We start from the raw sequence: 115,343 nt of genomic DNA on the forward strand, positions 1-115,343 counted from the left end.
TTTTAAAAGTATAAATAGTCCAATTGACAGAAATATATTTGAAGAACGTATTAATCAATTAAAATCAAATCCGTTGATAAAACACAATTAATATTGTAACATTTTCATAATAAAACAGTTAGTAAAAACTGAGTATACCGTTCGTCTAATATATTAAGTTTTATTAAAAAATATAAAAAATTATTTATAGTTTAGCTACAATGTATGTCCCCAAAACTACATGTAAAAATTTTATAAACAACTTATTAATAGCATAATAAGACCCTAAAACCTACTTAAATGGATATATCACAGTATATAGACTATTCCCTATTAAAACCAACTGCAACTGAACGAGAAATTATTAACTTATGCAATGAAGCTAGTAAAAACAATTTTTATTCAGTTTGTATAAACAGTTCCTATGTTTCACTCGCAAATGAACTTTTAGAAAAAACAGATGTAAAAATATGTACTATTGTAGGCTTTCCACTTGGAGCAATGTCTACAACATCAAAAGTTTTTGAAGCAAAAAAAGCTATTGAGAATGGCGCCGATGAAATTGAAGTGGTAATAAATTTAGGACTTCTTAAAAGCAGAAATTATGTCTCTGTATTGAAAGACATTAGCGATGTAAAATTAGCAATAGGAAACACGCCTTTAAAAGTGATTATCGAAATTTCAGAATTAAATAAAAATGAAATTATAAAAGCTTGTGAAATTTCCTTAGACGCAAAAGTAGACTTCATAAAAACATCTACTGGATTTTCTAAAGGAGGTGCTACTTTAACAGCCGTTAAGATTATTAAGAAAACCATAAAAGACAATGCTAAAATAAAAGCTTATGGTGGTATTGATGATTTAGAAACAGCTTTAAAATTTATTGAAGCTGGTGCCGATAGAGTTGGTACTTCTACACCTATTAAAGACTTAACCAAACATAAAATAAACAAAAGCACCCAACTATACAAACAGTATTTGGCAGCACAAAAAATTAATGAAATCAATATGGAAATAAATTGAGTAACTAAAAAAAGTTACATCATTTAATTTAATCAAAAACAAAAGGGTAGAGAAAATCGATTGATTTTCTCTACCCTTTTATTTTGAAAGCCGTGAAAAATGTATAAAACCTAACAAAAGTCATAATTCAAACACAAAATAACCTTAACTTTATACATAATTTGCTGTCAAAATGAAACTTATTAATAAATACATAGATCATACTCTATTAAAGGCAACTGCTACAAAAAATGACATCATACAACTTTGTAACGAAGCAATTGAATATCAGTTTTATTCCGTCTGTGTTAATAGCTGTTATGTCACTTTAGCAAAACAAGTATTGCAAGACACTTCTATCAAAATTTGTAGTGTTATCGGGTTTCCTTTAGGAGCTATGAGCACAACGGCAAAAGTAGCAGAAACCAAACAAGCTATATTAGATGGTGCCGATGAAATTGATATGGTACTAAACATTGGCTTACTTAAAAGTAAAGATTTTGATGCTGTTTGGAAAGAGATTGAAACTATTAAAAATATTATACCACATCATACACTAAAAGTTATTTTAGAAACTTGCTACCTTGAAGATCTTGAGATTATAAAAGCTAGTGAATTGGCTTTACAAAGCGGTGCCGATTTTATTAAAACCTCTACTGGTTTTGGTACTGGAGGTGCATCAATTCATGATGTAAAACTTATGAAACACATTGCTAAAGACGAGGCAAAAATTAAAGCGTCAGGTGGTATAAAAAGTTTAAAAACAGCACTAGAATATATTAATTTAGGTGTTGACCGTATTGGCACGTCTTCTGGAATTGCTATTGTATCAGGAAACACATCCCTAGAAAAAGAATATTAATTATGAGTGTACACATAGAGGCAAAAAAAGGAGATATTGCAGAAACCATTTTATTACCTGGAGATCCATTAAGAGCGAAATGGATTGCTGAAACTTTTTTTGAAAATCCTGTTTGTTTTAATAAAATAAGAGGTATGTATGGTTATACTGGAACATATAAAAATAAACCTATTTCTGTAATGGGTACAGGTATGGGCGTACCTAGTATTTCTATTTATGCCCATGAACTTATAAACGAATACGGCGTAAAAAACTTAATTAGAGTTGGTAGTGCTGGCTCTTACCAAAAGCACGTTAAAATTAGAGATATTGTTTTGGCAATGGCTGCTTCTTCAAATTCTGGTGTCAATGAACTTCGCTTTGGTGGTGCCGATTATGCTCCTACTGCTAATTTTGAACTGTTTCAAAAGGCTGTTGATGCTGCAAAAACTAAAAACATCCCTATAAAAGCTGGTAATATTTTTACATCAGATGAGTTTTACGCAGACGATTTTGAATCCTACAAAAAATGGTCGAAATTCGGTGTTCTTTGTGTTGAAATGGAAACAGCTGGTTTATATACCGTTGCTGCAAAACATCATGTTAATGCTTTAAGTATTTTAACCATTTCTGATTCACTAGTAACAGGTGAAAGAACAACGAGTAAAGAAAGAGAAACCACTTTTAAAGACATGATTGAAATTGCTTTAGAATTGGCTTAGTATTTCAAGGTTTTGAGTCAATTTTGACACAAGGAGAAATCACATAAAATAATGAAAGGGTTTGGAAAACGTTATGAGATATCTCAATCGCACCTCATTTTGACATGACAAACTGGTTATTTTTAGTATTCCTGAGTCATTTCGAACGCATGTGAGAAATCACATAAAGTAACTCTAAATCAAACCAACTTAAACAAAATAGATTGTCCAGTAAACTTTTGAGACAACACATTAATTGCTGATTCTTTTAGTTGAAGTACTCTAGGGTAACCACCTGTGGTTTGGCAATCTCGCATCAATACAATTAATTTTCCCGAAGGTGTTAATTGCACGCTACCAGGAAGTACAGATGAAGTAATAATAGGTTTTAAATTGTTTTTTAAAGTCGCTTCTAATTGATATGCCATTCTATTGTTATCTTTTGAAATAGTATACGCATTTGCAAACAATTCTTTTTGTTGATCTTTTGAAAGCAAATCAAATTCTGGTCCTTTAAAAACATTTATAACTTCAGAATCATAATGAGATGCATTTACTTTTATTGATGCATGCGCACTAGCAACTCCAGTTAATACGTCTTCATGATCTAATTCGTCATCCTTATATAGCATAAACTGCGCTGTAATGCCTTTATACATACTTCGGCTTCGCATTACTTTTTCGGTCTTAAACCCACCTAAAACAGCCAAATAACACCTAAATCCTTTACTCAATTTACCAAATGATAATACATCTCCTGATTTAACTTGTATGGCTTTATTAAGCTTTATAGACCGTTTATTTAATTGTGGAGATATATCTGCACCCGAAATACAAATAGTTATAGCTTTAAAAAATTGAAGCGTTGGTCCCGTCATAGTAATTTCTATAACTGCTGCGTTAACATCATTACCTAACAAACTATTTGCCATAGATGCCGAAAGCACATCCATAACACCAGAATACGGCACACCATATTCTTGATAACCAAAACGTCCCATATCTTGAATGCTAGAATAAAACCCTGCTTTTAAAACCTTAATCATTTACAAGTTCATTTTCTAATTGATAAACACCCGCATCAACTAACATTTTAATCTTATTATGTTCTTTTAATGATACCGGTTTAAAAACAATCTTATCTCCTGCTTTTGCAAAACAAGGCAGTTCTAATTTCGGATTAAAAAATGCTACAGGCGTATTTCCTATAATATTCCAACCTCCTGGACTTACATTTGGATAGACACCAGTTTGCTGTCCGCCAATAGCAACAGCACCTTTTTCAATTTGCAATCGTGGAGTCGATTTTCTAGGTATATGTAGTGATTTATCTAAGCCTCCTAAATATAAAAACCCTGGTAAAAAACCAATAAAATATACGGTATAAACGGCTTCAGAATGATGCTTAATAATGGCTTCTTTTGACAGTTTTTTTTCTATAGAAATAGCGTCTAAATCAATTCCAAAAACAGGATCATAACACACAGGAATCGTCCACAACTTTGACACTATGTCATGTTCTAAATCACTAGATTTATATATCTTTTTTAAAAGATTTACTTCATTTTCGAAATTCCTACAAACCAAATCATAATTAATTAATAACGAGTTATATGTGTTTTTTACCTCAACAATAGATTTAACATTAAAATCATGAATAGCATCTTTAAACCGAATAATATCTTGCAAAACAGTTTCATCAATAACCGCTGGCCATTCTATTAAAATAGAACGCTCTCCAAACGGTTTATATGTAAGATTGAAAGTCACCTTTTTATCTAATTTTAACACCTTCTTTTTCTAAATTTATTCGCAACTTTTTAAGTAATGATACAGCATTAAAATTATCGCCATGCATACAAAATGTTTCGGCTTTTATAGGGACACTTTCTCCAGTTACGGCAATTACTTTTTGATTTAAAATCATACCATAAACATGTTTAAACATCACATCTGTATCGTGTATTAAAGCTTCTTTTTTTGTTCGTGAAACTAAGGATAAATCGGCATTATAATTTCTATCGGCAAAGGCTTCGTAAACAATAGGAATATTATTTTCAAGAGCTAAACTGGCAATAACCGATTGGAAAGGCACGTATAATTTTATAGGATCTACAAAACTTTTCATAACCTCTATAATAACCAAAGCTGCTTTTTTATCGACAGCTACCAAATTATAAAGTGCACCATGAGGTTTTACATGATGCAAGGTTATATGCTCTTCTCTAAGAATACTTAGCAAATCTTCTATTTGATGCTTTAACGTAGCAAATAAAGCTGTGCAAGACATATCCATCTTTACTCTACCAAAATTTTCTTTATCAGGAAACGAAGGATGCGCACCTATTTTAACTCGATGCTGTTTTGCTAATTTAACAACAGACCGCATTGTTACATTATCTCCAGCATGACCGCCACAGGCAATATTACAAGATGATACCAAAGGCATTAACTGAGACTCGTTACCAACGCCCTCGCCTACATCAACATTTATATCTATTGAAAAGTTATTCACTATTACAAATTTAAACTAAACACATTTTTTAATGTTATTACAGCAAGTAATATACTAATTCCTAGAATTAAAACGCTTAAAATGTTTTGTTTGGTTTATTAGCTATAAATTATATATGATTAAAACCTTAAATGAGTAGTTCCTGCTATTCTCTAATTTTTATTAATTAAATATGTATATTAACATAACTTTAAATCAGCAAACCATGAAAGCCTTATTATCAATTCTAGTCGTTTTTATGTTGTTTAACTGTACAAACGATCAAATTTTAGAAAAGGCTAAAGAACTCACCAGAGATAAAAACTATAAAGTAGGTTTAACTACTCTATGTGAGAGTAACATTGACATTAAATGGGTTTGTGTTTCAAAAACTGAATTTGAAAGACTTCATGCGTTACCCGTATCCTGTAATACTGTTTTAATAACTTCTTTAGAAGGCAATAAATATTCAGGGATAATAAATGACTTAAATTCTGATGAAAGTACTTGTTTAAGATAAGTATTCAAAATGTTTTCAATGTAAACATTTAATTGAAAATTGCTTGATTATTTCACTAATCTAGCTTTACCTCAAATTAAAATATACGGCTAAACCTTATATTATTTTACTCTTACCGCAACTAGTTACAAACTATCGGTAGCGGTGTTGTTATTTAATTAATAACGTTTTTTTTAACTAAGTGACCATTAACATCTCTTTTTGGTTTCATACCTAAACAACACCGACAAAAACCATATTTATCATTACATCTGTGTGTAGCAATGTGACAATGCTCTGTAAAATCATCAAATTTAAATTTAATATCACTAATACTATCATAATAATCACAACACCCTTTTTTCATTATAACAATCCCTTCTGATTCAAAACGACTACCATTTGAACTAATTTTAAATTCTTGAATTTGAGATTCAAATGCTAAACGCAATAATTGATTAATAGATTCTGTATCACCACCCTCTTCTCTTTTAAAGTGAGCCATTGAATAATATAATAAATAATTGTTTCTATAAAACAATTCTTCATTTTCATCGTGACCAAAATTATCACCATTCTTTATTAAAGCATTATTGAACAACAACCATAAATAATCGTGAAATAAAACACCGTTATTTATTCTCCATTTTTTATAATAATCTGTTAATTCATCATTAGAAAAAAAGGCTGTTAAAATTGGATTTTTATCAATAAAACTTTCAATATTTTCTAGTGTATATTTTATCATAAACAATATTCTTTTAATTCAGCTCACATTGTATTACATATATGATGTACAAATAAAAAATCACATTCAGTTAATTTGTCTTTTAGTGATTGGGTTATATAAAAAGTTTGCTATTATTTGATATAAACCTCTCTCAGCTACAACTAGTTTGCAACTAGCGGTAATTCTATAGATACTAAGAGATTCCTGCCTTCGCAGGAATTTGTTAACCCAACCACCCTTCACGATCCAAACTTCGATACTGAATAGCCTCACTAATATGCGAACCATTAATGGCTTCTATACCTTCTAAATCGGCAATCGTTCTAGAAACTTTAAGTATTCTATCGTAAGCACGCGCCGATAAATTTAAACGTTCCATAGCGGTTTTTAAAAGTTGTTTTGAATTTTCATCTAAAACACAATGTTTACGTATTTGCTTGGTATTCATTTGTGCATTATAATGTACAGTATCAGACGCTTTAAAGCGATCTGTTTGAATTTCTCTAGCTTTAGTAACACGCTTTCTAATCTCTACTGAAGTTTCACTTTTTCGTTCTTCTGATAGTTTTTCAAAAGGCACAGGTGTGACTTCAATATGAATATCTATGCGGTCTAATAACGGTCCCGAAATTTTACTTAAATACCGTTGCATTTCAGCAGGACTTGAGGTTACGGGTGCATTCGGGTCATTAAAATAACCACCAGGACTCGGGTTCATACTCGCTACCAACATAAACGACGATGGATACGTAACCGTAAACTTCGCTCTTGAAATCGTAACCTCTCTATCTTCTAAGGGTTGGCGCATCACTTCTAAAACCTCTCGCTTAAATTCAGGGAGTTCATCTAAAAACAATACCCCATTATGTGATAAGGATATTTCACCTGGTTGCGGATAACTACCACCTCCGACTAAAGCGACATTCGAAATTGTATGATGTGGGCTTCTAAACGGACGCTGTGCCATTAATCCAGTATCTTTTACACGACCTACTACAGAATGTATTTTTGTGGTTTCTAAAGCTTCGTGTAAAGTCATAGGCGGCAAAATACTCGGCAAACGTTTTGCTAACATGGTTTTTCCTGCTCCTGGAGGTCCTATTAAAATAATGTTATGTCCGCCAGAAGCTGCAATTTCCATACAGCGTTTTATACCTTCTTGTCCTTTCACATCGGAAAAATCGAATTCTGGGAAGTCTAGATTTTTTTCAAACTCTTCTCGTGTATTTATTATAGTTTGCTCTAAGGGTTCTCCTTTATCAAAAAAATTGATGACTTGTTCTATATTTTCTACACCATAAACTTCAAGATTATCAACTATGGCTGCTTCCTTAGCATTTTGAGCTGGTAGAATAAAACCTTTAAAACCTTCTTCTCTAGCTTTAACTGCAATGGGTAAAGCGCCTTTTATGGGCTGCAAACCGCCATCTAATGAGAGTTCTCCCATTATTAAATACTTATCTAATTCTTCTGCTTTAATTTGATTAGTCGAAGCTAGAATTCCGACAGCCAGTGTTAAATCGTATGCAGAGCCTTCTTTACGCAAATCTGCAGGCGACATATTAATTATAATCTTTTTTCCTGGGATTCTATAGCCATTATTTTGAAGCGCAGCAGCAATTCTAAAATTACTCTCTTTAATAGCATTATCAGGCAAACCAACCAAGTGATAGCCTACGCCTTTATCCACATTAACTTCAACTACAACGGTTGAAGCCTCTACACCGAATACGGCGCTAGCAAAAACTTTTTTAAGCATATTCTTTCTTTATTGCCTTAAATGTAAGAAATGTATTTTAAATATTACTAGCTCATATTGAACAAACCTCTAAATTGAATAATGATTTTAGCAATGCACAAAAAATATTGTTTTATAATTAAGTCCTTAATTACTACATTGCGTTAACAATGAAAAAAAAAGATTACCATAAAAGACGTAGCAAATAAGCTAAATGTTACAACTTCTACAGTTTCCAGAGCACTTAATGACCATCATAGTATAAGTGATAAAACAAAAATACTGGTTAGAAAAACTGCCGAGGAATTAAACTATTCGCCTAATAAAGTAGCAGCTAGCTTAAGAAGTGGAAAAGGAAACTCTATTGGTGTTATTGTTCCTAAAATTGACAGTAACTTTATGTCAAGCTGTATTTCGGGTATTGAAAGTGTTGCTTACCCTGCAGGCTACAATCTTATAATTTGCCAGTCTAATGAAACATATAAAAGAGAAATTCATAACATTCAAACATTAATTGATAGCCAAGTATCTGGTATTCTCATGTCTCTATCAAATGAAACAAAAGACTCCAATCATTTACAAAAAATTATAGATAAAAACACCCCTTTAGTTATGTTTGATAGGATAGCTGATGACCTAGATGTAGATTTTGTAGTAAATGACGATTATACCGCAACAAAAAAAACGATTAAACATCTAGTAAATCAAGGCTACAAAAAAATTGCATATATAGGTGCTGCTAGCCATATTTATGTATATAAAAATAGGCTAAATGGATACCTTGACAGTTTAAAAGAGTTTAACTTAGAAAGCAACGACGCATGGATTGTTACAAATATTAACTCTCAAGAAGAAGCGTTTGAAGTAACTAAAAAAATGTTTAAATCTAAATACAAGAATAATTGTCCTGATGCCTTTTTCTGTACAAGTGATATTAATGCACTAGGAACCATGCTTGCACTAGAAGAAATGGGGCTAAAAATACCTGAAGATGTTGGCGTTATTGGATATGCAAACGATCAGTTTTCTCGTATAATTAAACCATCCTTATCGTCTATTGAACAACATCCTAAAGACTTAGGAGAAAACTCAGCCAAAATTCTGCTTGATTTACTTAAACAGAAAAACCCTTTTACAAAAGTTCATAAAAGGGTCATAATAACACCAGATTTAATTATAAGACAATCTTCTAACAGAAAACTTTAATGGCTTTTATTTTCTAATAAATACTTCATACCAAGTTCTAAGCCTGATAGTTCTGCCAATCCTTTTACACGTCCGATTAATGGGTATCCCGGATTTGACTCTCTTTCAAAATCATTTAAAATTTTATGTCCGTGATCTGGACGCATTGGTATATTAAAGTCTAACCTGCCATTTTGTTTTCTATTAATTTGCTCTTCAACAATAGCCTTCATAAGACTTGTTATAGAACCTTCTAAATGATTCGTTTCATAAAAATCACCATTACTTAATAGTTTGGTACTTCTTAAATGAAGAAAATGTACGCGACTTGCGTGTTTTTTAAAAATTGAAGACAAATTATTATCTGTTCTAGCTCCAAGTGATCCTGAGCAAAATGTAATCCCATTATTTAATGATGGACACGCTTTTGCTAACCATTCAAAATCCTCATCACAACTAACAATTCTTGGTAAACCTAACAATGGAAACGGAGGATCGTCTGGGTGAACCGCTAAACAAACACCAGATTCTTCGGCAACCTCGATAACTTCATTTAAAAAATAAGAAAAATTTTCTCTTAATTTATTTTTATCAATGCCATTATATGCTGCCAATAATTCATTAAAAATATTAAGATAGTTTTTCTCGCCTTCTTTTACAGCTCCATCAATAAAAGACTGGGTTTTAACAATAATATTATAACCTAATTTATCTTTTTCTTCTTCTGAAATGCTATCAAAAATAATTTTAGCCTCCTTTATTTCCTGCTCGGTATAATCTTTTTCTGCATTAGGGCGTTTTAATAAAAACAAATCGAATGCTGAAAATAAATTTTTATCAAAATACATGGCTTCAGCACCATTTTCTAAAACATATTGAATATTTGTTCTAGCCCAATCTAAAACGGGCATAAAATTGTAGCATATAATTTTAACACCACAAACACCTAAATTTTTAATGCTTTGTTTATAATTAGCAATGAGTTTTTCTCTATTAGGGCTACCCTTCTTTATATCTTCATGAACAGGTAAACTTTCTACAACATCCCAAGTTAGTCCATGAGATTCAATGTTATTTTTAGTTTTTAAAATTTCGTCTACACTCCAAACTTCACCATTAGGGATATGATGCAATGCCGTAACTATCCCTGTGGCTCCAGTTTGAGCTATTTCTTTTAATGATATTGGATCTTTTTCCCCAAACCATCTTAGTGTTTTAGTTAATTCCATTTATATTCTAAAATTTTAAACACCACTAAAAGAACTAAAACCACCATCTACAGGAATTACCGTTCCTGTAATAAAACTTGCTGCATCAGAACATAAAAACTGAACGATTCCATTCAATTCATTGATGTCTCCAAAACGTTTCATAGGAGTTCTGGCTAACACCTTTTTACTTCTTTCTGTATAAGAACCATCGTCATTTATTAAGACTTTTCTATTTTGGTCTCCAATAAAAAAACCAGGTGCGATGGCATTTACTCTAACTTTTTCTCCAAATTTAGTACCCATCTCCATGGCCATCCATTTAGTAAATATATCGATACCACTTTTTGCTACAGAATAACCAGGAACCCTAGTAATTGCTGAAAGTGTAGCCATAGATGATACGTTTATAATGCTTCCTGCTCCTTGATTTGCCATAGCCTCACCAAATACTAAACAAGGATACACCGTACCATTTAAATTAAGATTAGTTACTTTTTCAAAATCGGAAATTTTCATATCAAAAACAGTTTGCTCTTCAGTTAAAGTCGCTCCAGGTAAATTTCCTCCAGCAGCATTAACTAATATATCTATACGACCCCATGCTTTTAGAATTTTTTCACGAGTAAGTTTCATTTCTTCAACATCTAAAACATTAGAAACAAAACCAATAGACTCACCACCCATTGCTTTTAACTCTTCAACTTTATTATTTACATTGTCTTCTCGAATGTCTAAAACAACAACTTTTGCTCCGCTTGAAATTAAACTCTTAGAGATACTACCCCCAAGAACACCTCCGCCACCAGTTACTATGGCTACTTTTCCTTCTACACTAAATGAATCTGTCATATATAATTTGTCTTTAAAATAATTATCCAAAAGTATTATTCCTTTTAAAACCAAAAGAACAATCGTTTGTTCTGTCAAAAATAGTATATTTAAAATAAAAAATATAACTCCGTATTGAAATTTTAATACTATTGGATTAAAATACAGTAGATTCCGTTTTTATTATCAATAATTAAAAATAGCGATATATTATAAAAAAGAATCCCGCTTTCGCGGGATTCTCAATATTAAAAAAACATAACTTACACATCTATAACCGATATGTACTCTTTATTATTTTAAAAACTTAGGTTTAATTACTAGCATAGCCCAAGCCCAATTTTGACCTCCTGCTGCAGCATCTTCTGTAATACCTTTAAGTTCATACATACCATCTGATGCAAACATTTGAGAATATCCTAAGACTAAAGCATAACCTTTAAATTGTTTTTTATAAACTAAATCTATTTCAGTCCCCAACGATTTTTCTCCACTAGCTAATTCTTGCTCTCCGCTAAAGTTTAATGCTTTTATTAAAAGACTAGATGTATCGTTTAATTTAAAATTAGCACTAACATGTACATCAAACAAACCTACTGAATTCGCATGATTACCTACATAGAAATAATCCATAAACCCATTGAACTTATGGTTTGTTCCGTATAATGGAAAGAAGGCTCCTGTTTCTCCAGCATCACCATCATTACCACTAATAATTTCTAAACCTGCACCTAAACCTACTTTAGCAGAAGCTTTATATGTTAAATCTAAACCTACCAAATAAGCTCCTTTTACATCAACTTCGCCTTGTCTCTCTCCTGTTTGTAAAAAAGCATTCGCTGCTACTCCAAAGCTTCCTTTTTTATAATCTAAATGAGTACCTAAAGTTTGTAAATTACTTACAGCATCTGCTTCTTGAAATCCGTTGTTTAATACCAATAAGCTACCAGAAAAGTTTTCCCAAGCTTGTTTTAAATATAAATATTGCATGCTTTTATAAGAAAAGAATCCTGTAGTTCCGTAAGATGTGCCAACCGATTGAAATCCTGTAGGATTTGAATAATCTTGATTGAATGCCAAACCTAAATCAAACATAAACTTTCCTTTCTTGTATTTTAATAAAGCAGCATCATGATTACGCCCTTGTTGCGCCCAATCTAAACCTCCAAATATTCTTTGGTCATCATAAGAAATAATTTGACGTCCTAATTTTGTAGAGAACCCTTCCCCTAAATTAAGTTCTGCCCAAGCTTGAAAAACCGCAAAAGAGTTATTCATATCATAAGGTAAAATTTGTCTGTTTTCTCCCCAAACCATAATGTCTTGAAAACTAACATAGAATTTATATGCCTCAGTAGCATATCCAGCATTTAATCGGACTCTAGTTGATATTCCGAAACCTGCATCGGCATCATCTGCAATTAAACTACCAAAACCATTTCGGTATTCTGTACGTGGTCTAAACTCTCCATCTAAAGTAAATTGTGCACTTGCTAATTGTACCATAACCGCAAGTAATCCTAGTAATACGTATTGTTTTTTCATTTTTTTCTTTTTTTTAAGTTGATTGGATTTAAATTTATTTTTATTAGTAATTGTATGGTTTTTTATGCTGCTAATATAAAGTTGGTTTTAAACTTCAATTATGACGTTTCTCATAAAACCTTCTATTAATATTGTTATACTTATTTTTTAGTGTTCTAAAAAATCTATAAGATGTTTTCTATATTCATAGTAGTCATCATGTTCTAAAACCGATTTTCGTGTTCTAGGTCTTTCAAAATCTACATTTAAAATATCTCCTATTTTCGCTTTGGGTCCGCTTGTCATCATTACAACACGATCTGCTAAAAAGATAGCTTCATCAACATCATGTGTAATCATAACTGCAGTAATTTTTTCTTTATTCCAGATTTCAATAAGAATATCTTGAAGTTCTCCTCTGGTAAGAGAATCTAGCATCCCAAAAGGCTCATCTAACAGCAATACTTTAGGCTTAATTGCAAATGCTCTTGCTATACCAACACGTTGCTGCATACCTTGTGAAAGGTCTGATGCTTTTTTATTAAAAGCGTCTTCTAATCCAACTTTTTGCAAATAATATTTAGCAATATCATTACGCTGCGCTTTAGTTGCATGAGGAAATACTTGATTCACTCCTAATAATACATTTTGAAGTGAAGTCATCCAAGGCATTAAACTTGGCGACTGAAAAATAACACCTCTATCGGGCCCTGGTCCTTTTATGTGATTACCTAAAACCGAAATATTACCCCCTGAAATTTCATTTAAACCGGCTATCATAGACAGCATGGTTGTTTTACCACAACCAGAGTGCCCAATGATGGTAACGAATTCCTCCTTCATAATCTGAAGATTTAAATCTTCTAACACCACATAATCACCTTTGGGCGTTGGGTATACTTTCTTAAGGTTTTTTAAATCCAACATAACTCTGGATGGAGTAAAAAGTCCATTTTCATGTATCACTTTATTACTTTTATTTTCTATAGCATTTGTAGTCATGTGTCTATTTATTTAAAGCGTCCAACAAAATTTTTTGGTTCTAAATCTGGCAATTCAATTAAAGCTTGTGCTTCTAATTTTCGCTCATTACCTATATCCATTAAATATTCAATAATGGCATTTCTTGTCTTTTTGAAATTAGGATTATCGTTTAGTTCTGTTTTATCTCTTGGGCGATCTATATCTATTTTAAACTCTGGTCCCAAGGTTGCATTAGGTCCTGGACGTAACGGTATAATTCTGTCTGCCATATAAATACCTTCATCAACATCATTCGTAATTAATAATGCTGTGCGCTTATCTTTTCCCCAGATATTCAAAATTTCATCTTGCAAATTTCCACGTGTTAAAGCATCTAAAGCTCCTAATGGCTCATCCATGATTATCATTTCTGGTTTCATTGCTAATGCTCTGGCAACAGCAACACGTTGGCGCATACCACCCGATAATTCTTTCGGACGTTTATTTATCGCAGGTGTTAAGCTTACCATTTCTACATAATCCTTAACAATTTCGTGTAATTCGGTTTTGCTTTTCTTAGGAAAGGCTTCCTTAACTGCCATATAAATATTTTGCCCTACAGTTAACCAAGGAAGCAAAGAATAATTCTGAAAAATAACTCCGCGTTCATGGCTTGTATCAACAACAGGCTCTCCTTTAAACAACACCTCACCGCTAGTCGGTTTTAAAAGTCCATTTATAAGGTTTACTAAAGTTGTTTTTCCACTACCTGTAAATCCAACTATGGCAACAAATTCACCTTCTTCGATAGACAAATTAATATTAGAAAGTACTTCGGTAGCATCATCGGCTTGTCCGTAAGTTTTGTATATATTATTTAATTCTAAGTATGCCATTTTTTTTATCGTTTATGTGTTGATTCGTTTATTTGTTAATACTGGATTCATTTTTCTAAACGAATCAAAAAACTAAACAAATCCAAAATATTTTATATTCCATCGTTCTTATTAAAAGACACCATGTTTTGAATAGTTAGCATGATTCTATCTAAAAGAAAACCTATGATTCCAATAACAAACATGGCAACAATAATTTTAGAATTAGAATCGTTAGCACCGTTTTGAAATTCTTCCCAAACAAACGACCCTAAACCAGGGCTTTGAGCTAAAAGTTCGATAGCAATTAAAACCATCCACGCCACTGATAATGTAATTTTTAAACCTGTAAAGATTAATGGTAACGATGATGGCAACACCACTTTAAATATTTTCTGAATAGGTCCAAGTTTCAAGACTTTTGCTACATTGATATAATCTTTATCTACAGATGACACGCCCATGGCCGTATTAACCAAGGTTGCCCACATAGAACAAAGTCCGACACTAATAAAAGAAATAATGAACGAGCTATCTTCACTTGAATCGATCAAGATTGTTTTAATAATCATAAATACCAACAAGTACCAAACCACTGGAGACACGGGTTTAAATATTTGAATAAACCAGTTGAAAGCACTTTTTAAAGTTGGACTTAAGCCTATTAAAACCCCAATAGGAACTGCAATTATTAAAGCTAACAGAAACCCAGCAAATACCGTTTTTATACTCATAATAATCTGGTCTACAAATGATGGTCGTCCTGTATAAGTAATGGCCGCTTTTCCTTCAGCTAAACGTTCTGCGTTTAAGGTTGCTGTTTTTTCTATAAATTCAGCTTTATCTGCACTAATAATATTATGATCTTTAAGAAGCGCTTTATACGAATCCCAAACTTGAGCAGGAGATGGTAAGGTGTTTGGTTGGCAACTAATATCACCAGATGCAATACATGCTCTCAAAGCATCGGCTGCCTCCTGCCCTTGTTCGGTTAACGCCTTTTCTATTTTAAAATCGGCTTCTTTATTGTATAAAGATTTGGCACCCATATGCCACAATCCTATAAATAAAAGTATTGAAGCAAGTGGCACGACCACTTTTCTTAAGAAGTTTCTAAAATCTTCTTTTTCCAGTTTCCCTGTGAACAAATCTTTTAAGGTACTTAAAAAACCTAAGCCCATAAATTCTGTTACTTTTCCTAATGTTATGCTTTGCTTCATGATTACTAAATATTTATATAAATCTTTTTACTTGTCTTTATTTCCTATTGAAAAACTGTTGATGTAACCTATTGGATCTTTAGCATCGTACTTTGTTCCATCAATAAAATCGGTTGTAGCTGGTTTATAACCATCTGTAGTTGGGATATCGTTTGCTGGAATATGTCCCTCTTCTACTAATAAATCTGCTGCTTTTTTCCAGATATCTGGACGGTATATCTCTTTAATAGTTTCTTCATACCATGCTGCCGATTTAGCTTCAGGAATCTGTCCCCAACGACGCATTTGAGTTAAAAACCAAATACCATCTGAGTAAAACGGATAGGTTGCATTGTACTTATAGAATACATTAAAATCTGGCATATCTCGTTTATCACCTTTTTCAAATTCAAACGTTCCTGTCATAGAGTTAGCTAATACGGCTTCATCTGCACCAACATACTGAGACATTGATAATATTTTTACAGCCTCTGCTCTATTACCTGGTTCATCTAACCATTTTCCTGCTCTAATTAATGCTTTAGTTACAGCAATTGCAGTGTTTGGATTTTCATCAACAAACTTTTTAGTCATTACAAACACCTTCTCTGGATTATTTTTCCAGATATCATAATTAGTTACAACAGGCACACCAATACCTTTAAATACCGCTTGTTGATTCCATGGTTCACCTACACAATATCCAAAAATAGTTCCAGCTTCAAGTGTAGCAGGCATTTGTGGCGGAGGTGTTACAGATAATAAAACTTCTGCATCAATTTGACCTTGTACATTTTCTGCTGTATACATACCAGGGTGAATACCTGCAGCTGCTAACCAATATCTAATTTCGTAGTTATGAGTAGATACAGGAAATACCATACCCATTTTAAAAGCTTTACCGCTATTTTTATATTCAGTAATTACAGGTTTTAAAGCATCTGCTTTTATGGGGTGTACAGGTTTACCATCGGCACCTTTAGGTACATTTGGTTTCATTTTAGACCAAACATCATTTGATACTGTAATACCATTTCCATTTAAATCCATTGAAAAGGCAGTTACTAAATCTGCTTGTCTACCAAAACCAGCTCCTGCCGCAATAGGTTGACCTGCTAGCATATGAGAACCATCTAATTGACCATCAATAACACGATCTAAAATATTTTTCCAATTTGATTGCGCTTCAACAGAAACAAACAATCCTTCATCTTCAAAAAAACCTTTTTCTTTTGCTATGGCTAAAGGTGCCATATCTGTTAACTTTATAAAACCAAATGTTAATTGTGGTTTTTCAATATCTAAAGTTTTTGTTTTTGAAGTTTCTGTAACTACTTCTTCGGTTACAGTCTTCTTTTTTTCTTTTCCTCCACAAGAAAGTAACAGTAAAGAAACTGATAAGATCCATGTTGATTTTGTTAATAATGATTTCATATTGAATAATTTTAAATTTATTAAGTAGTAATACTTATTTTTTACAAATATATACGTAGTCTTAATTATAATTAATGTCATTACACATGTAAGCACCACTTTTTACAACATAACAAAACCTGCTAAAAACCATAAAAACAAACTAACAAGATGCAAATCAGTATATTAAAAACTACGTATATATAAACACACATCTAAGTAGCTACTAAGTTTTATAAGTAAAAAAGAAAACTAAGAGGTGTTTTACAGGAAATTCAACTATAAATGAGGAATAAAATGAAGTTGAATTTATAAAAAAGAAAAGCGGCTTATTTATTTTTAGTTTTTTTCAACCAATCCAGTTCTGATAAACCTTTATATTTTTTATCATTCCCGAAAGGATCTTCACCTCCATCAAAATATTTTTGCAAAGTATGCATAGGTAATGTATCCTTTAAAGATGTAGGTACTTCATATTTATGATTTCCATGAAAATCATGACATTGTATACAAGTAGTCCATTGTTTATTGGCTATTAACTTTTGATGACTTACATCTAAAGGATCATTTTCTACTACCAATTCTTGATGGCAGTTCATACAATAATCTATTGAAGCCACAGAAACACGTTCTCCATGATGTTCAGAATGACAAGTAATACATGTCGTAGCATCAATAACTTTAATAGCTTCTTTAAATCTTGGCTCAGAAAATCGGTGATTTGGATGCCTATCATTAGGTCTATCATGGCACTCTAAACAATTATTAACCGTTACATCTTTAGTACCAAAATCCACTCCATGCGCTCTAGCTCCTACTGCATGAGATATATTGGACTGTATTTGTTGTATTAAATTACCCTTTGCATCGGCATGACAAGCAACACAAGACATATCGTTATGTCCAGCATTCATAGGACCAATGGATACATATTTTTCAGAAACATCTAAAGTTAAAATAAAGCAAATTAGACCACCAAGTATTATACCTACAATACCTCCAATAAACTGTCTTTTTCTTAAGGGACTAACTTTAAACATAATTAATTATTTATTATAATTCAATAACAACCGATTCACTTTCTGGATAACTAACACAGGTTAGTATTTTTCCATTACTCACTTCTTTTTCGTCAAGAAAATGACCTTCAATCATTTTAATATCTCCAGATATACAGGTAGCTTTACAGGTTGAACACATACCTGATCGACACGAATACGGTAATGGGATATTATCAGACATGGCTTGCTGAAGAATAGATTTATCTCCTCTTACTTTTATATCGTGTACTTTACCATTGGTTTTGATGGTAACATTACTTATTAAATCTTTTCCCGATAATTTAATGATTGGTGCTTTAAAAACTTCAATCTTAATTTTTTCTCTCGATATACCGTTAAGTTTTAAAAGCTCTTTAGCTTTTTCCATGTAACCAAACGGACCGCAAATCATATAAGTATGATCTTCAAATTTTAGATTGTGCTTAGTAAAAATTTTAGTTAATAAATCTTCTGATAGCAACCCTGAATGGTAATTATCATTTTCTTCATTTAAAGCAGATAAAATATGTTCTACAGAAAACTGATTTGGATATTGTTCTAAAAGGATACTAATGTCTTTATGAAAAATTATAGAATCTATATTCTGATTGGCATATATAAGTATAATTTTAGAATGCGTTTCGGTAGCTAAAACGGACTTTATTATAGAAAAAATTGGAGTTACACCACTACCTCCAGCAAATAAAACGTAGGTTTTAACATTATCTTTTTTAGGCTCAATAAAAAAAGACCCCATAGGTTTATCTACTTCTAACTTATCTCCAGCTTTTAAATAATCATGCACATAATTAGACACCAAACCCTTATCTACACGTTTAATTGTGATTTTTAAATCCTTGTCTGTTTTTGGACAACTACTAAAAGAATATGCTCGTTTATGAATTTCGCCATTTATAGGCACATGTATCGTAAGAAACTGTCCTGGTTTATATGAAACTTTATTAAAAAAACCGCCATTTTTAAAACATACACTTAATGCATCATGGGTTTCTCTTATAATATCTTTTACTAATAATTTCATCTAATTTATACTTGTTATTTTTAATAGGATATAATACAGACCTTTTACTGTAGTACATTAATAAGGTCTTCTGTTTATTTATAATAAAACACTACTCCAATATGAAAAAACATCAAAACTGTTATTATTATAGAAAATGACACATGAATAATCATCCATCCCTTAAACAACAAATCGCTGTTATTCTTTATGACATCTAAATTTAGATATCCAATTAGTGCATTTGCAAAAAACAAATAAGTAAGCAACGCTAAATAACCATAGCCTAAACCGATGCTATGAACATAAAAAAACAAAGGACTTAAAGCCCCTAACCATTTATGTATAGCAGTCATTTTAATTGAATATTTTCTAAGTTTTTTAGAGACTCTAGTTATGGATAAAACCCATTGAAATGTAATGAGCAATGCTAACCCAAGACCAGACCAACGTTTATACATTTCTTCTTGTTGCAACTCGTACAACCATACCCATTCTAGTTTTAAAAAAAACTGAACAAAAAACAGAAACAGTAATACTAAACCTAAAATGGTAGATTTGCTTTTCATGTGTTTATATTTAAAATATTTTGATCATAATTTGCTCACAGCTAATAGTTACAATTAGCTGTAAAAACAAATTACTTTCCTTTTTCAACACTTATATTTTAATTAGATGCCACAAGCTTTTTCATAGTTTCGTATGATGTTAATTTTCTAACACTGTCAAGAAAAACTTCTACAGTTGGCAAATACTTCCCTTCTGCTGGCCATTTTTTTCCAACTACTGGTTTTTCGCTTTCTTTAAAGTTTTCAATTTCATCTAAATATTCTAAATAAATATCTACAGTCCCTTTAGCATAAGAATTTAGCACTGCTACTGTTTCCTTATAAGTCAATGAATCTTTAGGATATTGCCATGTTGTTGCCCCCATAACATCTCCTAACTTCCAATCTGTTTTTGGAGATTGCGCATGCCCATTATGACAAGACACACATGCACCAGCACCAGCTACATCTGCAAACATAGCTGTATGCAATTTTTGATCTTCATCATAAAAAAATTGTGGTTTTTGGTCTGCCTTAATTTTATCAAAAAGATCTGCTTGTTTACCAACAAACTTATTTGCTGCATTTACAGGAAAATCAGATCCTAAATATAATCCAAGTGGTACAGGACTTTTTGTTATACTTGTAGCTACACCTCTTAAAAACAATGCTGGCAACGGACCTGCTTCTACATCATCTTTTCTCCAGTCTTCGTCAAATTTCATACCCTGTGCTTTTCCTTTCCCAACAATGGCTTTCGTATATAATGTTCTTGTAACATCATTTTCTTTAGCAACCATTTCTAAAACTTCAGACACAGAAAACACATTCTCTTCTGCACTTCCTTTTGAAGTTTCTTCAGCCACGCCTCCACATGAAAACAAACTAATAGAAGCCAAACAAATCATTGAAATTTTCAAACCTTTAAATACTATATTCTTTCTCATAACTATTAAAATTTTTAATTGGTTAATTATTAATAAGATGCCTCAATCATTACCGTAGACATTGTTGTATACACTGAAGTCCAAGCCTCTTCAACTTCTGGGGTAAAATCGTCACCCAAACCAACAGACAATGTTCCTAATAATGCTGCACCAACAGTATTATAGTGTGATGGCACGACTTTATATTCCACATGCTTTTTTCCTAAATTTTGCAATACAGGAACTAAAGCTTCTAAATTGCTTAGTCCAGCAACTGCAGCCCCTAGCATAGTCATTAACTTATTTCCTTGAGTTTTCATTGCTTCTTCACCCCTAGGAAACAATGGTTTCAAAGCTGGATCTAATTCAAACAATTTTGAATAAAATATTTCGGCAGCTGTTCCAGCTATAGGCTTTACTTTTTCAAAAGATTCTTGAACTAGGGTGATTGTTTTTTGTTCCATAATTTAAGTTTGTTTATTATTACTAATTAATCAACACTTATACAAATAAGTATTAATACTTATAATCAAAGCAAAAATAAATGGACTTTTTGAAATTAAGCATGGTTATAATCAGGCTTAAACATATTTTTAGAACATAATAAAACATGCGAAAAAGCAGATTTATAAACTGCTTTTTCGCTTTTAAAAACAAAAAAATTAAATAAGTAAGGTATATTATTAATTAGTTAACTATCCAGATAGAAGTTATGTTCACTAATCTCATTTTTAAGAAGTTGAATATCGTTGATTCCTATTTTTTTTCCTTTAGCAGCAATAAGATTTTCTTTTTTCAAAACAGAAAATACTCGTATTACTTGTTCCTCTGTAGTACCTGCATAGTCTGCATATTCTCGTCTACTTAGAAAGATATCTAAAAAGCCTTTATTATCACCAAATTTTCTATGTATATATAATAAAGAATCGATAACGCGTTCGCGAACCGTCATTTGAGAAATGGACTTAACTTTCGATTCACTTCTATTTAATTCATTGGCATAAAAAAGCATGAAATCGTATGCAAACTTTGGATGGTTTAATAAGGCTTCTTGTAAATTGTTTTTTGAAAAATAACATAGTGTTGTATCTTCTAAAGCAATAGCACCAATAGAATAGTATTCTTCGGTTCCAAACCCTCGATGCCCAATAATTTCACCTGTTTTAGCGAAACGAACAATCTGTTCTCTACCGTTAATTCCTGTTCTAAAAACCTTTACTTTTCCTTTTAAAACAAAAAACAATCCATTTACTGGAGCACCTTCAATGATAAACTGCTGTCCTTTTTTACATTTTAAATTATTCTTTTCATTAACAAGCGAATAATTATCTAAAACCGCCAAATTTCTTTTAATTAAACAGGAATAATTTTCGCAAGAATTACACGAAACATCAAATGATGTTCGTTTTCTAGTCGAAGAAGAAATAGTCCGTTTAATAATAGTTTCCAATGTTTTCTTAATAATTTCAAACAAATATAAGTATTAATACTTATATTTAAGTCTGATTTACTTATTTTTAAGAGCATCACAAAAAACTATAATTAAATTTATATGATTGTTATTTTTCTTTTTAATAAATATGAAAAGCGCAAAAAAGTGAATCATTTTTTGAATCGAAGTATACCTAACTCAATTCCTATAGCTGTTTTAGCAAGAATAGTAAACACAAACGCCCCTAATGCCCATATACCAAGTGTAACTCCAATCTCTATACCCGTTGGCATATATTCTACAATTTTCCCATAAGGACCTGGAATAAACCCAGGCACAATAAGTCCAAATCCTTTTTCAATCCAAATTGCTACAAATAAGATAAAACAAGAAAAAAACAATACTTTAAAATTATTTCGAAGTTTATGAAACGTTAATAATATAGTTGCTAAGACATTCAATGGAATTGCTGTCCAAATCCAAGGTAATAAAGCATTTTTTCCATGTAATCCGAAAAACAAATAATAAGCACTTTCACTATGGTGAGTTGGTGCGTAAAATTCCTTAAACAATTCCGAAATTAGCATAATCAGATTTATTTGAGCAGCAACGGTAACAACCATAGCTATTTTTTTAATAGTTTTATCTTCAATCTTGAAAGCTGTAAAACTTCTTATTATTGCCAACACCAAAATAATTAAGGCGGGTCCTGCAGCAAATGCCGAGGCTAAAAACCGAGGCCCTAAAAGTGCATTATTCCAAAACGGGCGCGCTTGTAAACCTTGGTATAAAAAAGCTGTCACCAAGTGTATTCCTACCGCCCAAAAAACAGATAACAAAGCTCCTGGAACATACACTCTAGACTTTGCTTCTTTACCCTGATAATGTCTAAAAAGAATATAAAACGGGATTGTAATATTTAAAAATAAATACCCATTAAGCACTAAAACATCCCATGTTAACATAGAATTTGGAAAATTAAATACTCCTATTCCTGGTATCATATGCCATAAAACTGAGGGTCCTCCCATATCGGCTACCACAAATGCCAAACACATTATTAATGCCGAAACGGCTAATCCTTCACCAATTAAAACGGCCTGTTTAAAATCAATATCTTTTAAAACATAAGTGGGCATAACTAACATAACGGCTGCTGCTGCAACACCAACCAAAAAAGTAAAGTTAGAAATGTATAAACCCCAGCTTACACGATCTGTCATTCCTGTTACACTCAATCCTTGATCCAACTGAATGGAATAACAATACATGCCAACTAGCATTATGAAAGTTAATACCGCCATCCATATATGGTATTTTATTGAGCCATGTGTAATAGTGTCTAAACTATCTTTAACTAAACTTTTAAAAACTTTTAATCGTCTCATTTAACTAACCGTTATTAATCCATAAAATACCAAAACTTAGGTTCGGTACCTAAATCTTCTTTTAATCTGAATACTTTTTTATTTTCTAAAACCCATCTAATGGTACTATTTGGATCTAATAAATTTCCAAAAATTCTTGCTCCAGTGGGGCAAGCCTCAACACACGCTGGATTTTTACCTGCTCTGGATCGTTGCACACAAAAAGTACATTTTTCCATCACACCTTTCTTACGCATACGATTACCTAAATAGTGCTGGTTTTTATTAATTTCTTCCTCAGGAACTTCTGGTTTACTCCAATTAAAACGTCTTCCATCATATGGGCAAGCTGCCATACAATATCTACAGCCCACACACCAATCATAATCAATTACTACTAACCCATCATCTTCACGCCATGTTGCTTGTACAGGACAAACCTCAACACAAGGCGGGTTATCACAATGAAAACATTGGGTACCCATATAGAAATGCCCCTCTGCAGGAACCTCATGATAATAATTATCATCTGCTTCATTAAAATTAAAACCTTTTCCGTCTTTCATTTCATGAATTCTTATGTACTGCATTTGCGAATTCCTGTCTTGGTTATTCTCTTCAACACAAGCATTAACACAATCCATATACCCCTGACATTTGGAAATATTAAATGCATATCCAAATAACACATCGCCTTCTGCATTTTTTGAAGACATAGAAATATTTTTTCCTGTTCTTAATTGATAGGAACGAACCAATCTATCTACTGTAGCGCCTTTTTCATCTTCGGTCATCAATTTATAGTTTCCTTTAAATTGCTCCTCCCAATCTATTTGTGCTTTTTCTTTGCTCTCTTCTCCAGATATCACACTACACGACGTACTGACAGCACCAGCACCTATTAACAAACTAGCTGTTAATTTTTTAAATGCAGAACGTCTATCCATTTTAACATCAAAAACCTGATCGAATCCATCTTTAATTCGCTCCTCTCCTATAGATGCCTTTATTGCTGCCTCAGCAAAGGCTTCATCAGTCATTTCATTAGCATTTGATGAATGCGAACCACAACCTCCAGAATTTTTTCCGCAGCCACAAGACCCCGATGATTCTTTATCCTTACTGCCAAGGTTTAAAGAAAACCATTTTTTGTTATTACTACTCATACCTTAAATATTGTAAAACCTTTATACTGTTTTATTACTCTCTTTCTTTTACTGTTTGGGTGTTAAAACGTGCTGGCCACCTCGACTCAAAATGTGGTTTGTGTGGATTATGACAATTAACACAAGTTAAAGATGCTCTAGGTGGTGCCCAACCTCCAATACGTTTTCCATGTGCGCCACCTTTCCAATCTTCAAATTGTTTAGTATGACATTGATTACAGAGATTATAGCTATTATTAAAATCGATATTATTACCCGTTAAACTTTTCAAATTATCCATGTTTTCTGGATTATGACAAGTAATACAATTCATGGTATTTTGATTTGCATGTACTAACTTAATGTCCCAATGGGCCTTTTTTACATCTTCACTTTGCATTTGTGTCAATGGTTTTGAATGGCACTCTATACAGGCATAAGATTTAATCTGACTTTTTCGTTCTGGAATTAAAAAAGTATGGTCACCCTCAGTAATCTCAATGGTTTTAATACCATCTAAATATTGTTCTGATGAAATAGAAGTACCATGATAATTTTTACTTTCTACCTCAATTTTATCAATTACACCATGATATTCACCTTCTCCATGTTTACATGAAAATAAAGCGATTAAAAAAATAAAGCTATAAACTATCTTAGTTATAATATATTTATTTCGCGTCATTACTAGCTCTTTTAAAAATTCCTAAATCTGCCGTCTCTTTATTATTTGATACATGGCACTGTCTGCAATTAACTCTTTCTGGATGCGATACCCTTATTTCTTTAGCAGCACTTTGTCCTGCATGGCACGACAAGCAGTTTTCATGCATTTGAATTTGGTGTGGAATTACAGGTGGACTTCCTTGTAGCGCATTGTTAATACCCACTTTTGGTGCATCAGCCTTATAAAAATTTGTACCTTTAAACAACTGATTTGTATGTTGCGGTACATGACATTGTCTACAATTCACCATTTCAGGGTGTGGAGTTACTGGTGCATAAGCATTAAACTTATTTACAAATCCTCCATTTTGATGACATTTCAAACATACGTTTTCTCCCATGCTACGCTCATTAGTTACAGGGTGTGGAATACTTGGAGGCGCACCATGAAAAGCACGGTTCTTATAATAATCTTTTAAACTTCTTTGATGATTTTCATCTATTGGCATATTAGCATAATCCAAGGCATATGCTGAACGCTGAAAAACACCCGTTTCTGAAGGAATTAAACTAATTGGATTATTATTTTCAATAGGAATATAAGCTTCTTCTTTCCCTGTTTGGTAACTAAAATTCCAAACCCAGATAAAAGCTATAAACAAAATTACAAATAATGATATGATACCTAATCGTTTCATAAACTATACTTTTTCTACTTTAACCGCACATTTTTTATAATCTGGCTGTTTTGAAATGGGACAAAACGCATCTAAAGTAATATCGTTTATCAACATGTCTTCATCAAAGAAAGGTACAAACACCTGATTATTTTCAGGCACCCCTCTTTCATTAACTGATGCTGGCAAAATAATTTCTCCTCGTCTTGTTGTTAGCTTCACTTTATCTCCAGTACGTATTTGCATAGATTTAGCTTGTGCTGGATTTAGTTCTACATAGGCATGAGGCATGGCTTTATGCAGAACAGGAATTCTTCGAGTCATCGAACCTGAATGCCAATGCTCAATCACACGTCCAGTACACAACCAAAATGGATATTCATTATCTGGTTCTTCTGGAGCTGGTTCATAAGGGCGTTGCCATATTACAGCTCTTCCATCTGGCTTACCATAAAAATGAAATTTCTCACCATTAGTACATGCTGGATCATATTCTGAATTAAAACGCCATTTAGTAGATTTTCCATCAACATAAGGCCATTGCGCTCCAGGTTGCGATTTTAAAACCTCTAAAGGAGCCATCGCATGTTTTTTACCTTCGTGATGCCTTCTATATTCGTTATATATTTCTTCTATATGAGTTTCTTTTTTATAATAAAATTGCTTTTCGTAACCTAACCGCTTTGCTACTTCAACTATTTGCCAGGTATCACTCATCGCTTCTCCTACAGGCTCAATCATTTGCTCAAAATACTGTGTTCTTCGCTCTGAATTCCCATACATGCCTTCACGTTCAATCCACATTGCAGATGGTAAAATTACGTCTGCAATATCTGTTGTTGGTGTTGGGTAAATATCGGAAACCACTATAAAACGTCCTTCTTTTTTACAAGCATCTCGATAACGTTTCAGTTTTGGCATTGTTACCATTGGATTAGTAACCTGAATCCACATAAACTTGATATCACCCCTGTCTAAAGCCCTAAACATTTCAACAGTATGATACGTAGGTTTAGGATCAATATTCTCTACAGGCACATCCCAAATCTCAGCAGCGTGTTTACGATGTTCTTCATTCATAACAACACCATGAGGTAATTTATGTGTTAAAGTCCCTACTTCTCTCACCGTTCCACATGCACTTGGTTGACCTGTTAAAGAAAATGGACTATTACCTGGTTCAGAAATTTTCCCTGTTAATAAGTGAATATTATATACTAAATTGTTTATCCAAGTTCCGCGAGTATGCTGATTCATTCCCATACACCATAAAGACATCACTTTTTTGTTTGGATCGCCATAATAAGCGGCCATGTACTTTATATCTTTTGCAGAAACACCAGATAATTTTTCAACTTTTTCAGGTGAATAATCTTCTAAAAATTCTTTATAAGATTCAAAATCAATTTTTTCAGGCTTGTCTTTAAATTTATATTTATCTTCAAGTCCGTATCCCATATCGGTAAGCCCTTTATTAAAACTACAATGTTTTTCTACAAAGGATTTATTTACCCAACCATTTTTAATTATTTCATAGCAAATAGCATTAGCAACCGCTAAATCTGTTTGAGGTTGAAATATAATAGACTTATCTGCTGCCATACTTGTACGTGTGGTTCTGGTAGCAAAATCAATAATCTTCACGCCTCTTTTTAAGCGTTGATCTAATAATCTTGAGAATAAAACTGGGTGCATTTCTGCCATGTTATTACCCCAAAGCATAAACACATCTGCATGATCTATATCTTCATAACAGCCCATAGGCTCATCAAGTCCAAATGATGTTAAAAATCCTGTTACTGCACTTGCCATACATAATCTGGCATTGGCTTCAACATTATTTGTACCAATACATCCTTTAAACAATTTAGATGCTACATAACCATCTGGTATCGTCCATTGTCCTGAACCGTATATAGAAACCGAATCTTTACCATGATCTTTTATCGTAGTTTTCATTTTAGAAGCAATTAAATCTAAAGCTTCCTTCATTGATGTTTCAACGTATTTACCATTCTTTTTCACTAATGGTTTTGTTAGTCTATCTTTTCCATATATAGACATTACAGAATGATAACCTTTTACACAGCAAAGACCTTTATTTACAGATGATTTTGGATCTCCTTTAACAGCTACCGCTTTTCCTTTATCAATTCCTACCAGAACACCACAGCCCACACCACAAAATCTACAAGGTGCTTTTTTCCAATCTAAACCTCCACCTTTTGGCAGGTTTCTTTCTTGTTCATCAGCAAATAAAATGCCTGGAAACATAGTGGCAGCGGCTGTCATTGCAGACATTATTGCCATTTTCTTTATAAAACTACGTCTGTTTGTTAACGAGGTATACATATTAATTATCTTTAGGTGTATCAAATCCTGAAACCATAGCTAGCAATTTTAAACTATCAATAGCTTCTATTTGTTCTTTTAAATTTTCGTCTTCTAATTTATCATTGGTATCTGTTACCACAATAAGTAAGTCTTTATTTTCTGCGGGAATGACTTCACAATTACTTAAGCTAGATAATGCCTCTATAAGTTCTGTTTTTTTACCGTCATGGGGATGTGCTAAGTAGCTTTTTATTGACATAAATGGGCTTTATAGTTAGTTTGATTTAAAGACAAAAATATCTTTTATAGAATAAAAAAAACTGACAAATGTCATAAAAAACAAAAAAACAAAAATTACTAAATTCTCATATGCAGAACAATTTAGTAATTTTAATTAACATTTCTTTTTTATTATAAAACAAAATAGCCTCTTTAAAAGAGGCTATTTTGTTTTATAAAATTTTTATTCTATACTACTTACCAAAGGTATAATTAATACCTACCATAAACATGGAAGTTGTCATATCATAAGCAATTTCGCTATTTGGAACGGCTCCATATGGCGGGTTGCTTTGAATTAGCATCGGATTAAGTATTGATCCAGAAGTTTTCCCATCACTAGCTCCATAATGATAAACGGCATCGAACCCCCAAGCATCATATATTTCATAACTAAATCCGAATTGATACGCATTCTGTATAATAGCTGTTGCTGGAATATTAAAAAAGGCAACTTCACCATCTATAGGGTTAGAACTATAAGTATAACCTATACGTAATGGTAATTTATTGATTCCTTTATATTGAAGTCCAGCAGATATAATAGACATATTTTTCCATCCAAAACCACTTACAGAAGCCGTTTGTGTCCACCCTGTTGTAGAGAAGCCATCAGTATTTTCATAATCTACTCTTCTAAAATCAAGAGCAAAATCAATAGCCTCTAATGAATATCCTAAACCTATTGAGAAAATAGCTGGATAATCCATTTGGAATTTATTTTTACTTGTTGAATTATCTAAATACGTATTATCAAATTCAAATTCGCTAAACTTCTGAGCTGTTTTATAGGATGCTCCTAACTTTAAACCAAAACCAGAATCATAAAACACTCCTATTTGGGCACCAAATCCTATTGCAGATGCCTTATCTGTTGAAGGATATCCTGCAGCAGATGGGTTTGCTGTAGGATTAGGCGCTAACTCTAAAGCTGCATAATTAAATGTAGGTTCAACTCCAATTGAGATTTTATCAGTCAATTCATAGGCCCAAGTAAGTCCTACTTGCATCAATAAATAATCGGATTCTATATGTCCAAAACCACCCATACTTTGAGGCATATTAATAGGATTGGTTGTGCTTTCTGGAAAAGTAACACCAAAGCCACTTATCCCAAAAGCGGAAACTCCAAAGGTATGTTTGCTATCTGCTTTACCCCAAACCATAGCTAGTGCAGGCATTGGAGAAACCCCTCTATCATCTTTTGTATTGCCACTAAAAGGTCCGCCTTGCGTTGGTACCGTGGAATATAACTCTGGTGAAGAATAAAAAAGTCCAATATCAAACTTTAATATTTTATCATCAAAAGTAGCTATAGAAGCTGGATTCCATTGCAATGCACCAGAAATATCTAATGGTTGTGCGGTTGATGCACCTCCCATAGACATATTAACTGCTCCAACGCCTTGCATAATGTGACCAACTTGAGAAGTCGCACTAATAGAAAAAAGCAAAAACAGAATTTTCAAAATATTAGTTCTCATAATTATTTTATGTTTAGTTAGTATAAATATTTTTTAAAATTACTTACTCTGATAAAAGATAACTATGACTTTTATCATGATAGCCATATGCTTTTATCCAAAATTCTATCTTCAGAAAAATCAAGTTCTTTGTTATAAAACCTTAAAGTTAATTATTCGGTAACACACAAGATGCACTTATTTTTTTCAACATAGCGTGTATACCAAACTCTAAAGTTTGCCTCATAACTTTAGAATTATCTTTATGACATTGCAAACAAGCCCCTACAAGAAGAATATTTTTTTGTTCTTCTACAGTAAATGGTCTAAAATCTGTTCTTGTTGAATTTACTGTTTTTTTATCAATAATTTTCAAAAAAGGAATCCATGCATCTTCAGGTAAATTATCATGACTATTTAATGCATATTCGGGAGTAAATATCCATTCGCCACTATTATTCTTTATGTTATAAATCAACGAACCTTTTCCATAACCCAAGGCAGCAGAATTAGAATGACAAGACACACAATCACGCACCTCTTTTGTTGTTGTGTGTGGCGAATTTGGAGCATATAACCTATGAAATAAAAGCGTTTCTCCTGTTGCATTTTTTGTGTAACTCTTTAAATCTATAGTCATAATCATTCCAGGGATTGCAGGTTCAATAGTACGACCTTCATTATTCTCCCGAACACCCATTGCAGGAAGTGATGATGAAAATTCTGCAACATATTCTTTCCATTGCCCTTTCACATACTTTTTATCTAACAAATCGAAAGCTTGTGGTTCCTCTTCATCAAATTTATTATGACAACCTATACAACGAGGAGTCCATGAAGAATGACAAGAAGCACAACTTACATTTTTATGAGCATTATCTCTAGAACAAACGTCTCCTTGAGGCTTTAATTCGTGTAGCTTGCCATCTTTTTTACCAATTAAAAAAGCATCACCTAGCGTATCGACATAGGTATTAACTAGTGGATGGTTATCTTTTTTTGCTACTATAATTTTTTTATCACTGTGCTTATAATTTCTATGAGAAAAAACAAGTAAACTTTCTGTATCTAAAGAATCATATGGAATAGTATGCGGCTTATCTTTAAAATGACAATCTATACATTGAATTTTTACAGCTTGTTCGGCATGTGTATAAGTGTTACCATCACCCATAACTTCATGCGAAGAATGACAATCTATACATAATAGCCCTTTTGTATGATGCACATCTTCTTCAAGGTATTTATAAACCCGTTTATCTTCTAAAACTTGATATCCTGTTTTATCATTGACTTCATTTTCATCTAATAATGTTTCTTGAAGTCCTATATAATTCGTCGAGATCCTACTGGAACGACTATGACAACCAAAACAATGCGTATCAGTAGTAAAAACAGTTGTAGAAGGATGAAATTTTGGCAATTCGGTTTTATTTGAAGCCAAATAATTATCAAAATCTTGTATGGCTTCATTTGAATAGTTTAAATGGCAGGCATTACAACCTCCACCTCTACTCAATTGGTTTATGGGACCATAATTTGTTTTTTCTGCTCCTAAATGACAATTCGCACATAAATCTCTTAAATGCTTATCTGCAGCTGAATTTTTTATATCCTTTATATGGTAATGATAATCTAAACTATCAGCCTCACCAAAAACAAATTTATCTACCGCTACAATCCCACTATTGGTTGTCATTAAGGAGTTTTCAATTTTATGCAACTCACTAGAATGACATGTACCACAGGTATTTTTAGCATCTGATAAATTACCCGGAATTAAAATCATGCCATTATGCGCTTCTTTTTTATTGTTAGAAATAGTATTTCCTAAATGACAACTGGCACAGCCTATGAATTCTGGATTATGATATTTAGAATACCCTTTTGTATTTTGATGACATTGAATACAGGATTCTGAACTTGAAATTTCAGTATTTACATACTTATTTTTATAAATACCTTCCGATTCAAAAAAAATCTTATTTCTAACACAAAATAGTAGTATTAACAGCAAAAAAGCTATTGTAAAAAGTACTATTGAATATCTTTTGGTCTTCATTAATTAATTAGTTATTCAAATTTACAATAATTTAAAATGTTCCGCATTTAAAACAACAAATAGAACTTTAAAATTAATTTTTATGTAACATTTGTTACACATAAAATACTGATTACATGACATTTATCATGATTTCAATTATTATTTGTCTATATTTTTACTCCTGTATAAACAGTAATATTTATGACTACTTCGAGAAGAAAATTCATTAAAATTTCTGCATTAGGATTAGGAGGTGTTGTTGCTTCAGCATCAGCATTAAATGTTTTTGGTAAAAATTCATATTTAAATGAAATAGTAGCCCAAAATATTGTAAAAAACCTTAAAAAAACGGCTACCTATTGTGAGGTATGTTTTTGGAAATGTGCAGCTTGGGCCTTTACCAATGAAAACAATGAGATTAAAAAAATTATTGGTAATGATGATGACCCACATTGCAATGGTCGCTTATGTCCAAGAGGAACTGGAGGTGTAGGCATGTATCATGATGAAGACCGACTTAAAACACCTTTAATACGAACTACTATAAATGGTGAAGAAACATATAGAGAGGCTAGTTGGGAAGAAGCGCTAGATTTGATTGCTTCAAAATTTAAAAACATAAAAGAAAAATACGGTGCCGAATCTGTTGCACTACTTAAACATGGTTCTCCTGGAAGTCATTTAGAACATTTATTTAAAGCCTTTGGATCTGACACGATTGCCGAACCTGCCTATGCACAATGCCGAGGCCCTAGAGAAACTGGTTTTGGACTTACCTTTGGTTCATGGATTGGCTCCCCTGAACCTACAGATATAAGAGATACTAAATGTTTAGTCCTTATAGGCTCTCATATTGGAGAGAATATGCATAATAGTCAAGTTCAAGAAATGTCGGACGCTATTGATAACGGAGCAACCATTATTACTGTAGATCCGAGATTTTCTACAGCTGCTAGTAAATCAAAACATTGGTTAGCTATTAAACCAGCTACCGATATTGCTTTACTACTCTCCTGGATGCATGTGTTAATAGAGGAAGATTTATACAATAAAAAATATGTTGATACATATGCTTTAGGCTTTGACGAATTAAAAGCACACGTTAAACCATTTACTCCAGAATGGGCTTATGGTATAACCACCATAAAACCAGAAGAAATAAGAAAAACAGCTCGAACAATGGCCGCATCAGCGCCTTCTGTTATTGTTCACCCAGGACGCCATGTAACTTGGTATGGAGATGATTCACAAAGATCAAGAGCTATTGCTATTTTAAACGGACTATTAGGTTCTTGGGGAAATCGAGGTGGTTTCTACTTTAAAGAAAAAATTAGTATTCCAAAATACCCACATCCTAAATATCCAGAACCAAAATGGGGATGGCATGATTTAGGGAAACAATACCCTTTTTCGGAAATGGGTATTACTTCAGAGTTAGTAAAAGCTACCATACCAAATAAAGACAATAAACACCCCATAAAAGCGTGGTTGATTGCTGGCACAAACTTAATTAACACCTTACCACAACGGGAAAAAACAATTGAAGCTATTAATGCCGTAGACTTTATGGTCGTTATAGATACCATGCCAATGGAAATTACAGGTTATGCGGATGTTGTACTACCAGAATGCACATACTTGGAACGTTATGATGGTATACGGTCTGCCACAAATAGAACGCCTTCTATTGCTGTTAGAGTTCCTGCTGTAAAACCAAAATATAATTCAAAACCAGCATGGTGGATAAGTAAAGAAATTGGTGAACGCCTCGGTTTGGGTGATTATTTTAATTACAACGATTTTGAAGACGTAATAGAATGGCAACTAAACAAAATGGGGACTTCTTTAGAAGAAATGAAAAAAATAGGTGTCAAAAAATTTGAAAGAACTTCTGGTCCACTTTTCTTGGAAGATGGACAAGATTACGAATTTGGTACGCTCAGTGGAAAAATTGAATTCTATTCACACCAATTAGCTGAAAAAGGTTTTGACCCGATGCCTGTTTACACACCTCATCCAGAACCACCACAAGGATTCTATAGGTTAAATTATGGTAGATCGCCTATGCATACCTTTAGTAGAACCATAAACAATCCTAATCTAAGTGATTTAAAAGACGAAAACACTCTTTGGGTAAACCCTAAAGTGGCTCGGATATTAGACCTAAAAAAAGGTCAGGAAGTCTGGTTAAAAAATCAAGATGATAAGCTTTCAACATTCTCTATAAAAGTGAGAGTTACTGAAAGAATTAGATGGGATTCTGTTTATATGTATCATGGTTTTGGTCATAACAATAAAAAATTAACCAGAGCTTTTGGAAAAGGTGTTAGTGATACCGAACTAATTTCAAAAGTAGTGATAGACCCATTAATGGGAGGCACAGGACTTAGAGGAAATTTTGTTTCAATTTTAACTGAAAATCCACATAAAAATATTGAACTATGAGATATGCCATGGTAATAGACACTTTAAAATGTGTTGGATGTAGTGATTGCGTGGTTGCCTGTCAAACAGAAAATGATGTACCCATTGGTTATTGTAGAGATTGGATTACCGAAACAGTTTCAGGCACATATCCAAACATAGCTTTAGAGTTAAAATCTGAAAGATGTAACCATTGTGAAAACGCACCATGTGTAAGATGTTGCCCTACAGGGGCTAGCCATATAGTTGATGGTGGCATTGTGCTTGTAACAGCAGATGAATGTATTGGTTGTGGAGCATGTATAGAATCATGTTCTTATGATGCACGTTACCAACATCCTGATGGTTATGTAGATAAATGCACGTTTTGTCATCACAGACTAAAAAAAGGACAACTACCAGCATGTGTTTCTGTATGCCCAACTAAGTGTATGTATTTTGGAGATTTAGACAACCCTAACAGTGAAGTTTCACAATTATTAAAAAATAGAAAATACAAAACATTAGCTCCTGAAGCAGGAACCAATCCACATGTATTTTACTTAATTTAAAAAGTATACAAGATGCAAGAAGAATTATTTACAAGCGGACGACATATTCCAAATATTGATCCTTCATTAGAAATTTGGCATTGGCCAATAGCACTTTATTTGTTTTTAGGAGGGCTTGCTGCTGGCATTTCATTTTTTGCCGCCTTACTTTATATTTTAGGTGAAGAAAACAAATATCCAACAGCTGTAAAAACAGCATCTGTAATTCCTCCTATAGCATTGTCATTAGGTTTATTAGCATTGGTATACGATTTAACACATCCGTTATACACCTGGCAATTATATACCACGTTTAGAATTGAATCCCCAATGTCTTGGGGAGCTTGGGTGTTACTAATTACAACACCCTTATCATTTCTTTGGACGTTTAGTTATTACAGAGAAGTGTATCCAAAACTAGAAGCTAAACTAAAAATATTCAATCGTCTTAAATTTTTAAATGCTGTTGAAAAATTCACTATAAAGCACAGAAAAAACATAGCATATGCTCTAATTCCTTTAGCACTAATTTTAGGTGTTTACACAGGTATATTATTATCAGCTTTCAATGCCCGACCGCTTTGGAACAATGCTATTTTAGGCCCCCTATTTTTAGTTTCGGGACTTTCAACAGGCGCAGCGGCAATTATTTTATTATCAAAAACAGCTGCCGAAAAACATTTGTTTGGAAAGATAGATTTAGGATTAATTATTATCGAATTAGCTTTAATCACACACATGATTATGGGATACTATGCTGGCTCTCAAGTACAATTAGAAGCTATGCAATTATTAGTGGGTGGCGATTTTACGCTAATGTTCTTTGGTTTTGTAGTAATCTTAGGTTTAATAATCCCAGCTGTTCTAGAGCTTATAGAACTATTAGGCTTTAAAGTCCCCGTTATAGTACCAGCTTTATTGGTCATTTTAGGCGGACTCATTTTTAGATTTGTTATGATAGAAGCTGGACAATTAACACGATTTCTATATTAAAAAATATAAACACATGAAACATCCATAACAAAAATATCAATACCCAAGGGAATGATTATATGGATGCGACATGTGACAAATAAAAAAACAATAAATACAAACACATGAAACTAGCAAATAAATCAACAAACAAACATACTTACTGGAATCCCTATTACGGAGGGTTTCTATTAGGTATATTAATCATTTTAACCTTTTTCCTTACCGGAAGAGGTTTAGGAGCAAGTGGCGCTATGAAAAGTAGTGTCGTTACTATAGTTGATAAAGTAGCTCCAACACATGCCGAAAACAATGCGTATTACAGCAAATTTCTTAGTAAAGGCGATACTCCAATGAATACCTGGTTAGTTTATGAAGCACTTGGTGTATTATTAGGCGCTTTTATTTCCGGTGGATTAAGTGGAAGAATTAGTTGGCGTGTTCAACATTCGCCTAAAATAACAAGCAAACGCCGACTTATTTTCGCATTAGGTGGCGGTATACTCTTTGGATTAGGCGCACAAATAGCAAGAGGTTGCACAAGTGGTGCAGCATTAAGCGGCATGGCAGTATTATCTACTGGTGGTTTTATAACCATGCTCGCCATTTTTGGCTCCGCTTATTTGTTTGCTTATTTATTTAGAAAAAATTGGATTTAATTAATTTAAAAATATAAAATATGGGACCTTTAATTCCTGATGGCACAATTCCTATGGAATGGGATAGCATCATTGCCATTTTAATCGGTATTGTTTTCGGGTTTATTTTAGAAGCTTCTGGCTTTTCATCTTCAAGAAAACTGGCTGGTGTCTTTTACGGATACGATTTCGCAGTATTAAAAGTATTTTTTACCGCTGCAGCTGTATCTGTAATTGGTATTTATTACATGGATTATTTAGGGTATTTAGACATTACCCAATTGTATGTACACCCTACTTATATATGGGCAGCCATAATTGGAGGTGTCATTATGGGTATTGGTTTTGTTGCAGGAGGCTTTTGCCCAGGAACAAGTTTATGTGCTGTGGCTATTGGCAAGTTAGATGCTTGGGTATATGTAATAGGTATCATGATTGGTGTTTTCTTATTTTCAGAACTTTACACTTTTATTGAGCCTATTTATAACGGCTATTTTTTAGGTAACATCACTTTAATAGATTCATTCGATTGGAATCCGTATTGGTTTATATTCATTTTTGCTATTATAGCTATTGTGGCATTTGTGGCATCAGATTTCATAAGAAAAAGAGTTAAAAAAGTATTTTATTAATTAAATGAACTCGATGATGGTTAAAAAAAGAACCGCTAAAATTTTAGCATTAAGATACAAAATAATGGCAGCCATACTTATTATGCTTGCTGGTGGCTTGGTTTTATTGCCTAAATACGAAAAGAGCGAAGGCATACCTGCCGAACAATTACTTAGCAATATTATTAGTCTTGAAAGATATGTATCTAGCGATCAAATTTCTGATAAATTAATTAATCAAGATCCTTCTTTTATACTCATTGATGTACGTGATGAAGATAGCTACACTAAGTATACACTTCCAAACGCTATCAATATTCCATTAAAAAATTTACTGGATGAAACGTTTGAATCTTTTTTAAATCAAGATCAATTTGATGTCGTATTCTTTTCAAATGATAATTTTTATGCAGATCAAGCTTGGGCAATATGTAACCGCTTAGAATATAAAAATTTACATGTTTTAAAAGGTGGTATAAATAAATGGTTTGCTACTATTATCAATCCGCAAGAACCCGACGAAAACATGCCTTCTGAAGCATTTGAATTGTACACAACAAGAAAAGCAGCCAGTATGTTTTATGGGGTCGTTTATCCAGATCAAGTAACATCAAATACTCCTATTAAAATAACTCCAAAACAAATAATAACAGTTAAAAAGAAAAAGAAAACTGCCGAAGGTGGTTGCTAAATTTAACAGTTAAAAAAATATATAACGGATGAAAGAGTTAGAAAAAATAAAACGAATATCAATTGCTTCAACACTTTTTATATTAGCTATATTAATTGGTCTTCTTACATACAAAAGACCAAAGAACACATATAAGTATAATTCTAAAAGCACACTCGAAAAATTATCAAGCCAAAATTACTTTGTAAACCTAAATGATATTAATAATCAAAATCATGTATTAGTTGATATAAGAAGTGCATACGAATTTGATAAAGGTCATTTAACAAATGCTGTAAACATTCATACTCCAGATCTTTTAGATGAAAAAAATTTAAACATCTTTAAAGAATTAAAAAACACCAATAAAACAGCCATTCTATATGGGAATAATCCCCATGAAGTTAATATGCCTTTTTTACTTCTCTACCAATTAGGCTATGATAATATAAAATTATTGACTGCTGAAAATAGTTATGTTCAAAATAAATTAATCACAAAAAATAGTGATATTGAGAAATCTAAAGCTGATGTGACTGCTTTTATAAATGCATCTAAAAAAAATGGAAATGTTAATACTGTAATACAGAATCATACTCCTAAAAAAACAATTACAGTTAGAAAGAAAAAGAAAAAAACGACTGAAGGCGGTTGTTAATCAAAAAGAACTCCTCGACTTTTAGCGTCGAGGTATCTATTAAAATTGTCATTGCCGAGAAATCGGGAATCTAAATACACCTTCAAAAACTAGTAGATATCAGAAGTTATTTTATATAGAATTCGTTATATTTGCAAATACATAACGATATTTAAATGATTTCCGTAGAAGATGCTATTCATTTAGTTAAAAAGAACACCAAACCGCTTTTAAAAGAGGCTATAAAACCTGTTGAAAAAGCTGGAGGCTACATACTATTTAAAGATGTCTATTCACCAATTAACATGCCTCCTTTCAGACAATCGGCAATGGATGGCTATGCGTTGAATTTGCATGATAATTTAAGCTACTCTTTGATTGATGAAGTGAAAGCTGGAGATAACCATCAACCCATTTTAAAAAAGGGAGAAGCCGTTAGAATTTTTACGGGTGCACCTGTCCCAGATACTGCAAATGCTATTATGATGCAGGAAAAAGTTAACAATGATGGTGATAAAATAACAATTGAGCATAGTATAAACCAAGAAACAAATATTAGACCACTTGGTGAGCAAGTTAAAGCAGGAGACATCGCTTTAAAAAAAGGAACAAAACTAACACCAGCAGCCATAGGTTATTTAACGTCACTAGGAATAACAACCGTTTCTGTTTTCAAAAAACCATTAATTGCATTAGTAACCACAGGAAATGAATTGGTAAAAGCAGGACAACCTTTAAATTATGGTCAGATTTACGAAAGCAATTCTACAATGCTTCAAAATGCCTTATATAATTTAAAGTTTTATGATATTTCTCTACACAAAGTTGAGGATGATTATGAAAAAACAAAATCGAAACTTCAAACAGTTATAAATGAAAATGATTTGGTTATTGTAACTGGTGGTATTTCGGTTGGTGATTACGATTTTGTTGGAAAATCACTTATTGAATTAAACACTGAAAATATCTTTTATAAAGTAAAGCAAAAACCAGGAAAGCCTCTTTTCTTTGGAAAAAAAGACAACACGCTCATTTTTGCTCTACCAGGAAATCCTGCTGCGGCACTTAGTTGTTTTTATGTTTATGTGAATATCGCATTGCAAAAAATGATGAATAGAGACGTTATCGAATTACCTCGTATTAAAGCAAAATCGTTATCAAACTTTGAAAAGAAAGGCGATAGACCCCAATTTTTAAAAGCGATTTATAATGCTAACAATGTTGAAATTTTAGAAGGACAAAATTCATCCATGCTACAAACATTTGCGCTTTCAAACGCATTGGTTTTTATACCTGGAACCGTTTCTAATATTTCTATTAATGACAACGTAGAGGTTATTTTACTTCCATCTTAAAATAAGGTTATGAACTATAAAATTAAAAGTAGAGTTTGGATTGAACATGATAATCATGTGCTTTTAGGTGAAGGCAGGGTTCAATTATTAAAAGCTATTGAAGCAACTGGTTCACTTTCTAAAGCAGCAAAATCATTAAATCTATCCTATAAAAAAGCTTGGAACCTTATAGACTCTGTAAATAAATCAGCTAAAAAGCCAGTAACTTTAAATAGTACTGGTGGCAAAGGTGGCGGTGGTGCCGAATTAACAGATTATGGCAAATCTTTAATTAAAGTTTTTGACGACATCAACAAAAATTGTTGGAACTTTTTAGATAAACAATTGGAAAAAATAGAAGCGCTTTAAATGTTAGAAAACCAATACATATACGCCTTTCTATTCATCCTGCCAATAATCTCATTTTTGTATTCTAGCGTAGGTCATGGAGGTGCTAGTGGTTATTTGGCGCTTATGGCTTTGTTTTCGTTTGCACCTGAAACCATGAAACCCACTGCCCTACTTCTTAATTTATTTGTTGCAGGCATTTCGTTTTATTATTATTACAAAGAAGGGTTTTTCAATAAAAAGCTATTTTTTGCATTTGCAATGACTTCAATTCCATTTGCCTTTTTAGGAGGTACGATTGAAATTGACGCTTCTATTTATAAAAAAATATTAGCCGTTTTATTGGTATTTGCCATTTTAAAAATGCTGAATGTTTTCGGAAAAGAAAAGGACACTATAAAAGATATCAAACTTTGGCAAGGTTTAATTGTTGGCGGTATTATTGGTTTTTTCTCAGGGCTTATAGGTATTGGAGGCGGTATCATTTTAACACCAATTATATTATTGCTGCATTGGGGTAAAATGAAAGAAGCCGCAGCCGTTTCAGCATTATTTATCTGGGTAAATTCTGCTTCAGGACTTATCGGACAATTAAGTAGCGGTGTTGTTTTAGAAAAAGAATCATTTTTATTAGTTGCTATTGCGCTTATCGGTGGCATTTTTGGAGGCTATTATGGCAGTAAAAAGATAAACAACAAAAAGCTTCGCTACATTTTGGCTTTTGTATTAACCATAGCCTGCTTTAAATTATTTTTCACATAAAATGTTAGACAAAAAAAACATAACTGGTATTATTTTGGCGGGTGGAAAAAGTACTCGTATGGGAACGGATAAAGGTTTTCTGTTATTAAACGAAAAGCCTTTTACACAATATAGCATTGATGCAATAAAACCTCTAGTATCTGAAATCTTAATTGTTTCAGATAATCCTGATTATGATGTATTCGGATTTAAACGCATAAGCGATATTACAAAAAATGCAGGACCAGTTGCAGGCATTTATTCTGGATTAGAAGCTTCTTCAACTGAATATAATTTAATTTTAAGCTGCGATATTCCTTTGATTACATCAGATATATTAAAAAAATTAATTAAAGCTATAGATGATACTTCCGAAGTCATTCAAATTGAAAGCAATGGTAAATCAATGCCCCTTATTGCATTATATAAAAAACAATGTAAAAATATTTTTGGTGAGCTATTAAAAACCGATGAAAGACGTTTACGAATTGCCGTCAACACATGCAAAACAAAAAATATAGTATTAGAATTAGAGCATGATATATTTACAATGAATGTGAATACACAAAACCAATTAAAAGCGATTGAAGATGTATATAACCGTTAAATATTTTGGACAAATAGCCGAAATAACACAACAAGATGAAGAATCTTTAGAGTTTTCTGGGCATTTAATTTCTGAATTACTAGAGCTTTTATATTCAAAATATAGCAGTTTAAAAACTAAGGATTTTCAAATTGCACAAAACCAGGAATTAGTAACTATTGAAACGGAATTAACTGGAGCAGAATTAGCACTCTTACCTCCTTTTGCTGGAGGGTAAAATATCCTGCAAGGTTTTTTTTGACCTTGAAGGTATCTAGGAGAAGTATAAAAAAAAGACCTACCAAGGTTATGGAAACCTTGCAGGATTAGTAAACATCAAAAATAGAAATGGTAGGATGAGATTCCTGCCTTAGCAAGAATGACAAACAGATACAACAGACATATCATTTTATCAGAAATAGGACAAGAAGGTCAAAATAAACTTTCCGACGCCAAAGTATTAGTTATTGGTGCTGGCGGTTTGGGCTGCCCTGTTTTACAATATTTAACAGCCGCTGGTATTGGCACTATTGGAATTGTTGATTTCGATGTAGTGGATATTTCAAACCTACAACGTCAAGTATTATTTGGAACATCATCATTAGAAAAAAATAAAGCAGAAGCGGCAAAAGAACGTTTAAAAGATTTAAACGACAGTATTTCAATTATCGCTTATGCGGAAAAACTAACGCACCAAAATGCCATTAATTTATTTAATCAATATGATATTATTGTTGATGGCTCTGATAATTTTGACACGCGCTATCTGGTAAACGATACATGTATTATTACAAACAAACCGTTAGTTTTTGGATCCATTTATAAATTTGAAGGTCAGGTTTCTGTTTTTAACTATAATAACGGTCCTAGTTACCGATGCCTATTTCCAAATCCACCAGAAAAAGGAACGGTTCCTAATTGTTCCGAAATTGGTGTTTTAGGTGTACTTCCCGGTATTATTGGTAGCATGCAAGCCAATGAAGTTTTAAAAATTATTTTAGGTATTGGCAACGCACTTTCAGGTAAATTACTTTGCTATAATGCATTGACGCTTCATAATTCAATATTAAAAATTAATAGAAACGAAGACGTTATTCAATCTGTTTTAAAAGACAAAGATAATTTTCATAAAAAACAGATGGAATTTAATTGTGAAATAGAGGTTATTCCTATATCAATTAAAGGTATTTTATTTGAAGAAAACATTCAATTTATTGATGTTAGAGAAACACATGAACAACCAAAAATTAAAAATTTCGAAGTCACAAATATTCCATTAAGTACATTGGAAAATAATATAGATAAAATCGATACAGCAAAAAAGAAAGCTATTTTTTGTCAATCAGGAATACGAAGTAAACAAGCTGTTTCAATTTTAAACAAACTAAATATTTCTAATTGCTTCAGCCTAAAGGAAGGTGCTGTAGAAATACTCAAATTAACACATAATTATAAAGGTAAAACAGACCTGACAGGTTTTAAAAACCTATAGATCTAAAAAAAAGACAAATGACAAATAAAAAACCTAAAAGCGTATTTAAACAAGGTGCTATTTCTTCAGAATTTATTGGAGAATCTATTGCAAAACACCAAACTAAAACAAGTATTGGCGCGCACAATATATTTTTAGGACAAGTAAGAGCGGATATTATTGACAACAAAACGGTTTCTGCCATAGAATATACAGCTTATGAAGATATGGCAAATGTAAAGTTTCACGAGATTAGAGAAGCAGCTTTTGAGAAATTCGAACTCACTTGTATGCATATTTATCATAGTTTAGGAATGGTTAAAGCTGGTGAAATTTGTTTATTCGTATTTGTATCATCCCCTAGAAGAAAAGTCGTTTTTAAAGCATTAGAATATATTGTTGAAGCCATAAAAGCAGATGTTCCTGTTTTTGGAAAAGAATTATTTGAAGATGATACACACCAATGGAAAGTAAACAATTGATTAATGACTATTGAATATTTATTATTTAAGGCTCCATGAAAGAACAACTAAAAAAACGGACTAAAATTTTCGCCCACAACTGTGTAAAATTAACGCAATCGCTTCCTAACGCATATCTTTCAAATCATATTAAAAGTCAATTAATTAGATGTTCTACTTCTGTTGCAGCAAATTATCGAGCTACATGTATTGCTCAATCTAAACCTAGTTTCACTGCAAAAATCAGTATTGTTATTGAAGAAGTCGATGAATCAAACTTTTGGTTAGAGTTTGCCTTAGATGAAAATATAATTGAGAAACATCAAATAGAAAATCTAATGAAAGAATCTAGCGAATTAACAGCAATATTTATGGCTTCAAGAAAAACAGCAAGCCGGAAATAATCAATAGAAAATAATAAATATTCAATTTAAAATGGTCGATATCACACATAAAAGTACAACACTAAGAACCGCAGTAGCACAAGCCGTTGTAAAAGTTAGTAAACTAGAAACAATTACTGCCATACAAAATGATACCGTTCCCAAGGGCAACGTATTTGCTATGAGTAAAGCAGCAGGATTGTTAGGTGTAAAACGCACACCAGATATTTTACCTGATTGTCACCCCTTGCCTATTGAATTTACAGGTGTTGAATATGACATAAACGGATTAGAAATCACCGTACTTTTTACCGTAAAAACCATCTACAAAACAGGCGTAGAAGTTGAAGCCATGCATGGTGCTAGCGTTGTAGCTTTAAATATGTATGATATGCTAAAACCTATTGATAAAGGCATAGAAATTCACGCGATAAAACTGCTGAATAAAAAAGGCGGAAAATCGGACTTTAGAGATAAATTCAGAAAAGATTTAACAGCCGTAGTTATTGTTTGTTCTGATACAATTTCGGCAGGACATAAAGAAGATAAAGCAGGAAAAGCTATTATTGAAAAATTAGAATCTTGTGATGTAAAAATCACCGATTACATTATTATTCCTGATGAAATAAAGGATATCCAAGAGAAAGCAAAAAGCTATCAAGAAGCTGGTGTCGATTTAATAATTTATACAGGTGGCACAGGACTTTCTGGACGCGATGTAACTCCAGAAGCTTTATTGCCTTTATTAGACCGAAGAATCCCAGGAATAGAAGAAGCCATCCGTAATTACGGACAAGACAGAACGCCATTTTCTATGCTTTCTAGAAGTGTGGCAGGAACTATAAAAGACACCTTGATATTGGCTTTGCCAGGATCAACCAATGGTGCTAAAGAATCCATGGATGCTATATTTCCATCGGTATTACATATTTTTAGAATTTTAAAAGGTGCGAGACACGATTAAATGGATAATAACAAAAACATATTACAAGATAATTTTGGTAGAGACCACGCCTACCTACGTATTTCATTAATTGAACGCTGCAATTTACGCTGTTCTTATTGTATGCCAGAAGAAGGCGTGCAACTCTCTCCTAAAAGTCATTTAATGACTTACGAGGAAATATATGATATTGCAAAAACCTTTGTAAAACATGGTGTTACTAAAATAAGATTAACAGGTGGCGAACCTTTAATTAGAAAAGATATTCCAATTATTTTAGAAAAATTGGCCACGCTTCCTGTAGAATTATCTATAACGTCTAATGCTGTTATTATTGATAAATTTATTGATATACTAAAAGCTAATAAGGTTAAAAGTATTAACGTGAGTTTAGATTCCTTAGATAAAGAAAAATTTAAACATATTACGCGTCGCGATCAATTTGAAAAAGTTTACAACAATATTTTATTATTAGTAAAAGAAGGTTTCAAAGTAAAATTGAATGCTGTTTTAATGAAAGACTTTAATGATAACGAAATTATTGATTTTATCAACTTCACAAAAGATTTACCAATTTCAGTTCGGTTTATTGAATTCATGCCTTTTGATGGTAATAAATGGGATATGAGCAAAATGGTGTCTTATGCTGAAGTTATGCAGTATGTAAATGCAGCTTTTTCCGAAACGCAAATTGAACGCCTACAAGATGCGCCTAATGACACCTCCAAAAACTATAAAATAAAAGACTACACTGGTAGCTTTGCTATTATAAGTTCGGTTACCAATCCGTTTTGTGATTCTTGCAATAGGTTGCGATTAACTGCTAACGGACAACTAAAAAACTGTTTATTTTCATCTGGAGAATCAGATTTGCTAACCACACTCCGCGCAGGAAAATCTATTGAACCTGTTATTCAAAAAGCAGTTCAAGCAAAATTTAAAATCCGTGGTGGCATGAATACTATTGAAAAACTTCAAGAACCTAAACTACATAGCAAAAATAGAAGCATGATTACGATTGGAGGGTAAAAGGTTAAAATCATTAATTTCTATCTATAGAGAACTTAAATCTAACTTAGTCGTGCATTTTCCCTTTTTAATGGCTATATAACTATGAACGTTACCAAGTTCAGATATTAATGAAAGTTTAGTTTGTACAAATATTTCGTAAGCATCAATATCGGCAAGTACAATTTTTAATAAAAAATCAAAATTTCCAGACACTTGATAACACTCTGTAACTTCCTTAAAATCATTAACTTGATTTAAAAATTTTTGCAAGTAACTACGTGTATGACCTTTCAATTTAACCCCAATAAATATAGTTTGCTTTAAACCAATTTTCCGTTCATTTAATAAAGCAACATACTTATCAATATACCCTTCTTTCTCTAACTTTTTAATTCTTTCAAAAACTGGAGTTGGAGAAAGATTTAATCTTTCAGCTAACTTTTTTGTTGTAATTCTACAATCGTTTTGTAAAATCTCTAATATTTTCAAATCTATTTTGTCTAATCTCGTCTTCATTTAGATAAATATTATGTTAAACAAATATGCTAATTATCAACTAAAGAATAAAAATACATAAAAAACATTATAAATAGATAAATAAACCAAATACTAAACATATAACAGTGAAAAATAACATTTTATGTTGATTGTATATAAATTTGTTAGGGAACAGAATTAATTTTCACACTTAAATTTACCAATGAAAACTATTTCGAAAAGCATAAAATCTCTATTCAAACCTTATTTAACAGTTAAAAACGGTTATAAAGGAGGAAAAGGAATTTCTTCTACAAAAGAAAATCAAAAAACATATAAACTTTCCTCTAATGAAAATCCTATTGGAACTTCTCCTCGTGCTTTACAAGCTATTAAAAATGCATTAAACGATTTACATTTATATCCTGATGCTACAGATATTCGCTTAAGAGAAGAGCTCGTAAAGTCATACAATTACCAATTGGATATAAATCAATTTATTTGTGCTTCAAGCGGATCGGAACTAATAGATTTAATCATTAGAGCCTTCATTAGAGAAGGAGATGAAGTTATTGTCTCTACACCTTGTTTTGTTCCTTATAAAATGTTTTCTACTTGGTCTGGAGCAACCGTTATTGATGTCCCTCTAATTAAAGAAAACTATGCATTAGATGTAAATAATATTATTAACGCCGTTACAAATAAAACTAGAATTATATTTTTAACAAGCCCCAATAACCCAACAGGTTCATACATTTCAAAAAATAAATTTGAATCTTTAATGCAACAACTACCTCCTAATGTTGTGGTTGTTTTTGATGAAGTATATTGGCATTTTGCAGATGCGGAAAATTATGTAAGAGCTTTAAATTATGTTTCAAAATATCCAAATTTAATAGCTATTAATAGCTTTTCAAAAACCTATGGTTTGGCTTCGTTAAGAGTAGGGTATTCATATATGAATATTGAAGTCGCAGCTTATTTAAGACAAATTTGCAAACCTTTTTTAATTACAAAACTATCCTTAGAAGCGGCTATTGCTTCATTAACTGATTTTTCATTTATTAAACAAACTGTTGATACTATTCAATCGGAAAAAATCTATTTAGAAGAACAATTTGATAAACTTGGAATTCAATATTATCCTACTCAAGCCAATTTTTATTTAATAACACCACCAACTACAAGTAATGAATTTGTTCATTTTTTAGCACAAGAAGGGATTGCAATTCGTCCTGTAGACAATTTTGGAGCAGTTGGAAAAGTAAGAATTTCAATTGGAACTAGAGACGCTAATGAAGCATTAGTTAAAGCTTTAAAAAAGCTAAAAATAGTTTCACTTAACTAAAATATATAAATATTAACTAAATAATATACTTATGGCACGTTATCATACTTTAGGGAAGATTCCAAAAAAGCGTCATACTGCTTTTGCAAAAAGCGAAGGAGGTTTGTATCAAGAAGAGCTTTTTGGAACCGCTGGCTTTACAGGAATTTCTTCATTGTTGTATCATATACATCCTCCAACAGTAGTTTCTGAAATCAGAGATTTAGGCTCAATAGCACCAACAATAGCTATTGAAAAAAATATGAAAGCGCTAAGTTTTAAAGGATTTTCTATAAAACCAGAAAAGGATTATTTAGAAAGCAGAAAAACTTTGTTTGTTAACGCCGATTTACATATTGGACTAGCTGCACCCATAGAGTTTTCAAAAGAATATTTCTATAAAAACGCTGATGCTGATGAAATGTTATTTATACATAAAGGCTCAGGAAAGTTAAAAACGTGTTACGGTTTAATTGATTTTAAATATGGTGATTATGTAATAATTCCTAAAGGTGTCATTTATCAAATAGATTTTGATTCTGAAGAAAACAGAATTTTGTATGTAGAATCTTTTGAGCCTATAGTTACTCCAAAAAGATACCGAAACAATTTTGGGCAATTATTAGAACACGCACCTTTTTGTGAACGTGATTTTAAATTGCCAAATAACCTAGAAACTTTTGATGAAAAAGGGGCGTTTAAAATTAAGGTAAAAAAACAAGGAAATATGTGGGAGTACATATATAAAAATCATCCTTTTGACGTCGTTGGATGGGACGGCTTTCATTATCCATTTGCCTTTTCTATTCACGATTTCGAACCTATTACTGGCAGAATTCACATGCCACCTCCAATACATCAAACGTGGGAATCTGCGGGGTTTGTAGTATGCAGCTTTGTACCGAGGTTATACGATTATCATCCAAAATCAATTCCAGCACCATACCATCATTCCAATATAGATTCTGATGAATTATTGTATTACGTTGATGGCGATTTTATGAGTAGAAACAACATTGAATTAGGACAACTAACATTACATCCAGGCGGTGTGCCACACGGACCTCATCCTGGAGCTATAGAAAGAAGTATTGGTAAAAAAGAAACTCAGGAACTAGCTGTCATGATAGATCCTTTTAAACCTTTATCAATTACTGAAGAAGCATTAAAACTCAAAGTAGAAAATTATTATAAATCTTGGAATACAAATAATTAAAAATATAAAACATGTCATCCGAAATAAAAAATTTAAAAGATTTACAAAACACAGAATATTCATTAAAAAAATTATTTGATGATGCAGAAGATTTCCTTCCGTTATTAGGAACCGATTATGTTGAATTATATGTTGGAAATGCAAAGCAATCTGCTCATTTTTATAAAACAGCTTTTGGTTTTCAGTCTGATGCCTATGCAGGTTTAGAAACAGGCATGAAAGACCGTGTTTCTTATGTATTAAAACAAGATAAAATAAGACTGGTTTTAACAACTTCATTAAAAGAAGGAGGTGAAATTAATGAGCATATTAACAAACACGGAGATGGTGTAAAAATAGTTGCTCTTTGGGTTGAAGACGCTACAAAATCTTGGGAAGAAACAACTAAAAGGGGCGCAAAATCTTTTATGGAACCAACACGAGAAGACGATGGTGATAATGGCTATGTTATTCGTTCTGGTATTCATACATACGGAGATACTATTCACCTTTTTGTTGAAAGAAAAAATTATACAGGTGTATTTTTACCAAACTTTAAAAAATGGGAATCTCATTACAACCCAAGTCCTGTAGGTTTAAAATTTATAGACCACATGGTAGGTAATGTAGGCTGGGATGAAATGAATAAATGGTGTGAGTTTTATGCAAAAGTTATGGGGTTTGCACAAATAATTTCTTTTGATGATAAAGATATATCTACAGAATACACGGCTTTAATGAGTAAAGTAATGTCTAACGGTAACGGACGTATAAAATTCCCAATTAATGAACCAGCCGAAGGAAAAAGAAAATCTCAAATTGAAGAATATATCGATTTTTATAATGGTCCAGGTATTCAACATATTGCAGTTGCAACAAATGATATAGTTGCAACAGTTTCAGAAATGAAAAATAGGGGTGTCGAATTTTTATACGTTCCTGAAAACTATTACGACGATTTAATAGAGCGTGTTGGTAACATTGATGAGAATGTTGAAGTTCTAAAAAAACATGGTATTTTAATAGACAGAGATGACGAAGGTTATTTATTGCAATTATTCACAAAACCAGTTGTAGATAGACCAACCATGTTTTTTGAAATAATTCAACGAAAAGGGGCTCAGTCATTTGGTAAAGGAAATTTCAAAGCTTTATTTGAAGCTATTGAAAGAGAGCAAGAAAATAGAGGTACGTTATAATTTTATTTAATGAGTAAAAAATCTGAACATAAATTAAAATTAAACCGTGTAACAAAGAGGTTACCAAATCATTTACGGAAGTTTATTGTAAAACAACCTTACGAAGAATATACAGCACAAAATCATGCTGTATGGAGGTATGTAATGCGTTTAAACATAGACTATTTAAAGAATGCAGCTCATAGTTATTATTTAGAAGGACTAGAAAAAGCAGGCATCTCAACAGATTATATTCCTAAAATGGAAGGAATGAATCGAATCTTAAAAGAAATTGGTTGGGCTGCTGTTTCCGTTGATGGATTTATTCCTCCCAATGCCTTTATGGAATTTCAGGCGTACAACGTATTGGTTATTGCTTCAGATATTAGAACCATAGAACATATAGAATATACGCCTGCACCAGATATTATTCATGAAGCCGCTGGACATGCACCAATCATTGCAAACTCTGAATATGCTGAATATTTAAGACGCTTTGGTGAAATTGGAAGTAAAGCCATATCTTCTGAAAAAGATTATGAAATGTATGAAGCCGTACGGCATTTATCTATTATAAAAGAAGATCCAACAACACCTGCTGAAGACATTGAAAAAGCGACAAAAGTAGTTAACGATCTTCAAAATAATATTGGAGAATTATCTGAAATGGCTCAAATTAGAAATCTACATTGGTGGACTGTAGAATATGGTTTAATTGGCACATTAGAAAACCCAAAAATTTATGGAGCAGGCTTATTATCTTCAATTGGAGAAAGTAAAAATTACTTAAATAAAGACATAAAAAAATTACCGTATTCCATAGAAGCAGCAACAATTAATTTTGATATTACAAAACCCCAACCACAATTATTTGTAACACCAAATTTTGCACATTTAAGTTATGTGCTCGAAAAGTTTGCTAATACAATGGCTTTAAGAAAAGGCGGATTAGAAGGTGTTGAAAAATTAATTCAATCCCAAAATATTGGAACTATAGAATTGAGTACTGGAATTCAAATTTCAGGAAAATTCTCGAACGTAATTAGTCATCAAAATAAACCCATTTATATTCAAACAATTGGCAAAACAGCATTAGCTTCAAGAGATAAAGAATTAATTGGTCACGGAACTAATAATCATTCTGATGGATTTGGAAGTCCTATTGGAAAGTTAGAAGGTATTAATTTAGCAATTGAAGACATGTCTCCAAAAGATTTGGAAGTTTATGGTATTTATGAAGGACTTACTACCGAATTAATTTTTGAAGGCGGAATTAAAGTTATTGGACAAATTATAACAGGGAAAAGAGATTTACAAGGTAAAATTTTATTAATTTCTTTTAAAAATTGTACCGTAACTTACAACGATGACGTTTTATTTAAACCTGAATGGGGCATTTATGATATGGCTGTTGGAAAGGAAATAAGTTCTGCATTTTCAGGACCAGCTTCAAACGAATCTTTTGAGAATCTTTATAAAGTTCCAAAAGAAAAAACACATAAAATTTCCTACTCCAAAGAAGATAAAAAATTGTATTCTTTTTATTCTGAGATTAGGAAAATTAGAGAATCGAATTCGTTAGACTTAAATAAAATTGAAAAAATATTTAACGAGGTATCTATTGAATATCCTGAAGAATGGTTGTTATTACTTGAAATTTACGAGTTAGTGAATACTTTTAAGAATGATTTTTCTAATAAAGTTCTAAACAAACTTAAAGCGTTAAAAACAAATAAAAAATACAAAAAACTAGTTGAAGACGGCATTAATTTACTGTCTAAAAACACCATTAAACAACAATAAAAACTTGTATTTTTAAAAAAGTTAAACTTGAATGAGATTATTATTATTGAAGATTTTTACATTGTAATTAGGAGAGGTTATTGTAAAAAAGATGATATAACAATAGGTTTCTGAGAAGTATAATCTCAAATATTGCCCACAAAATTATGAAAAACAGTATATCAATAGATCCAAACACACTTTCTACAAAGAAGTTACATAGCATTTTATTATCAGCTGTAGCCCCAAGACCTATAGCTTTGGCAAGTACTGTAAATAATAAAGGTATAGTGAATTTGAGTCCATTTAGTTTTTTTAATGTATTTAGTGCAAATCCTCCTATTTTAATTTTTTCTCCAGCTCGCAGAGTAAGAGATAATACAACAAAACATACTTTAGAAAACGTTGAAAACACAAAAGAAGTAGTCATTAATATTGTAAACTTTCCTATAGTTGAGCAAGTTTCATTATCAAGTACAGAATACGAGGAAGGCGTAAATGAATTTATAAAATCTGGATTAACTGAAGTTCCTTCAGAAAAAATTAAACCGCCAAGAGTACAAGAATCTCCAATTTCTTTTGAATGTGTAGTAGATAACATTATTCATTTAGGACATGAGGGTGGCGCTGGTAATCTAGTTATTTGTAAGGTTGTTCAAATTCATATAAATAATGAATATCTAGATGCTGATGACAATATTGATACAAAAAAATTAGACTTAGTAGCTCGATTAGGAGCAAATTGGTATACCCGAATTACTGAAGAATCGTTGTTTGAAATACCAAAACCAATTTTTACAAAAGGCATTGGCGTTGATAAACTACCAAAGCATATTTTTTCAACAAGTGTTTTATCAGGAAATAATATTGGCAGACTAGGAAACTATAAAGGCATTCCAACAACTCAAGAAATTGAAGAAAGCAAAATTTTACCCGAAGTGGTTAAAGTACTTTCTATTAAAGATAATCAAGAAAAATTAGAAGCTCTACATAAAATAGTTAAGCTTCATTTAGAAAATGATAATTTAGATATAGCAATAAAAATATTATTCTGCTTATAATACCTAGTTTTTATAAAACACTATTTCAACCACAGCTTAAAATTAGCTAATAACACAAACCTATTTTATATATAGAAACCTATTTTTTATTAATCTCAAATGAAATAATTATACGAGTTATTTTGCTTGTCTTAAATTGGATAAATTAGTTCTTTCTAAAAAATAAATGAATTTGTTATTTAAAATTACTTCCTATAAAATATGCAGATGGTTAACAATAATTTGTTTTGTTAATTTATCATCATAATTTTTATTCCCTTTATTTTTAATGTTTAACCAAAACCTTCTTTTCAAAACTACTTTTTGGGGCTTCGCAAAGTGAACATTCATAGGTTTCCGAAAGGCTTTCAAAAGGTGTAAATGGTTCTATATTTTGGGTAATATCTCCGTAAGTTTCATTATAAATGGTTAAACAATCTTTACATTGATACACCTCTTCTTCTATAGCATCCTTATTAACTTCTAGTACTTTTTCTTCTGTGTTTTCAGTTCCTAATTGTTCAAAATATAACTGACTAAGCTCCATCAATAACCCAGGTAATTCGACCTTATCTACATCTTGCACATGCATAACATACTCTCGTGTATTCGGATCGAAATTCTTAGCATACAAGAGGTTATAAGTATCCCTAATAATAAAATCGCCCAAAGCTTCTGGTTGTTTATTTTTTTCAATAACTACCGATGTGAAATTATAGGTATCGCTTCCGTAATTGGAAATACCAAAGGTTAACCCATAGGTACTAATATCGTTCTGGTCAAAATTAGTTACCAAATATTTTTTTAAGCTTAAAGCGTCTTTGTCGTTAACGGGTAAATGCCAATTTAGTTCTAGCATAGAATGACGTACATTTATACCATATCTGCCTAAAAACTTCTCCCAATGTATTTTAGAGTCTATTGGAATTCCTTTAACTATAAATGATTTCCAAGGCGTTATCGATATTTTACCAATTTTACTCTCTGCACATAATTCGCACATGGCTTTTAAAAAGGATAAATCGTATCTGTTGTTTCTCCAATAGAGACCCAACCAATATTTATCCATAGCGATTCTGTTCATGCCTTCATAATATGGAAATGGGTAAAACGGGACTTCTAAAGGTTTATCAACTGTTCTATTATTTGTATCGATAGCATCACTTACTAAATCGAAAATAGTTTCGATGGTTTCAGGTTCTTCTTGCAAAATATTCTCAATAGCAAGCTCTATTTTATCCATATCCCAACTATAAATTAGTGCCGGATACATTTCTGTTTTTTTCCATTCTGGAAGTCGGATATACAGATACCAATAATCTTCATGTTCTGAAGCTATAAAATTAATATGTCCCGTAAATAAAGGCACTAAACGCTGTTTGGGATCGGTAATATTTAATCTTAATTTAAGTTTATGCTTAAATTGTTCTATGATATATAAATATCTATCACTGGTAAGCCATGATGTGCTTGGTAAAATATCTGCCGACACATAAGATGAGGCTATATTTTCTACACCATCTCTTTTTGGTTTAATAAACTGAATTTTATCAAATTGACTAAACTTAGTTTCATCAATATCTTCTGGAAATATAATATCCTGTCGAGAACCAAAAGATATGGCATCTAAACCTAAACTTTCTGCTGCTTCACATATATATTTGAGCTCGCCAGGAGATAATACACCTCCATTTATTAGTAATCTATAAGGTTCTTTTATCATGCCAATACTTTTGTATTATTCAATATTTCTCGAACTTCTGTTTTACAACTTCCGCAACCTAAACCTGCTCCTGTTTTATTACAAAGCGCTGTAAAATCGGTGCAACCATCTTTAATAGTTTCTTCAATATTACCAGCTCCTACCTGACTGCAAGAACATACTAATTTACCTAAAACAGGTACGTCGTTTGAAGCACCTCGCAATAAGGTATTTCGTTTATCAGACATTTCTATTTTACTCTCAATCATCGTTTTAAATTCGGCAAATTCGTTTTTATCGCCCATTAAAACGGCTCCAATTAAAAGATCATCTTTTACAATACATTTTTTATAGTAACGCTTTTTAATATCGGTAAAAATAACTTCCTCATAGCTATCATCATTTTCAGGCACATTAATCTCTCCAATACTACAAAGGTTAAGATCGTTGAATTTTAAAATATTCATTAACACCGATCCGTGATACGAACAACTAATATCGCCAGCAATAAAATTTGCTAAAATATTAGCTTGCTGTTCTGCTGCCGATGTAATTCCGAATAATTGATTATTATATTCTGCTATTTCTCCGATAGCAAAAATATCTGGATGTGACGATTGTAAATGTTGATTTACTTTAACACCACGACTACAATCAATACCATTCTCTCTTGCTATCTCGATATTAGGAATGGTTCCAATGGCATAAACAATTGCATTCGCCGTAATTAATTTTCCACTTTTAAGTGTAATGTTTAATTCGCCTGTATCATCATCATCAAACACGGTGCTTACTTCATTATCAAAATAAATTTGAATACCACGCTCTTGTACATCTAAAGCTAGCAATTTACTAGAAACCTTATCTAATTGACGCTCCATTAATCGTGATGCACGCTGAATGATCGTAATTTTTACATTTTTATGCTTCATAGCAGCAGCCAACTCTAATCCTAATAAACCACCACCTACAATAGCAACATGTTGTTCTTCTGGAGGTAATCCTGTAGCATCTAAATAAGATTTAAAGGCATCAGCATCACTTTTATTTCGCATCGTAAACCTACCTGGTAAATCTATTTGAACATCCTTTGGAATAAAGGCTCGACTACCTGTAGCTAGAATGAGTTTATCAAACGAGTATGCTTCACCATCACTAGCGGTTACTACTTTGTTTTCTTTATCTATTTTAGTAATAAGCGTTTCAGGGTGTACCGTAATATTAAGTTTATTTAACTCTACTTTCTTTATTTTAAGAAGCTGCTCCCAGGTTAATTCCTCGGTAACATATTCTGGTAATAAAACTCGGTTATAAAACAAATTAGGCTCTTTAGAAAATACATGAATTTCATCCACTTCATTATACTCTCTATAATTTTGTACAAACCTAAAAGCTGCCGCACCTGCACCTGCAATAATTATTTTTTCTGCTTTCTTTTTATATTTTGAAACCGAAACTGTCGTGAACTTAAAATCGGGTTCTTTCGACTGCGGATCTATATGTGTATTGGTTAAATTATTCGTTCTATTTAAATCACTTTGCAATTGTTTCCCCCAATGCATAGGTAAAAACACGACGCCTTTTTTTATAGCATCAGTAACTTTAGCACGTACCCTAACAACACCATTAGCACTTTTAATTTCTGAAATATTGCCATCTTTTATCTTATTTAAATAAGCATCCACAGGGTTTATTTCTAAAACTGGTGTTGGATAATGTGTTTTTAAACGCGAAACCTTTCCTGTTTTAGTCATAGTGTGCCATTGATCTCGCACACGACCTGTTGTTAAAATTAAAGGATACTCGCCATTTGGTTGCACCGATGTATTCTTAATAGTTTTTGCAACATTAAAAATGGCTTTTTGCGAAGGCGTATAAAACTTTTTATCTTCAAATAATCTTGGAGTTCCGCTATGTCTATATTCGGGCACTGGCCATTGAAAAGTACCTTCATGCTTTAATCTATAATAGTTTAAAAAAGACACATCAATTTTTGTCCCTTTTGTCATAGACGCATACTCATCATAAATCTCTTCGGCACTGTTATAGTTAAAACCTCTAAACCCCATACGTTGCGCAAAATCACAAAATATCTCGACATCTGGTCTGGCTTCACCTGGTGCATTAATTTCTTTAGGTAAGTATGAAATACGTCTTTCAGAATTTGTCATAGTCCCTTCCTTCTCTAACCAACCGGCAGCAGGAAGTACTAAATCGGCATACTCAAGAGTATCTGCTTTATGCGAAATATCTTGAACTACCACAAACTTAGCGTTTTTCATGGCACGCTCAATTTGATGTGTATTTGGCAAGCTAACTAACGGATTAGTACAAGCAATCCAAACGGCTTTAAGTTTTCCGCTTTCAAGTGCTTCAAACATTTCGGTAGCTGTTAAACCTGGTTTTGGAGAAATACTATCTACACCCCAAAACTGAGCCACTTCACGTCGATGTTCTTCATTTTGCAAATCTTTATGAACCGCTAATAAATTTGCCATTCCTCCTACTTCGCGACCACCCATAGCATTAGGCTGTCCAGTTAATGAAAAAGGTCCGGATCCTGGTTTTCCAACTTGTCCCGTAATTAACGACAAATTTAGAAGCGCTGTATTTTTATCGGTTCCCACCACACTCTGGTTAAGTCCCATAGCCCACATACTAATAAAACCCTTTGAAAGTCCGATAGTATCTGCTGCTTTTCTTATTTCTTTTTCAGAAACGCCACATAATTTTGATGCTTCTTTTAAGGACGTTCCAAAAATCTGTTCTTTATAATCACTAAAACCTTCAGTATGCTTTTTAATAAATGCTTCATCAATTAAACCACGCTTATATAAACAACGTGCGATAGCATTATAAAGAATAACATCGGTTCCTGGAAGAATTTGAAGGTGGATATCTGCAAAGTTAGCTGTATCCGTTTTTCGTGGATCTACAACTATAATTTTAACATCAGGGTTCTTTTCTTTATGCTGCTCGATGCGTCTAAAAAGAATAGGATGACACCAAGCTGGGTTAGCCCCAGTAATTAAAAAACAATCTGCCAACTCTATATCTGCATACGAGATAGGCACACTATCTTCCCCAAATGTTTTTTTATAACCAACCACTGCCGAACTCATACACAAGCGTGAATTGGTATCTATATTATTGGTTCCTATAAACCCTTTTGTAAGTTTATTAGCAATATAATATTCTTCAGTTAAACTTTGTCCAGACACATAAAATGCCACACTATCTGGTCCATGTTTTTTAATAATAGATTTAAAAACGCTCGCAGCTCTGTCTAAGGCATCGTCCCAACTTACACGCTCACGCGGATGCGAACGACTCCATCGCATTTCTGGATATAAAATTCTATCAGACGTGTCATTTACAACATAATGCAAATTCATTCCCTTAGAACATAGCATGCCTTTGTTTACCGGATGGTCTTTATCGCCTTCTACTAAAACCTTATTATTATGGTCTTTTTTAACAATAATACCACATCCAACTCCACAATAAGAGCATGTTGTTTTTACTTCATTTTTAGACATTTACACCTGCGTTTTACACGAATTAAAAAAATATTATAATACCAAACAAGTATCTATACTTACTATTCTCAATACTCTAATAAAGCTAACATAAATCATTAAATTGATAAAATTTAATAGCAAAAATTAACTTTTTACTTTTATAGGTTGAAGGTCTCCTGTTAAAGATTCACTAACTGAAGGCACCTCTTCATCTTCTGAAGAAAATTTAATTGCTAAAGCTAAAAACCCTGTGGCTATTACAACAAAACCAATAATAAAATAGCCTTGTGACACTGCTGAAGATGATGCTGCAGACTGTGCTACTTTTAAAGCATGATCGCCTAAACCTTCATTAGCTACTATGGCTGCTTTTTCTGCTAAAGCCGATTTAGATTTTAATAAAAAAGCCGCTAAAAAAGCCCCTACATTACCACCTGCTCCAACAATTCCTGAAACAGACCCAATGGCCTTTTTGTTTATAAATGGCACGACTGAAAATGTTGCGCCTTCTGCCATTTGAACCGATAAGCTAAAAAGAATTAAAAATACAACCCCTACAATAATACTTGTGGTAGTCGAAAAAGTAACCAACATGATACCTTGTAATGTTAAAATGAATGATAAAAATAATACACGGCCTCGTAACCCTTTTAATTTCCCGAATTTATCACCAAAAAAACCACCTAATGTACGCGCAAAAATATTCATTAAAGCGAATGATAACACGATGTTCCCTGCTGTTAATCGTTCTAATTGAAACGTATTTTGAAGATAATCATCCATAGTACCATATACGGTAAGTTCGATACCAAAACTAGCTGCATAGACAACAAATAAAATCCAGATTCTATAATCTTTAATAACTTCTAAAAAACCAACTTGATCCTTTTTGGTAGCTACCATTTCTCCAGCAGCTTTTAACTCATTAAAATTACCTTTTGGAGTATCTTGAGTAAAGAAAAAATAAACCAAGCCCATTAAAAAACAAATAACACCTGCAATAACCATAGAATATCTCCAAGCTTCGGTATCTGCAATACCAAAACTCACTACTGCTGCAGCAATTAAAGGCATCCCTAAACGATTAGCACCACCACCAAGATTTCCCCATCCAGCAGATGTTGCATTGGCAGTACCTACAATATTTGGTGCAAACATTAAAGACGTATGCACTTGTGTAATTACAAACGAGGCTCCAATAAAACCTATAAATAATCTACATATTAAAAACTGAAGCGGTGTTTGTACCAATCCGCACAAAATAACAGGAATAGCACCTATTATTAGCAACCATGTATAACATAATCTCGGGCCATATTTATCGCATAATTTACCAATAAGTAAACGTGCAAATACAGTTCCTGAAACTGCGAGAATAATGGAATTCCATTTTTGATCTGGGGTTAACCCCAAGTCTCTAACAACATCTGGCATAAAGGGTACAATACCAAACCATGCGAAGAAACACATGAAAAACGAAATAGAGGTTATCCAAAACGTACGTATTGAAACATCTTTAAAATTGAATAAATTTAATTTTGTGGCTTTAACTGCGTCTATATTTATCATAACTAAGTATTATTATAGCGACAAAATTAAGTATAAATACTTAATTTTGGAGTATAAAAATACGTATTTTACGTAAAAATGTAATATTGTTAATTATGAAATAAAGATTTTGAGGATTTAATAAAATGATGGAAATATTAAAAGTTTTTTATTAGAATACATAAAAATTCTGACATACCATATTGATTTTAAAATGAAAAAACCATTATAAATGTAGGTATTTAACTATATTTGATTATATCAATAATACAGATAAACATACTAGTGTGTTTATTTAAGTGTTAGGCAAAATTATGAAACAGAAACTTCCAATATTTTTAATAATCCTGTTTTTGACTTTTAGTTGTGTTCAAAAAAAAGAAAATCGGAAAAAGACGAATGAATTAGATGTTGGAATAAAAGAAAAAATAATTACAAAAAAAGAACAATTTCAGAACAGTTTTAAAATTGACACTTCTCTGACTAAAAAAATTGCATTTGATTTTATAAAAGTTTCAAACTCTTTAAAAACAGATAGCATTTTGTCAATCTGTAATTGTGACAAAGACAAAAAAACCAATACAATTAAAATACAACTTGAAACAGGAATTCCAATTAAAAAAGATTTAGACACAATAAGTGAAAGCTCAAATAAAAAATGGAATACTGTATTACAAACAAGAGATTTAGGTTATTTAAAAGAATTAAAAGGTCAATTTAAATTTTTGAACATAATCTTAAAGGACTGTTTAGTCAAGAGTATAAACTTATATTCTAAATCAACTGCAAAAGAATATAATGGGAATGATTTTGACTCATTATCAATTGAAAGATACAAAATAAACATCTCTAAATTTAACTATTCAATAGCTTCTGATATTTATGGAGAATTTGAATTTAGGTTAAATAAAGAGTTTGGGCTTTTCAAAAATGACACAATCTTAAAAGGTCGTTTTCTATGTAATAATTGGAGAATTTGGGAAAGCGAAAAAATCAAAAATTGGAATATTAATAAACAGTCAAAAGAAACGAGCATTGAATAAAAAACTTTGCCTAACACCGTATCCTATGAAAAGCACTAGCCTAGTTCTCCAAAGTTATTATTTATTTTTTAATTATCTCATAATGATGACTCTGTGGTGTTGAAATGTTGATAATTCCGATAGGATTATCAACATTTCAATGGCATTTAAATAACTTGCTCCGCATCCTATATGTGATCCATTCTAAAACATGATGGTCACCAGCATCTGTATGATTATAAGTTATAATAAACCTGTCCACTTGCTAAAAATGTGTGATACCTAATAATTTGGTTCACCTACGGTGTTTTGTGATACAGGTTTTGCTACTTCTTTGTGAGCTCTGTTATTGGTTTATATTATTCTATCACTCCAATGGTATATGGTATTTCTGTTTTTATAACGGCTAAGGTTCTACTCAATAATTTACGAGCTATCTTTACAATGATGCTCTTAACATTTTTTCCTACGTGTTTACGATAATAAGCTTGCATCACAGGGTCGGTTCGTATGGCTTGCCATGAGGCTTCTATAAAATAACTCCGCATTAAGCGGTGAGCGCGCATAGTAATACCTGTATGCCTTTGGTTATCGCCACTTTGGTGTATCCCTGGTGCCAGACCAACATAGCCAGCCAAATGTTTTATATTGTTAAAGCGGCGCAAATCTCCCAATTCACAAATAATCCCACAAGCGACGATACCTCCTATTCCTGGAATACTCCGTAAAAGATAATAGTCCTTTTTGTAATGCTTACGGCAATAAGCCCGTAGCTTTGAAGAAACATCTCTTAGCTCTTTATCTATAAATCTAAAACTGCGCATTCTACTATCAAGTGTCTCGCGGGCTGTCGGATGACTGAAAATAATAGCGTCTATCCAAGCTCTAAAGTCATGACTCCAATGGTCATTATCAAAGGATTCGGGAACCCTTACTCCAAAATAGAGCAGCTGCATTTTTATATAACTCTTTACCCGCCTAAAATCCTTAACCAAATCATTACGTCTTCTAAAAAGACTTCGCAGTTGCTCACGCTCTACTTCTGGAATATGGATGCTCTCCAACCTTCCGTCTTTGAGTTCTCGTGCTATCAGTTGAGCATCAATCTTATCGGTCTTTGTGAAGCGTTCTTTTCCTTTTCGGTGAATGTCTGCTGGATTGACAACTAACGAGCTCCAACCAAAACCCTCAAAGCTACGATGGGCATAATAACCACAACAACCCGCTTCGTAAGCGATAGAGACTTCATAGCTAGGAAAATGGGTGTGAACATATACCTCTAAAACCTTTGGTTCTGGGGGGCATGGTAAAAGATTTTCCGGAAAATAGATCCGTGGCACAATGAACTTTCCAGCTTCTCTTGTGTATGTCAATTCCTATGTATAACTTTGGTTGAGCAGTTTGTTCAGGTTTCATATCTTAATTGTTTTGGTGAACTTTAAAGATACTGGACTTTCTGCTTTTTCATGGATGCTAAAATTAATTACTAGTTCGAGCTTGCTTACGAAAATCCTCACGGATTTTCTATTCAGTTTGTATTTGCTAAATTAGGTGCTTAAAACACGCAACTATTCTTATACATCAACGCTGGCAAACATTAAAGAAAGTAATAAATGAATATTATGATAAAATTAAAACCTAAACCCACACAAATTCTAATATCCTTTTTATTATTATTCAACTTTGCCCAGACTCAAAATGACTCAATTGAGAACATTTCCGTTCTGTGGAACAAAGTAGAAGCTTATACGTCCACTATAGTAGTCCTTCCAGATATTTATGAATCAACAAAAGCTCATACGCTTGTTATTGGGCTTCATGGATATGGAGCTACTGCAAAAAGTTTCTTAAGTCTGAGCAAACCATTTACTGATGCAGGGTTTATATATGCATCACCAGAAGCACCCTATCCTGTAATACACTGGGATAAAACACTGGGTTATGAATGGTTTCTGTATGATCTTCCGCGACTAAACTTACTCGAAAGACCGGCAACTAAAATTGAAAAAGCAGCTATGCGTTTAACGACTGAGCAAATGATGGGTCAGGTAATTAGTGATTTAAAGAAGAAATATAAAATCGGCAAAATATACATTGCCGGTATGTCTCAGGGTGGAATAATCACCTATCTATCGGGAATCCATTACCCTGAGAAAATTGATGGTATGATTATTTTTGGTTCGGTTGTAATGGAAGACTGGTTGGGTAATGATGACATTGAAGATGGAAAAACTGTGAGGTCACTAATTATCCATGGAAATAAAGACGAAGCGGTGCCCATAAAATATGCTGAAGATAGTCGTGACCTACTACTTGAACACGGATATGATGTAATCTTTAAGGAGTTTGACGGAGGACATACAGTACCAATGCACCTAATGGATTTTGTAATTGATTGGATTAACAAAGAATGAAACCAGTAAAAACGTTTTGCCAACAAAGTCTAAAAATAATGCTAAATTTAAGTGCTTAATCAAAGGTTAGTGCCCTTTTGGTCACTCTGATTTTCCTGCGGAAAATCCTCGGACACAAAACCGCACTATTCTTATACGTAACCGTTTCTACAATATTGAAAACACTATTATGAAAAATAACCTTGCTGATATGATGTGCTTAGACATCTATTTATCCAGTCTTACAAACGAAGAATATGAAAAAATAAAACATAAAATCGGAACACCAAAATCCAAGCCTATGCCATTATTAAGTTGGGATATTTATATGGAAGGTTTTCAAAAGAGAATAATTGAAGCAAAAAAAGAAATGGAATTGAAACAAGTACTTTCTTTGTCCAAAAAGTTCAATTGGAAAAACGACCTTAATATGGTTTTTTCTGAAAATAACTACGAAGCACTAATTATTACCGACAAACATCAAAACATTATTTGGGTAAACGATGGTTTTACTTCTATGACAGGGTATTCAAGAAAATTTGCGATAAACAAAACACCTAAATTTTTGCAAGGAGAAAAAACATCTTTCGAAACCAAAAGCAGAATAAGGGCAAAAATTGCCAACAATAAGCCGTTTAAAGAAATTATTGTTAACTACAAAAAAGACCGAACAATCTATAATTGTGAAGTTAAAATAATTCCATTGCATAATGAAAGTACTACTCACTTCATAGCCTTTGAAAAAGAGGTTGTGTAAAATACTGTAACCAATAATGGCTATAATTCATTGCGGTTGAATTCCTTATCGGAATTCAACGCTTATTTACTAACTTTCGGCTACGGCGGTAAGAATACTGCAGATTTTCCACAACGAAATCATTACCGAGACCGTTGATAATAATTTAAACGCAACCTTTTATAGATTAAAGTATCTTAAAAGAAAAGAATCAAATGAAAAAAATAAACCTATTATTAATCGCATTGATTATCATTTTACAAAGTTGCAATAATGATTGTAACAAACTTTGTTTCACCCCTCCTAGCAGCTTTCAGTTTGAAGTAGTTGATAAGACAAGTGGTGAAAATTTATTCAGAAATGGAACTTATGAGTCAGGAGACATAAAAATAACTGACAACTTAAATAATAATGAGCCAGTAGAATTCACATTCATTTCAGAAAATAATAAATATTTTATGGGCATGGACAAAATAGTTTGATATGAAGCAAATTCTATAAATAGAATTTATCAAAAAATAGACATAAGAAGAACCGCAAATTAAAAACCTTCCTAAATCAACCCGTACTCCTTAGCCTTATTAGAAAGCTCCATAATATTCTTAACTTCTAGTTTTTTCATTAAGTTAAAACGGTGTACTTCAGCAGTACGCTTACTTATTTGAAGTTCTTCGGCTATATCTTTATTATTTTTTAATTGCAGTACTAAATTAAGTATTTGTTTTTCGCGTTTGGTTAATTTAAAGGGAGCGTCAATAACTTCTTTTTTAGGTGCCACTGCGGTATTGGTATTGCCATTTACAAAGTTATTCATGATGATGGCAGTAACATCGCCAGTAAAATATTTACCTCCAGAAGCTACTTTAGTTAAGGCTTTAATAAACTCCTCTTTACTGGCACCTTTAAGCAAATAACCATCGGCTCCTGCTTGAATAGCTTGTACTACGTATTCTTCGGAATCATGCATAGAAAGGACCAAGGTTCTTACATCTGGATATAATTTAGTCATTTCTGTAACCACTTCAATCCCATTCATTTCTGGCATACGGATATCAACAATTAAAACATCTGGTTTATTATTTTTAATAACCTCAAGCGCTTCTTTTCCATTTGAAGCCTCATCTATAACAACAATCCCAGATTGATCTTCTAAAAGTGCCTTTATACCATCTCTTACTAAAACATGGTCATCAGCTAATACTACATTGATAATATCCATAACATATATTTATAAGTACAAAAATAATGATTTTAAGTAATACTACGTAATTTCACTCAAAAAAGCATCTTTGTTTTGTGTTTCAAGTCATTTCGATTATAGCAAGACATCGCATCATATGAATCATGATTAGCTTCTTTGTTTTGTGATGTCTCAATCGTTCCTCATTTCTACATGACTAAAAAACATCGTTATTACAGCAAAGACATAATACTAAGTATTTGATGATTTCAATGCCGTTACTTGAATTTCAATTTTCATTTTTTCATCTGCAAGTCCTGCTGCAAACATAGTCGCAGCTGGTTTAATTTTTCCAAAGTATTTTTTTAATACTGGCCAGCAATCCTTAAACTCATTAGCATTTGGCAAAATATAAGTAACCCTGACGATATCTGACAAGTTTGCTCCTACTTCTTCAAGTGTATTTTTTATATTAATTAAACATTGTTCTGTTTGTAAAACAATATCATTACTAATAGACATATCTTCATAATTATAGCCCGTAGTTCCTGAAACAAACACCCAATTATCTTGAACAACAGCTCTTGAATACCCTATATTTTCTTCAAAAGAGGAACCAGAACTAATTAATTTTCTACTCATTTAATCTTCTTGTTAATTATGCCTAAGTTTCTTTTAATGTGATCACTCAATCGCACCTCATTTCGACATGACTACAAACACTTAATAGACGTTTAAACCAAAGGAATATTTAAAGTAACACGCGTACCTTTATCTATTTCAGAATTAAGAAAAAGTCGGCCATCTATATATTTAATACGCTCTCGCATAAAGGTCATTCCCATACCACCATCACCGTTTTTAATATTCTTAACCTTTGTTGGGTCAAAGCCTTTACCATTATCGTCAATTACAATACTAAGCATCTTTTCACTATGCGATAAGGATACTAAAATATGTGTAGAATCGGCATATTTAATAGCATTATTGATAGCTTCTTGAGTAATTCTATAAATATTAATTTCAACTAAGGACTCCAAACGTTCATTAAAATCTGTTTTATTAAAAAATACAATGTCCTTATTTGTTAGCTTCGATAATTCTTGGGTAAGCTTTGTTATTGCCGGAACAATTCCATGATCTGATAATTCTGGAGGTGTTAAATTAAAAGTCGCTGTTCTTACACCTTTAATAATATTAGTAGTAAGTTCTTTTAAATATTCTATTTTTACAGTGGCTTTTTCAACATCCTTGGCGTCTATACTCTCAAGATTATATTTTAAACCTGTAAGCATCTGACCAATACCATCATGCACATCTTTAGCAATGCGATTTTGTTCCTTTTCTTGGTTTTCAATAATCTTACTTGAGATTATTTTTTGCTGACTCATTTTCTCTTCAAAACTCTTTTCTGTAAGACGCTCTATTTCAATTTGAGCTGCCTTTCGAACGGTTATATCGGAAGCTATAATTAATAATTCCGACTTATCATCTGTAGGATTAAAAGGAATAATAGACATTTCTAACCAAACATCTACATCGTCTTTAGTTGTCCCCTTTACTTCACCTTGCCAACCTGTTTTTTTATATTTTGAAACGATATCATCTATAATCAATTGCTCCTTTTCATGAATAGAAAGCACTTGAGAGAAGTTTAAACTTCCACTAAACTTACTATATTTAAAAAGACGTGAAAATCGTTTTCCCATGTGTACCAACTCTCCATTTTGATTGGTTCTTGCAAATAGCAAGGTTTCATCCATAGCTTGACTTAAAGCACGTAATTCTTTTATTGACTTTTCTTTTGCAATGCTTAATTCATCCGCATCAATAGCCATTTTTTTAGCATGCTTTTCAGCTGTTAATAGCTCTGCAAGAGTTGATCTAACTGTTTTTGCTGTAGGCCAAAAAATAAATAAAAATTCACCTAGTAATATTAATAAAGTAAGTGCAGTAAGTAAAATTTCTAACTTCCTTAACCAACTTACTTTTTCATCGGCTTCCAAATCATATTGATTTACAATTTGGTCCATCATTAAAAGAAAATCACCTTCATGACTTCTTACGGTTTTAATATCACCTATAAATGACGATAAAGGTAATGGCGGAACATTTTCAATCTTTTTTATAATAGCATTTGAAGCCTTACTAATAGTATCGAAGGTTGGGTTTAATACTTTAAATTTATTAATAACTATCGTACTATTTTTTCCAGGCAAACCTAAACTGTCATCTCCTTTTTGAAGCGCATTATGAGATAACTCCCAAAGGTTTAAAGTTTGCTTAATATTGTTTTTAAGCACGATACGTGCTTCTAAATTTTCCTCGGTAGAAAGTGCAACAATATCTTTTGTTAATTTCTGACTCAGCATTCGTTGCCTACCAGCCACATTAATTACTGTAGAATCGCTTTGCTGATCGTTAAGGTGATTTCGTATAAGTATTTGACTTAAAATTACAGAAAGGGCAATAGTACTTAAAGCAATAATATACAAACGGCTTAACTTATCAAAGGTACTTTGATCTAATGAATTGCCGCCTTTTGTCATACTTATAAAATTTAAGAAATGGCTTGTTTAATTAGTGATAAACTTTTGTCTGAATAAGGAAGTTTTAAAGCCTCTTCATGTCCTTTATCAGACATTTTAACCCATGTTTTTTGAAGAATATCAATCACCTTTTCATCTTCATGTTTTGCAGCAAATTCTTCAAAATAATAATCTAAAAACACCAAACAAATAACATCTTCTATCATTTGGCTTTCTTCATTTTTCTTAATTAATTTCTTATTGATTAACAGCGACACTCTATCAATAAATTCTTTGTCATAACCAACCTGATTTAGAATTTCGGCAGTTATCTCAGCATGCATTTTTTTTAAGGTTTCACGCCATTTTAAATAGCCAACCCTATCCATAGGATAGTCTTTTCTAGCTATTTTCCAACGACAAATATGTTGAGCGCGTGCTGCTATTCGAAGGGCTTTAGAGGCATTCGGATTAAACTGTAATAGTTTTCTTGACATCCGTTGCGCATACAATAATTCTTTAGGATACTCGATACCAAAAACCTCATACGTATTAGGGTCTTCAGAATTTTTTTATCTATTAATGCTATAGCAGTTTCAAATCGTGTCGGCTTCATATTTTTGTGTATTAATCTGAAAAGCCAATATACACATTTCCGCTTTCAATTTTAACAGGATACACAGCAATTTTTAAATCTTCTCCACCTAAATTCTTTCCATCTTCTAACGAAAAGTTCTTTTTATGCATAGGACACGCCACTTTGGCAACACCATCTTTATCACCAATCATTCCTAACGATAAAACCATTTCCATTTTATGCGGACATAAATTTTGACACGCATACCATTTGCCTTCTCTAGCAAAATTATATACCGCTATTTGTTTGGTTTTGTACTTTACACATGCCCCACTATTCTCTGGAAAATCAGCTATTTGTCCAACATTAAACCAATTTGTTACATGCGCTTCAGTAACCGTTTCGTATTGTTTTAGTATATCTTGCATATCTATTCTTTTTGTTGATTATTTTGGGCGTTACCACAAGGGTCGGGCTTTCCGTTACAATCTTTTTTGTGTTCTATCCTTCGACTGCGCTCAGGGTGACACAAAAAAAGGATTTCCACTGCAATCCCTAACGCGGTTTAGTCAGCAGTTTTCAGTCTTCAGTTAGCAGTCAAAACCTTATCCGTAAACTATATAACTTTTCACTTTTAATTTTTCACTTTTAACTAATTACGACCAAGCCTTCGGCATTTTTTGGTCTCTCATTGGCACAAACACTAAGTTATCATCTGTATCATCAGAATTAACAAAATGCTTGAAACGTTTTGCCATATTTGGATCTTCAATGGCTTGTTTCCACTCACATTCATATTTATTAACAAGTCCTTGCATTTCGGCATCTAAATCTTCAGCAATTCCTAAAGAATCTTCAATAACAACTTGTTTTAAATACTCAATACCGCCTTCTAATTTATCTAACCAAGGCGCTGTTCTTACTAAAGGACCAGCAGTTCTGATGTAAAACATTAAAAATCGATCTAAATATTTAACAGCCGTTTCATCATCTAATTGTTCTGCAAAAAGAACAGCATGCTTTGGTGTAGCTCCACCATTTCCACATACATATAAATTCCATCCACCATCAACAGCAATTAATCCAAAATCTTTACCTCTGGCTTCTGCACATTCTCTAATACATCCTGAAACACCTCCTTTTAATTTGTGTGGCGAGCGCAAACCTCTATATCTATTTTCAATCTCTATAGCAAAAGTGACGCTTTCGTGCATGCCGTAACGACACCATGTAGAACCTACACAACTTTTAACCGTTCGTAAGGACTTACCATAAGCGTGTCCACTTTCAAAACCAGCATCGATTAAATCTTTCCAAATTAATGGCAACTCGTGTAATTGTGCTCCAAATAAATCGATACGTTGACCACCAGTAATTTTAGTATACAAATCATACTTTTTCGCAACCTCACCAATCACAATTAATTTATCGGGGGTAATTTCTCCGCCTGGAATTCTTGGAACCACAGAATAGGTGCCGTTACGTTGAATGTTTGCTAAAAAACGATCGTTTGTATCTTGAATACCTACTTGACGATTAGGGGTTTCCATAGTAATACTGGCAAAAATAGAAGCCACTAAAGGTTTACAGGTTTCGCAACCATGACCTTCTCCAAATAAGTTTAACGTTTCATCGTAATCTTTTACCTGGTTGACTTTTATAAGATCGTACAACTCTTGTCTGTTAAAGTTAAAGTGCTCACAAATAGTTTCTTTAACCTCTTTACCTAAAGATTTTAATGTTTCATTTACCAAATCGGCTACCATAGGTTTACAGCCTCCACACCCAGTTGTTGCTTTAGTTTTAGTTACAACATCACCAAAATTTTGACTCTCACCATCGGTAATAGAACAACATATATCGCCTTTAGTAACACTTTCGCACGAACATACTTGAGCGGTATCTGGCAAATCTAAAGCACTACCAAATGAAGAACCGCCTTCACTTGCTGGTAAAATTAACTCAGCAGGATTCTCAGGAATTGCCATGCCATTTAAATATATTTGGTGCAACATATTATAATCGGATGCATCACCAACTAAAATACCACCTAGCAACGATTTTCCATCAAGACTCACATTAATACGCTTGTACAAATGCTTTGTTTTATCTTCAAAAATAACAGAATGTCCTTTTGAAGCAGGCATAAAAGGCTCGCCAAAACTAGCAACATCTACACCAATTAACTTTAATTTTGTTGACATATCAATATCACCAGGCATAATCACTGCTTCGTTACCTAAAATTTGGTTTACTGCAACACCAGCCATGTCATAACCAGGAGCCACTAACCCATATATCATTTGATTGTACAAAGCAACTTCTCCAATGGCATAAATCTCTGGATCTGATGTTTGCATTTTATTATTGACAACAATTCCTCCACGAACGCCCATTTCTAAATCGCAAGTTTTTCCCAACTCATCTCTTGGACGAATTCCTGCTGAAACAATTAGCATATCAACTTCTAAAACATCATCTTCTCCAAACTCCATAGCTGTAATTGCATCATCTCCTAAAATTTGGTTTGTTGCTTTACTTAAATGAATATTTAATCCAATAGATTCTAATTTTAATTGCAATACTTGGCTACTTCTTGAATCTAATTGTCTTGGCATTAATTTAGGAGCAAACTCAACAATATGAGGCTCTAACCCCATATCCATAACGGCTTTACCTGCTTCTAAACCTAATAAACCGCCACCCAAAACAGCTGCTTTGGCATTGGGGTTTTTCGCTTTAAGTTTTGCAGCATAAGCTAGCATACCTTCTAGATCTTCAATCGTTCTGTATACAAAAACACCTTCTTTTTCTACACCTTTAATATTAGGAACAAAAGGCGAAGACCCTGTTGCTAATACCAAATAATCATAGGTATATTCATCTTCTGTAGATGTTGTAATTGTTTTTGAAGAGCGATGAATATCTGTTATACGTACATTGGTTATTAATTCAATACCATGATCTTCATACCAAGATCTTGGAGCCATTTCTAAAGCTACTGCATCTTGATTTTCAAAGAATTCACTTAAATGAACACGATCGTAAGCAGGTCTTGGCTCCTCACCAAAAACCGTCACTTTATATTGACTACTAGTTGATTCGGCTACAAACTTTTCACAAAATTTATACCCAACCATTCCATTACCTATGACAAGAATTTTTTTCATATCTACGTATTTTGAAGCAAAAATAAGTATAAATACTTAATTTTATATACGTAGATTAATTATTTTTATGTTGCAATACGATTATTGTAGATTTCGCAAATTCAGACTATCTAAATTCAATATTAAACAAAAAAGAACAGTAATAAATACCATAAATAAAGAAAAACTAAGTAGTACTAATAGTAACAATAACACTCTTAGATGCTGGTGTTTTAGCAGTATGCGCAAAACTATCTAGTGGCACAAGCACATTAGTTTCTGGGAAATAGGTAGCACAACAGTTTTTTGGAATATCGTAGCCTACCACTTTAAAATTATTAGCAACTCTAATAATACCATTGAATTCCGACTTTAAATTTACAACTTGTTGCTCCTTTAAATTACGTAGTTTTATATCGTCTCGATTCATAAAAACGATGCGTCTTTCATTAAAAACACCTCGATATCTATCATTTAAACCATAAATAGTGGTGTTAAATTGATCGTGACTACGTATGGTCATCATAATTAATTCGTCATCTTTCAGCTTCCAAGAAGGAAGTTTATTGATTGAAAAATTGGCTTTCTCCGTTTTTGTTTTGAATTTCCTTTTCCGTGCGCCATTAGGTAAATAAAATCCTGACGGATTTTTTATTCTTTTATTATAATCATCAAATCCATCAACAACCTCAGCAATATCATCTCGAACTAAATTATAATCATCTTTATATTGTAGCCAGTTAATCTTAGAATACGTCTTTAAAGTTGCATTTGCTATACCACAAACTACAGCCACTTCACTTAACAATTTATTCGAACAAGGCTCTAAAACACCTTTAGTAGAAGAGACAACACCCATAGAATTCTCAACACTTTGAATTTGCAGTCCTGTTTTTTGATAATCTTTTTCTGTGCGCCCTAAACAAGGAAAAATCAAGGCTTCATTTCCAGTAACTACATGTGAACGATTTAGTTTTGTACTTACATGCACCGTTAAGTTACAATTAGCTATAGCTTGTGCTGCATATCCTGTATCTGGCACTGCCGAAATAAAATTTCCACCCAACCCAAAAAAGACTTTTGCCTTTTTCTCGTACATAGCTTTTATAGCATCAATAACAGAATACCCATGCTTTATGGTTGGCTTAAATCCATACTTAGCTTCAATTTTATCTAAAAATGCTTGTGGTGACGATTCCCAAATACCTACTGTTCTATCACCTTGAACATTGGAATGCCCACGAACCGGACAAGTTCCAGCACCTTCTTTACCAATACTTCCTTTTAATAGTAAAAGGTTTACTAATTCTCGAATATTATCGACTGCATTTTCATGCTGAGTTAAACCCATTGCCCAACAAATAATAATCTTATTTTTATTCAGAATTAAATCAAACGCCTCGTCAAAAACAGCTTGAGTAACACCCGATGCCTGTAAACAATCTTCAAAATCATAAGTTTTTAAATCCGCAATAAAAGCATCATATCCATGTGTATATACATTAATAAAATCTTTATCAAAAACACCTCCTGTTTCCTCTTCTTTTTCTAATAATTTAAGCAAAATAGCTTTCATAAAAGCTACATCTCCATTAATAGTTATAGGCACAAACACATCGGCTATTTGAGTTCCACCCGTTAATAGTTTCATAGGACTTTGAGGGTCGGTAAATTTTAATAAACCCGCTTCTGGCAATGGATTAATCGCTATTATTTTTCCGCCATTATTTTTACACTTTTCTAAAGCTGTTAGCATCCTTGGATGATTAGTTCCTGGATTTTGTCCAATAACCATCACTAATTCCGCCTTATACAAATCATTTAAAGTAACAGAACCTTTTCCTATCCCTAAAGTTTCAGATAACGCACTACCACTCGCCTCATGACACATATTTGAGCAATCAGGCAAATTAGCCGTACCATATTCTCTAACAAATAACTGGTATAAAAATGCTGCTTCGTTTGTCGTTCTACCAGATGTATAAAAAACGGCTTCATCTGGATTATCTAAAGCATTTAAATGCTTACCCACTTTCTCAAAAGCATCTAGCCAAGAAATAGGTTGATAATGTGTGGCCCCTTCTGGCAAAAACATGGGTTCTGCAAGACGTCCGGATTTACCAATTTCAAAATCTGACCAACTCGCTAATTCATCAACACTATGCTGAGCAAAAAAATCGGCTCCAATCGTTTTATTTTGAGCTTCTTCAGCAATAGCTTTCATACCATTTTCACAATACTCCCCTAATTTAGAGCGTTCATCGTCTGGATCTGGCCATGCACAACCAGGACAATCAAAACCTCCTTTTTGATTTATTTTAAGTGATAATTTTAAGGCATCAGCAGGATTCATGTATTTTATCACTTGACTTACTGCCGCTTTAATTCCTCCAAAACCAACACTATTTTTATGTGGTTTTGTTATTTTTAATGTTGTGAAGTTTTCAGGTGTTTTTGCTTTATCTTCTGGAGGTAAACTCATCCTATTTTTTAAAGTTTGCTTGATATAACATATCGTAATCTTCTTTCGAGTCTAAATCTACATTTTTTATAGGAAGAACTAAAGTTTTTACAAAAGATTCATTTTGAGTTAAAAGATGTTTAGCTCCTTTATCATTTTTTAATTTAGATAATTCTTTAAAGTATCCTTTATCAAAAAGAGCAGGCACGCCATAGGTGTCATTTTTATACGAAGTTGCGATAATTTGATTTTTAGATGGATTAAAAACCTGAATTAATTCATTTAAGTATGCTGAATCAATTAAAGGCTGATCTGCTAAAATAATAAGTACCCCATCTGCATGTGGATTAAATTCCATGATATAATTAACACCACTAGCAATAGATTTACCAAGACCTTGCTCCCATTCTTGATTATGTAAAATAGTTATAGATAATGCTGTAATCTTTTTTTTTATTAGCTCATAATTAGCACCCAAAACAACAATAACATCATTTGAAACAGTATTTAATGCTGTTTGCAACGTATGTTCTATTAAGGTTTTACCTCCCCAATTAAGTAATTGCTTAGCACTTCCCATTCTTGAGGAAGCACCAGCTGCTAAAATAATTATTGGGATTTTCGACATTAATCTTCAATATGAATACGTCCTCTTTTTTGGCTAAGCGACATAAGTTCCTGATTTCTAGTAACAGCTAAAATTTCAGCCATAATAGAAATTGCTATTTCTTGAGGTGTTTCTGAACCTATATTAATACCGGCTGGTCCATGGATAATATCTAAAAACTCATGACTTATATCTGGACAATATTCGATAAACTGAGACAACAAATCCTCTCTTCTTCGTGCAGGACCTAAAAGACCAATGTATGATGGGTTCGTATTTTTTAAAGCGACTAAATACCTTAAATCATTTGCAAAATTATGAGTCATTAACACCATAGCCGTTTGATGATCTATAAGTGTCACACTCATTTGTTCAGCCGAAACAGCAAAAAACTCATGAGCACCAGGGAAATTTTGTATTGATTTCGATTCTGAAGTTCCTGAAACAATAACCACTTCCCAACCTGTTAATGCAGCATATTTACAAAGTTGAACCGCATCATGTTCTGCACCGATAATAACTAATTTGAAGCATGGTGGCATGTTTTGTTTAAAAACTGAAAGCGAAGTATCTTTTTTATTGCTACGTCCGGAAATTGAAAAGACCTCATCATCAATTTTTACGTGAGAGCCAATTCCTGCCCAAACACCTACCTTTTTGATAAAATAAGACGTTATTTCGAAAGTATTTCTATTTTTTAAACTTTTAGAAAATCTATCTATAAATTTATCGTCTGGATTAAAGCGTTCAAGTAAAATATATAAAACACCTTCACATCCTAAACGATACCGACCATCATATGTCATTATTTTTGATACATTGGTCTTAAAAACGGTTTCAGCTTGTAATAAAATTTCTTTTTCAACACAGCCTCCACTAACCGCTCCAACCATGTTTCCGTTTTCTAAAACAAGCATTCTTACACCTGGTCTTCTATACGAAGACCCATCTAAAGCAACAACCGAAGCTAATACTGTTTTTACGCCATTATTATTAGCTATTAAAGCGTCTTCAACTATTTTTTTAAATTCGTGTGTCATGCAAAAATTTTAAAAAAGACTTATTTAAAGTATTGTAAACCAAATAAACAAGAAAGCTTAATTATACATTTATAAGTTTAACTAACAACTGACTGTTTTGAAACAAAAGGTTGCTTATAGTATCTAGTACCTGTTACTTTATATAAAGCATTAGCTAAAGCCCCAATAGCTGGTGGTAGTCCTGGTTCTCCTAAGCCCGTTGGAGCTATCTCGCTTTTAACAAAGAAAACCTCTATATCTTGTGGTACTTGTGCATGACGAATTAATTGATATCTATCGAAATTCATTTCATTAGCAGCACCATTTTCAAAAGTTAACTGACTATACATGGCATGTCCGACACCATCTATAACACCACCTTGAATCATATTTTTGGCAGCATCTGGGTTCACAACTATACCACAATCAACAGCACACCATACCTTTTTCACTTTTGGTTGTCCATCTTCAACGACCATATCAAAAACTTCTGCGACATAGGTTGAATGACAAAAATATGCTGCCACACCACGATACACTCCTGGTGTTGATTCTCCCCAATTAGATTTCTCTTTTACCAATTTCAGCACCCCTGCATAACGCTCAGCTTCATAATCATTTTTTTCTCCAATAGGGTTATTGGTGGCACGATCAAACAGTTCTAAACGAAAATCTATAGGGTCTTTTCCAGCTAATTCGGCTACTTCATCAAGAAATGATTGTTCTGCTCCAGCAGTAAAATTCGAACTTGGTGCTCGCCAAGCACCAGTGGTAATATTCGTTTTTCCACCAATTTTTTCAGCAGAATAATTTTCAACAGCTCCAGCAGGGAAACGATTAGGGAATACTGGACTTTCTGGCAATCCTGTACCTCTTACTGAAAAAGCAATTAGATTATTATTTTCATCTAAACCTGCTTTATACCTAGATTGATATGCTGGTCTATAAGTACCTTGGCTCATATCATCTTCTCTTGTATAAATCAACTTAACTGGTCCTCCTATTTTTTTAGAAATGGCTGCTGCTTCGAGACCAAAATGCACATAAAGTCTTCTTCCAAAACCTCCACCTATTCTAGTCATATTAACCGTAATATTTTCGGGTGGTATATTTATTAATTTAGCAACTGATTTCTCAAGAGCATCTGGGGTTTGTGTAGGACCTATTAATTCCGCCGCATTTTCAGTAACATTTGCAAAGAAATTCATAGGCTCCATAGTATTATGGGCTATAAAAGGCGCTGTATAAGTTCGTTCAATGACTTTAGCTGCATTCATAAATGCAGTATCCACATCACCATCGGTTCTACTTTGTGTAACTTTCCCCGAAACTAAGGCATTTTCCATGCTATTTATATGCGATTTAGAATCCTCTAATTCACTAACAACTTCCCAATTAGCCTTTATCGATTTTTTAGCTTTCATTAATTGCCAAGTCGATTCTCCAACGATAGCTATTAATTGTAAAAAGCCTTTTTCGTCAAACATACCAGATTCAGGAATAGAGATATCTATAATGAATGCATCTGTTACGCCTGACATCCCTTTTATTTCTTCTTCATTGAAATCTTTTAGTTTCATACCAAAAGCAGGCGGATGTTGAATCATAGCAAATTGCATACCCTCCCTTGTGAAATCCAAGCCGAATAAAGGTTTTCCGGTAACTATTTTTTTTCCATCAACATTTTTTACGCTTGTTGAAATCAATTTAAAATCTTTAGGCTCTTTTAACTCAACCTCTTCAGGAATTACAATACCTACAGCTTTTGATGCTATTTCACCATAAGAGATGCTTCGCTCTCCATTACTTTCTTTAATAATGCCTTTATTTACCGTTAAATCTGAAACATTTACGCTCCATTCTTTAGCTGCAGCTTCTAATAACATTCTTCTTCCAGTTGCACCTGCCATTCTCAATGCATTCCAACTTAACCGAATGGATAAACTTCCTCCAGCAAATTGATTTTGGTAGAAACCTGTATTCAAAGGTGCTTGTTCTACTACAACCTGTTTCCAATCGACATCCAATTCTTCAGCCACAATCATAGGCATTGAAGTTTTTACATTCTGACCAATCTCTGGATTGGGTGAATATATTGTAACCAGACCTGTATCTCCAATCTTGATATAACCATTAATATCAAACCATTCGTTTGGAACTGCAATCGTTTCAGAATTAGACTCTGAAACACATCCTGTTAACCAACTAAACCCGATAAGCATTCCGCCTCCTGCTGCTGCAGATATTTTCAGAAATGAACGACGATTATATTGTGTTTTTATTTTTGTCATGATTCCTGAATTTAAAGTTTAGAAGCTGTTTTAATGGCTTGTTTAATTCTTATATAAGTGCCACATCGACAAATATTTCCGTTCATTGCTGCATCTATATCCTTATCAGAAGGATTTGGATTGTTTTTCAATAATGATACTGCCGACATAATTTGACCTGCTTGACAATAACCACATTGAGGAACATCATGCTCAATCCATGCTTTTTGAACAGGATGATCTCCTTTTTCTGAAAGACCTTCTATAGTTGTAATGTTCATTCCTGAAGCTTGAGATACTTGAAGTAAACAACTGCGTGTTGCAACACCTTCTACATGAATAGTACACGCTCCACACTGGCCTAAACCACAGCCGTATTTGGTTCCCAATAAATTTAATTGATCTCTCAAAACCCACAATAAAGGGGTATCCATATCTGCCTCGACAGTATAGATTTTATCATTAATTTTTAAGTTGAATGTTGGCATAGTTGTCGTATTTAGAAGCGGTTAATTAGAATTTAACCTTTCTAAAATACAAAAAAAAGAAGCTAGAAATTATTGCGTAAAACCTTTTAACATAGAATTATGAAAATACTTTTATCAAAAAAGGACATTATTAAGCTTATGAAACCACTCCCAAATCTTTACCTACTTTTACAAAAGCTTCAATAGCTTTTTCTAAATCATGACGGTTATGAGCTGCCGATATTTGAACACGTATTCTGGCTTTACCCTTTGGTACAACTGGATAAAAGAAGCCTATTACATAAATACCTTCTAACAATAATTTTGAAGCAAATTCTTGAGCCAATTTAGCATCTCCCAACATTATAGGTACTATAGGATGATCTCCTGAAATAATATTAAACCCAGCTGCTACAATTTCGGTTCTAAAATAATTCGTGTTTTCAGCTAATTTATCACGTAAATGGGTTGACTCGCTAAGTAAATCTAAAACTTTAATTGAAGCTCCAACTACTGATGGCGCTAGCGTGTTTGAAAACAAATAAGGTCTAGAACGCTGTCTTAACATATCTACTATTTCTTTTCTAGCAGCAGTAAAACCACCAGACGCACCACCTAACGCTTTTCCGTAAGTTCCTGTAATAATATCAACCCTATCCATTACATTTCGGTATTCATGTGTACCACGACCAGTAGCACCAATAAATCCCGTGGAATGGCAGTCGTCAATCATTACCATGGCATCATATTTATCGGCTAGGTCACAAATTTTGTCGAGCTGCGCAATAGTACCGTCCATAGAAAAAGAACCATCGGTCACAATTAATTTTCTACGAGCACCTTTAGCTTTAATTAATTGCGATTCTAAATCTGCCATATCATTATGATTATATCTAAAACGCCCCGCTTTACATAATCTAATCCCATCGATTATTGACGCATGATTTAAAGCATCTGAAATGATAGCATCGTTGGCCCCTAAAATAGGTTCAAAAACACCTCCGTTAGCATCAAAAGCAGCAGCATATAAAATACAATCTTCCATTCCTAAAAAATCAGCTGTTTTCTGCTCTAACGCTTTATGAATATCTTGAGTACCACAAATAAAACGAACAGAGGATAATCCGAAACCATGCGTATCAATAGCTTTTTTACTAGCTTCGATAACATCTGGATGAGATGATAAACCTAAATAATTATTAGCACAAAAATTTAACACGTTTTTTGAAGCTGTTGTACTTATCTCTGCACCTTGGGGTGTTATTATAATACGCTCCTCTTTATATAAACCAGCCGCTTTAATTTCGTTTAACTCGTTTTGCAAATCATCTTTTATACTTGAATACATAATTTTATATTTTAACTTTAGTGAAACTTAAACTGCTTCTTTATAATAATCATTTAACGCACTTATCATAGCTTTTGTAATGGCTTCTAAATTATAATTAGGTTTCCAACCCCAATCTGCCTTTGCTTGAGAATCATCAATTGATTTAGACCAACGCTTTGCAATATCTTCTCTAAAATCTGGTTTATATTCTATTGTGAAATTAGGAAATACTTTAGATATTTCTGAAGCAATTTCTTTAGGTGAAAAACTAACACCTGCAATATTATAAGACGTTCTTATTTTTATTTTTTCAGAAGGCGCTTCCATGAGTTCTACAGTTGCTCTAATAACATCATCCATATATATCATGGGCAAAGTCGTATCTTCATTTAAAAAGCAAGTAAAAGGTTCTTTTAAAACCGCTTTATGATAAATATCTACCGCATAATCGGTTGTACCACCTCCTGGTAATGATTGATAGCCTATAACTCCAGGATAACGAATAGACCTTACATCTAATCCATATTTAAGAAAATAATATTGTGACCAATTTTCTCCATCAACCTTACTAATTCCATATGCCGTAGATGGATTTAAATACGCATCATTTGGCGTGTTATTTTTAAGAGCAGCATCTCCAAAAACAGCTATGGAGCTTGGATAAAACACTTTTTCTATACCATTAAGCCTAGATATTTCAAGAACATTTAAAAAAGTTTTTGTGTTTATATCCCATGTTTGTAATGGATTTGCTTCTCCTTTTGCAGAAAGAATAGCTGCTAAATGATAAATTTGAGTGATTTTATACTGTGTAACTACATGCTGAATTCTGTCATAATCAGTAGCATCAATAACTTCAAATATTCCACGAATGTTTTCCTTTTCTCTTAAATCGGATGCTATCACATTTTCAAGTCCGTATCTGCCTTGAAGTGTCTCTGTAAGAACACATCCTAATTGACCATTTGCTCCAGTTATTAAAATTTTAGCGCTCATAATAAAAGTGTTATTTACTAACAAAATTACATATAAGAAGTTTTAATATACAAAAAAGCACCCTAATTAGAAAATAAAAGCTGCAATATTAAAAATAAACAGCTATATTAACTTTTTAAACATAAATAAATTAAACTTTGCAATAATTTTTATTTCACTTATTATGGAAAATTTAGATGAAACAGATATAACGATACTCAGAATTTTACAAAACGATTCTAAAAAAACCGCAAAAGAAATTGCAAATATTTTAAACTTAACACCTTCACCTGTTTACGAGCGCATCCGTCGTCTTGAAAAACAAGGGTTTATAAAAAAATACGTTGCGATACTTGACAAAAAACTCATTGACAGATCTGTTACAACCATTTGCCAAGTTTCTATGCGGTACCATAACGAAGCATTCATTGAAAAGTTTGAAGAACAAATTCAGAATTTAAAAGAAGTTCAAGAGTGTTATCACATGGCAGGTCAAGTCGATTTTATTTTAAAAATAAACACCAAGGATTTAGAAAGCTATCATAATTTTGTAAAGTATAAACTTTCTAAAATTGAAAATATAGGCGTGCTAAATAGCACCTTTGTTTTAAAGGATATTAAGCACACGTCTGCGTTTTATATTTAATATTCACAACTTTATGTCATGTCTCAATCGTGCCAAATATCGACATGACTTCAACTAAAATATATCTTTTACAAACTCTAAAGCGCGTTTTTCATTATAATAAATATTCTTTTTCCCAATAAAACCAACATGACCACCAAATTGTGGCATTTCTAAATATAGGTGCGGGTTTTCTTTTGCCTCTTTTACAGGATAACATTCTGGAGATAAAAACGAATCGTTAAGCGCATTAATAATTAATGATGGGGTTTTTATGTTTGGTAAAAACTGAAGACAACTGCTTTTCACATAATAATCTAAAGCATCTCTAAAACCATGTGCTTTAGATGTGTAAACATCATCAAAATCTATAAGTGTTTTAATCGTGCAAAATTCTTCTCTTGATAAATCTTCTGGAAATTTAACAAGCTTATTAACGAGCCTTTTCGTTAAATGATTCAAGAACCGATTGGAATACAATCTGTTTTTTGGCTTATGAAGTTCGTTACAAGAACCCATTAAATCTGCTGGCACAGAAATAGCAATGCCTGCTTTTATTTCATTTGGAACGTCATCACGTTCTCCCAAATATTTTAATATCACATTAGCTCCTAAGCTAATACCGTATAAATAAATGTTTGTATATTTCTTTAAAGCCAAAACATGTTCTATAATGTCTTCCAAATCATCAGTAGCACCAGAATGATAACTTCTGTACTTTAAATTATCTTCACCACTACAGCCTCTAAAATTCACACAAATAGCATCAATACCATCACTATTAAATAACTTCGCTAAACCAGTGACATAGGGGCGTTGTCCATGACCTTCTAATCCGTGAAAACATAAAACAAGTTTATTTGATTTCTCAGTGGAAAAACTCCAATCTAAATCTAAAAAATCGCCATCTTTTAAATTGATACGTTCCCGATTCTGTTTAAGTTTTACACGCCGAACTAAACCCGAGTAAACTGTAGAGACAAATCCGTTTTTAAAAAGAAATGAAGGTTTGTAAGTCGAATTTATTATTGGCATATTTTAGTCTTCAGTTTTTAGTGTTTTTTTTTTAAACCTCTAAAGGTGTAAATTTAAAATCTTTTCCGTTAAACAAGCCTTTATCACTTAATTTTAATGATGGAATTACCAACAAAGCCATAAAAGATAATGTCATGTAAGGCGCATGTAAAGTGCTCCCTAATTGTTTCGCCATGTTGTCGAGTTTCGCATAATCTTCACCTACTGTTTTCCCATCTTTATCACTCATAATTCCAGCAACTGGTAATGAAATGATTTTTTCTTCAGAATTGGACACAGCACAAATACCGCCTTTATTTTTAATAAGTAAATTAACCGCTTTACAAATAGCTTCGTCACTAACACCTACAGCAATGATATTATGAGAATCATGACCAACAGAAGACGCTATAGCACCTTCTCTCAATCCGAAATTTTTAATAAATGCTAGGGCTGGTTTATCATTATTGTAACGGTTAACCACGGTCATTTTTAAAACATCTTTTTCAATATTTGAAACCAAATTACCGTTTACAATTAAAGCTTCTTCTATGAGTTCGTTAGTTACTAACTGACCTTCTAAAGCTTCTATAACGCGTATTTTTTTGACTGAAGACTCTAATTTAAAATCTGAAACCTCTTTTTTACTACAGTTAAAATTATTCAAAATTTTAAACGCAACTGGTTTTATTAATGAAACACCTTCATTACAAACCAATGTGCCATTTATATAGGTTTGTAGGGTTTTAAAATTGACTAAATCTTCAACAACAATACAATCAGCAAAATCTCCAATTTCTAATAAACCAACCTCTAAATTATAATGTTTTACAGGATTAACACACGCCATTTGCAGCACTTTAAAAACATCAATTCCTTTTGCTACCGCTCGTGCACAAAGTTTATTAATATGATTTAGTATTAAATCATCCGGATGCTTATCATCACTACAAAACATCATGTTTTCAAAATGCTCTGAAGCTAAATCTATAAGGGCTTCAAAGTTCTTAGCAGCACTACCTTCACGAATTAAAATTTTCATGCCTTTTTGAAGCTTTTCTAAAGCTTCATCATAAGTAAAACACTCATGATCTGTAGAAATTCCCGCATGGATATATTTTGTAACCTCATCACCTCTTAAACCTGGTGCATGCCCATCAACTGGTTTGTTATAATGTTTTGCCCATACTATTTTTTTCATGACCTCAGCATCATCAAACAACACGCCTGGGTAATTCATCATTTCTGCTAAATACTTAATATCTGGATTTTCTAAAAGCCTTTTAATAGCATCTGAATCTATAACCGCGCCCGCCGATTCGAAAGTGGTTGCAGGCACACACGATGGTGCTCCAAAATTGAATTTAAACGGTACTTGCTGTCCGTTTTCAATCATAAACTCAACGCCTTCAACACCTAAAACATTGGCTATTTCATGTGGATCTGAAACAGTTGCTACAGTGCCATGAGTGACTGCTAATCGAGCAAATTCACTAGGCACCAACATAGAGCTTTCTATATGAATATGTGCATCTACAAAACCAGGTAGTATATAAGTTTCAACACTATGGGCTTTTTCAATAATAGATAAGATTTTGCCATCCTTAAAAGTGATTTCTCCTTTGAAAATACGTTTGTTTTCTATATCGACTATGTTTCCTTGTAATTTCATATGTATTATGGGTTCCTGCCTGCGCAGGAATGACAAAATTATTTAAATTCTATTTTAAATTTATGAGATGCTTCGACTGCGCTCAGCATGACTGCTTAATTTAATTCAATTTTTAATATTTGTTTCGTCTTTTCTGTTACTCGAAACCTGCTATCGGCCCTTTTATTTACTACCCAAACAATATCGTTTCCAGAACATAATAACCAGGTGTTTTCTTTATCTAAAAGTGATAATTTTTCGTCTTTAAAATATTTACTCAGCTTCTTTTTTCCTGACATTCCTAGCGGATAAAACACATCGCCTTCTTGCCACTTTCTTAACAGTAATGGAAACTTCAAAGTTTCTTTATCAACATGAATAATATTCGTTTGTTTTCCGAAAATTGCATCTACTTCATCAAACATCAAAATACCTAAAGGTGTTACTACTTGTTTATCGGCCTCAGCAATAATAATGCTTTCGCTTGCTTCTACAAAAAGCTCACTTAACAAGATATGTTCTCTATCTTTTATTAAACGGTGTGTTGAGGACAATACTTGCTTGCCAGATTGTGCGTCTAAAAGGTTTACAACATCATCCCATTCTGTAAATCCGTAATCCTTGAATATTTCGAACAAATAAGCTTTCGGGTTATTCAACTTTTTAAATTCTAAAATCTTAAATACAATTTGATTATTGTCTATAGTTTCAACAGCTTTATTAAAAACATCATCTATACGGTCTTCAATAATATCTGCCGTATCATTTAAGTTACTAATCGTATTTTGAAAATTTTGCAATAAACTCGAATTTATCTCCTTTAAAACAGGAATCACATCATGTCTTAATTTATTACGTAAATATTTAGTAGAGGCATTACTGCTATCGTCTCGCCACTTTAAGTTGTTCGTTTTGGCGTAAGTTTCAATGTCGTTGCTAGAAAATGGCAAAAGAGGTCTCACAAAATGATTATTAACCTCTGGAATTCCTATTAAACCATCTAATCCCGTACCTCTTGATAAATTAATTAGAAAAGTTTCTAAATTATCATCGGCATGATGTGCAGTTAAAACATAATCAAAATTCAGCTGTTCTGCTAATGCTTCAAACCAATTATAGCGCAATTCTCTCGCTGCCATTTGTATGGAAACCTTATGTTTCTTAGCATATTCATTAGTATCAAAACTTTCAATAAATACTTCTAAATCTAGATTGTCTGCCAATTGTAAAACAAAATCTTCATCGGCGTCACTTTCATCGCCTCTTAAATTAAAATTGCAATGTGCTAAGGCTATATTCAAACCTGATTTATGACATAAATGTGCTAATACAACACTATCTATTCCTCCAGAAATGGCAATTAGTAGTTTACTGTTTTTCAGGAAAGGTAAACGAGATTCTAAATGTTGCTCAAATTGTTCAAACATGGTTCAAATATACAACTTTGCGTTTTTAATTTAATCGGAAATTGTTAATATAAAATGACATAAATCATCAATTTTAATCAAAAAATGAAGTATCTTTTATGAGTAAATTTTAAATACTACGGTTATGTGCTCATTAGATAAAATAAATGATAAAACGACGAAGGCAGCTTTTGATAAACGCGTAATTTCAGCAACACAACACATACAAACCTATGTTAAACATAGACTATACATTGCAGAATCTACTGGAATTATTCCTAAAAACATGTATACGTCTCATGGTATCATTGACGAGGCTATTGCTAAATACTACGAAAACGGATATAATATTGATAGCGATGCTTCAACCATAAAACTTAGCCTTTTTAGAATTGTTGACACCGATTTAAACACGCTTTTTAAAAAAGAAGCATTTCATAAAAACACGATTAGCACGAATTCAATCTTAAAAGAAGAATTAGATGATTTAGAAGAAAAATATACCGTAGATGCCGATATGGATTTTGTAATGAATGAAGATTTAAATGATATTTCATATAAACAAGACCATAAACACAAACACTTGTTTTTATATGACGACAATGATACTTCTATTTTAAACGCATTTGATATTGAAGAAATTTCTCTTAACAATTCGAAAAAAAAATTAGGCAGTTTATATAGTTGGTTACCATTAAACGTATCTAATATTATTGATTTGTTAGTTTTTGGAAAATTAAGCTTTGAAGAAATATCAAAAGTTAAATCTATTGAAGTAAAACGCGTGGAATTTATTTTTAATGAAGTAAAAGAAAAATTTAAAGAACATATTGATTAATATTAGTTCTCTAAAACCATTCGCATCGCTTTGGCTTTAACCAAACATTCCTCATATTCTTTTAGCGGGTCACTTTTTGCTGTAATAGCACCACCAACGGAATAAGAGACATACTTTTTGGTGTCGTTATATAAAATACTACGTATAACCACATTAAAATCGAAATCACCTATGGGCGAAAAATAGCCTACTGCACCAGAGTAAAGTCCGCGTTTGGTTTCTTCTAAATCTTCAATAATTTTCATCGCAGAAATTTTAGGAGCTCCTGTCATACTTCCCATAGGGAAGGTACTTTTTATAATATCTATGGGATGTGTTGACGGTTCAACTTGTGATGTTACCGTAGAAATCATTTGATGCACCTGATCGAACGTGTAAATCTGGCACAACTCTTCTACTTTCACGCTGCCTTTTATAGCTGTTTTAGATAAATCGTTACGTACCAAATCTACAATCATGATGTTTTCACTTCGCTCTTTTTCGTTTTCTGATAAATCTTGCTTTAATCTAATATCTTCATCAATATTTAACGCGCGTTTTGCAGTACCTTTTATAGGCTGTGAAATTAGAGATGTTCCTTCCTTTTTCAAATAACGTTCAGGTGATGCCGATAACAAATATTTATCTTGACATTTTAAAAACGTTGCAAAAGGCGGATTTGAAATCGCATTGAGTTTATTATAGGTTTCTAACGGATGAATCGTGGTATTTTCAGCATAAAACTCTTGACAAAAATTAGCTTCATAAATATCGCCACGATGTATGTGATCGAGCATATTATTTATTCTCTCGAAGTATTCATCTTTGTGGATGCGAAGTTTTATTTTGATTTGATTTTCTGAAACCTTTCGACTGTGCTCAAGGTGACTATCATCTAAATTTTGAATTGCTTCTAAATCGTCTTCAATCTCATCATCAACACAATTTAAGTATTGAATTTCAACTTGATTATCTTTAAAAAAAAACAACTTTTTAGGCTGAAAAAAGTATAAATCTGGAAATTCTAAACCATCAAAATTACTCGATTTTAAAGCTTCAACATCATTTTTTAAATCGTACGTTAAGTATCCAAAAATCCAATCGTTTACAAGTGTTTGGTATTCCTTTAATTTTTCAAAACCCTGAACATAATCTGTTTGAATACAAGTAAAAGCATCAACAGCTAAGACTGCATCATAATTAGAATAAGCTTGCTCGTAATTATTAGAATCTAACCACACCACATCATCAAACTGTTGTGCCCAAATGAGTATTTGACTTTTAAAGATTTTCGAGTCTTTAAATTTATAAATTTGTTTTGTTCTCAATAAAAAAGATTATTAAGCAAAGTTAAGTAGAATACTTAAAAAATTAAGATTTTTGTACTTTAAACATCTAAAAGCATGTACACCTTACAAAACGAGAAACTTAAGATTGCGGTTAAAAAAATTGGTGCCGAATTATGCAAAATTACTTCGGTAAAACATCACACCGAATTTATGTGGGACGCGAACCCTGATGTTTGGGATAGCCACGCCCCTAACCTGTTCCCTATTATTGGTGCTTTAAAAAACAATACTTATATTTTTGAAGGTACTGAATACCATTTACCAAAACATGGTATGATACGAAACAACAGCAATATTGAATTGCACAAACAAACCGAAAACAGCTTAACCTTTAAATTAATTTACAGTGAAGGGACGCTAAAAATATATCCGTTTAAGTTTGAATTTTACATCACTTATACCCTTACAGGTTCTACCATAGAAATAACACACACTATTAAAAATGCAGATAGCAAAACCATGTATTTCTCGGTTGGTGGCCATCCTGCTTTTAAATGCCCTATCTATAACGATGAAAAATATGATGATTATGTTTTAGAATTTGAACATACTGAAAACGCAGAAACACACCTCATCAACATGGAAAATGGTCTTATTTCACCTAAAACAAAACCCGTTTTTAATAATACGAATATATTACCTTTAAAGCACGACTTATTTAATGAAGACGCACTGATTTTTAAAGATTTAAAATCTAAAAAAGTCATTTTAAAAAGTAATATACATGGTGAAGTTCTATCTTTTAACTATCATGATTTTGATTATCTAGGTATTTGGGCAAAACCAGAAGGTGACTATGTTTGTATAGAACCTTGGTTAGGTATTGCTGATAACGAAGACACCAATCAAGATTTAAAAACCAAAGAAGGTGTTTTAAAACTTGCAGCCAACAAGACCTTTAAAGCAAGCTACAGTATTGAAATACATAACAGTCGTTTAGCTTAGATAAAATTTTAAGCTTAACTTTGCATGCTAAATTACAACTGTGAGCTTTCAAGATTTAAATTTAAATACCCCATTATATAACGCCTTAGACGATTTAGGCTTTAAAACCCCTACTCCCATTCAAGCAGAAGCTTTTAATGTGGTGAGCTCGGGGAAAGATATGGTTGGTATTGCCCAAACAGGTACAGGTAAAACCTTTGCCTATATGTTGCCTATTTTAAAGAATTTAAAATTTTCAACACAAGAAAACCCACGTATTTTGGTTTTAGTACCAACGCGCGAATTGGTGGTACAGGTGGTTGATGAAATTGAGAAACTGTCAAAATATATCAATACTCGGGTATTAGGTGTATATGGAGGCACGAATATTAACACGCAAAAACAAGCCATTGCTGCTGGTATTGATATTCTAGTAGCAACACCTGGTAGATTATATGATTTAGCTTTAAGTCGTGTATTACAATTAAAATCGATACAAAAATTAGTGATTGATGAAGTTGATGTGATGCTCGATTTAGGTTTTAAACATCAGCTGATTAATATTTTTGATATTCTTCCTGAGAAAAGACAAAACATTATGTTTTCGGCAACCATGACCGAAGATGTCGATTTGCTTATTAACGATTTCTTTAAAAGTCCGGAGCGTGTATCCATTGCTATTTCGGGAACACCGTTAGATAACATATCGCAAACACGTTATAAGGTTCCTAATTTTTATACTAAAATAAATTTATTAACCCATTTACTAAACGATACCGAAACCTTTAATAAGGTTCTAATATTTGTGGCGTTTAAAAAAATGGCAGATCGATTATTTGATCAACTCGATGAGATTTTTCATGACGAGTTATGCGTCATTCACTCAAATAAAACACAAAATTACCGTTTACGAAGTATCGAGCAATTTAGAAACGGAGACAACCGTATTTTAGTAGCGACCGATGTTATGGCACGTGGTTTGGATATTGATAACGTATCGCATGTTATAAATTTCGATACGCCTATTTACCCAGAGAACTACATGCATCGTATTGGTAGAACAGGTCGTGCCGAACGTAAAGGAGAAGCCCTTATTTTTAATACCGAAAAGGAAGCAGATGCCATTGAAAATATTGAATCTTTAATGAATATGGAGATTCCTTTAATGGAATTACCAGAAGAAGTAACAGTATCTACAGAACTTATTCCAGAAGAACGTCCAGTAATAAAGGAACATAACAATCCTAATAAACGCAATAAAGACGAAGATGCACCAGGACCTGCTTTTCATGAGAAATCTGAAAAGAATTCTAAAGAAAATTTAGGTGGTTCGTATAAATTCAAAATTGCTGCGAAGTACAAAAAGCCTAAAACAAGAGGCGATAAAAATTATAATAAACGAAATAAGAAGAAGTAGGTTTTGTTGGGCGTTACCACGAGGGTCGGGCTTTCCGCTATATCTTTTGTTTTGTCTTTCCTGCGCAGGAAGGAATCCATAATAAAGTTGCAAACTAATTTTATAAAGTTCTTTATAATTTAAGAGAAAACAAAAGGATGCCGCTGCAATCCCTAACGCGGGTATTTGCTATATACATGTTATTCCTGTGAAGGTAGAAGTCTATAAAATCAATTACTTACTTGTGGATTCCTCTTTCATAGGAATACACATACTTCAAAAAGCTACAAATCAAAAACTACAATAAACAAAAAAGCGTATACAAATAACAGTTTCAGTTGTTCTTATCATTTCTAATTCATAAATCAGTTGTCATTCCTGCTCAGGCAGGAATCTGCTTTTAAGAATACATGTATAAAACTATTCATCAATATTATCTCTACATCCTTTCAAACAAAAAAAATGGCACGCTCTATATTGGAGTCACTAACGACCTTGAACGTAGAATGTTTGAACATAAAAATAAATTGGTCGATGGGTTTACAAAAAAATATGGACTAAATAAATTGATGTATTTTGAATCCTTTCAATATGTAAATGATGCTATTAAAAGAGAAAAAAACATGAAAAAGTGGAAACGTGAATGGAAAATTAAATTATTAGTAGAAGAAAACCCTAATTGGGATGATTTGTCTTCGGATTGGACTTTCTTAATTGATTGAGTAATAGATTCCTGCCTCCGCAGGAATGACAAAACCGAACAAAACTAAAGACAGCAAAAATTATAATAAGAATATGTAGTTTTATAATTTTCAGTTTATTGTAAACTCAAGTTGTAAATATACTGTTATTACTACGCAGGCAGGAATCTTTAAAAACAGTTACGTTCTTGTTGTTTCCTTCCCGATAGCTATCGGGATTTGCAGGAATGACAAAACACAAGTAATCCAGAAGCCATAAGGATTATAATAAACGGCACAAAAAAAGAAGTTTCTATGATTTCTATTCATCGTAAACTCAATTTGAAAACGCACTGTCATTCCTGCGTAGGCAGGAATCTATAAAAACAGTCACTTCCTTGTGGGTTCCTACCTAGGCAGGAATAACTAAACACACCTAGAACCATATATAGTAAAATTTAAATAACAGAGTAATACTCTAAAATTTAAAGATGACACATACTAACACAGCTAATGATTTTCAAAATAATCACCTAATCTAATATTTAATTTATATTTGCAACACATTGCACTTTATGATAGCTAGAATTAAAAAATTATTACTCTCTATTGAACAAGTTCCCACGCTACTCTATCTTGTAAAATGGGTGTTTATTTGTTTGCTTTTAGGCGCTGTTGCTGGTAGTGTTTCGGCTTTCTTTCTGACAAGTTTAGATTGGGCAACACAGTATAGAGAATCTCATTTATGGATTATTTGGTTACTACCAATTGGTGGTTTTATTATTGGCTTATCGTATCATTTGTATGGTAATGACGTTGTAAAAGGAAACAATTTATTACTTGAAGAATTTCACTCACCAAAAAAAATCATCCCTTTTAAAATGGCTCCTTTGGTGCTTTTTGGTACGATTGCAACACATTTATTTGGCGGATCGGCAGGTCGTGAGGGTACAGCTGTACAAATTGGTGGTGCCATTGCCGACCAGTTTACAAAAATATTGAAACTCTCTAAACGCGATAGACAAATTCTTTTGATTGCAGGTATTAGCGCAGGTTTTGCTTCCGTTTTTGGAACGCCTTTAGCAGGTGGTATCTTTGCTCTTGAGGTATTAGTTTTAGGAAGAATTAGATTAGATGCTATCATCCCGAGTTTTATGGCTGCCGTTTTTGCTAACTATTTTTGTGAAATCTGGAACGTATCGCATACACATTATCATATTTCTGAAGTGGTGGAAATGAATCCTATAAACCTGTTATGGGCTTTACTTGCTGGTATTATTTTTGGTTTGGTTGCCATGCTATTTTCAAAATCGACTCATTTTTGGAGTAACTTATTTAAAAGATATATTAAATACCCTCCATTGCGTCCTGTTATTGGTGGTGTTATTTTAGCTGTTACTATCTATTTTATGGGAACGACTAAATACATTGGTTTAGGTATTCCCACTATTGTTGATGCTTTTGATGTCAACCTGAACTCTTATGACTTTTTACTAAAAGTATTACTCACCTCTTTTACTCTAGGTGCTGGTTTTAAAGGTGGCGAAGTAACCCCTTTATTTTTTATTGGGGCCACTTTAGGAAATGTACTCATTTGGTTTATTCCGTTACCTATGGGACTCCTTGCAGGCATGGGTTTTGTTGCCGTTTTTGCAGGTGCTACCAATACGCCTATTGCATGTACTATTATGGGCATTGAATTATTTGGAATAGAAGCGGGCGTTTTTATAGCTTTGGCTTGTAGTACGGCCTATCTATTTTCAGGACATACAGGCGTTTATGCGTCCCAAATTATTGGAAGTCCGAAAAACAATTTTTATATCCGTGAAAAAGGCTTACCGCTTTCTGATATTAAAAAGAGACGTGATAAACAAGAAAAAAAATAAGCTTATTAATCTGCTATCGCTTGGTTTACCAAGATTCTAAATTTCCCTGCAGTATCATCATTTACCTTTTGAGTTTGTTTTAATAATACTGCTAAAATATCTTCTTTAGGATCTGCAAAATACTGTGTATTAAAGTAACCTCCCCATTCAAAAGTACCTTCACTACTATTACCTCCTAAATCGTGTTTTTTCTTATCTACTAAAGCAAAAGCTAATCCATGAGACATTTCAATATTTTCAGATATATAAGGAATTTGATTGGTTAAAATAGTTTCCACAGTAGTTCTACTTAAAAGTCTAACACCATTCAATTCTCCTTTGTTTAAATACATTTGCAGAAACGTGGCGTAATCTTTTGCTGTACTTGAAAGTCCTGCTCCACCAGAGAAAAAACGTTTAGCTCCTGTTTTAGGGTAATCGGTATCATAAAACGTTACAGGGTATTTTATCCATTCATTACCTTCTTTGGTTTGAACGGTTACCAATCTTTCATATTTTGATTCTGGAAGATAAAATTGAGTATCATGCATATTTAAAGGCTCGAAAATTCTAGTTTTTAAAAATTCATCAAAAGGCATTCCTGACATGATTTCAACAAAATACCCTAGCACATCTAGACCTTCACTATACGTAAACTTTTCACCAGGATTGTGATGTAATGGTAATTTGGCAAGTTTTTTAATATTATCGGCAATAGCAACATCTTCTGTAGTAAATAAATCTACAATACCTGCTTTTGCATATAACTTTTTAAATCGTACATCACTATCTATTTGTCCGTAACCAATACCCGATGTATGCGTTAATAAGTTTCTAATAGTTATTTGATTATTAGCTGGTTTGGTTGTGTATGATGAATCTGCTTCGTTAAAAGATTCTAAAAGTTGTGCGTCTCCAAATTCTGGAATATATTTTGAAATAGGATCGTCTAAATTAAATTTCCCTTCTTCCCACAACATCATAACAGCTGTTGAAGTAATAGCTTTAGACTGCGATGCAATTCTAAAAATATGATCTAATTCCATATTGGTTTTTGAAGTATTATCAGCCATTCCAAAAGCTTTATAATACACTATTTTACCATGTCGAGCAATTAAAGCTACCGCACCAGGAATTTTGTTTTCTGAAACTGCATATGTTAACATCGAATCTATTCGATCTAGTCTTGTCTCTGCCAGACCTACTGAACTAGGAACTGCAATAGAAAGTACTTCGGATTGTAATACTGGTGTTTGCTTAAAACAAGACGATAAAACAAATGCGGTAAGGCAAACTAAAAATAGTTTTTTCATGGGTTTAGTAGTTGGTTTTCATTATAGAAAAGCTAAGTTACTTTTTTAATGATAATTATAATCATCTATAAATAAAAAAACCCTTTCAAATAAATGAAAAGGGTTTTATATAATATAAACAGAACTAGAACTTTTATCTTCCTCCCGGAGGACAATTTTGTTTTAAATAGTTTGTATATAAGGTTCGTAAATGCTCACTAGTACCTTCTCCTTCAGAAATAGAGTGTGTTCTATTTGGATACGCCATAAATTGAAATTGTTTATTATACTTTACCAATTCATTAATTAACATTTCGGCATTATTATAATGTACATTATCATCGCCTGTACCATGAATATATAACAAATTTCCTTTTAAATTTTTAGCATGTGTAATTGGAGAGCCATCAATAAAATCTTTTAAATTTTCTTGTGGTAAGCCCATATAGCGCTCTTGATAAATATTATTGTAAGTAAGTTGGTTACTTACTGCTGCAATGGCAATACCTGTTTTGTAAATATCTGGATATTGAAACATTAAATTTAATGTGGTTGAACCACCACCACTCCATCCCCAAACGGCAACTCGTGAGGCATCAACAAAATCCCATTTTAAAACTTCTTTTGCAGCCATGGCTTGATCGGTAATATTGATTTTCCCAATATTTCTATATATCGCTTTTCGCCAAGCACTACCTTTTGGGACAGGTGTACCTCTATTATCTATAGTCATGTATATATAACCGTCGTCAGCCATATTACCATTATATAATCTGTTAAATCCAACTCTGTAAGTATCTTTCACATTTGCCCCCCAAGGTTCTGCATATACCATAAAAACAACAGGATATTTTTTAGAAGCATCAAAATTAGTTGGCTTCACCATTAAACCATCCATTTCTGTTCCATCTGCTATTTTAACCTTAAAAAATTCTACCGTTTTTTCTACCTGAGAATTTTCTATTTTAGTTAAATTACTTTCAGTAATATCCACCAATTTATGATTTGGTAAAGTTATAAATCCATACACTGGTTTTGTATGAGTATTATTAAACACATGAAAAGCATACTTACCAGTTGGTGATATAGAATAAATATTTGTACCAGATAATTCTGAAGGCGTAACTCGAACAGCAGTACCTTTTCCATTTAAGTTGGTTTTGTATAAATATTTTTGAGTGGCATTATTTGGTGATGCATAAAAATAAATAAGATTGGCTTTTTCATTGACAGCTAACACTTCCATTACATCATAATCACCTTTTGTTATAAGCTTTTCTTTTCCTGTTATATCAATTCTATATAGATGTCTCCAACCATCTTTTTCACTAAACCATAAAAACTCTTTGTTGCTATTAATCCACTTAAATTTATGTCTGAATGTTAACTCATATGTGTCCTCCCATCCATTAACAATACTTATCCATGATTTATTACTTTCAATATGAATCTGATTAACTTCATTTGTAATAACATTACAGTTTAATATTTTACTTTCATTCTGTTTTCTATTCAATTGTTGTACAAATAAATTAGTTACAGAATTCCATTCCATACGTGGCAAATAATGCTGACTAGCATTTCCTAAAATATTAAGCCATTTTTTTTCTTGATTTGATAATTTAATAACTCCTATTCTTGCTGGAGACGGATTTTGACCTGCTGTAGGGTACTCTACTGGGTTAATACGTGAATATACAGAATCAGTGAAATTTATCATATTATAGTCACGAATTTTTCGAGCATCAATTTGCCAAAAAGCAATACGCTCACTATCTGGACTCCATTGAAAACCATCGCGACACGAAAACTCTTCTTCATAAGCCCAATCGAACGTACCATTAATTAATTTTCTGTTTCCATCAAAAGTTAGTTTAGTAATCTTTTGAGCAGCTAAATCTTCTACATAAAGATTAAATTCGCTTACATAAGCAACTTTTGTTGCATCAGGCGAAAATTTAGCAAACCGAAGTGAGGATTCTGGAAGACTTATTCCTACTTGTTGCAATGATTTTGTTTTTAAATCGAGTACCCAATAATCGCCTTCTGTATTTAACCTCCAAACTTTTTTTGTATTGGTATAGATTAATATTTTTGAATAATCTTTTGAAAAACTAAATGCTGTAATATTAATTGGATTTCTGTTTTCTGGCGTAAGCATTTTTCTTGTTACAAAAATATTCTTAGTATTACTTGGCAGTATGGTTCGTATAATTTCGTTTTGTTCTATTCTATAATACGAATTACCATCTTCAGCCCAATTAATTTGTTGAGAATAAATAAGGTTTATAAATACAAAATAAACTACTGTAAAAAAAGTTCTAAGCTTAATATATTTCATGTAGGTTGTTCTTAATATTAACGGGTTATTTTATTTAAACACGAATTTAGTTTTTTTGATTAAAAAAGCGATATTCTTTAACAAAAAAAACCCTTTCAAATAAATGAAAAGGGATTTTGAACTGAAAAATTCAATACTTTTATTTTTTTTGTAACCCTCTTAAAATAAGAATACCAATTCTCGCAATAACAAAAGTAAAAAGCCCAAAAACTGCTGTTAATAAAGACACTTTAAGTCCGCCAGCAAAAACGGCAGGATTTGCATTCCCCATAGCTTCCACAGAATCGAATGCTGTAATTAAACCTATTACAGATCCTAAAAAGCCTATAGTAAGTCCTAAAAGGCTACTATCTGTAGTTAATTGAATCATTTTTTTTGAAATCTCACTATTCTTTTTAATGCTTATAAAACCTCTAACTAAAAAGAAAAGAGACAACAAAAAACAAATAAGAATAAGCGACATAAAAAAGGGACCACCTTCATTGAATCGATCTACAAAAGGATTTGAAGCCACTAATAATTTTGGTAATACTAATGGTGCTAATACATACATAACTGTGCGTTTTTTGATTAATATATCACAAACTTACTTTAGATAGCTTTTCAAAATATAAAAATGCGGTGAATAACCAAATTAGAACAGGATATTGCAAATAGCAAAAACCCTTGTTAAATCTGTCATTCATCTACAAAAAAAGAATTCTCTATAAAAATATACTATTATTGTAATACTATTTATCAAGTATGCTTAAAAATAATTTTATTTTAAAAAAAATAGGACAGTTAATATTACATGTATTGTTTTGGTGTGTTGTTTTGTTCTTTTTCACTTACTTCTTTGGAGCTGAAAATCAAAATTATAGCGACACTCTATCCTTTTCGTTATTCTTAATGCCTATAACCATAGCAACCACTTATGTTTCTATTTATAAATTAATACCAGATTACCTTATTACAAAACGTTATTTTCTCTTTATAATTTACAGCTTATATACCCTCATTATTTCTGGATATTTAATAATGGTTTCTATCTTTTTTAGTTTGACTTATTTAGCGAATTTTGAATATAACGACATGAACCCTGCGACTAAAAACATACTATTAGTTACAACTGGAGTGTATTTAGTAACCATTATTGTAAGTGCTTTTAAGTTACTAAAACTTAACTTAAATCATGTTGAACAAAAAAACAAACTAGAAAATAAAATATTAGAAACACAGCTCAAACTTAAAGAGCAAGAGTTGAATTATTTAAAAATGCAGATTCACCCGCATTTCTTATTTAACACTTTAAATACTATGTATGGGTTTGCGTTAAAGAAAGCAGATGAAGCTCCAGAAATGATTTTAAAGCTTTCTAATTTATTAGATTATTTACTTTATAAAGTTGACAAACCTTTTGTGCTTCTAATAGACGACATCAATCACATTAAAGATTATATCGAATTAGAAAAAATGCGTTTTAATAACACATTGAATATTGAACTTGTTACCGAAACCATTATAGAACACACCAAAATAGCGCCCATGCTTTTATTACCTTTTATTGAAAATAGTTTTAAACATGGGGTTATAAAAAATGGTACATTATCCATACATATTAATATATCCTGTAAAGACAAAAAACTGTACTTTTATATAGAAAATACGAGTGCTGACAACGACATATCATCTAAAGGTATTGGATTAGAAAATATACAAAAGCGTTTAGATTTATTATACAAAGACAATTACACACTAACTATTAATAATGACAGCCATTTATTTAAAGTGAGCTTAATATTAAATATCCTAGAATAATTGCAACAAAACAATAACATATCGTGCCTTATTGTAGATGATGAAACTATAGCTAGAGACATTATAGAAACACATTTAAACAAAATACCTAACATTAACATTGTTGCCAAATGCAGTAACGCTATTGAAGCGTTTAATACTATAAGAAATCATACCATAGATTTGGTTTTTCTAGATATTAACATGCCCGAAATAACAGGGATTTCGTTTGCTAAATCTATAAACAAAGACATTAAAATTATTTTCACAACTGCTTATCGTGATTATGCTGTTGAAGGCTTTGAGCTTCAAGCAGTCGATTATTTACTAAAACCTATTTCGTTCGATCGTTTATTAAAAGCCGTTAATAATTACTTTGATATATATAGTGACACTAAGAATAACACTATTCAAGAAAGTAACAATAATGATTTTATGTTCGTTCGTTCAGACAGACGTATGATAAAAATAGACTTTAATGCTATTATCTATATTGAAAGTTATAGCGATTATATAAAAATTCACTTAGCCAACGAAACCATTACTACCAGAGAAACCATAAGTGCTATTGAAGCAAAACTACCAAAAGAACAGTTTATTAGAATACATCGATCTTATATTTTATCGATAACTAATATTACTTCATTTACACACGAAGAAATAACTATTAATAAAAAATCGCTACCAATTAGTAGAAGTTATAAAAAAGATGTTTTAAATATTTTAGAAAAATTTTAAACAAAAAAAATCCCTTTCCAAATGAATGAAAAGGGATTATGATTTTAAGACTTATAAATTTAATTCATTTTTAAAACCAATTCTTTTCCCTTATATATTATAGTTTTAGTCTTTGCTTTAGGTATTGTTTCCATACCATTTCCATTGTTATCATCAACAACTATAATATTAAATTGACATTTTTTAATCATCTTAGGAAAAGCTCCTTCTCTTTTTCCTATTGTTAAAGATTTGGTTTCATCATTCCAACTAAACTTAATGGTAGAAAATAATCCTTTTTCATAATTATAATTATCTTTTTCATCATCATACAATGTAAATTCACCATCAGCTCCTGGATAAATACGGATTTCTATAGGAGTACTATTTTTTTCATTAGCATATTGAACGAAAGGTCCCATTGGTAAAACTGAACCAACTTTCACATATAAAGGCATAACATCAATAGCTGCTTTAGCTTGAATGGTTTGACCTCCATCATATGTTTTTCCTGTCCAAAAATCTATCCATTTTGTATTTTCTGGCAAATAAACCGCTCTTGATTTTATAACACTAAAATCTTCTGTAACACCAATATAATGACTTCCTTTTTTCTCTACCTCAACATACATTGGGTCTGTTACAGGACAAACTAATAATGATTTCCCGAACATATATTCATCATTAATATCCAAAGCATTCTTATCATCAGCAAAATCCATGACTAATGCACGAATCATACTTGATGAATTTGCTGTTACATCCCATGATGTAGAATAAATATAAGGTAATAACCTATATCTTAAATTGATAAACTTTTCAATAGCATCATAAGCCCATGTTCCTTTGTCTCCAAATTGGTAAATTTCACGAGGACCATCAGTACCATGAGAACGCATCATAGGACAAAAAGTTCCATATTGCAACCAACGCACATACAATTCTTTATAAGCTTCATTATTATTTCTCTCTGGATAATGCGATAAGAAAAAGCCACCAATATCGGTATTCCAATATGGGATTCCAGTTAAAGAAAAATTCAATCCTGCAGCAATCTGATTTTTAAAGAGAGGCCAACTGGCTGTTACATCACCAGACCATGAGTTGGCACCGTAGCGTTGTTGACCTGCAAAAGCAGAACGGGTTAGTATAAATACACGCTTATCTTCACTAGTTGCTCGTTGATGGTCATAAACCCCTCCAACTGTTTTTAAAGGATATAAGTTTCTGTATTTTCTAAGCGATCCTAAATAGGTTTGTTCATCATAATCTTTATCTTCTCTCTCAAAATGATCAGGTTCTGTAGAATCCATCCACCAACCATCATTTCCTAAACTAAAAATACCTTTATTTAAGTATTTCCAATAAATATCTCGAGCATTTGGATTATATGCATCATAAACTTTTACACCAGAACTTTTAGCATCTTTTGGTTGCGGCCATGTATTTTTATCTGTTAAAGGCCATGTTTTAAAATCAAATAACAACCCTTTTTCATTCAATTCTTTAAAAGGCTTTGTTTCAGGACCGAAAGAAGACCAAATAGAAAAGATAACATGTGCATTTAAATTGTGAAGCTCATCAATCATTTTCTTAGGGTTTGGAAATTCTGGATTTAAAAACTCCATCCCATTCCAATGGTAATTATCGCCCCAATATTGCCAATCTTGAATAAGTCCATCAATAGGAACTCCTAATTCACGATACTTTTTTACAACCCCTACCGCTTCGTCTTGACTTACATATCTTTCTTTACTTTGCCAATAGCCATAAGTCCAATAAGGAAACATAGGAGCTTGTCCTGTTAAATCTCTAATATGCTTTACAACGCCATCTGCATTACCTCCATACATAAAATAATAATCTACACAATCTCCTACTCTAGACTCAAAAGATGTTTCGAAAACACTATCTGAAAAATCTGTTGGTGAATAATTATCCCAAAATACGCCATAACCTTTTGAAGATTGCAGTACAGGAACAGCTGTAATTAAAATTTCTTGTAAAAGATGTAACTTTTGATTTCTTTGCGACATGTTTCCATCTTGAAACTGCCCTAAACCATAAACTTCTTCATTTTTATCTAATACATATGATTGACGCACTACATAACTATCCTCATCAACATCTTTTATTGATGTAAACTGAACGCCATAATCTTTCTCAACAAGTAATGGTTTCTGATCTGAAGAAACAAAAGAAACGCTTCCTGTTTTTTTATTTATATGAACTGCTAATTTTAATGAAGAAATAATTACTTCATTTACATTTTCTAATAAACTCAAATTAAGATTTTCTGGAGTTTTAATTACTGAATGGCTCTTCTTTTCAAAATCATTTCCTATGGGAGATTTTAACACTCTTACTATTTCAGGAGTATAAAACTCAATAGTAACATTAATATTATTAATTTGAGTATTAATAACATTAAGTGTTTGTTCATCTTCTTGCGCTTTGACAAGAAAATTAAAAGCAAATACAAGAATCAATAATAAACTAAACTTTTTCTTCATAATATAATCTTACACAATTAATAAGTGTAAAAATAACATTTATTTTATAATATCATAAAAAATCCCTTTCCAAATGAATGAAAAGGGATATATAAAGAGGTTTTTAGAACACAAGAAATAACCAACCAAATATTTACCCTAAATTAAAATTAATCTTGAATTCTTACTTGACTCTCTACAATATCTTTAATAGGTACTACTAATTTACCTTCTACCATTTTTAAAGTTACCGATGTACCATCAATAGATTCTACCTCACCTTTAACGTTATTAAATTCTATATTTTGTCCTATCTCATATGTTTTTCTCGCATAAAATGTTTTTAATAAATCGCTCACTATTTTTTGCGCTCCAAAACCAAAAGCCAAAGCAAAGGCTAATAAAAAGGCAGCCAATATCATGGTAATATTACTCGTAATAATATCAGTATCAACGCCTGCTTGATTTAGTGCGGTTATAGATGTAAAAATTAAGATAATAAAAAACACCACCTGACTTATAATTTTTGCTCCTGATAAATCCATAGAATCAAAAAAAGATTTTAGACCTTTTTTAATAACGCTTGCTAAAACTAATCCGATAGTAAAGATTACTATGGCTGCAAATAATTGTGGTAAATACCCCAGGAGATAACTTATTTGTTCCGAAATCATGGTTAAATTTAATATATCTGACACCATAATTATCAGTATAATATACATGATCCATTTTACAAAGTTTGAAACAATTTTAACGGTATCAAAATTCAATTTTTTACCTTCAATTATTTCTATATCATTTAATTTATCATCTATTTTATTGGCATTAGCTAGCTTTAAAACCTTTTTAACAATGCGAACTATTATTTTTGTAATCAACCACCCGAAAATCAAGACAATAATGGCGCCTATTATACTAGGAAACACCTTTGTTACCTCTATCCACATGACATTTAAAGATTCCATGGCAATATTTTTCCACTCTGCTGCTTTTTCCATGATTTAATATTTTTTGTTACTATTACTTTGAGTTATTTATATTTTATTTTTTTCTCTTATTTATTACAGACTCAATAAGGTCTCCTACATTATAAGAGAATAATGTAGCTAGATCCATAAGTAATTTTGCCATGGCAATATCACTCATAACCTTAGACTTAAGTTCTTTCGGAACTTCCTTAAGAGGCTGGTCTACATATTTAAACGGATTCTCCATTATTAAAGGTTATTAGCGTATACAGTTTGTAATTTGTCTTTAGCACGTTTAATTCTCATTTTAACCGCACTTTCTCCTATTCCTAAAACACTTTCAATCTCTTTTATAGAAAGAGAATCTTGGTATTTTAATAATAAAATCATTTTCTCCTCTGGAGAAATTAGCTCTAAAGCTACCTTCAATTTATCAACCTTCATACTTAAAAACCCCGTATCATCTTCATCATCTGAAAGATTTTCAATATCAGTATAATCCACTGATTGTTTTTCAAACTTTTTAGCCGTATTTCTAGTTACATAATTTACGCAATGATTATATGTAAATGAATATAACCATGTTGAAAATTTAGACTTCCCTTTAAAACTAGCTAACTTTATAAAGAGTTTTAAAAACACATCTTGCGTTAAATCTTTAGCTTCATCCTCATTATTTGCAAACCCATAACACTTGTTATATACTAGCATAGCATACCTGTCATACAAAATCTCAAAAAGTAATGTGTCATTATTTTTTACAATACCATCTACCAGTTCTTCGTCTGATAATTCATTAATATTTTCTAGGGTCCTCAAATAATGTAGCTTTCGCTATTTAGTTGTTATCGTCTTTAAGACACTTCTTTTTTTTAAAAGTCACACGTATTTTGTGAAAATTAAAAATATAACTATTGAGGTCTGAAAAAGCGAATAGTTAATACGCATTCAATACGCAAATTGTTATTTAAGAACCTGTTTTTAAAACAAAAACAGAAAAGCTTTAATTTTAAAATAAACGCCTACATTTTATAAAATAAAATATGATACTTGCCGATGATTATGCCTACTTTTTTGTTGATGATATAAATAACAACTTAATTGGCATATGAAAAGTTGAAAGGTGGTATTATAAAGTATTTTTTTACTAATTTTATTCTATTAAATAATTCATCTTATTCTATTAAACAATTACCCCATGAGAATACCTTTTGTTTGCTTACTAATTGTTCTTTTTTTATCTCCTAATTACAACTATGCCTCTGATGATTTTTGGGGTTCAACAGGACACCGAGTGGTTGGTGAGATTGCCGACCAGTACCTTAAATCAAAAACTAAAAGAAAGCTTAGAGAATTACTACATAACGAATCATTAGCATTTGTATCTACGTATGCAGATGATATAAAATCGGATAAAAGATATAATGATTTTTATACATGGCATTATATTAATATACCTTTAGAATCAAATTATGAAGAATCTAAAAAAAATGAATCGGGAGACCTCATAACCGGCATTGAGCATTGTATCAAAATAATTAAAGATGACAATTCTAGCGATGAAGACAAAGCATTTTACCTTAAACTATTAATTCATTTTATTGGTGATTTACATCAACCTATGCATGTTGGACTTGCAGAAGATAAAGGTGGAAATGATTTTAAACTACAATGGTTTTACAATGACACTAATTTACACGCTGTTTGGGATACAAAAATGATTAATAGTTACGACATGAGTTATAGCGAACTTGCCGAAAATGCTAACGTATTAAACAAAGAACAGGTAAAAGCAATACAAAAAGGAAGTCTGATTGATTGGGTTAATGACACACATAAACTAACAAGACAAGTATATGCGAACGTTAAACCTGATGAAAATTTGCGTTACCGGTATTCTTATGATAATTTTAAAACCGTAAGAACACAACTTCAAAAAGGAGGTATTCGATTAGCTAAGATTTTGAATGATTTGTTTTAAATAAGCCCTTTGTCTAAAGTTGAAAAAACTTCATCATTAAAAGACTAATTGGATTTGTATAAATCATACCTAGCCAATTCAAGTGTTACTATGGCTTCCCATTCTTCTTGAGTTTCTTTTTTCAAACCATGTTGGGTTTTATAATCATAATCTTCTTGACGTTTTTGCCAATCGTTCTTAATACTCTCAAAGATAAGCTGCGCTCTATTTGAGTTATTAGTCGTTATATTAGCATCAATTAATGCTTTTCGTAATATCCTAGTATAAATTTCTGTGATATCGAAATGAATTTGTTCATGCCTTAAAACATAATCTGTTTTTCCTTTTGGCAACACCCAACTCCCATGATTATAAAATAAGTTTCTCACAAAAAGTTTACCTTCTTTAAAGAAACTTAAACTACCAGATTCATAACCAAAACCAGAATTTGTAACCGCTAAGGCATTTGGAAAATTTTCAATATCTGGTTGCCCTTTAAAATCCTCCCATGTTAATTTTCTATTAGCAGACCACTCTATTTCGGTTTCATACACTTTTGCATTTTCCACTATATAAATATTAGCCCATAACCTATGACATGTACTAAATTTATCTGCAGGTTTATGCCTAGTTATTTTTATAAGATTCGCTCCAGACTGTCTAGCTAATTCTTTTAAGTTATTAATATTTTCATAATAAGAACAGTTATTTGACAAACCATTATCTGTAGCTTTTATTTCACCTATTTTTTCTCCTAAAATTTTTTGATCATCAACAATATCCATTACAACTACCAATTCATCTTTAGAAAGTTCAGGCATTTTTTTAATTATAGAACTCCTTAATTTAGGTGAACACGAAACTAAACTGATAAGATATAAAACAATTAATCCTTTTTTCATATAATAGGTTAAATCAAAAAAAGCAACCTAAAAAAGGTTGCTTTTAAATATTTATAAAAACACGTGATTCATATATTAAATATGTAACGCTCTATCATCCGTAGCCGCTAAAGCAGCTTCTTTAATAGCTTCGGTAAATGTTGGATGCGCATGTGACATACGAGATACATCTTCAGCAGATGCTCTATATTCCATAGCTACAACAGCTTCGGCAATCATATCGGCAGCACGAGCACCAACCATATGCACGCCTAAAATTTCATCGGTAGTTTTATCTGCTAAAATCTTTACAAAACCATCTAAATCCATACTAGCACGACTTCGACCTAAAGCACGCATTGGAAACTGACCTGTTTTATAAGCTATTCCCGCTTCTTTTAATTGCTCTTCGGTTTTACCAACCGCAGCAACTTCTGGCCATGTATAAACAACACCTGGAATTAAATTATAATCGATATGTGGTTTTTGACCTGCAATAGTTTCAGCAACAAAAACGCCTTCTTCTTCAGCTTTATGAGCTAACATAGCGCCTTTTACAACATCGCCAATAGCATAAATATTTGATGCACTTGTTTGTAAATGATCGTTAACCTCAACTTGACCTCTATCGGTTAGTTTTACCCCTGCAGCTTCTGCATTTAAACCATCGGTATATGGACGACGGCCAACAGACACTAAACAATAGTCGCCTTTAAACTCTACTTCTTCACCTTTTTTATTGTCTGCTTTCACAATAACTTCATCGCCAACACGCTCTACAGATTTTACTTTATGAGAAATATTAATTTTGAATTTTTGTTTCTTTAAAACTTTATTAAGCTCTTTAGAAAGACCAGAATCCATAGTTGGAATAATACGGTCCATAAACTCAACAACTGATACCTCTGCACCTAATCTTTTATAAACTTGTCCTAATTCTAAACCAATAACACCACCACCAATAACAATTAAATGTTTTGGAATTTCTTTTAGTTTCAAAGCTTCGGTAGATGTAATAACTCGCTCTTTATCTAATTTTATAAACGGTAAGTTTGACGGCTTACTACCGGTAGCAATAATGGTGTTTTTTGCTTCAATCTCAGTCGTTTCGTCGCCAGAAATTGTAATATGGGTTGCATCTTTAAAGCTTCCTAAACCTTGATAAACATCAATGTTATTTTTCTTCATTAAAAAATCAATCCCACCTGTAGTTTGATCTACAACAGCTTGTTTACGAGCTATCATTTTTTCTAAATTCACTTTAATATCGCCAGGAATTTCAATTCCATGCTCTTCAAAATGTTTTATAGCATCTTCGTAATGATGTGACGAATCTAAAAGCGCTTTACTTGGTATACAACCTACATTTAGGCAAGTACCACCTAGTGTATTATATTTTTCAATAATGGCAGTTTTCATGCCTAATTGTGCGCAACGTATAGCTGCAACATATCCTCCAGGACCTGAGCCTATAACGGCTACATCGTATGAATTCATAATATATTTTTGACGTTCGTTTTTTAAAAATCAATATCAAAAATACAAATGTTTTATGGGAAGGCAATAAAAAACAATGCTTTATAGGTGAATTTATAATTTTGATAATAAAGTGGATAAATATTCGCAATAACACGAACTTTTAATTACGAATTCTTCTTTTTCTTAATGTTTGCTAAAACCCATTCTAGTTCTGGGTCTTTTTTCAAATTTCTATCTTTAATTGTTGGTAATATTTTAACATCTGGCTTTACACCATAACCATCTGGGTTTTGTTTATAGGAGGTTTCTACTTGCATTAACCCCATTCTAATTTTAAGTTTTGATGTTGGCATTTCATAAATTTTATAAATACCAGCCACACATCCATTATATGCACCTCCTGTTTCTTCACCAACAAAAACCACTCTTTTGTTTGTTTTGAGATGTGTTGAAATGAGAGATGATGCCGAAAAAGAATTTCCGTTAATGAGTACATATAAATTTCCGCTATAATGCATTGATTTAGGTGCTTTCTCTTTTGAGAATCTAAGGTTATAATAGAATCTCCCATCACGTTTTTTTGTTTTAATTAAATTATGAATAACAATAAATGGCGAGAATAGTCCTGAAACAATTTTTAATGCATTTGGACTTGCATCACTCATTAAAAAACTTAAATATGGTAATCTATTGGCCACTTCGCTTTCTTCAATAAGTTTATAATTCTTATCTGTTAAATAAGCATATAAATAATCTACTTCAGAAATTCTCCCACCTACATTATCTCTCAAATCGAGAATGAGATTTTTTGTTTTAGCCGAATCTAATTTGGCAAAACTTTCTTTATAAAACTTTTTATAATTTCTATTACCAAAAGCTTTAATCTTCATATAACCCACAGTAGGATCTACCTCTAAAAACTTGAAGTTTCTTGTATAACTTTTATCTTTTTTTATAAAACCATACTTTCTATCATTCTTATTTTTTTCTTTAGCTGCAATGCGATTATTCTTTTTCTCTGTTTTAGTTAGTTTGCGCTTCTTTGCTAATTTAACCTGCTCTTTATCTTTTGGAATACGCTTAAAAGTTCTATTAAATAAAGAATCTTTCAATTTAAATGTTAGAGTTAAACTATCTAAAAAGCCTTTATCTTTATAATAAAAATACGGAAACCCTTTGCCTACATATCTATTGTATAGTGTTTGGTTATATCCATCGGAAGCAAAACGTTTCTTATATAGTTTCACTAAATCAGTAGCCAAATCATCTTCTATTTTAAAAACCTCACACCCTACTAGAGTTGAATCTTCTTCTCTAACATTAGTCACCCAAAGTTTCTGGTTTAAATATTCAAAATCTAAATCGTAAAATTGAAATTTCTTCTTTTTTAATAGTTTACGTTCTTTTCTAGTAAATCGTTTATTAACAGATCCTACCGAGATATGCCCCTGTCTTACAAACCTTACCACAGGTGATAGCTTTTTATAGAACTCACGTGAATTTATTGGTGATTTTATTGAAGTTTTAAGACTATCAAATTTAAAATCCAAATCTTCTTTAGATGTGTATTGATATAGTTTTGGATGATGTCGTTTTAATTGATTGTAAACTTTATCAACATCACTGCGTAAATCTTCAACAGCATGTAAACTACTAGTTTGTTCATTATATTTTTTAACGCTATTACATGAGACTAGGAGTATTAAAATAAGTATAGAACAAAACAGTGTCTTCATATAAATTATAAATGATAATTTTTAGCGAACAACTAAAATACTTGTATTTAAGCAAATTCAAAATCTATTACACATTATTTAACTTTTCAACAATTTCAATCAACCTTGAAAATAAATTTATGTAGTTTTGTGGTTCATGCAAAAAAACATAAACATACAAAACAAAAAAGCCCGCTTTCTATATGAAATATTAGATAAGTATACGGCTGGTATTGTATTAACAGGAACCGAAATAAAATCGATACGAAGCAGTAGAGCTAGTATTGCTGAAAGTTTTTGTGAGTTTAACGAACGTGGTGAACTTTTTGTTATTAATATGACTATTGAAGAGTATGCATTTGGTAATTACTACAACCACAGACCAAAAGCAGAACGTAAACTCCTTTTAAATAAAAAAGAATTAAAAAAATTACTTAAAGAAGTTCAAAATACAGGACTTACCATTGTGCCTTTACGCTTATTTATTAATGATAAAGGCTATGCTAAAATGGTAATTGCTCTAGCAAAAGGGAAAAAACTCTATGATAAGCGAGAAAGTATTAAGGATCGTGATAACAAACGTGATTTAGATAGAATTAAGAAAATTTATAAGTAGATTTTTAATTTTAAGAAACCCTTAACGCTTCAACACTTTACTAATCTTTAATTTGTACTCTTAAATTATTACAACATTCTATAAATGAAAAACCTTCTATTAGTATTAGCGATAAGTTTTATATCAATAACATCTCATTCTCAAGAAAAAAACGAATCTGAAAAAGATTACTCTAAAAACGTATCAACACTTAATAATACTATAGAATCTCTATATCATGTGATTTCTGGTGAAAAAGGTACCGAAAGAGATTGGGCACTTTTTAAATTCTTATTTAAACCTAATGCTAAATTAATTCCTTCATGGAAAAATAAAGAAGGTATCTATGAAATACGCTACATGAAACCAGACGATTATATTAAAAACTCTGAAAAATGGCTTGTTGAAAATGGCTTTTTTGAAAAAGAAATACATCGCAAAGTAGATACTTTTGGGAAAATTTCTCAAGTATTTAGTACTTATGAATCCTTTTACAGTGAAGCTGATGAAAAACCATTTATGCGAGGCATTAATAGTATTCAATTACTAAATGACGGCGAACGCTGGTGGATAGTTAACATTTACTGGACACAAGAAACCGAAAGACAGCCAATTCCTAAAGAGTTTTTAAGATAAATTACTATTTAAAAATTACTCTATTATGGGAAAGCAGTTTTCAAAAATCAGTCTAGAATTACAAGACTTCATCAAAGAACAAAACATTTTTTTTGTGGGTACAGCTGCTCAAGATGGCCGCGTTAATATTTCACCAAAAGGACATGATAGCCTTCGGGTTTTAAATCCCAATAAATTGGTTTGGTTAAACCTTACTGGGAGTGGTAACGAAACTGCTGCACATCTTTTAAAAAATGATAGAATGACTGTTATGTTTTGTGCTTTTGAAGGCAAACCTCTTATTTTAAGACTTTACGGAAATGCTAAAATATATCACGAAAGGGATGCCGAATTTCATCAGTATATTGATTTATTCGAACAAAATACAGGCTCAAGACAAATTATAGAATTAGATATTGATTTAGTGCAAACCTCTTGTGGCTACTCAGTGCCTTTTATGGATTTTAAAGAAGAACGCGGCATGCTAAATTCTTGGTCTGAAAAACAAGGTAAAGAAAAAATAAAAACGTATTGGCAGGAAAAAAACACAAAAAGTATTGATGGTTTTGAAACTAATATCATCTCCAGCTAACAAAACTAATTATCAATTCTTATCCTCTAACAAAGGCACAAATCTGAATTCACCAAATTCTTCCTGTTCAAATTCTTTAGCTCCTTTTCTAATAAAAAGTGTCATAATTTGAACATCATCACCCACAGGAATAACAAGTCTTCCTCCTATTTTTAACTGACTCAGCAATGGTTTAGGTACAAAAGGCGCACCTGCTGTAACAATAATACTATCAAAAGGCGCTTCTTCTGGCAACCCTTTATAACCGTCACCAAAAATAAGTTTCTTAGCCCGATAACCAAGATTAGGTAAAAATTTACTCGTCTTTTTAAATAATTCTTGCTGGCGCTCAATACTAAATACTTTAGCTCCTAACTCACATAAAACAGCCGTTTGGTAACCACTTCCTGTACCAATTTCAAGAATTTTATCGTCTTTTTTCACTTCTAACAATTCACTTTGAAATGCAACAGTATAAGGTTGTGAAATCGTTTGGTCTGCCGAGATAGGAAACGCCTTATCCTGATAAGCATGGTCTAAAAAGCCCGAATCCATAAACAAATGTCTCGGTATTTTACCAATGGCATTTAAAACGGCTATATTGGCTATACCTTTCTTTTTTAATACGTTAACTAATTGTTGTCTTAATCCCTTGTGCTTAAAAGTGTCTTTCAATGGTGGTGTAGTTTGTCCTGCTAAAATTAGTCAAAGATTTTAAAGCTGAAAACAATTTTATTACATTTTATTTTCACTGAAAAATTCATGTTAAATCATCAAATTCATGTCTTAAATATCTTATTTTTGTTGAAAACGTAAATAATTATGCTAAAAGTTGGTGTACTTGGTGCTGGCCACCTAGGAAAAATTCATTTAAGACTTCTTAACCAATCTGAAAAATACAACCTTGTTGGGTTTTATGATGCTGATGAAGCAAATGGTAAAAAAGTAGAAGCCGAATTTGGATATACATTTTTCGATTCTATTGAATCCCTTATCGATGCTGTTGATGTGGTAGATATCGTAACTCCTACCTTATCTCATTATGATTGTGCAAAACAAGCCATAGCAAAAGGCAAGCACATTTTTATTGAAAAACCTATTACTAATACGGTAGAAGAAGCTGAACATATTAGGCAACTCTTAGCAGAACATAATTTACGCGGACAAGTAGGACATGTTGAACGGTTTAACCCCGCATTTTTAGCCGTTAGAGACGAAATTAAATCTCCAATGTTTATTGAAACACACCGATTAGCAGAGTTTAATCCTAGAGGTACCGATGTTCCTGTCGTTTTAGATTTAATGATTCACGATATAGATATTATTTTAAGCATCGTAAAATCTAAAGTCAAAAATATTTCGGCAAGTGGTGTCTCAGTTATAAGTGACACACCCGATATTGCCAATGCGCGATTAGAATTTGAAAACGGCTGTGTTGCCAATTTAACAGCAAGTAGAATTTCTCTTAAAAGAATGCGTAAGGCACGCTTCTTTCAAAAAGACGCTTATATCTCAGTCGATTTTCTTGAAAAGAAATGTGAAGTCGTTAAAATGAAAGATGCACCCGAAAACCCAGGTGATTTTGATATGGTATTACAAAATGCCGAAGGTGTTAAAAAACAAATCTATTTTGACAACCCAAAAGTAGCAGATAATAATTCTATTTTAGATGAATTAGAAACTTTTGCAGACGCTATTAACAATAACACAACACCAATTGTTACTTTGCATGATGGCACCGAAGCTTTACGTGTTGCTACACAAATTATTAATTGTTTTTGATCCCGTCCTCAATCATTCCCAAAGGGAAGGAAAACTCTAATAGATAAAACTTATAATTATAAAGATATTATTAACATAACAGTTTCTCTCCTTTGGAGAGATTAAGAGAGGCTTATGAAAAACATAGCAGTAATAGGCGCAGGCACCATGGGAAATGGGATTGCACATACCTTTGCCCAAACAGGATTTAAAGTAAACCTTATTGATATTAATGAAGCTTCTCTAAAAAAAGGCATCGTAACCATTTCTAAAAATCTTGATAGGATGGTTGCTAAAGAAAAAATTACCGAACTTGAAAAAGCTAAAACACTTTCAAACATCACAAGTTATACATCTATAGAAGAAGGTGTTAAATCTTCCGATTTAGTGGTAGAAGCAGCCACAGAAAACTTAGATTTAAAGCTCAGTATTTTTAAACAATTAGATGCGGCTTGTAGTAAAAACACCATTCTTGCAACAAACACGTCTTCAATATCTATCACTCAAATAGCAGCAGTAACATCAAGACCAGACAAAGTCATTGGGATGCATTTTATGAACCCAGTGCCTATTATGACTTTGGTTGAAATAATTCGTGGTTATAATACTAGCAATGAAGTAACAAAAATTATCATGGATCTTTCTAAAGCACTTGGAAAAGAACCCGTAGAAGTTAATGACTACCCAGGATTTGTAGCTAATAGAATTTTAATGCCGATGCTTAACGAATCTATTGAAACGTTATACAATGGTGTTGCTGGTGTACACGAAATTGATACGGTTATGAAACTTGGTATGGCACATCCTATGGGACCTTTACAATTAGCAGATTTTATTGGATTAGATGTTTGTTTATCTATCCTTAATGTAATGTACAATGGGTTTAAAAACCCTAAATACGCACCTTGCCCGTTATTAGTAAACATGGTAAATGCTGGTAAATTGGGTGTAAAATCTGGTGAAGGTTTTTATGATTATTCTGAAAGCAGGAAAGCAGAAAAAATAGCAAAACAGTTTATATAGCCTTCAGTTTGCAGCCATCAGTCAATACTGGTCACTGCTTACTGCTAACTTTAAAATATGGCAGAAATAATTCCTTTTAAAGCAGTAAGACCAACGCGAGATAAAGTCAGTCTGGTAGCTTCTCGATCTTATCAAAGTTATACCCAAGCTGAACTGGAAGCACGTATGAACTATAATCCCTTTTCGTTCTTACATATTGTCAATCCAGGTTATAAATACCATAAAGACATTACTGGAAAAGAAAGGTATGCCTTAGTACGAAACCGTTATTTAGAATTTAAGGAAGATTGTATTTTTGTTCAAGATGAAATACCAACGTATTACATATATAAAATTGTAAATCGAGATGGATTTTCATTTTCAGGAATTGTAGCTGCGGCAAGTACCGAAGATTATAAAAATGATGTGATTAAAAAACACGAAGACACGATTGAATATCGCGAAAACATTTTTAAAGATTATCTAAAAACTGTTGGCTTTAATGCAGAACCCGTGCTACTCACCTACCCTAACAATGACGTTATCGGAGATATTATTTCTGAAACACAAAAAAAACGTGCTGAATTTGAATTTACTACCACATACCGTGACACACATTATATGTGGAAGTTAGAAGATGAAGCCTTAATAAAGAGTATGGCTTCAGAATTTAAAAATATTGAAACCATTTATATTGCAGATGGCCATCACCGTTCCGCATCATCTTTTTTATTATCTGAAGAATTAAAATCTGAAAACAAGAATCATACAGGCAACGAGCCGTATAATTATTTTATGAGTTATTTAATTCCTGAATCTGAATTAAAAATTTATGAATTCAATAGATTAGTTAAAGATTTAAACGGACTTACTAAAGAATCCTTTTTAATTAAGCTAGATGCTATATTTCGCATTGAAAATAGAGGTAACGAATTATACAAACCAAATAGCAAACATCATTTTAGTATGTATTTAGATGGCGAGTTTTATTCGTTATATTTAAGAAAAAATAATTACAAATTTAAAACGTCGTTAGATGCTTTAGACACACAAATTCTTTTTAAAACCGTTTTAGAACCAATTTTAGGAATAACAGATTTACGTAATGACACTCGTATAAATTATTCACACGGTAAAAATGATTTGGTAACTATAAAAAGTAATATTGATAAAGGCGAATTTACTGTTGGCTTTGGCTTAGTCCCTATAAATATTGAAGAACTAAAAGCCATTGCAAATGAAGGGTTAACTATGCCACCAAAAAGTACGTTTATTGAACCTAAATTAAGAAGTGGCCTTACCATTTATGAATTCTAAAATATGAGCATACAACAAAACCTAAACCACATAAAATCAACCTTACCAGAACATGTTACTTTGGTTGCCGTTTCTAAAACAAAACCTGTAACAGATTTAATGGAAGCCTATAATGCTGGACAGCGCATTTTTGGTGAAAATAAAATTCAGGAAATGGCTGAAAAACATGAAGTCATGCCAAAAGATATTGAATGGCATATGATTGGACATGTACAAAGGAATAAAGTGAAATATATGGTACCATTTGTGAGTTTAATTCATGGTGTTGATAATTTCAAATTACTAAAAGAAATAAATAAACAAGCCAAAAAGCATGGCAGAATTATTGATTGTTTGTTTCAAATAAAAATTGCTTCTGAAGATTCTAAATTTGGAATGGCTCCGTCAGAAGCATTAGATATATTAAAATCTGAAGTATTTTCAGAATTAAAAAACATTAGAATTATTGGACTCATGGGAATGGCTACTTTTACTGATGATGAAAATCAAGTAAAAAAGGAATTCAACCTTTTAAAGTCTACTTTTAATGATTTGAAACAACAGCAAACTGTAAACTGTAAACTGCAAACTGTTTCAATGGGCATGAGTGGTGATTACCAATTAGCAATTGACTGTGGAAGTACCATGATTCGAGTTGGAAGTAGTATATTTGGTATTAGAAGTTAACAATTAAAAGTGAAAAGTTAACAGTTTTATGAAAGAGTCTATATTAAAAAGTAAAAGTTATGATTTTGCCATTTTCATTGTTAAGACTTATAAAATCATTTCATCTGAAAAAAAAGAACTCACTTTATCTAGACAACTTCTTAAAAGCGGAACCTCAATTGGAGCAAATATTAGAGAAGCTGAATTTGCTCAATCAAGTAAAGATTTCATTAGCAAAATGAGTATTGCTTTAAAAGAAGCTAACGAAACTGAATATTGGCTATTAATACTAAAAGATACAAACTATATAGAACTGGATCATTTTAACAAACTAATGAGTATTAACAAAGAACTTATAAAAATGTTAGTTTCAACAATTAACACTATGAAATCAAAACTTAAATAATTTTTAACTCTTAGTTTTTAACTTTTAACTTAACTATTTGTACGCAATATTAGACATAGAAACCACTGGCGGTAAATATAATGAAGAAGGCATTACTGAAATAGCTATTTATAAATTCGACGGACATACCATTGTTGATCAATTTATAAGTCTTATAAATCCCGAACGAGACATTCAACCTTTTGTAGTAAATCTTACAGGTATTAATAGCAATATGCTACGAAATGCTCCTAAATTTTACGAAGTAGCAAAGCGTATTGTTGAAATTACAGAAGATTGTATTTTAGTAGCCCATAATGCACAATTTGACTACCGTATTTTAGGTACAGAATTTAGACGTTTAGGTTTTGAATTTATCAAACCATCTTTATGCACTGTAGAATTAGCTAAAAGCTTAATTCCAGATCAACCTTCATATAGCTTAGGAAAATTAGTTAGGTCACTAGGTATTCCAGTTACCGATAGACATCGTGCTTCTGGCGACGCTCTGGCTACAGTAAAATTATTTAAAATGTTGCTAGATAAAGATACTAGTAAAAACATTATTAAAGAATCTATCAAACTAAATCCAAAACTTCAGTTAGAACCTAAACATATTGATATTGTTAAAGATTTGCCATCAATTACGGGTGTATATTATATTCATAAAGCAAACGGAGATATTATTTACATTGGAAAAAGTAATAATATAAAAAAGCGTATCAATCAGCAT

General features: G+C 32.2%; 107 protein-coding genes and 1 pseudogene (2 of these 108 running past the window's edge). 50 read left to right on the forward strand and 58 right to left on the reverse strand.

Going from position 1 to position 115,343, the window contains the following annotated elements; genetic code table 11:
• The 4 genes from RHP49_00365 to deoD form a co-directional block, all read left to right on the forward strand.
• Positions 1-91 carry the final stretch of an acyl-CoA thioesterase gene (locus tag RHP49_00365; GenBank protein ID WNH12727.1) on the forward strand. It extends 407 nt beyond the left edge of the window, so only the last 91 of its 498 coding nucleotides appear in the window; its start codon lies off the left edge, out of view; its stop codon occupies positions 89-91.
• A 188-nt stretch (positions 92-279) separates the two neighbouring features.
• Positions 280-1,002 carry a deoxyribose-phosphate aldolase gene (gene deoC / locus RHP49_00370; protein WNH12728.1) on the forward strand — a complete coding sequence of 241 codons (723 nt, stop codon included), beginning with the start codon at positions 280-282 and terminating at the stop codon, positions 1,000-1,002.
• A 172-nt stretch (positions 1,003-1,174) separates the two neighbouring features.
• Positions 1,175-1,843: a deoxyribose-phosphate aldolase gene (deoC, locus tag RHP49_00375; GenBank protein ID WNH12729.1), complete on the forward strand. Its 669-nt coding sequence runs from the start codon at positions 1,175-1,177 to the stop codon at positions 1,841-1,843.
• A gap of 2 nt (positions 1,844-1,845) precedes the next feature.
• Positions 1,846-2,544 (forward strand): purine-nucleoside phosphorylase, encoded by a 699-nt coding sequence (gene deoD, locus RHP49_00380; protein WNH12730.1) that lies wholly within the window; start codon positions 1,846-1,848, stop codon positions 2,542-2,544.
• A 179-nt stretch (positions 2,545-2,723) separates the two neighbouring features.
• Here deoD and RHP49_00385 read toward each other — a convergent pair whose 3' ends face one another.
• Genes RHP49_00385 through pxpA form a run of 3 tightly spaced genes read right to left on the reverse strand, consistent with a single transcriptional unit; the run spans position 2,724 to position 5,038 of the window.
• Complete coding sequence (locus tag RHP49_00385) at positions 2,724-3,569, reverse strand: biotin-dependent carboxyltransferase family protein (GenBank protein ID WNH12731.1); 846 nt, start codon at positions 3,567-3,569, stop codon at positions 2,724-2,726.
• Positions 3,562-4,314 (reverse strand): 5-oxoprolinase subunit PxpB, encoded by a 753-nt coding sequence (pxpB, locus tag RHP49_00390; protein WNH12732.1) that lies wholly within the window; start codon positions 4,312-4,314, stop codon positions 3,562-3,564. Before pxpB ends, RHP49_00385 begins: the two co-directional genes overlap by 8 nt.
• Complete coding sequence (pxpA, locus tag RHP49_00395; protein WNH12733.1) at positions 4,298-5,038, reverse strand: 5-oxoprolinase subunit PxpA; 741 nt, start codon at positions 5,036-5,038, stop codon at positions 4,298-4,300. Before pxpA ends, pxpB begins: the two co-directional genes overlap by 17 nt.
• Before the next feature lie 172 nt (positions 5,039-5,210).
• On the opposite strand from pxpA, the gene RHP49_00400 reads away from it, so the two are divergent.
• Complete coding sequence (locus tag RHP49_00400) at positions 5,211-5,537, forward strand: hypothetical protein (GenBank protein ID WNH12734.1); 327 nt, start codon at positions 5,211-5,213, stop codon at positions 5,535-5,537.
• 154 nt (positions 5,538-5,691) lie between these two features.
• Here the strand turns inward: RHP49_00400 and RHP49_00405 are convergent, their stop codons facing one another.
• Positions 5,692-6,264, reverse strand: a complete 573-nt coding sequence (locus RHP49_00405; protein ID WNH12735.1) for a hypothetical protein — start codon at positions 6,262-6,264, stop codon at positions 5,692-5,694.
• A gap of 205 nt (positions 6,265-6,469) precedes the next feature.
• Entirely contained in the window at positions 6,470-8,005 is a 1,536-nt protein-coding gene (locus tag RHP49_00410) for a YifB family Mg chelatase-like AAA ATPase (protein WNH12736.1), read from the reverse strand.
• A 351-nt stretch (positions 8,006-8,356) separates the two neighbouring features.
• Between RHP49_00410 and RHP49_00415 the strand changes: the two genes are divergently transcribed.
• Positions 8,357-9,190, forward strand: a complete 834-nt coding sequence (locus RHP49_00415; protein ID WNH14446.1) for a substrate-binding domain-containing protein — start codon at positions 8,357-8,359, stop codon at positions 9,188-9,190.
• On the opposite strand, the gene uxuA is transcribed toward RHP49_00415, so the two are convergent.
• The 21 genes from uxuA to RHP49_00520 all read right to left on the reverse strand — a co-directional run bounded on the left by uxuA (position 9,187) and on the right by RHP49_00520 (position 32,142).
• The gene (gene uxuA, locus RHP49_00420; GenBank protein WNH12737.1) at positions 9,187-10,398 is read right to left on the reverse strand and encodes a mannonate dehydratase; all 1,212 of its coding nucleotides are present in this window, start codon (positions 10,396-10,398) and stop codon (positions 9,187-9,189) included. The two genes, RHP49_00415 and uxuA, sit on opposite strands and share 4 nt — an antisense overlap.
• A gap of 15 nt (positions 10,399-10,413) precedes the next feature.
• Positions 10,414-11,307, reverse strand: a complete 894-nt coding sequence (locus tag RHP49_00425; protein ID WNH12738.1) for an SDR family oxidoreductase — start codon at positions 11,305-11,307, stop codon at positions 10,414-10,416.
• A gap of 195 nt (positions 11,308-11,502) precedes the next feature.
• Complete coding sequence (locus tag RHP49_00430; GenBank protein WNH12739.1) at positions 11,503-12,753, reverse strand: alginate export family protein; 1,251 nt, start codon at positions 12,751-12,753, stop codon at positions 11,503-11,505.
• Between the two features lie 147 nt (positions 12,754-12,900).
• Positions 12,901-13,734, reverse strand: coding sequence for an ABC transporter ATP-binding protein (locus RHP49_00435; protein ID WNH12740.1), 834 nt, complete (start codon positions 13,732-13,734; stop codon positions 12,901-12,903).
• Positions 13,735-13,742: 8 nt separating this feature from the next.
• A complete protein-coding gene (locus RHP49_00440; protein ID WNH12741.1) occupies positions 13,743-14,591 on the reverse strand; it encodes an ABC transporter ATP-binding protein in 849 nt (282 codons plus the stop codon).
• Positions 14,592-14,683: 92 nt separating this feature from the next.
• Positions 14,684-15,790 carry an ABC transporter permease gene (locus RHP49_00445; protein ID WNH12742.1) on the reverse strand — a complete coding sequence of 369 codons (1,107 nt, stop codon included), beginning with the start codon at positions 15,788-15,790 and terminating at the stop codon, positions 14,684-14,686.
• Positions 15,791-15,817: 27 nt separating this feature from the next.
• Positions 15,818-17,203 carry a CmpA/NrtA family ABC transporter substrate-binding protein gene (locus RHP49_00450; GenBank protein ID WNH12743.1) on the reverse strand — a complete coding sequence of 462 codons (1,386 nt, stop codon included), beginning with the start codon at positions 17,201-17,203 and terminating at the stop codon, positions 15,818-15,820.
• Positions 17,204-17,511: 308 nt separating this feature from the next.
• Entirely contained in the window at positions 17,512-18,222 is a 711-nt protein-coding gene (locus RHP49_00455) for a cytochrome c3 family protein (GenBank protein ID WNH12744.1), read from the reverse strand.
• Positions 18,223-18,235: 13 nt separating this feature from the next.
• Positions 18,236-19,264 carry a ferredoxin--NADP reductase gene (locus tag RHP49_00460; protein ID WNH12745.1) on the reverse strand — a complete coding sequence of 343 codons (1,029 nt, stop codon included), beginning with the start codon at positions 19,262-19,264 and terminating at the stop codon, positions 18,236-18,238.
• Between the two features lie 74 nt (positions 19,265-19,338).
• Positions 19,339-19,812 carry a hypothetical protein gene (locus RHP49_00465; GenBank protein ID WNH12746.1) on the reverse strand — a complete coding sequence of 158 codons (474 nt, stop codon included), beginning with the start codon at positions 19,810-19,812 and terminating at the stop codon, positions 19,339-19,341.
• Positions 19,813-19,910: 98 nt separating this feature from the next.
• Entirely contained in the window at positions 19,911-20,738 is an 828-nt protein-coding gene (locus RHP49_00470; GenBank protein WNH12747.1) for a DUF3365 domain-containing protein, read from the reverse strand.
• A gap of 29 nt (positions 20,739-20,767) precedes the next feature.
• Positions 20,768-21,181 (reverse strand): globin family protein, encoded by a 414-nt coding sequence (locus RHP49_00475; protein ID WNH12748.1) that lies wholly within the window; start codon positions 21,179-21,181, stop codon positions 20,768-20,770.
• Between the two features lie 227 nt (positions 21,182-21,408).
• Entirely contained in the window at positions 21,409-22,167 is a 759-nt protein-coding gene (locus RHP49_00480) for a Crp/Fnr family transcriptional regulator (GenBank protein WNH12749.1), read from the reverse strand.
• Between the two features lie 152 nt (positions 22,168-22,319).
• Positions 22,320-23,537, reverse strand: coding sequence for an NrfD/PsrC family molybdoenzyme membrane anchor subunit (nrfD, locus tag RHP49_00485; GenBank protein ID WNH12750.1), 1,218 nt, complete (start codon positions 23,535-23,537; stop codon positions 22,320-22,322).
• Positions 23,538-23,551: 14 nt separating this feature from the next.
• Positions 23,552-24,682 (reverse strand): 4Fe-4S dicluster domain-containing protein, encoded by a 1,131-nt coding sequence (locus tag RHP49_00490; protein ID WNH12751.1) that lies wholly within the window; start codon positions 24,680-24,682, stop codon positions 23,552-23,554.
• A 34-nt stretch (positions 24,683-24,716) separates the two neighbouring features.
• Complete coding sequence (locus RHP49_00495) at positions 24,717-25,346, reverse strand: cytochrome c3 family protein (protein ID WNH12752.1); 630 nt, start codon at positions 25,344-25,346, stop codon at positions 24,717-24,719.
• A complete protein-coding gene (locus RHP49_00500) occupies positions 25,333-26,025 on the reverse strand; it encodes a multiheme c-type cytochrome (protein WNH12753.1) in 693 nt (230 codons plus the stop codon). Before RHP49_00500 ends, RHP49_00495 begins: the two co-directional genes overlap by 14 nt.
• A gap of 3 nt (positions 26,026-26,028) precedes the next feature.
• On the reverse strand, positions 26,029-28,356 hold the full coding sequence (locus RHP49_00505) for a molybdopterin-dependent oxidoreductase (protein WNH12754.1): 2,328 nt from the start codon (positions 28,354-28,356) through the stop codon (positions 26,029-26,031).
• 1 nt (position 28,357) lies between these two features.
• Entirely contained in the window at positions 28,358-28,597 is a 240-nt protein-coding gene (locus tag RHP49_00510) for a hypothetical protein (GenBank protein ID WNH12755.1), read from the reverse strand.
• Between the two features lie 214 nt (positions 28,598-28,811).
• Positions 28,812-30,101 (reverse strand): outer membrane protein transport protein, encoded by a 1,290-nt coding sequence (locus RHP49_00515; GenBank protein WNH12756.1) that lies wholly within the window; start codon positions 30,099-30,101, stop codon positions 28,812-28,814.
• A 148-nt stretch (positions 30,102-30,249) separates the two neighbouring features.
• The gene (locus RHP49_00520; GenBank protein WNH12757.1) at positions 30,250-32,142 is read right to left on the reverse strand and encodes a hypothetical protein; all 1,893 of its coding nucleotides are present in this window, start codon (positions 32,140-32,142) and stop codon (positions 30,250-30,252) included.
• Positions 32,143-32,325: 183 nt separating this feature from the next.
• Between RHP49_00520 and RHP49_00525 the strand changes: the two genes are divergently transcribed.
• From RHP49_00525 to moaA, 17 genes are all read left to right on the forward strand, one after another.
• Positions 32,326-34,569, forward strand: coding sequence for a molybdopterin-dependent oxidoreductase (locus RHP49_00525; GenBank protein WNH12758.1), 2,244 nt, complete (start codon positions 32,326-32,328; stop codon positions 34,567-34,569).
• Complete coding sequence (locus RHP49_00530; GenBank protein ID WNH12759.1) at positions 34,566-35,099, forward strand: 4Fe-4S dicluster domain-containing protein; 534 nt, start codon at positions 34,566-34,568, stop codon at positions 35,097-35,099. The genes RHP49_00525 and RHP49_00530 overlap by 4 nt, the downstream gene beginning before the upstream one ends.
• A gap of 12 nt (positions 35,100-35,111) precedes the next feature.
• On the forward strand, positions 35,112-36,071 hold the full coding sequence (gene nrfD / locus RHP49_00535; protein WNH12760.1) for an NrfD/PsrC family molybdoenzyme membrane anchor subunit: 960 nt from the start codon (positions 35,112-35,114) through the stop codon (positions 36,069-36,071).
• A 104-nt stretch (positions 36,072-36,175) separates the two neighbouring features.
• Positions 36,176-36,709 carry a YeeE/YedE thiosulfate transporter family protein gene (locus tag RHP49_00540; GenBank protein WNH12761.1) on the forward strand — a complete coding sequence of 178 codons (534 nt, stop codon included), beginning with the start codon at positions 36,176-36,178 and terminating at the stop codon, positions 36,707-36,709.
• Between the two features lie 20 nt (positions 36,710-36,729).
• Positions 36,730-37,320, forward strand: coding sequence for a YeeE/YedE thiosulfate transporter family protein (locus RHP49_00545; protein WNH12762.1), 591 nt, complete (start codon positions 36,730-36,732; stop codon positions 37,318-37,320).
• Between the two features lie 13 nt (positions 37,321-37,333).
• A complete protein-coding gene (locus RHP49_00550; protein WNH12763.1) occupies positions 37,334-37,990 on the forward strand; it encodes a rhodanese-like domain-containing protein in 657 nt (218 codons plus the stop codon).
• A gap of 28 nt (positions 37,991-38,018) precedes the next feature.
• Entirely contained in the window at positions 38,019-38,627 is a 609-nt protein-coding gene (locus RHP49_00555; protein WNH12764.1) for a rhodanese-like domain-containing protein, read from the forward strand.
• Positions 38,628-38,782: 155 nt separating this feature from the next.
• On the forward strand, positions 38,783-39,961 hold the full coding sequence (locus RHP49_00560; GenBank protein WNH12765.1) for a molybdopterin molybdotransferase MoeA: 1,179 nt from the start codon (positions 38,783-38,785) through the stop codon (positions 39,959-39,961).
• A gap of 9 nt (positions 39,962-39,970) precedes the next feature.
• Positions 39,971-40,309 (forward strand): LysR family transcriptional regulator, encoded by a 339-nt coding sequence (locus RHP49_00565; GenBank protein WNH12766.1) that lies wholly within the window; start codon positions 39,971-39,973, stop codon positions 40,307-40,309.
• Entirely contained in the window at positions 40,310-41,050 is a 741-nt protein-coding gene (locus RHP49_00570; protein WNH12767.1) for a sulfite exporter TauE/SafE family protein, read from the forward strand.
• Between the two features lies 1 nt (position 41,051).
• Positions 41,052-41,636, forward strand: coding sequence for a molybdenum cofactor guanylyltransferase (locus RHP49_00575; GenBank protein WNH12768.1), 585 nt, complete (start codon positions 41,052-41,054; stop codon positions 41,634-41,636).
• On the forward strand, positions 41,620-41,853 hold the full coding sequence (locus tag RHP49_00580) for a MoaD/ThiS family protein (protein ID WNH12769.1): 234 nt from the start codon (positions 41,620-41,622) through the stop codon (positions 41,851-41,853). The genes RHP49_00575 and RHP49_00580 overlap by 17 nt, the downstream gene beginning before the upstream one ends.
• 141 nt (positions 41,854-41,994) lie before the next feature.
• Positions 41,995-43,107, forward strand: a complete 1,113-nt coding sequence (locus RHP49_00585) for a HesA/MoeB/ThiF family protein (GenBank protein WNH12770.1) — start codon at positions 41,995-41,997, stop codon at positions 43,105-43,107.
• 17 nt (positions 43,108-43,124) lie between these two features.
• Entirely contained in the window at positions 43,125-43,568 is a 444-nt protein-coding gene (locus RHP49_00590; GenBank protein WNH12771.1) for a molybdenum cofactor biosynthesis protein MoaE, read from the forward strand.
• Between the two features lie 35 nt (positions 43,569-43,603).
• Positions 43,604-43,951, forward strand: coding sequence for a four helix bundle protein (locus RHP49_00595; protein ID WNH12772.1), 348 nt, complete (start codon positions 43,604-43,606; stop codon positions 43,949-43,951).
• Positions 43,952-43,982: 31 nt separating this feature from the next.
• Positions 43,983-44,894: a bifunctional molybdenum cofactor biosynthesis protein MoaC/MoaB gene (gene moaCB, locus RHP49_00600; protein WNH12773.1), complete on the forward strand. Its 912-nt coding sequence runs from the start codon at positions 43,983-43,985 to the stop codon at positions 44,892-44,894.
• On the forward strand, positions 44,895-45,902 hold the full coding sequence (gene moaA, locus RHP49_00605) for a GTP 3',8-cyclase MoaA (protein ID WNH12774.1): 1,008 nt from the start codon (positions 44,895-44,897) through the stop codon (positions 45,900-45,902).
• Positions 45,903-45,926: 24 nt separating this feature from the next.
• Here moaA and RHP49_00610 read toward each other — a convergent pair whose 3' ends face one another.
• The gene (locus RHP49_00610) at positions 45,927-46,400 is read right to left on the reverse strand and encodes an Lrp/AsnC family transcriptional regulator (protein ID WNH12775.1); all 474 of its coding nucleotides are present in this window, start codon (positions 46,398-46,400) and stop codon (positions 45,927-45,929) included.
• Between the two features lie 184 nt (positions 46,401-46,584).
• Between RHP49_00610 and hisC the strand changes: the two genes are divergently transcribed.
• The 5 genes from hisC to RHP49_00635 all read left to right on the forward strand — a co-directional run bounded on the left by hisC (position 46,585) and on the right by RHP49_00635 (position 52,904).
• Entirely contained in the window at positions 46,585-47,709 is a 1,125-nt protein-coding gene (hisC, locus tag RHP49_00615; GenBank protein ID WNH12776.1) for a histidinol-phosphate transaminase, read from the forward strand.
• A gap of 31 nt (positions 47,710-47,740) precedes the next feature.
• Complete coding sequence (locus RHP49_00620; GenBank protein WNH12777.1) at positions 47,741-48,904, forward strand: homogentisate 1,2-dioxygenase; 1,164 nt, start codon at positions 47,741-47,743, stop codon at positions 48,902-48,904.
• Positions 48,905-48,915: 11 nt separating this feature from the next.
• The gene (hppD, locus tag RHP49_00625; protein WNH12778.1) at positions 48,916-50,082 is read left to right on the forward strand and encodes a 4-hydroxyphenylpyruvate dioxygenase; all 1,167 of its coding nucleotides are present in this window, start codon (positions 48,916-48,918) and stop codon (positions 50,080-50,082) included.
• A 9-nt stretch (positions 50,083-50,091) separates the two neighbouring features.
• Positions 50,092-51,864 carry an aromatic amino acid hydroxylase gene (locus tag RHP49_00630; protein WNH12779.1) on the forward strand — a complete coding sequence of 591 codons (1,773 nt, stop codon included), beginning with the start codon at positions 50,092-50,094 and terminating at the stop codon, positions 51,862-51,864.
• A 146-nt stretch (positions 51,865-52,010) separates the two neighbouring features.
• Complete coding sequence (locus tag RHP49_00635) at positions 52,011-52,904, forward strand: flavin reductase family protein (protein ID WNH12780.1); 894 nt, start codon at positions 52,011-52,013, stop codon at positions 52,902-52,904.
• Positions 52,905-53,169: 265 nt separating this feature from the next.
• Here RHP49_00635 and RHP49_00640 read toward each other — a convergent pair whose 3' ends face one another.
• From RHP49_00640 to RHP49_00650, 3 genes are all read right to left on the reverse strand, one after another.
• The gene (locus tag RHP49_00640; GenBank protein WNH12781.1) at positions 53,170-54,606 is read right to left on the reverse strand and encodes a rubredoxin; all 1,437 of its coding nucleotides are present in this window, start codon (positions 54,604-54,606) and stop codon (positions 53,170-53,172) included.
• Positions 54,603-58,124 carry a molybdopterin-dependent oxidoreductase gene (locus RHP49_00645; GenBank protein WNH12782.1) on the reverse strand — a complete coding sequence of 1,174 codons (3,522 nt, stop codon included), beginning with the start codon at positions 58,122-58,124 and terminating at the stop codon, positions 54,603-54,605. Before RHP49_00645 ends, RHP49_00640 begins: the two co-directional genes overlap by 4 nt.
• Positions 58,125-58,250: 126 nt before the next feature.
• Positions 58,251-59,675 carry an MFS transporter gene (locus tag RHP49_00650; GenBank protein ID WNH12783.1) on the reverse strand — a complete coding sequence of 475 codons (1,425 nt, stop codon included), beginning with the start codon at positions 59,673-59,675 and terminating at the stop codon, positions 58,251-58,253.
• 293 nt (positions 59,676-59,968) lie between these two features.
• Between RHP49_00650 and RHP49_00655 the strand changes: the two genes are divergently transcribed.
• Positions 59,969-60,697 (forward strand): hypothetical protein, encoded by a 729-nt coding sequence (locus tag RHP49_00655; protein WNH12784.1) that lies wholly within the window; start codon positions 59,969-59,971, stop codon positions 60,695-60,697.
• Between the two features lie 338 nt (positions 60,698-61,035).
• On the opposite strand, the gene RHP49_00660 is transcribed toward RHP49_00655, so the two are convergent.
• On the reverse strand, positions 61,036-62,049 hold the full coding sequence (locus RHP49_00660; protein WNH12785.1) for an IS110 family transposase: 1,014 nt from the start codon (positions 62,047-62,049) through the stop codon (positions 61,036-61,038).
• A gap of 249 nt (positions 62,050-62,298) precedes the next feature.
• On the opposite strand from RHP49_00660, the gene RHP49_00665 reads away from it, so the two are divergent.
• The 3 genes from RHP49_00665 to RHP49_00675 all read left to right on the forward strand — a co-directional run bounded on the left by RHP49_00665 (position 62,299) and on the right by RHP49_00675 (position 64,287).
• The gene (locus RHP49_00665) at positions 62,299-63,090 is read left to right on the forward strand and encodes a hypothetical protein (GenBank protein WNH12786.1); all 792 of its coding nucleotides are present in this window, start codon (positions 62,299-62,301) and stop codon (positions 63,088-63,090) included.
• A 169-nt stretch (positions 63,091-63,259) separates the two neighbouring features.
• Positions 63,260-63,826, forward strand: a complete 567-nt coding sequence (locus RHP49_00670; protein ID WNH12787.1) for a PAS domain-containing protein — start codon at positions 63,260-63,262, stop codon at positions 63,824-63,826.
• A 194-nt stretch (positions 63,827-64,020) separates the two neighbouring features.
• Complete coding sequence (locus tag RHP49_00675; protein WNH12788.1) at positions 64,021-64,287, forward strand: hypothetical protein; 267 nt, start codon at positions 64,021-64,023, stop codon at positions 64,285-64,287.
• A 71-nt stretch (positions 64,288-64,358) separates the two neighbouring features.
• Here the strand turns inward: RHP49_00675 and RHP49_00680 are convergent, their stop codons facing one another.
• The 13 genes and pseudogenes from RHP49_00680 to RHP49_00740 form a co-directional block, all read right to left on the reverse strand.
• On the reverse strand, positions 64,359-65,024 hold the full coding sequence (locus tag RHP49_00680; GenBank protein ID WNH12789.1) for a response regulator transcription factor: 666 nt from the start codon (positions 65,022-65,024) through the stop codon (positions 64,359-64,361).
• Between the two features lie 213 nt (positions 65,025-65,237).
• Positions 65,238-65,627 (reverse strand): RidA family protein, encoded by a 390-nt coding sequence (locus tag RHP49_00685; GenBank protein ID WNH12790.1) that lies wholly within the window; start codon positions 65,625-65,627, stop codon positions 65,238-65,240.
• A gap of 92 nt (positions 65,628-65,719) precedes the next feature.
• Complete coding sequence (locus tag RHP49_00690) at positions 65,720-67,534, reverse strand: type IV pili methyl-accepting chemotaxis transducer N-terminal domain-containing protein (GenBank protein WNH12791.1); 1,815 nt, start codon at positions 67,532-67,534, stop codon at positions 65,720-65,722.
• Between the two features lie 11 nt (positions 67,535-67,545).
• Positions 67,546-68,129 (reverse strand): annotated as a pseudogene (locus tag RHP49_00695) (DUF4202 domain-containing protein).
• Between the two features lie 11 nt (positions 68,130-68,140).
• Positions 68,141-68,518 carry a nitrite reductase small subunit NirD gene (gene nirD / locus RHP49_00700; GenBank protein WNH12792.1) on the reverse strand — a complete coding sequence of 126 codons (378 nt, stop codon included), beginning with the start codon at positions 68,516-68,518 and terminating at the stop codon, positions 68,141-68,143.
• Between the two features lie 228 nt (positions 68,519-68,746).
• Positions 68,747-71,260 carry a nitrite reductase large subunit NirB gene (gene nirB, locus RHP49_00705; protein WNH12793.1) on the reverse strand — a complete coding sequence of 838 codons (2,514 nt, stop codon included), beginning with the start codon at positions 71,258-71,260 and terminating at the stop codon, positions 68,747-68,749.
• A 166-nt stretch (positions 71,261-71,426) separates the two neighbouring features.
• A complete protein-coding gene (locus RHP49_00710) occupies positions 71,427-73,721 on the reverse strand; it encodes an FdhF/YdeP family oxidoreductase (protein ID WNH12794.1) in 2,295 nt (764 codons plus the stop codon).
• Position 73,722: 1 nt separating this feature from the next.
• Positions 73,723-74,328: a nucleotidyltransferase family protein gene (locus RHP49_00715; GenBank protein WNH12795.1), complete on the reverse strand. Its 606-nt coding sequence runs from the start codon at positions 74,326-74,328 to the stop codon at positions 73,723-73,725.
• Positions 74,328-75,347 carry an XdhC family protein gene (locus RHP49_00720; GenBank protein ID WNH12796.1) on the reverse strand — a complete coding sequence of 340 codons (1,020 nt, stop codon included), beginning with the start codon at positions 75,345-75,347 and terminating at the stop codon, positions 74,328-74,330. Before RHP49_00720 ends, RHP49_00715 begins: the two co-directional genes overlap by 1 nt.
• A 77-nt stretch (positions 75,348-75,424) precedes the next feature.
• Entirely contained in the window at positions 75,425-77,617 is a 2,193-nt protein-coding gene (locus tag RHP49_00725) for a molybdopterin-dependent oxidoreductase (GenBank protein ID WNH12797.1), read from the reverse strand.
• Between the two features lie 11 nt (positions 77,618-77,628).
• On the reverse strand, positions 77,629-78,084 hold the full coding sequence (locus tag RHP49_00730; protein ID WNH12798.1) for a (2Fe-2S)-binding protein: 456 nt from the start codon (positions 78,082-78,084) through the stop codon (positions 77,629-77,631).
• Positions 78,085-78,220: 136 nt separating this feature from the next.
• A complete protein-coding gene (kbl, locus tag RHP49_00735; GenBank protein ID WNH12799.1) occupies positions 78,221-79,411 on the reverse strand; it encodes a glycine C-acetyltransferase in 1,191 nt (396 codons plus the stop codon).
• Positions 79,412-79,438: 27 nt separating this feature from the next.
• Positions 79,439-80,389, reverse strand: coding sequence for an NAD-dependent epimerase/dehydratase family protein (locus RHP49_00740; protein WNH12800.1), 951 nt, complete (start codon positions 80,387-80,389; stop codon positions 79,439-79,441).
• Between the two features lie 163 nt (positions 80,390-80,552).
• Between RHP49_00740 and RHP49_00745 the strand changes: the two genes are divergently transcribed.
• Positions 80,553-81,014 carry an Lrp/AsnC family transcriptional regulator gene (locus RHP49_00745; protein ID WNH12801.1) on the forward strand — a complete coding sequence of 154 codons (462 nt, stop codon included), beginning with the start codon at positions 80,553-80,555 and terminating at the stop codon, positions 81,012-81,014.
• A 54-nt stretch (positions 81,015-81,068) separates the two neighbouring features.
• Here RHP49_00745 and RHP49_00750 read toward each other — a convergent pair whose 3' ends face one another.
• From RHP49_00750 to tilS, 3 genes are all read right to left on the reverse strand, one after another.
• Entirely contained in the window at positions 81,069-82,028 is a 960-nt protein-coding gene (locus RHP49_00750; GenBank protein ID WNH12802.1) for an alpha/beta fold hydrolase, read from the reverse strand.
• A gap of 31 nt (positions 82,029-82,059) precedes the next feature.
• Positions 82,060-83,679, reverse strand: a complete 1,620-nt coding sequence (ade, locus tag RHP49_00755) for an adenine deaminase (GenBank protein WNH12803.1) — start codon at positions 83,677-83,679, stop codon at positions 82,060-82,062.
• A gap of 95 nt (positions 83,680-83,774) precedes the next feature.
• Positions 83,775-85,085 carry a tRNA lysidine(34) synthetase TilS gene (gene tilS / locus RHP49_00760; protein WNH12804.1) on the reverse strand — a complete coding sequence of 437 codons (1,311 nt, stop codon included), beginning with the start codon at positions 85,083-85,085 and terminating at the stop codon, positions 83,775-83,777.
• Between the two features lie 124 nt (positions 85,086-85,209).
• Here tilS and RHP49_00765 point away from each other — a divergent pair, with 124 nt between their 5' ends.
• On the forward strand, positions 85,210-85,902 hold the full coding sequence (locus RHP49_00765) for a hypothetical protein (GenBank protein WNH12805.1): 693 nt from the start codon (positions 85,210-85,212) through the stop codon (positions 85,900-85,902).
• 2 nt (positions 85,903-85,904) lie between these two features.
• On the opposite strand, the gene pabB is transcribed toward RHP49_00765, so the two are convergent.
• On the reverse strand, positions 85,905-87,209 hold the full coding sequence (gene pabB, locus RHP49_00770) for an aminodeoxychorismate synthase component I (protein WNH12806.1): 1,305 nt from the start codon (positions 87,207-87,209) through the stop codon (positions 85,905-85,907).
• A 75-nt stretch (positions 87,210-87,284) separates the two neighbouring features.
• Between pabB and RHP49_00775 the strand changes: the two genes are divergently transcribed.
• The 4 genes from RHP49_00775 (at position 87,285) to RHP49_00790 (ending at position 92,116) form a co-directional block, all read left to right on the forward strand.
• Complete coding sequence (locus RHP49_00775) at positions 87,285-88,175, forward strand: aldose 1-epimerase family protein (protein ID WNH12807.1); 891 nt, start codon at positions 87,285-87,287, stop codon at positions 88,173-88,175.
• Between the two features lie 40 nt (positions 88,176-88,215).
• Complete coding sequence (locus RHP49_00780; protein ID WNH12808.1) at positions 88,216-89,571, forward strand: DEAD/DEAH box helicase; 1,356 nt, start codon at positions 88,216-88,218, stop codon at positions 89,569-89,571.
• Positions 89,572-89,960: 389 nt separating this feature from the next.
• The gene (locus tag RHP49_00785; protein ID WNH12809.1) at positions 89,961-90,272 is read left to right on the forward strand and encodes a GIY-YIG nuclease family protein; all 312 of its coding nucleotides are present in this window, start codon (positions 89,961-89,963) and stop codon (positions 90,270-90,272) included.
• 533 nt (positions 90,273-90,805) lie between these two features.
• A complete protein-coding gene (locus RHP49_00790) occupies positions 90,806-92,116 on the forward strand; it encodes a voltage-gated chloride channel family protein (protein ID WNH12810.1) in 1,311 nt (436 codons plus the stop codon).
• Between the two features lie 5 nt (positions 92,117-92,121).
• On the opposite strand, the gene RHP49_00795 is transcribed toward RHP49_00790, so the two are convergent.
• The 3 genes from RHP49_00795 to RHP49_00805 all read right to left on the reverse strand — a co-directional run bounded on the left by RHP49_00795 (position 92,122) and on the right by RHP49_00805 (position 96,281).
• Complete coding sequence (locus RHP49_00795) at positions 92,122-93,408, reverse strand: serine hydrolase domain-containing protein (GenBank protein WNH12811.1); 1,287 nt, start codon at positions 93,406-93,408, stop codon at positions 92,122-92,124.
• 133 nt (positions 93,409-93,541) lie between these two features.
• Entirely contained in the window at positions 93,542-95,728 is a 2,187-nt protein-coding gene (locus RHP49_00800) for a DPP IV N-terminal domain-containing protein (protein ID WNH12812.1), read from the reverse strand.
• A gap of 139 nt (positions 95,729-95,867) precedes the next feature.
• The gene (locus RHP49_00805; protein ID WNH12813.1) at positions 95,868-96,281 is read right to left on the reverse strand and encodes a MotA/TolQ/ExbB proton channel family protein; all 414 of its coding nucleotides are present in this window, start codon (positions 96,279-96,281) and stop codon (positions 95,868-95,870) included.
• Between the two features lie 191 nt (positions 96,282-96,472).
• On the opposite strand from RHP49_00805, the gene RHP49_00810 reads away from it, so the two are divergent.
• Together RHP49_00810 and RHP49_00815 are read left to right on the forward strand one after the other, a co-directional pair.
• Positions 96,473-97,528 carry a histidine kinase gene (locus RHP49_00810; protein WNH12814.1) on the forward strand — a complete coding sequence of 352 codons (1,056 nt, stop codon included), beginning with the start codon at positions 96,473-96,475 and terminating at the stop codon, positions 97,526-97,528.
• The gene (locus RHP49_00815; protein WNH12815.1) at positions 97,529-98,245 is read left to right on the forward strand and encodes a LytTR family DNA-binding domain-containing protein; all 717 of its coding nucleotides are present in this window, start codon (positions 97,529-97,531) and stop codon (positions 98,243-98,245) included.
• A gap of 59 nt (positions 98,246-98,304) precedes the next feature.
• Here RHP49_00815 and RHP49_00820 read toward each other — a convergent pair whose 3' ends face one another.
• From RHP49_00820 to RHP49_00830, 3 genes are all read right to left on the reverse strand, one after another.
• A complete protein-coding gene (locus RHP49_00820) occupies positions 98,305-100,737 on the reverse strand; it encodes a glycoside hydrolase family 31 protein (protein ID WNH12816.1) in 2,433 nt (810 codons plus the stop codon).
• 149 nt (positions 100,738-100,886) lie between these two features.
• Positions 100,887-101,714, reverse strand: a complete 828-nt coding sequence (locus tag RHP49_00825) for a mechanosensitive ion channel (protein WNH12817.1) — start codon at positions 101,712-101,714, stop codon at positions 100,887-100,889.
• A gap of 219 nt (positions 101,715-101,933) precedes the next feature.
• The gene (locus tag RHP49_00830) at positions 101,934-102,503 is read right to left on the reverse strand and encodes a sigma-70 family RNA polymerase sigma factor (protein WNH12818.1); all 570 of its coding nucleotides are present in this window, start codon (positions 102,501-102,503) and stop codon (positions 101,934-101,936) included.
• A gap of 379 nt (positions 102,504-102,882) precedes the next feature.
• Here RHP49_00830 and RHP49_00835 point away from each other — a divergent pair, with 379 nt between their 5' ends.
• Positions 102,883-103,665, forward strand: coding sequence for a S1/P1 nuclease (locus tag RHP49_00835; protein WNH12819.1), 783 nt, complete (start codon positions 102,883-102,885; stop codon positions 103,663-103,665).
• 44 nt (positions 103,666-103,709) lie between these two features.
• Here RHP49_00835 and RHP49_00840 read toward each other — a convergent pair whose 3' ends face one another.
• The 3 genes from RHP49_00840 to RHP49_00850 form a co-directional block, all read right to left on the reverse strand.
• On the reverse strand, positions 103,710-104,465 hold the full coding sequence (locus tag RHP49_00840; protein ID WNH12820.1) for a hypothetical protein: 756 nt from the start codon (positions 104,463-104,465) through the stop codon (positions 103,710-103,712).
• Positions 104,466-104,621: 156 nt separating this feature from the next.
• The gene (lpdA, locus tag RHP49_00845) at positions 104,622-106,022 is read right to left on the reverse strand and encodes a dihydrolipoyl dehydrogenase (GenBank protein WNH12821.1); all 1,401 of its coding nucleotides are present in this window, start codon (positions 106,020-106,022) and stop codon (positions 104,622-104,624) included.
• Between the two features lie 146 nt (positions 106,023-106,168).
• Positions 106,169-107,740, reverse strand: a complete 1,572-nt coding sequence (locus RHP49_00850; protein WNH12822.1) for a S41 family peptidase — start codon at positions 107,738-107,740, stop codon at positions 106,169-106,171.
• A gap of 136 nt (positions 107,741-107,876) precedes the next feature.
• Between RHP49_00850 and smpB the strand changes: the two genes are divergently transcribed.
• The 3 genes from smpB (at position 107,877) to RHP49_00865 (ending at position 109,521) form a co-directional block, all read left to right on the forward strand.
• On the forward strand, positions 107,877-108,335 hold the full coding sequence (gene smpB / locus RHP49_00855; GenBank protein ID WNH12823.1) for an SsrA-binding protein SmpB: 459 nt from the start codon (positions 107,877-107,879) through the stop codon (positions 108,333-108,335).
• A gap of 84 nt (positions 108,336-108,419) precedes the next feature.
• Positions 108,420-108,950, forward strand: a complete 531-nt coding sequence (locus RHP49_00860; protein WNH12824.1) for a hypothetical protein — start codon at positions 108,420-108,422, stop codon at positions 108,948-108,950.
• A 25-nt stretch (positions 108,951-108,975) separates the two neighbouring features.
• Entirely contained in the window at positions 108,976-109,521 is a 546-nt protein-coding gene (locus tag RHP49_00865; protein ID WNH12825.1) for a pyridoxamine 5'-phosphate oxidase family protein, read from the forward strand.
• Between the two features lie 12 nt (positions 109,522-109,533).
• On the opposite strand, the gene RHP49_00870 is transcribed toward RHP49_00865, so the two are convergent.
• Complete coding sequence (locus tag RHP49_00870; GenBank protein ID WNH12826.1) at positions 109,534-110,175, reverse strand: protein-L-isoaspartate(D-aspartate) O-methyltransferase; 642 nt, start codon at positions 110,173-110,175, stop codon at positions 109,534-109,536.
• A 147-nt stretch (positions 110,176-110,322) separates the two neighbouring features.
• Here RHP49_00870 and RHP49_00875 point away from each other — a divergent pair, with 147 nt between their 5' ends.
• From RHP49_00875 to RHP49_00900, 6 genes are all read left to right on the forward strand, one after another.
• A complete protein-coding gene (locus RHP49_00875; GenBank protein ID WNH12827.1) occupies positions 110,323-111,282 on the forward strand; it encodes a Gfo/Idh/MocA family oxidoreductase in 960 nt (319 codons plus the stop codon).
• 114 nt (positions 111,283-111,396) lie between these two features.
• On the forward strand, positions 111,397-112,284 hold the full coding sequence (locus tag RHP49_00880; GenBank protein WNH12828.1) for a 3-hydroxybutyryl-CoA dehydrogenase: 888 nt from the start codon (positions 111,397-111,399) through the stop codon (positions 112,282-112,284).
• Positions 112,285-112,341: 57 nt separating this feature from the next.
• On the forward strand, positions 112,342-113,580 hold the full coding sequence (locus RHP49_00885; GenBank protein ID WNH12829.1) for a DUF1015 domain-containing protein: 1,239 nt from the start codon (positions 112,342-112,344) through the stop codon (positions 113,578-113,580).
• Between the two features lie 3 nt (positions 113,581-113,583).
• On the forward strand, positions 113,584-114,246 hold the full coding sequence (locus RHP49_00890; protein WNH12830.1) for a YggS family pyridoxal phosphate-dependent enzyme: 663 nt from the start codon (positions 113,584-113,586) through the stop codon (positions 114,244-114,246).
• A gap of 28 nt (positions 114,247-114,274) precedes the next feature.
• Positions 114,275-114,631 (forward strand): four helix bundle protein, encoded by a 357-nt coding sequence (locus RHP49_00895; protein ID WNH12831.1) that lies wholly within the window; start codon positions 114,275-114,277, stop codon positions 114,629-114,631.
• Positions 114,632-114,668: 37 nt separating this feature from the next.
• Positions 114,669-115,343 carry the start of an exonuclease domain-containing protein gene (locus RHP49_00900; GenBank protein ID WNH12832.1) on the forward strand. Its footprint extends 690 nt past the window's final position, so 675 of the gene's 1,365 nt are visible here — the first part of the coding sequence; the start codon lies at positions 114,669-114,671; its stop codon lies beyond the right edge, outside the window.

The sequence above is a fragment of the Flavobacteriaceae bacterium HL-DH10 genome (genome assembly GCA_031826515.1).
Lineage (GTDB): Bacteria > Bacteroidota > Bacteroidia > Flavobacteriales > Flavobacteriaceae > Thalassobellus > Thalassobellus suaedae.

Bases quoted from the DNA above. Each gene is read 5' to 3' on its own strand.
- RHP49_00675 (WNH12788.1), top strand. From the start codon at position 64,021: ATGAAAAAAATAAACCTATTATTAATCGCATTGATTATCATTTTACAA.
- RHP49_00775 (WNH12807.1), top strand. From the start codon at position 87,285: ATGTACACCTTACAAAACGAGAAACTTAAGATTGCGGTTAAAAAAATT.
- RHP49_00400 (WNH12734.1), top strand. From the start codon at position 5,211: ATGTATATTAACATAACTTTAAATCAGCAAACCATGAAAGCCTTATTA.
- RHP49_00670 (WNH12787.1), top strand. From the start codon at position 63,260: ATGAAAAATAACCTTGCTGATATGATGTGCTTAGACATCTATTTATCC.
- RHP49_00450 (WNH12743.1), bottom strand. From the start codon at position 17,203: ATGAAATCATTATTAACAAAATCAACATGGATCTTATCAGTTTCTTTA.
- RHP49_00530 (WNH12759.1), top strand. From the start codon at position 34,566: ATGAGATATGCCATGGTAATAGACACTTTAAAATGTGTTGGATGTAGT.
- RHP49_00875 (WNH12827.1), top strand. From the start codon at position 110,323: ATGCTAAAAGTTGGTGTACTTGGTGCTGGCCACCTAGGAAAAATTCAT.
- RHP49_00520 (WNH12757.1), bottom strand. From the start codon at position 32,142: ATGAAGACCAAAAGATATTCAATAGTACTTTTTACAATAGCTTTTTTG.
- kbl (WNH12799.1), bottom strand. From the start codon at position 79,411: ATGTATTCAAGTATAAAAGATGATTTGCAAAACGAGTTAAACGAAATT.
- RHP49_00895 (WNH12831.1), top strand. From the start codon at position 114,275: ATGAAAGAGTCTATATTAAAAAGTAAAAGTTATGATTTTGCCATTTTC.
- deoC (WNH12728.1), top strand. From the start codon at position 280: ATGGATATATCACAGTATATAGACTATTCCCTATTAAAACCAACTGCA.
- ade (WNH12803.1), bottom strand. From the start codon at position 83,679: ATGAAATTACAAGGAAACATAGTCGATATAGAAAACAAACGTATTTTC.
- RHP49_00680 (WNH12789.1), bottom strand. From the start codon at position 65,024: ATGGATATTATCAATGTAGTATTAGCTGATGACCATGTTTTAGTAAGA.
- RHP49_00720 (WNH12796.1), bottom strand. From the start codon at position 75,347: ATGACACACGAATTTAAAAAAATAGTTGAAGACGCTTTAATAGCTAAT.
- RHP49_00885 (WNH12829.1), top strand. From the start codon at position 112,342: ATGGCAGAAATAATTCCTTTTAAAGCAGTAAGACCAACGCGAGATAAA.
- RHP49_00500 (WNH12753.1), bottom strand. From the start codon at position 26,025: ATGAAACGATTAGGTATCATATCATTATTTGTAATTTTGTTTATAGCT.
- smpB (WNH12823.1), top strand. From the start codon at position 107,877: ATGCAAAAAAACATAAACATACAAAACAAAAAAGCCCGCTTTCTATAT.
- RHP49_00730 (WNH12798.1), bottom strand. From the start codon at position 78,084: ATGCCAACATTCAACTTAAAAATTAATGATAAAATCTATACTGTCGAG.
- RHP49_00715 (WNH12795.1), bottom strand. From the start codon at position 74,328: ATGTCGAAAATCCCAATAATTATTTTAGCAGCTGGTGCTTCCTCAAGA.
- RHP49_00495 (WNH12752.1), bottom strand. From the start codon at position 25,346: ATGACGCGAAATAAATATATTATAACTAAGATAGTTTATAGCTTTATT.
- RHP49_00630 (WNH12779.1), top strand. From the start codon at position 50,092: ATGAGTAAAAAATCTGAACATAAATTAAAATTAAACCGTGTAACAAAG.
- RHP49_00555 (WNH12764.1), top strand. From the start codon at position 38,019: ATGAAAGAGTTAGAAAAAATAAAACGAATATCAATTGCTTCAACACTT.
- RHP49_00860 (WNH12824.1), top strand. From the start codon at position 108,420: ATGAAAAACCTTCTATTAGTATTAGCGATAAGTTTTATATCAATAACA.
- RHP49_00655 (WNH12784.1), top strand. From the start codon at position 59,969: ATGAAACAGAAACTTCCAATATTTTTAATAATCCTGTTTTTGACTTTT.
- RHP49_00745 (WNH12801.1), top strand. From the start codon at position 80,553: ATGGAAAATTTAGATGAAACAGATATAACGATACTCAGAATTTTACAA.
- RHP49_00470 (WNH12747.1), bottom strand. From the start codon at position 20,738: ATGAGAAAGAATATAGTATTTAAAGGTTTGAAAATTTCAATGATTTGT.
- RHP49_00785 (WNH12809.1), top strand. From the start codon at position 89,961: ATGTATAAAACTATTCATCAATATTATCTCTACATCCTTTCAAACAAA.
- RHP49_00690 (WNH12791.1), bottom strand. From the start codon at position 67,534: ATGACAAAAGGCGGCAATTCATTAGATCAAAGTACCTTTGATAAGTTA.
- RHP49_00835 (WNH12819.1), top strand. From the start codon at position 102,883: ATGAGAATACCTTTTGTTTGCTTACTAATTGTTCTTTTTTTATCTCCT.
- RHP49_00460 (WNH12745.1), bottom strand. From the start codon at position 19,264: ATGAAATTATTAGTAAAAGATATTATAAGAGAAACCCATGATGCATTA.
- RHP49_00385 (WNH12731.1), bottom strand. From the start codon at position 3,569: ATGATTAAGGTTTTAAAAGCAGGGTTTTATTCTAGCATTCAAGATATG.
- RHP49_00795 (WNH12811.1), bottom strand. From the start codon at position 93,408: ATGAAAAAACTATTTTTAGTTTGCCTTACCGCATTTGTTTTATCGTCT.
- RHP49_00515 (WNH12756.1), bottom strand. From the start codon at position 30,101: ATGAGAACTAATATTTTGAAAATTCTGTTTTTGCTTTTTTCTATTAGT.
- RHP49_00565 (WNH12766.1), top strand. From the start codon at position 39,971: ATGAACTATAAAATTAAAAGTAGAGTTTGGATTGAACATGATAATCAT.
- RHP49_00440 (WNH12741.1), bottom strand. From the start codon at position 14,591: ATGGCATACTTAGAATTAAATAATATATACAAAACTTACGGACAAGCC.
- RHP49_00545 (WNH12762.1), top strand. From the start codon at position 36,730: ATGGGACCTTTAATTCCTGATGGCACAATTCCTATGGAATGGGATAGC.
- RHP49_00840 (WNH12820.1), bottom strand. From the start codon at position 104,465: ATGCCTGAACTTTCTAAAGATGAATTGGTAGTTGTAATGGATATTGTT.
- deoC (WNH12729.1), top strand. From the start codon at position 1,175: ATGAAACTTATTAATAAATACATAGATCATACTCTATTAAAGGCAACT.
- RHP49_00610 (WNH12775.1), bottom strand. From the start codon at position 46,400: ATGAAGACGAGATTAGACAAAATAGATTTGAAAATATTAGAGATTTTA.
- RHP49_00710 (WNH12794.1), bottom strand. From the start codon at position 73,721: ATGAGTTTACCTCCAGAAGATAAAGCAAAAACACCTGAAAACTTCACA.
- RHP49_00410 (WNH12736.1), bottom strand. From the start codon at position 8,005: ATGCTTAAAAAAGTTTTTGCTAGCGCCGTATTCGGTGTAGAGGCTTCA.
- RHP49_00805 (WNH12813.1), bottom strand. From the start codon at position 96,281: ATGTATGTATTAGCACCATTAGTATTACCAAAATTATTAGTGGCTTCA.
- nirB (WNH12793.1), bottom strand. From the start codon at position 71,260: ATGAAAAAAATTCTTGTCATAGGTAATGGAATGGTTGGGTATAAATTT.
- RHP49_00510 (WNH12755.1), bottom strand. From the start codon at position 28,597: ATGTCAATAAAAAGCTACTTAGCACATCCCCATGACGGTAAAAAAACA.
- RHP49_00465 (WNH12746.1), bottom strand. From the start codon at position 19,812: ATGAAAAGCAAATCTACCATTTTAGGTTTAGTATTACTGTTTCTGTTT.
- RHP49_00880 (WNH12828.1), top strand. From the start codon at position 111,397: ATGAAAAACATAGCAGTAATAGGCGCAGGCACCATGGGAAATGGGATT.
- RHP49_00585 (WNH12770.1), top strand. From the start codon at position 41,995: ATGACAAACAGATACAACAGACATATCATTTTATCAGAAATAGGACAA.
- uxuA (WNH12737.1), bottom strand. From the start codon at position 10,398: ATGGAATTAACTAAAACACTAAGATGGTTTGGGGAAAAAGATCCAATA.
- RHP49_00590 (WNH12771.1), top strand. From the start codon at position 43,125: ATGACAAATAAAAAACCTAAAAGCGTATTTAAACAAGGTGCTATTTCT.
- hisC (WNH12776.1), top strand. From the start codon at position 46,585: ATGAAAACTATTTCGAAAAGCATAAAATCTCTATTCAAACCTTATTTA.
- RHP49_00850 (WNH12822.1), bottom strand. From the start codon at position 107,740: ATGAAGACACTGTTTTGTTCTATACTTATTTTAATACTCCTAGTCTCA.
- RHP49_00550 (WNH12763.1), top strand. From the start codon at position 37,334: ATGATGGTTAAAAAAAGAACCGCTAAAATTTTAGCATTAAGATACAAA.
- RHP49_00890 (WNH12830.1), top strand. From the start codon at position 113,584: ATGAGCATACAACAAAACCTAAACCACATAAAATCAACCTTACCAGAA.
- RHP49_00645 (WNH12782.1), bottom strand. From the start codon at position 58,124: ATGTCTAAAAATGAAGTAAAAACAACATGCTCTTATTGTGGAGTTGGA.
- nrfD (WNH12760.1), top strand. From the start codon at position 35,112: ATGCAAGAAGAATTATTTACAAGCGGACGACATATTCCAAATATTGAT.
- moaA (WNH12774.1), top strand. From the start codon at position 44,895: ATGGATAATAACAAAAACATATTACAAGATAATTTTGGTAGAGACCAC.
- RHP49_00525 (WNH12758.1), top strand. From the start codon at position 32,326: ATGACTACTTCGAGAAGAAAATTCATTAAAATTTCTGCATTAGGATTA.
- RHP49_00750 (WNH12802.1), bottom strand. From the start codon at position 82,028: ATGCCAATAATAAATTCGACTTACAAACCTTCATTTCTTTTTAAAAAC.
- RHP49_00560 (WNH12765.1), top strand. From the start codon at position 38,783: ATGATTTCCGTAGAAGATGCTATTCATTTAGTTAAAAAGAACACCAAA.
- RHP49_00475 (WNH12748.1), bottom strand. From the start codon at position 21,181: ATGGAACAAAAAACAATCACCCTAGTTCAAGAATCTTTTGAAAAAGTA.
- RHP49_00575 (WNH12768.1), top strand. From the start codon at position 41,052: ATGTTAGACAAAAAAAACATAACTGGTATTATTTTGGCGGGTGGAAAA.
- RHP49_00865 (WNH12825.1), top strand. From the start codon at position 108,976: ATGGGAAAGCAGTTTTCAAAAATCAGTCTAGAATTACAAGACTTCATC.
- nrfD (WNH12750.1), bottom strand. From the start codon at position 23,537: ATGAGACGATTAAAAGTTTTTAAAAGTTTAGTTAAAGATAGTTTAGAC.
- RHP49_00740 (WNH12800.1), bottom strand. From the start codon at position 80,389: ATGAGCGCTAAAATTTTAATAACTGGAGCAAATGGTCAATTAGGATGT.
- RHP49_00820 (WNH12816.1), bottom strand. From the start codon at position 100,737: ATGAAGAAAAAGTTTAGTTTATTATTGATTCTTGTATTTGCTTTTAAT.
- moaCB (WNH12773.1), top strand. From the start codon at position 43,983: ATGGTCGATATCACACATAAAAGTACAACACTAAGAACCGCAGTAGCA.
- RHP49_00640 (WNH12781.1), bottom strand. From the start codon at position 54,606: ATGATAAAAGAACCTTATAGATTACTAATAAATGGAGGTGTATTATCT.
- RHP49_00490 (WNH12751.1), bottom strand. From the start codon at position 24,682: ATGAGTAGTAATAACAAAAAATGGTTTTCTTTAAACCTTGGCAGTAAG.
- nirD (WNH12792.1), bottom strand. From the start codon at position 68,518: ATGCAAGATATACTAAAACAATACGAAACGGTTACTGAAGCGCATGTA.
- RHP49_00765 (WNH12805.1), top strand. From the start codon at position 85,210: ATGTGCTCATTAGATAAAATAAATGATAAAACGACGAAGGCAGCTTTT.
- RHP49_00800 (WNH12812.1), bottom strand. From the start codon at position 95,728: ATGAAATATATTAAGCTTAGAACTTTTTTTACAGTAGTTTATTTTGTA.
- RHP49_00570 (WNH12767.1), top strand. From the start codon at position 40,310: ATGTTAGAAAACCAATACATATACGCCTTTCTATTCATCCTGCCAATA.
- RHP49_00725 (WNH12797.1), bottom strand. From the start codon at position 77,617: ATGACAAAAATAAAAACACAATATAATCGTCGTTCATTTCTGAAAATA.
- RHP49_00620 (WNH12777.1), top strand. From the start codon at position 47,741: ATGGCACGTTATCATACTTTAGGGAAGATTCCAAAAAAGCGTCATACT.
- RHP49_00455 (WNH12744.1), bottom strand. From the start codon at position 18,222: ATGTTTAAAGTTAGTCCCTTAAGAAAAAGACAGTTTATTGGAGGTATT.
- RHP49_00445 (WNH12742.1), bottom strand. From the start codon at position 15,790: ATGAAGCAAAGCATAACATTAGGAAAAGTAACAGAATTTATGGGCTTA.
- RHP49_00810 (WNH12814.1), top strand. From the start codon at position 96,473: ATGCTTAAAAATAATTTTATTTTAAAAAAAATAGGACAGTTAATATTA.
- RHP49_00435 (WNH12740.1), bottom strand. From the start codon at position 13,734: ATGACTACAAATGCTATAGAAAATAAAAGTAATAAAGTGATACATGAA.
- RHP49_00580 (WNH12769.1), top strand. From the start codon at position 41,620: ATGTATATAACCGTTAAATATTTTGGACAAATAGCCGAAATAACACAA.
- RHP49_00405 (WNH12735.1), bottom strand. From the start codon at position 6,264: ATGATAAAATATACACTAGAAAATATTGAAAGTTTTATTGATAAAAAT.
- tilS (WNH12804.1), bottom strand. From the start codon at position 85,085: ATGTTTGAACAATTTGAGCAACATTTAGAATCTCGTTTACCTTTCCTG.
- RHP49_00430 (WNH12739.1), bottom strand. From the start codon at position 12,753: ATGAAAAAACAATACGTATTACTAGGATTACTTGCGGTTATGGTACAA.
- RHP49_00790 (WNH12810.1), top strand. From the start codon at position 90,806: ATGATAGCTAGAATTAAAAAATTATTACTCTCTATTGAACAAGTTCCC.
- RHP49_00650 (WNH12783.1), bottom strand. From the start codon at position 59,675: ATGATAAATATAGACGCAGTTAAAGCCACAAAATTAAATTTATTCAAT.
- RHP49_00635 (WNH12780.1), top strand. From the start codon at position 52,011: ATGAAAAACAGTATATCAATAGATCCAAACACACTTTCTACAAAGAAG.
- RHP49_00505 (WNH12754.1), bottom strand. From the start codon at position 28,356: ATGTATACCTCGTTAACAAACAGACGTAGTTTTATAAAGAAAATGGCA.
- RHP49_00825 (WNH12817.1), bottom strand. From the start codon at position 101,714: ATGGAAAAAGCAGCAGAGTGGAAAAATATTGCCATGGAATCTTTAAAT.
- RHP49_00665 (WNH12786.1), top strand. From the start codon at position 62,299: ATGATAAAATTAAAACCTAAACCCACACAAATTCTAATATCCTTTTTA.
- RHP49_00595 (WNH12772.1), top strand. From the start codon at position 43,604: ATGAAAGAACAACTAAAAAAACGGACTAAAATTTTCGCCCACAACTGT.
- hppD (WNH12778.1), top strand. From the start codon at position 48,916: ATGTCATCCGAAATAAAAAATTTAAAAGATTTACAAAACACAGAATAT.
- RHP49_00540 (WNH12761.1), top strand. From the start codon at position 36,176: ATGAAACTAGCAAATAAATCAACAAACAAACATACTTACTGGAATCCC.
- lpdA (WNH12821.1), bottom strand. From the start codon at position 106,022: ATGAATTCATACGATGTAGCCGTTATAGGCTCAGGTCCTGGAGGATAT.
- deoD (WNH12730.1), top strand. From the start codon at position 1,846: ATGAGTGTACACATAGAGGCAAAAAAAGGAGATATTGCAGAAACCATT.
- RHP49_00685 (WNH12790.1), bottom strand. From the start codon at position 65,627: ATGAGTAGAAAATTAATTAGTTCTGGTTCCTCTTTTGAAGAAAATATA.